The following is a 115,343-nucleotide window of genomic DNA, read 5'->3' as shown; positions in this document are numbered from 1 at the left end:
TTGATCTTTCTTATGGTACTGATCGTTTTCTTATTGGAATTGATAGAAAATACTGGGGAACTCAAGATCCATCTACACCTGTGCGGTATGACTATACGGGTCGCAAGGGTTATGATTACTACACTACGCGCAACAAGGGTAATTCCTTAGGCGTGTTCATGAGTGGTAAGCTTTCAGATAAGATAACCTTAAATTATAATCGCGCTGAAAGCCGTTCCTCCTTTGGTCTGATTAGTACAGAAACAAATCCTATGAGACAGGCTCATCATTCTACGACATATCATTACAAGGATGACCGCAACAATGCATCTTTGACTTATAAGGATGACAATACGACGGGAACATTGTTTTATAATGACCGTACTATGCGTGGTGAAAGCCGTGTTCATAGTGCTAAACAGTTCAAGCCGACCGAAACCAGTTATGTAGCTCGTCAATATGGTATAGATGTACAACATGAATGGGACTTTAGAGGCGGTAAGGACTACCTGATTGCCGGGGTTACAGGTAAGCAAGAAACCTATCGTGCCACACAGGCCCCTGTGTACACACGGCCTCATCGTAATACCTATGCGGTGTACAGTAGCTATTCTCGTGAAATCAATCCAAAATGGACTGCCATTTTGGGCTTGCGCTATACAGCTATTAGTGATCCTATTAAGGACCAACATGTGTTAACGCCTCAGTTCCAATTGTTGCATACCATCAATAAAGATTCCTCCATGTACTTAAATATAGGGAAAGCGTATACGATGCCTAGCTTGAGTGATACATTCCGCAGTGTAAACCGCCAATACACAGCAGTAAGTGGTAAAAATCTTAAGCCTGAAGAGGGTTGGAACTATGAATTAGGTTATAAACGCCTTAATAAGAAGGATAGCTGGAAGGTGGACGTGTTCTATATGGACTTCAAGAACTTCTTCCAATGGCAACCTGATGTAAATGGTCGCCCAACCGTTCGCGTAAACGGTGGTAAATTCCACAATGTTGGGATTGAAGCTGAGTATAGTAGACATTTGTCAGATCGACTCAAAATGAGTGTAAGTGGTTCTTATTCTAATCCAAAACAAAAGGAAATGAATGAAACCTATTGGAAACAAGCGGCTCCTAAGTTACAGTTTACAACCGGTGTTCATTATAAAAGCTCTACGTGGGATGCAGGCACATCTTTGAACTTTGTAACCAAACGTTTGCGCAATCGCGATGGTGGCTTGAACCCTAACATTGCTCTTTGGAATGCTTACGTTGGGTATCACTTTAATAAAGATGCTACATTACGCCTCGATGCACGCAATCTTTTGAATCGTCATAATGTGGTATCCAATGGAGATTATGAATATTGGGATGCACCATTCAATTATGAATTAAGTTATACACAAAAATTTTAATATGTATTAACGATACAATCCCCCGAGAATGCAGTAGTGGTAGGGGTATGGGTTTTGTGCGGTCCAAATAAATGTGTAATAATACAAATATGTAGTTTATATAATTGTGTGAATATATATATGTGTTAAGTGAGGCATTTGGTATGAGACAACAAATTAAGCATCGTATATCTATACTTGTAGGTTTAGCATTGATAGGATTGTCTGTGAATGGATATGCAGCAGAGGTAAGTGCTGATAAGACTCCCACTATAGCTGCATCGAGTGAAACTAATGGAGTATCTGAAATCCATACTATTAATGTAACAGCAAATCGCATGGCTCTTTTAGATTTAGATACGCCGGCTGCGATGGATGTTATTACTCAAAAGGACTTAGCTAATAGCGGTGCTAAAAATGCATTTGATGCAGTTAATATGGTACCAGGCATTACGTCTTTTTCCTATGGTGCATCCGGTCTTGAATATGGGGCTATGGATAGCCGTGTGAATATCCGTGGCCTTGAACGGGGATCCTTGATTCTCATGAATGGGGTACCGATGAACCTCAATGGCAAGGGCGGCCTTAGTTCTATTCCGACTAGCTCTATTGAACGCATTGAAGTATTAAAAGGTGCAGCCTCTGCTTTATATGGCGCTGATGCTATGAGTGGTGTTATCAATGTAATTACTAAGACTCCAAGTAAAGAAGGGGGCTCTGCTACGGTAGGTTTTGGTAATATGGGTCGCCAAACTTATAAAATTAACTATGGGACGCCTCGCTTCTTAATTGGTGTGGAACGTAACTTCTTTGGTGCTCAAGATCCAGAAACCCCTATCCGCTCCGATATCGGTGCTTATGCTAGAGGCTATGAATATTATACAGCTCGTAACAAAGGGAATTCCTTAGGTGTATTTATGAGCGGTAAATTAAATGATAAGTTGACTTTGAACTTTAGCCGTTTTGAAGGTAATTCTTCCTTTGGACAGTTGAGTACGGAAACGAATCCTATTAAGCAAAAGCTTCACTCTACAACATATGCTTATAAAGATACTAAAAATAATGCGTCTTTAGTTTATAAAGATGGCAATACTACAGGTACAATCTTCTACAATGATAGAGATTTGTATGGTAAAAGTCGCATACATAGTAAAAAGACATATACGTTGAGTGATAACAACTATATTGCTCGACAATATGGTTTCGATGTGCAACATGAATGGGACTTCCGCGGTGGTAAGGATTATTTAATTGCGGGTGTACTTGGTAAACGAGAAACATATCGCACTAAATCTGGTCCATACTATGGAAATCCACATCGCAATAGTTATGCCATTTATGGTACATACTCCTATCAAATCAATCCTAAATGGACTAGTATTTTAGGCTTGCGTTATTCGGATATTAAAGATCCTGTAAAAAATCAGCGCGTATTAATTCCACAGTTCCAATTACAACATCGTATCAACAAGGAATCATCCATGTACATAAATGTTGGTAAAGCCTTTAGAATGCCGAACTTAAGCGATACTTTCAAGAAAATTAATAAAGGCTATGCCTCTGTTAGTGGACGTAATTTGAAACCTGAAGAAGGTTGGAATTACGAATTAGGCTATAAACACATTACTAACAAAGATAGCTGGAAAGTAGCGCTCTTCTATATGGACTTTAAAAACTTCTTCTCTTGGAAACCGGATAGCAATGGTAAAAACACGATTCGCGTAAATGGTGGTCGCTATAGAAATGTCGGTATCGAAGCCCAATATGGTCGTAAATTAACAGATCACTTAAAAATGACTGTGGGTGCATCGTATTCTAATCCAAAACAACGAGAAATCGATAAGACCTATTGGAAACAAGCTAACCCTAAATTGCAATTTACAGGGGGTATCCATTACAATAGCTCAACCTGGACTGCAGGTACTAGCATCAACTTTGTCACAAAACGGATGAAGAACCGCGATGGCGGTACAAACCCAAATCTTATAGCTTGGAATGCATACGTAGGCTATCAGTTCAATGAAAACTCATCCTTGCGGCTAGATGCACGTAACTTGTTAAACCGTCATAATGTTATTTCCAACGGCGACTGGGAATACTGGGATGAACCATTTAATTACCAACTCAGCTATACTCAAAAATTCTAGTCTTTATGTAATCACTAATTAGAACTATACAAGGAGTATCATCATGAACAAGAAAATTGGATTTTTCATATGTTTGATGATACTCCTTTGTGTATGTATAGCGGGTTGTGGACCTCAATCGGAGGCAAATGTAACGCCATATACTCGTTATGTTGACAGTCATGATGGCGTTCAAGTTGCTGTTCCAGAGCATCCAAAACGGATTTTATCACTGTCTTCTGCGGTCGACACAATTTTATTAGGACTTATAGAACCAGAACGTTTAGCAGGCATTAATAAATTGTCTACCTATGAGGAATATTCGCTAGAGGCAAAGCGCGCAAAGCTGGTAAAACCAGTGTTGAGTTCGTATCCTTTGGAGAAAATCATAGCCTTGAAACCGGATCTCGTTATAGCGCCAGATTATATATCGGCTGATGTTATCTATGGCTTACGGCACATGGGTATAGCCACTGTTGTGGTACCTACCCCTTCTACGGTGGACGGAGTGATTCAGAATGTGATGGATATTGCTCATATTATCGGCGAAGATGAAAAGGGTAGCTTTTACATTCGGAAGATTCATCGTGAAATAGATGAAATAAAGCACCTAGCAGAATCTATTCCAATTGAGCAGCGCAAGACGGTTCTCTTTGTATCATCTATGGACGGATATACGGGAACAGGAAGCCTTTTTGATGATATGTGTACATACATGAACGTCTATAATGCACCGAATCGGATTGGCTTACCGCCGCACATACCCTTTGGGGAGGAGCGGGTATTAGCCATGAATCCAGACTACATTTTTATTCCATCCTATAAGGGAATGGACAAGAATTTGGCGGATCGATATTTAAAAAATCCGGCCTTTCAAAATCTGCCGGCTATCAAGGAAAATCGTGTTAAGCCTTTACCGGCAGCGTACTTATATACTATGAATCAGCATATTGGGGAAGCGATGCTAGCCATTATGTATACTGTGTATCCTCAATTAGAAAGGAATTCTCATGACTAAACAGACACAACGCATCATGGCGATAACTTTGATTGGGGTATTGCTATGTATCGTGAGCTTATTGGCGCTCCATGTAGGGACCATTATGATTCCTATTGGAGGAGGTGTGCAAAGTATTTTAAATGGCATGGGCATACCTGTGAGTTTTACGGAGCCTATTACGGCTGAACAAGAGGCGGTACTGTGGTTTATCCGCATGCCGCGCCTCATCATTGGACTACTCGTAGGCGGTGCCTTGGCAATCGCTGGCGCCGTTATGCAAGGCGTTTTCTCAAACCCTTTGGCGGATCCAGGTATTATGGGCGTATCCGCAGGGGCGTCTCTCGGCGCCGTTATTGCCATTGCTCTTGGCGTGACATCTCTCGGTATGTTTTACATGCCTGCTTTTGCCTTTGTCGGAGCCTTTGTATCCGTAGGGATTACGATTCTCTTAACATGGCGCAATAACAAGCTCGATACGACCACATTATTGCTAGCAGGGGTTGCTGTTAGTATGCTGCTCGGTGCTTTTACATCGGGTATCTTGACGATGATTAATGAATACCGTTTGCGTGAATTCCTATTCTGGATGGTAGGTGGCCTCGATTATCGTCGATGGGACCATGTTCTGCTTGCTGTAGGACCTATCATGACTGGCAGCGTTATATTAATGATGCTCGGTCGTCACCTGAATGTACTCGTTCTCGGCGATACAGAGGCGCGTGCCTTGGGTTTGCCTGTTATGGTGTATCGCATGCTATTCCTGTTTTTGGCATCTGTCGTTACTGCTACTGCGGTGTGCGTCAGTGGTTCCATTGGCTTTGTAGGTCTTGTGGTACCACATATTGTGCGTATCTTAGTAGGGCCAGATCATCGAATACTATTGCCTATGGCGGCCGTTGGAGGCGCATTATTCCTCGTATTCTGTGATACATTAGGTCGCGTTATTGCTCAGCCAGTTGAGATTCGCGTAGGTATCATGACGGCTCTATTAGGGGCACCATATTTTCTATATTTACTTCATCGCTTGCGTCGTAAAGGAGGGGCCTAATGAAACTAGATGTTCAATCTCTATCTGTCACATTAGGAGACACAACCATTGTAAAAGAGGCATCCTTTGCTATTGACCGGGGCGAGTTCGTAGGCATTATCGGCCCTAATGGCTCTGGTAAAACAACGTTGTTAAAAACCTTGCGTGGCCTTTATCCTACATCTGGTGGAGATATTTTCTGGGATGGTAAAAGCATCGCTTCTTTGAGCGACAAGGAAATCGCTCATCATGTGGCGTATATGCAGCAGTCCGTTAATGTTTCCTTCGATTATGAAGCCATCGATATCGTGATGACGGCTCGTTATCCTTATTTGAAATGGTGGGAACAAGAAGGCCCTGAAGATAAGGTTATCGTTGAACAGGCTATGAAAGAGGTAGGTGTTTATCATCTGCGGAATCGTTCTGTACAATCTTTGAGTGGTGGTGAACGACAACGGGTATTCTTAGCAAAGGCTTTGGCACAACAAACAGAGGTCCTATTGCTCGATGAGCCGACGGCTGCTCTCGATCTAGTATATGCTGACGATATTTTCCATGAAGGTCGCAGATTATGTGACGAAGGTAAAACGATTTTAATCGTCGTTCATGACTTAGAATTAGCCGCCAAATATTGCACCAAGCTCGTCTTGATAAGTGATGGTCGCATCGTTGATGTAGGAACGCCGCGAGAGGTGCTCACTGCAGATAATTTAAAAGCTGCCTTCCACTTGTCTGCAGCAGTTTACGACGATCCATATTTCAAACAACAACGTATCTTTGTGTTCCCAAAAGGAACTACGGATATTGAGGATTATAAACAAACAGAGACTAGTGGAGAGATGTCAATTGACCCTCAACTGAAATAGACATATAAGTGCCTATGTATAGGTCAGTAAATTTCCTGTTTATCTTGATATATTTGTATTGCTATTCCTAGCGAGGTTAGGCTTATGTTATATCCATTTACTGCTATTGTTGGTCAAGATGAAATGAAATTGGCCCTTTTGCTGAATGCTATCAATCCGTCCATCGGTGGTGTGTTAATTGAGGGCGAAAAGGGCACTGCAAAGTCTACGGCTGTACGTGCATTACCGAGCCTGCTACCTTCCATGGAAACAGGGGCATCCGCGATGTCCGTTGTTGAGCTACCTATCAATGCTACGGCAGACCGCGTTGTAGGATCTATTAATTTAGAAAAGGCCTTGCAAGAGGGGGTAAAAGCCTTTGAACCAGGGATTTTACACGCAGCACATCAAAATATTCTCTATGTAGATGAGGTGAATCTATTAGATGACCATATTGTAGATATTTTGCTAGACGTGTCCGCTATGGGGGTAAATACGGTAGAGCGTGAAGGGGTAAGCCATTCTCATCCATCTCGCTTCATCCTCGTCGGAACTATGAACCCTGAAGAGGGGGACCTAAGACCTCAGCTATTAGATCGCTTTGGGTTGTCCGTCATGGTCTATGGTGAACAGGATCCAGCACAGCGGATGGAGGTGATTAAGCGACGTCTTGCATTTGGCGATGCTCCAGAAGCGTTTATAGCGTCTTATGAGGAATCGGAGCAAGCATTACATGAGCGCTTGCTACAAGCTCGCAAATTATTACCAACCATTATTCCCTCCGATGATAGTTTGCTTAAGATAGCGAGCATCAGTATCGGCATTGGCGTTGATGGACATCGCCCAGACATTACGATGATGCACACCGCTCGCGCTCATGCAGCCTTTCACGGTCGCTCACAAATCATAGATGACGACATTAAGGTGGCCGCAAGATTGACGTTAAAACATCGCATGCGGAGATTGCCTTTTGAAGAACAAGGTCACGACGAAGACCGCATCGATACAGCAGTATCTGCGGTAATCGAGGGCTAGCTATGGAAACATCTGTACAAGAGGCTCTCAAAATAGGCCTTGTAAACGACCAGATACATAGCATTGTCATTTCTGGGGGAACTGGTGTCGGTAAAAGTTTTATGGTTCGTCAGTGCCTCAATACATGGCATATTCCCTATCGTGTTATACCGGTTTATATAGATAGCTCACAACTTCAAGAAAGCATCGATTTTGAAGCCTCTCTCGAGCAAGGCAAGATGGTTATGTCCTCTAGTCTATTAGATGACGATAATACGCGATGCTGGCTCATCGATGATGGTCATGTGGTATCCCCAGAAGTGCGTCATGCCTTATTAACAGAGGCAAAACGCCGCCAAATCTTGTTGATTATGACCATAAACCATGAGGATAGAGCCTTAACTGATGCGGAATGGGAACTCGTAGACGTACACGTATCTATGGAACTAGCTTCATTGGAATCTAGGGTAGCGGTATTACAACAAACTCGAGATGGAATTTCTTGTGCAGATACTGTGTTACCTTCAACAGAAGAGCACTCATCTAAGGATGTAGTCAGTTTAATCGATCATAAGCGGATTTCATCTATTGCCGTTCCTGATGCAATGATTTCATTAGCCATTTCCTATGCACTCCAAGCTCGTACTGTAGGTTACGGTGCAGAGTTTATATTGCTTCAAGTTATGAAATCACTAGCTCTTCTTGAGGGGGGGTCTTACTGTAAGCCCATTCATGCAGAGCGGGCCGCTCTTTATGTACTGCCTCATCGGATGAAGCGTGATGACACAACCACATCACAGCCTTCACAAGGGGAGAATGGAAATAGTAAAACGGATAGAAATCAACTAGAAAATAGGGCCGAACATGCATCGGATCAAACTGATGAAGATGCACAATATGAAGCGGACCAAAATGATTCTATGGGGAATGAAGCAAGTCCTAACGATTTAAATGCTAATGATGGGGATAGTCATTCTGCTATGAATAGTGCAGAAGATGCATCTTCTCAGCAAGACGATTCAAGTGAAGCTGATGGTTCTAATCAATCTAACGACTTAGATGCTACACAGAAGGAATCCAGTGATTCCGAGGCTATGAACGTAGGTGGAGACGACTCACAACGCTTATCCTCTTTATGTTTGCCCGATACGGTTGCCCGTATAGCTAACCAATTATTCCAATGGAAACTAGAATCCTCTAAAACAGTGGACCGTCAGTATCGCAAGGGCTCAGGTCGTCGCCTCATGACCAAAACAAAGGACACTAGAGGGCGTATGATTCGAGCTTACCAAGATGAACATGCGCTAGAGGACTTAGCGCTGGTCGATACATTGCGTGCAGCAGCACCCTACCAACGATTGCGGGCTGCTACTAAAACGGAACAAGAAAAACTATCTACTCAGTCCCAGCAATTAAAGCATCAAGGCGGCAAGGGATTATCTTTAGTGATAAAACCTCAGGATTACCGCCGAAAAGCCCGTGAAAAGCGCATTGGTGCATATCAGCTTTTCGTAGTAGATGCCAGTGGGTCTATGGCGGCGCGTCATCGTATGGAGGCCACTAAAGCGGCTATTCTCAGTCTCTTGCGAGATTCTTATATCCACCGTGATTCGGTAGGGCTCATTGCGTTCCGCAAGGAGTCGGCAGAGGTGTTATTGCCTTTCACGCGCAGCGTAGAGCGAGCAGAGCGATTGTTAGCCTCTATGCCTACAGGCGGTAAAACGCCGTTAGCTCACGGTTTACGGATGGCCTATACCCTGTGCGATAGATTGTTACGTGCCCATCGGGCGGAACGAATTCAGATTATATGTATCACCGATGGTCGAGCTACGTCGGGTGATTCTGAAGACCCTGTAGCGGAGTCCAAGCAATGGGCTCGTATCCTTGGTACTTTGCCTGTAGATTGTATTGTTATCGATACGGAAACGGGCTTTATCAAACTTGGATTGGCTAAGGAATTATGTAAATTGATGAATGGCAGTTATTATGCCATGGATACTATTACGGCAGATCGTATTTTGCGAGTGTCTCGGAGGTAGATCATGAGTCGACTCATGTATATTTCTAACTTAGGAAAACAAATCCAATATATAGAAAAGGCCGTTGCTACCTACTCTGAATTGATACAAGGCAAGGTGGATATTTGCAATATGAAAAAGCCTCCTCTCTGGGACGGTGATTTTGAAAGTCGCCTTCGTGCTGCCGATGTAGTACTCGTAACAAACATGGGGGTTGGCTTAGACTCGCCATTCTTAGAACGCCTTGAACGATGGCTATATGCGCATCATCCAAAATACTGGATCGATGTGGTAGAGCCTAAGAAAACGGATATTCTGTATCGTAATATAGATGAGGATAAACGGATTCGTCTTGAAAGTTATCGTCGTACTAGTGGCATCATGAACTATGTGCGGCTCATTAACGGTGCTTTCAGTACAAAACCAATTTCTGAATGGGAAGAACCTGACCGAATTCCGTGGCAAGCCATTATGGGGCGAGCAGGCAATATCTACGAGACCTACGATGAGTTTATGGATGCCGAAGGAAACCCAGATTGGCCGTCCATCGCGGTGTACTTTTACCGTGACGAGTGGATTATGGGGGATATTTATTATCAACAGGCCTTATTTGAAGAAATTTATAAACATCAGTACAATCCGATTATCTTTTATGGGCAATACGGTTCGAATCCTCGCGTAGGCATTCCGAATATGAAATTGTCCATGAACCATCTTTTTGGGAAGGATGTATTCCCCTTTGATGTGCTTATCAATACTTGTAAATTCTCCTTCCAGTCCTTAGGGGCTCAAACCTTGGAGGAGCTAAAATTACAGGACGTACCTATCATTCAAGGGTATACCATATACATGGATGAGAAGTCCTGGGTTGAGAATCCTCAAGGAGTTACGCCGTTAGATGTGAATTTATCCATATCACAGCCTGAGTTAGACGGTGTTATTCAAGGCGGTGTAGTGGCCTGTCAGACCTTTGATGAGTGTGGTCACTATGTGTATTTACCCGTGAAAGAGCGCATTGCGGCCGTCGTTCAGCGAGCTATTAAATGGTCTAAGCTGCGCCATATTCCTGTATCTGAGCGAAAGATAGCCATTGTTTTACATAACTATCCGCCTAAGAATTCTAATATTGGTTCTGCAGCAGGCCTTGATACACCTGAGTCGGTGCTACGATTATTAGAACAGATGAAAGAGGAAGGTTATACGATAGATTCTATGCCTGATACGAGTGCAGATTTAATGGACAGTGTTACATCCCACATGACAAACGACCGCTCCATGCTTACCGATGAGTTGCTAGCCTCGGCTAAAGGTCGCTTGAGCAGTAAGGATTACAAAGCATACTTTGAAACACTGCCAGCAGATACGCAACAAGTCATGGTTACATCTTGGGGGGAAGCCCCAGGAGATGTATTTGTCTACGATGATGAAGTCATCATACCAGGTTTTTCAAATGGCAATCTGTGGATTACGGTGCAACCACCGCGCGGGTTCGGGGAGAATGTATCCGCCATTTATCACGATCCTTGCTTACCTCCACCACATCAATATTTGGCCTTTTATCACTGGGTGCGGAACGTCTTTCAAGCTGATGCGGTCATTCATGTAGGCACACATGGCTCCTTAGAATGGTTGCCTGGTAAGGGGGCTGGTCTCAGTGCTAGCTGTTATCCTGAAATCGGCATCTCTAGTTTGCCAAATATTTACCCGTACTGGACAACCATCATTGGAGAAGGCATACAGGCTAAGCGGCGTAGTTCAGCCTGTTTAGTGGGCCACTTGTCGCCACCGATGACGACGGCGGGACTCTACGATGAATTTGAAGAACTAGAAGCTTTACTAGATGAGCATAGTCATTTTGAACAGGAGCATCCTGAGAGTGTAGCTGACATAGGCGAAGTGATTCGCGAAAAGGCCCTGGCCTGTCATCTTATCGATGAAGAAAAGGGGCCTACTATGGTGGTGGACGATATTATTACAGAAGTTCACGAAAAGCTAAGCGATTTAAAGCATATGCAAATGCGCAATGGTTTACATATCTTGGGTCAAGGCCCTGAGGGGACAGATTTAGAAGAATTTATTACCGCTATCATACAGACCCCTCAAGGAGATATTGCATCAGGTCTTGAAACGCTAGCCGCTGAGTTAGGGCATAATTGGTCGTATCTAGAGGAACATGCTGGCGAAATCAATGATGACGGAATTCGTAATAGTGTGATTATCGATCGAATTTGGCAGGAATTACGAGCGTTTGTGTCTAATATTATACATAAACCAGATTATAAGGCGCCTCAAAGTTTAGAGCCTTTGGTAGACGCCATAGTTCGTGAGTATATACCTAAATTAGGTCAAACCCAAAATGAGCTCAGCTCTATCTCTAAAGCGTTACAAGGAACCTATGTTGAACCTGGCCCCGGTGGAGCCCCATCGAGTGGTCAAGTCGATGTATTACCTACGGGTCGTAACTTTTATGGTTTAGATGAAAGAGCCTTGCCTACAAAGATAGCCTACCAATTAGGTATAGAGCTTGCAGATCAAGTTATGGCTGATTATATTTTAAATGAACAGCGCTATCCCGAGACGATAGGGATTATCTTATGGGCTAGTAGCAACTCTAGAAGTCATGGTCAGTGTTTAGGTGAATTCCTCTACTTGTTGGGGGTTCGTCCTAAATGGCAATCTAACGGTCGTATTTCAGGTCTCGAGGTTATTCCGCTAGATGAATTACAACGCCCTCGTATCGACGTGATGGGCCGCATCAGTGGTCTTATTCGAGATATGATGCCTACTGCCATTAGTTGGCTCGACAAGGCAGTTGAAATGGTAGCAGAATTAGATGAGTCCTTGGAAGACAACTACGTGAAAAAGCATATTCATGATGATGTGGATTGGCTTGTTGAACAAGGTGAAGATCCTATGCTAGCCACTAAAAAGGCGCGCCTTCGTATCTTTGGCGACCCACCACAAGCCTATGGCACGGGTGTGGGTGCCCTGATTGAAGGGAAAAATTGGGAGTCCTTAAGCGACATTGCACAAGTTTACAGCAAGTGGAGTAGCTTTCACCTGCATGAGGACATTCCTCAGGATATGAGGCTATTCCAACGGCGATTAACTACGATGGATGTAACCATTAAGAACGAAGATAATCGGGAAACGCACATTTTGAGTGCTGATGATTATTACAGCTATCATGGTGGTCTCATTGCGGCGGTGCGAAATGCAAAAGGTAGTGCCCCTCGTGCCTATGTGGGGGATAGTACAGATCGCAGCCGCGTCGTGATGCGGTCCTTATCGGATGAGTTTCGCCGCGTTGTACAAGGGGAAACGCAGAATCCGAAATTCATTCAGGCCATGATGAACCATGGCTACAAAGGGGCATCGGATATGTCTAATGTGGTTTCTCATAGTTTTGGCTGGGATGTTACCAGTGATGTGGTGCCTGACTGGGTTTATGAGGGGTATGCTAACAAATATGCCTTAGACAAAGTGGTGCAAGACTGGATGCGCAATGTAAACCCTTGGGCCTTACAGCGCATTGCAGAAATTTTGTTAGAAGCTGCTCAACGTGGCTATTGGGATGCAGCTCCAGATATGCTGGAGGAATTGCAGTCCCTATATATTTCCATGGAAGGTGTTATAGAAGGTCGTTAGTATGAAGCACAGAATATCTATTATATGTACCATAGTAATGATGGTACTTCTAGTGGTCGGTTGTGGTCCTACGCAGACGGGGACTACGGGCACGACACATCAGGTTACGGATGGCACTGGTGTAACTGTTACGGTGCCTAGTGAGCCGAAGCGAATCGTCCCTATTGCTGCGAGTACAGAGGATATAGTGTTATCCTTGGTTGATCCGAGCCGAGTGGCAGCCGTTGGCACCGTGCCTAATAATGTACCTGATGAGTCTGCCAAGGTGGGGACGCATGTGAAAGCAACTGCTGAATCCATGCTTTCTGTACAACCTGATTTAGTATTAGTTCCAAACTGGATATCTCCAGATGCAATTGGGGAAATGCGGAATATGCAGATTCCCGTTTACGTCTATAAGACGCCTACTACGGTAGAAGAAGCAAAGGCTGTTATTCATGAAATTGCAGGTCTTTTACACGCATCGGATGAAAAGATGATTGCTAGTATGGATGCAGATTTGAAAACTGTCGAAGAATTAGCCAATAAACATGCCGGTGAACGTCCTGTAGTAGCATTTTATACGCAATTTGGTTTAACCGGTGGCAAGGGGTCAACCTTTGATGATATGACTAAATATCTGAAGGTTACCAATGCGGCCGCCCAATTAGGCTTGGGGCCTTTTGATAATGGGACGCGAGAGGATTTAATTAAAGCGAATCCAGACATTATCATCATCCCATCGGTAGCTTATACCTCGGATGGCACTACGCCAGCAACGGCAGAACAGCTCTATTCTGACCCTGCTTTGCAAGGGGTTAAGGCCATCGCCAATCGTCGTGTGTTCCTTGTAGATTCCTCGCAGGTCATGAGTTATTCTCAATTTATGACTCGTGCAATGGTTTCTATGGCACAAAATATATATAACAAATGATTTAGTGTGTGTGGAGGTTTTTATGAAAGTATCAAGAATGCAACGATTATCCATGTATGTAGGGTTAGCTCTCGTATTTGGTAGCACATTGAGTGCACCTAGTGTGTTAGCTGTTGACGCTGGTGATGCGAAAGAAGCGCATACCATTGTTGTTACGGCGACTCGTAGTGAACAACAGCTTTCAGAAGTGCCAGCTAGTGTAGGCGTAGTAACAGGCGACGATATTCGTGAGCGCCATGCTACGAATATGAACGAAGCCTTGAACATCGTACCGGGCGTAGATATTAATACGTATGGTGGTGGCGTAGGTTACACGAACTCCAATGCATTCCGCATCAATGGTTCCGACCAAGTATTGTATTTGGTAGACGGCATCAATATGGGGGCGGCTGGTGTGAATCCGCCGATGACTATTTTGAAAGATATGTCTAGTATTGATCGCATTGAAGTTCAACGTGGTGCAGGCTCTACATTGTATGGTTCCGGTGCCATTGGTGGTGTAGTAAATGTAATCACTGCAAAACCTGAGCAAGGTGTACAAACTAAGCTTCGCGTGATGGGTGGCAGCAATGATTTAGAGCAATACGCAATTACCAACGAAGGTAGCCAAAATGATTGGTATTGGCGTGTAGGCGTACAAAAAGATATTATTGGTTCCTATAAAGATGGTCATGGTGTGCGCATTCCTCAACATGGCAACAGCCACACTGCATCTTTCATGGTGGGCAATACAATCAATGATAAGAACGATGTAAAAATAGCTTACGACACATATCGTGGTGATGTAATGTACTCCGACCATTTGGGTGCCCTTAATCACATTCGTTATGGTAATGAAGCAAATGACTCCTTACGCGCGATTTGGAACAATAAAATCAGCAATCGTTGGAGCCATCAATTATACTTGATGAACAATCATTATAAAACAACATATGATGGGTACTTAACGGATGTGAAGACTCGTGGTATTGGTGATCAAGTTACGTATAAAGCAAAAGACCATACTGTAGTAGTCGGCTTTGACTGGCGTCAAGATAAAGTGGTTAACATGGGCGGCGTGAAGCTTACGAACGCATCTTACTTTATTCAAGATGAATGGAAATTTGCTCCTAAGTGGACTGTAACGCCTGGTATCCGCGTTGACCACCATTCTTCTTTCGGTACTCATACATCTCCATCCATCAGCCTCGGCTATGATGTAAATGAGAAGACAAATGTGTATGCTGCGTATAAAGAGTACTTCTTGGCACCTACACCATACCAATTGTTCGATGGCTATAACGGTAACCGCAACTTGAAACCTGAAACAGGTCATGAATTTGATTTAGGTGTACACCATAAATTCGGTAAAACTTGGAATGGTAATCTCAGCTTCTTTAGCCGTAGTACAAAGGATAAGATCGGTTGGGTTATGACGGATCCTGCAACATTCACAGGTCAATATCGCAATTTTGATACAGAAAAAGCCCGTGGCGTGAATGCAGAAGTGCGCAAACAAATCAACAATCATTTGTCTGCACGACTTGGCTATACATATACTCATATCGATGCAACACCTACACGCAAAGCTAATCGTGATGGTTATGTGCCTAAACATGCTGTTAATGCAGGTCTCGATTACAACAATGCGAAATGGGATGCCCATTTAGATATTCGTGGTGTCATCGACCGTCCAGGCCCTGCTGATAATATTTTCCCTCGCACAACGTATTGGCTTGCTGATATTAGTGCGAACTATCGCGTACGTGAAAATGTTACTGTATTTGGTCGTGTTAATAATATCTTTGATACATACTATGCGGAACAATCTAACGTTCGTTGGGGCAACCCTGGTGACTGGTGGCCAGGTCAAGGTCGCAACTTCCGTCTAGGTGTAGAAGTGACTATCTAATAGATATAACTACTGCAATGGTTCGATTATAAAGTTATACTAATAATTGACAATTACGTCGTAGTTATTTGTATAGCTTCAAAAAGTAATCTATATCATGGTGAAAGAGCCTCTCGTGGGGCTCTTTCATTTTTATTATAGTTTTTGATGGTATATTGAGACCGCACTAAGTACCATGAGAGTTATTTTCAATAACCAATAAATTAAGCATAGGTAAATAAGTATATATTATAAAACTATAGATTTTCTATAGTAAAAGCTCTATAATATTATGTATCTATCTATAGGTATTCATAGTTTATGTTTTGTGATGTACTTGTATATTTGCTTGTATAGTAAGTGTTTTGTTACTTTCACAGTTATCAAAACCTTCCAATGGAGAAGGTTGATTTTTAGAGGAGTTGGATCGAAATGAAACAACCAGAATTATCGCCGTATATGATGGCTCGGAAGCCGTCTGGCATTCGCCTAGGACAAATTAAATTCTTGGAACGTAAGAACCCGCCTATCTTGGTGAATGGTTCTATTGGCAATGTAATGCGTCCTATGCATCCCGCCATGCAGCGTAGGTTGTTTGATTTGGGCGGTGTCAATAGCCCGTTCCATAATGGGATTGTGCCATATGTACCAACTACGGGCACTGATGAGTGTCGAGAAGCGTTTCTCCACATTTTGCGCAGCCAAGGCTTTGATACAACAGGGCTTGATGTACTTGTAACAGACGGTGCATCCATGGCGATGGAAATCATCATGCTCGGCGTATGTGGTGGTGCTGGCGAAGAAGAACGTCCTCTTTTGATGTTCAATCCTTCTTATACAAACTATGATGCAGTAGGTCTTCGCATTGGTCGTAAAACGGTTACTGTAGAACGGGAGCTCAATGAAAATGGTGAGTTCGAATTGCCCTCTGTAGAGACTGTCGAACAACGTATTATCGAGACAAAACCTGGGGCGTTGCTTATCATTCCTTATGATAATCCTACAGGTCAATTATTTAGCAAAGAAACGCTTATTGAATATACTAAATTGTGCGTTAAACATAATTTATGGATCATCTCTGACGAAGCGTACCGTGAATTAGCTTATGAAAAAGGGAAAGAAACATCTAGCATTTGGGCCTTAACCGATAAAGATGTGCCTGGCATTGAAGGCCGTCGTATCAGTCTTGAAACGGCAAGTAAGGTTTGGAATGCTTGTGGACTTCGCATTGGAGCTATCATTACGGATAATAAATTATGTTATGAAAAATCTGTTGCGGAATATACGGCAAACCTCAGCGCTAATACATTGGGCCAATATATTTTTGGTGCTTTGAAACATGAGTCCTATGCGCAATTGCACAACTGGTATGAGCAACAACGCGACTACTATCGTCAAATGATCTTTGAACTCCACAAAGGTTTTAAAGAGGCAGAACCGGACTTTATCGTGTCTCGCCCTGAAGCGTCTATTTACTTTGTAATCGACGTGAGAAAGGTTGCAAAACCTGGCTTTGATGGTGTAGAATTTGCTTCTTGGTGTGCCGAACACGGTGCAGTAAGCCTTGATGACGGCAAGGAATATACACTTCTCATGGCACCGCTCAATGGTTTCTATAGCGGTAAAAATGGCGATAACAACCCTGGTAAAACACAATTGCGTGTGTCTTTCTGTGAAAACCCAGATTTATTGCGTTTGGCTCCTGAATTATTATCTAAACTATTCAGAGCTTACGAAGCACAACGAAATGTATAAAAGTAAAGAGTGCCCTCCCAAATGGGAAGGCACTCTTTTTACGTTATGAGTTGTATATATACTATAAGTGGTATAGTATCACATAAAAAAGAGCTATAATTTTGAATATTATAGCTCTTTTCGTTTTTCCCTAGATATGGTAAGTAGGGAAGGGCTTTTATTTACTTTCTTCATCATGATGCGGTCCCTTAGTACGTATTTCGACTGTCAGTTGCTTACTAGGTATGGAGCTTTCCTCAGTTGCTGGATATGAAGTGTCTTCTAAGATAACCGTTTCTAATAATTTGTCAATTTCGTCATTCTGTATGGATACTTCTTTGTTGTACCATTCGCCAAATTCGCGAATTACCTCTTCGTTGCGACGGAAATAGGTATATTGGTCGATTTTACGCGATTCTACAAGTTCAGCATTCTCTAAGATGCTCATAAATGTAGAAATAGAAGATTGCGATACACCGCAGCGCTTTTGGATACTCTTAACGCTCACACTATGAGGGAAATCGATAAGAGTGTTAGAGTGTACTTGTACACCGAATTCTTTCTCTGGGCGTTTTAGCCACAATATAATATCTAACCGATGCGGATTGGATAATGCTTTCAAGATTTTTAACGGGTCCATAGGGCCTCCTCTTAATTAAAAAATAACGAGTTCCCAACCTTGACCGTGGACTTGCATTATGCGGTCGTATTATACGCGTCTTGCTCCGTATAGGGTTTTTGCTACTTTTATCATACGCTACTTTCACCGTGAAAGCTAGACTTACTTATAAATTTCACGAATTGATGAATTTTATTGCACTTATTTAGAACGGAAAGTATACATTAGTATTAATATATAATGAGTATATATACAACCTGTAGAGACTTTTATAATATATTTCTGAAAAATATAGAATATATTCATCTTTCTGTGATAATTTTTAAAGGTATTTTGGTTCTAAATAGAGAAATATATATACTATATGAACTTATGTAAGTCTAAGCTTTCATTTAAAGGAGCTGAGTATATGGCAATTGATCGCAATGAAACATTTGATGTTATCGTTGTTGGCGCAGGGCCAGCGGGTTCTGCGGCAGCATTACGCCTTGCGGAGCAGAGGGTAAAAGTTTTACTTATCGAACGTGGAACCGCACCAGGTGCTAAAAATATGATGGGTGGACGCATCTATACACATTCTTTGGAGCGTCTTGTACCGGACTTTAGAGACCGTGCGCCGTTGGAACGAAAGGTGACAAAAGAGCGCATTTCTATTGGTACAGGTAATGAAATGACCACCATCGAGTATAGTTACGAAGATGGTGAACCTAATGAAGAATCCTACGTAGTATTGCGTGCTAAATTTGATAAATGGCTAGCAGAAGAGGCAGAGAAAAAAGGAGCTCTCCTCGTATCTAATGTACAGGTAACAGAGCTTATTACCGAAGGCGAAGGAAAACATCGTCGCGTGATAGGGGTTCGTTGTCACGATGACGAAGTATATGCAAAATTAGTTGTCATCGCAGAAGGTTCTAATACATTGTTATTGGAACAGGCTGGTCTTACAGGTCCTACGGATCCAAGAACAATGGCTGTAGGGGTAAAAGAGGTATATAAACTCAAAAAAGAGGATCTTGAAAATCGCCTTATGCTATCTGGCGATGAGGGGATGGCGTGGCTTACATTGGGCGATATGACCGATGGACTATTAGGTGGTGGCTTTATTTATACGAATAAAGACAGCCTTTCCGTAGGTATGGTTGTAGGCCTTGAAGATATCGGCAAAGCTACTAAATCGGTAGATGATATGCTGTTAGCTTTCACAAACCATCCAAGAATCGCACCATTATTAAAAAATGGCCAATTGAAGGAGCATAGTGCGCATCTCGTGCCAGAAGGCGGGTTCAAAGCGCTACCTAAGCTGGGCGGTAATGGGTATGTCATCGTCGGTGATGCGGCGCGTATGTGTATGAACTTGGGGTATACCATTCGTGGGATGGACCTTGCCATCGAATCTGGCATGTGTGCAGCGGATGCGGTTAACGTAGCCTTGCGCGATGAAAATATGGAGCGCGTTGCTAAATTGTATGAACGTCAAATCAAGAATTCTTGGTTGTATAAGGACATGAAGCTTTATAAAAATATGCCTACCTTCCTCGCATCCAACCCTCGTATATTTAAAGAGTATCCAGCTCTTGTGAATAATGTGATGCGCGATGTATTCACTGTAAACGGTGATGGGGCAGTACCAATGATGAAAAAATTGATGAGTAGTGTAAGTGATGTAGGTTTAGTTACCTTGATTCGTGATGCTTGGAAAGGGGTGCGTTCCCTATGAAATTAGAAGAGCGCTTGGGCGCCAATAAATACTATGTAGATGAAACGTCTCCTCATATCATTGTGGATGGCGCTGGCTTTAGCTTGGAAGAGAAAATGAAACTCGTAAACGGCTGTCCTGCCGGTCTATATACATTACAAGAAAATGGCGATTTAGCCTTTGATTTCGCTGGTTGCCTTGAATGCGGTACCTGCCGTGTTCTCTGTGGCGAAACCATCGTAAAAACTTGGAAATATCCGCGTAACGCTAAGGGCGTAGAATTTAGACAGGGGTGAGTGTATGGAGTTATTAGTATGTATCAAACAGGTTCCAGATACATCTGAGATTAAGCTGGATCCAGAAACGAATAATCTCATCCGCACAGGTCTGCCTAGTATTGTAAACCCTTATGATATGCATGCGTTAGAGGCAGCTCTTTCGGTAAAAGATCAATATGAAGATAGCCGTGTAACCGTTGTCACTATGGGGCCTCCACAAGCAGAGGCGGCACTGCGCGAGTGTTTATCCCTCGGTGCAGATGATGCGGTGCTCATTACAGACCGTGCGTTTGGCGGTGCTGATACATTGGCGACAAGCTATACAATTGCCTCTGCCATTCGTCATATTCAACGTACTATGAATCGTGAGTTCCAAATCATTTTCTGCGGCAAGCAGGCTATCGATGGTGATACGGCTCAAGTAGGTCCTCAAATTGCGGAGGAACTAGGCATGGCGCAAGCTACCTATGCTTGTGAATTATCCGTAGATCAAGCAGCCCAAAAAGCGATTGTGAAACGAGAACATGAAAATGGCTATGAAATTGTGGAAGTTCCATTACCTTTATTGGTAACGGCTACGGCTGAACTCAATGAGCCGCGCCAACCAGGTCTTTGGAGCTCGATTTACGCTAAACGGTATACGATTACACATATTACATTGCGAGATATGCCGCATATTGATGAAAGCCGTATTGGTCTCAATGGCTCTCCTACACGTGTGCGCAAGGTATACCAACCACCGCTTCGAGGCAAGGTAGAAATGCTTTCATCCGTAGACGAAGGCGCTAAGAAAATTCTTGAATTAGCTTATAATATCAAGCCAGAAAAGTTTTCTCATCTATTAGTGCCCAGCGAAGATCTGGTTGAAGAGCCTCTAGATACCAACGATGAGGGCGTAGATGTAAAAGATCCTGTGCAGCGGGCTGCCTCTGTTGAAAGTGTATCCTCCAGTGAGTTTAAGGTTTTAGCAGCTGTTAAAGGTGAAGAAGGTTCCAAAGGAGGTGATCGATAATGGGAGTGACAAATTTTGATGAATATAGAGACGTCTTTGTCGTAGCGGATACCATCGATGACGTAGTACATCCGGTTACGTACGAACTTATCGGTCAAGCTCGCCGTATTGCTAAGGAATTGGGTCAACTCGTTCAAGTTATGCTGCTTGGCGAGAATGTTCAATCCGAGGCGGAGGAACTTGTGGCACATGGTGCGGATATTGTTCACGTTTTTGAAAGCCCTCTTTTGAAATACTATACAACAGACGGCTATACAAAGGTTTTGACGGACTTCTTTGAAGACCATAAGCCTAATATTCTTTTGATTGGCGCTACGAATAATGGTCGCGACCTAGCACCTCGTATGTCTGGTCGCATGAAAAACGGCGTCGTAGCTGACTGTACTATTTTGACAGTAGATACTGAAGAAGGCCTTGTAGAATGGACACGCCCTGCCTTGGGGGGGAATATTTTAGCTGAAATTATTTCCCCAAATCATCGCCCACAAATGGGTTCTGTCCGTCCTAATGTATTTAAAAAGCCTGAACGTATTGCAGATAGTTGGGGTCGCATTCAAATTGAACCATTCGACCTTAAACCTGAAGACATCCGTATGAAGCGTCTTGACTTCATTCCGTTCAGCAAAGCTGGGTACAACATTCAAGAAGCGGATATCATCGTAGCAGGTGGCCGTGGCATGGGGTCCAAAGAAAACTTTGATAAGCTTTACGAACTTGCCGATGCTATCGGCGGCGTTGTAGGTGCTACACGTCCTCTCGTTGAAAAAGGTTGGATTGAATTGCCATATCAAGTAGGCCAAACAGGTAAAACTGTAAGCCCTAAACTATACTTGGCATTCGGTATTTCCGGTGCTATTCAACACGTGAGCGGTATCTCTGGGGCTGACACAATCGTGGCTATCAACAACGATCCAAATGCAGAAATCTTCCAACACGCTAACTATGGGATAGTGGGGGATTGCATGGAAGTGTTAAATGATATGTTGGCGCATTTGAAATAAAAGATGTAGTATTTGAGCTCTACTTATCAGACTAAATAAGACATAGGGATACCTATCCTCAGCCTTCATGGGTACGCATAGCGCCCAAGGCGGCTTCGAATAGGTATCCCTATTTGGCTTACTGCTGCTGTAGAGCTCAAATATTAGCGTATTATAAACAAATGCTCCGACATATTATTTATACAAAGGGAAAGTCGCTTCCAGAACGGTAATCCTTTTTCATTTCTATGCGTTTTACCTTAAAATGCGTCAATATGTCATTTTGGGGAGTAGGTAAGCGTGGTACGCGTAGTGGCCTAGAGTCCATTACATATTAAAGTGGTATAATTAGGGTATAGATTTAGTTCGGATTGATAAGGAGGTTTTTATGGCTCGTAATGTTTTTGTTACTGGTGCAACGTCTGGTATTGGCCTTTGTATTGCTGAGGCGTATGCAAAGTATGGTGATAATGTTTTGATTTCTGGACGTCGCGCTGAGGTGTTGGCTGAGGTACAGGGGCGTTTGTCTAAGGAGTATGGCGTGCGCGTTGAGACTTTGGTTCTTGATGTGCGTAGTCGTGAGGATGTTGAAAGCAAGGTCCCAGCAGCAATTGAGGCTTTTGGTGGCGTTGATGTCCTCGTAAATAACGCAGGTCTTGCACAAGGCTTAGATCCTTTCCAAGATAGCACTGTCGATGATGCGGTGACTATGATCGATACGAATGTGAAAGGTCTTTTATATGTAACAAAAGCCGTACTACCTTATATGATTGATAAAAATGCAGGCCATATTGTGAATATGGGCTCTACTGCTGGTATTTATGCATATCCAGGTGGCGCGGTTTACTGTGCTACAAAGGCGGCTGTTAAGATGTTGAGCGACGGTATTCGGATGGATACGATTGCAACGGATATTAAGGTCACAACCATTCAACCGGGCATCGTAGAGACTCCGTTTAGTGAAGTTCGCTTTCACGGTGATGCGGAAAGAGCTAAAGCTGTCTATGCCGGCATCGATGCGATCCAACCTGAGGATGTGGCGGATGTTGTACTATACGTAACAAACCAACCTAAACGCTTACAAATCTCTGATGTCACAATCATGGCTAACCAACAAGCAGCTGGGTTTATGGTGCATAAGAAATAGTTATTTGAAATTTTATTTCATTTAGTATATAATCGATAGGAAAGTTTTGATAAATATAATTTTACGAAACTTATTTTCGGAGATTGTTGTTATGACAACAAAGATAAAGATATTACTAGTAGCTTCTTTAGTATGTGCATCTATTGGTTTATATAACATTGTTAGTGCCGAAGCGCCGGCTAATAAAGGTGAGTCTATGCCTGTGATTGGTGGCATATCAGTTGAAGCGGCAGAACCAAATGTTATTATGCCGAGTCCGGTACATGTGTTCACCACAGTTCAACAAGCAGCGGAGTATATGAATATAACACCACAGATGCCAAAGTTGTTACCTGTAGGCTTTAATATTCAATCTGTCATAACCTTAGAAAAAGATATATTACAAGTTGTTTATGTCTATGGACCTGGTGCGGAGCCATATTACAACAAAGCTAGCGGTGCACTTATTATATATCGAACATCTAAGTTAACTGGTGATATTAGCGGTGACCACAAGATTCATAAGGTTATAGAAACTGAAAGTGTAGATGGTACAAAGGTTACTTTCAAAGGTGATAAAAACAAGGTCTATCTTGTATCGTGGATGAAAGATGGGCAGAATCACTCTTTAGAGTTTCAGCATCCCATTATGCGAGATATGGCGAAGGCTATAATTCGTAATATTGTTGAGGAAAAATCACATACAAAATAAATGTGTTTTTAATAATTTTCGTGTTGAGCGAAGGGAGATTATACCCATGGTTAAAAAATTGGTCTTGATGGCAGTTGCTTGTGTATGTGTAGCTTCTTATACTGTTGCTGGTGCTCAAGGTACTCTTGATGTAAAGCCAGATCAACCTAAATCTGTGGTAGCTCAACAAGAAGCGCCAATGGTTGGTATGCCAAGCCCGTTTCATGAGTTTGCTACTGTAGATGAAGCGGCTAAATATATGAACATTACACCTCAAATGCCTAAGGTATTACCTGTAGGTTACAACATTGAGTCTGTAAGTACTATCGAAAAAGATATATTGCAAGTAGTTTATGTTTACCAAGCTGGTGAAGACGCTACTCGTAATCAAGCTGCAGGCAAACGCATCGTCCATCGCATAGCCAATGAAATAAAAGAAGATATCAGCGGCGATTATAACGATTTTCGTGTAACAGCTAATGAAAAAGTAAACGGCACAAAGGTTGTTTTCAAAGGCGGTAATAAAATGGTATATCTCATAGGTTGGACAAAAGACGGACAAACTCATGGGATGTACTTCGAACGCCCTGTAACTCGTGACATGGCTAAAGCAATCGTTGCTAATACGGTAGCCCCAAAACAACATACAAAATAATATAAAAGTCAAGGCCTAATGGGATAGGCATGCGAGCTGTAGTGAAGCACTCGCATGGACACTGTAAGGGTTTTATATAGAACGGCTCCTCGTATGAGGGGCCGTTTTAGTATATATGCTAAAATTTCATAATGAGAATCATTCTAATATACATATAGGGGCATATCTAAAAATTTGAATAACTGTTAAAATAAAATATAACTGTTTTGTGATAAAGAAGGCAGGTGATGTATTGTATCGATTAATACTACAGCGTTTGGCAAGTATTGTAGGTATTTTATTGGTTGTTACCATCGGTACATTTGTATTGATAAAATTATCTCCTATTGATCCCGTGTCGATGAAGTTTAATCTTCTAGGAGCTACACCAGATCCAGTTGTAGTTGCACAGACACGAGAGCAGTTGGGGCTCAATGACCCTTGGTGGCAGCAATACCTACGTTGGTTAGGTCAAATTATACAAGGGGACTTTGGTGAGTCCATTCTGTACGCTTTACCAGTGGCGACCATTCTTGGCGGTGCCTTGCCAAATACCTTGGGGCTAGTATCCTTAGCTCTTGTTATGGGGATAGTGGCGACCATACCGCTCGGTATGTTATCTGCAAAGTATCAAGACTTATGGATTGATCATGGGGTTCGTCTCGTTACATTCCTAGCATTAGCAATCCCTGGGTTCTGGGTCGGTTTATTATTACTGTACTTATTCGGTGTTAAATTACAGCTAGTGTCGGTAACGAATACCAATGGCTTTTCTGCCTATGTTCTGCCCGCAGTAACCCTTGCTTTATGGATATGTGGTCTCTACATTCGTCGATTGCGCAATGCTATTTTAGAAGTGTCGCGACAGCCCTTTGTACAGGGGGCGCGAGCATTGGGCTTGCCAGAATGGATGGTCTACACCCGTTATATATTCCCTCATGTGGGTCTTATATTGCTGCCTATGATGGGAGTAACTATGGGCGCTATGCTAGGTGGCTCTGCCGTTATTGAAACGGTATTCTCCATAAAAGGTATTGGTTATATGATGGTGCAGGGCATTATGGCTCGCGATTATGTATTGATGCAAGGTTATATCATCTGGATTACCTTGGTGTTCATCGTGATTAATATCATCATTGATATATTGAGTGTTTGGCTGAATCCGAAGCGAAGAGCCGCCATAAAAGGAGGCTCCTATGAATAGACAAAAGCCCTATACCTTATACGCTATGTTGGTATTAGCAGCTCTGTGGATCGTATTTTTCTTATGCGCTCCCTATATAGCACCCTTTGATCCTGAAACAACGAGTATCGCGGACCGCTTACAAGACATTAGTAGTACCCATCTATTAGGTACTGACCAACTCGGTCGTGATGTGTGGTCTCGTATTCTGTACGGTGGTAAAGCCTCTTTAGGGATTGCTTTCACCATCATTGGTATTAGTGGGGCCATTGGCATCGCTATTGGTGGATTAGCAGGGTTCTCTACACCTCGCGTTGACCGTTGGTTATCTCGTTTAATCGATTTAGTACTTGGCTTCCCGAATATGGTTATAGCTATTGCTTTCATCGGTATCATGGGTCCTAGCATAACGAATGTAATCATTTCCTTATGTATTACGAAATGGGCGGAATATGCCCGTATCACGAGGGGCCTCGTACAGATTGAACGCCACGCGGAGTACATTACCTTTGCTCGCATGTCGGGCGCTTCAAATCTACGAATTTTGTGGCGCTATATTCTGCCGAATGTATTGCCACCGTTGGTGATTGTTATTATTCAACATCTAGGGGACGCCATTATTTTGGTAGCCAGTTTTTCGCTCATCGGCATCGGTGTACAACCGCCGGATCCGGAGTGGGGCGCTATCTTGTTGAGCTCCCGAGATTTTCTACAAACGGCGCCGTGGCTGCTAATTTACCCGGGGCTCGCTATTTTTATTACTGTTGTTTTATTTAACTATATTGGCGATGCGTTGCGCGATGCCCTCGATGTATCTCGTTAACCGTGCTGTGTTTAGATTTTTTATGGTGAAAGCCTCAACGAGGCGATATATTTTAAAGGAGATATTATGAAACGTTGGTTGTTAGCATGTTTGTCCATGCTATGCATGGTAGCTCTCTTGGTCGGCTGTGGTAATGATACTGCTAAAGACAGCAAACAAGGGAAGCATATGAATGTTGGTTTGTATTGGTTTGGTGAAACATTAGATCCAACTCACGAATGGGATGCGTGGACATTGACTCGTATCGGTGCAGGTGAAAACTTAGCCGTTGTAACACCGGATATGAAATTTGCCCCACAATTGGCAGATTCTTGGGAAAATGTGGACCCTACAACATGGAAATTCCACATCCGTGAAAATGTAAAATTCCATAATGGTACGCCTATGACGCCTCAAAAGGTTAAAGAGTCTATCGAGTACACGATGAAACAAAGTGCTCGTTCCGCGAAAGCTGTTAAAATCGAGTCCATCACAGTAGATGGTCAAAACTTGATCATTAAAACTACAGAGCCTAATGGTTCCTTGTTATCTAGCTTGACTGAACCTGCTTTCGTTATCATGGATACTGCAGATCTTAAAGACGTAGCATCTAAACCAGTTCTTACAGGCCCTTATAAAATCACTGCTTTCAAAAAAGGTGAAACAATTGAACTTGCAGCCTTCGCAGATTACTGGGGCGGCAAACCAGGTCTTGATTCTGTAACTGTAAAAGATATCGAAGACAACAATAAACGCGCTATGGCGTTGCAATCTAAAGACGTAGACGTAATTCAAAAAGTGGACTCTGCTAACCGCAGCTTGTTCAAAGACGGTTTCAATATTCAAGATGTTGCTGGCGTTCGTGTGTTTATGTTGAAAGCAAATCACACAGAAGTATCTCCATTGCATGATAAAGCTGTACGTTCCGCTATTGCTCATATCATTAACTATGATTCCATGGCTAAAATCATCGGCAATGGCTCTACACCAGGGGCGGCACCATTCCCTCCATCTGCCAATTTAGGTTATGATGCGATTGCTAATAAACCGATGACAGATGTGGCGAAAGCTGAGCAAATCTTGACTCAAGCTGGTTACGCTAAGAATGCAAACGGCATGTATGCAAAAGATGGCAAAGAATTAGCGATTACTATTGCTATTTGGGGTAAAGACACAAGCTTATACGAAGAAATTCAACAAGAATTGAAAAAAGCAGGTATTGCTGTAACTCTTAAGAAATTACAAAGCCCTGATGAAGTAGATACACTTGGTACAGATGGTTTCGATTTAGTAGAACGCAATGTAGTGACTATGCCTACAAACGATCCTTACTGGTTCCTCAGCTTATTCTACAAAACTGGTGCGAAAGCAAACGTTGGTGGCTACTCTAACCCTCAAGTAGATGCGTTAATCGACCAATTGTCAGTAACATTTGATCAAAATGAACGCTCTAATATTGCAAAACAAGCGCAACAAATCTTAGTTGATGACGTAGCAGATATCTATTTGTTGTATCCAAGTGCAACAGTTGTATCCACTACAAAAGTTAAAAATGTACCGGTACATCCAATCGATTACTACTTATTAACAAAGGATTCTACTATTGAATAAATCTGATTGTATCGTATTTGATAAGGTTACAATTTCATATGGTACGGAGCAAGCGGTACGCGATGTATCCTTCTCCGTGCCCAATGGTGAGGTCTTTGCTATCGTTGGTGAAAGCGGCTCTGGTAAATCTACGTTAGTTCGTGCCGCCTTTGGTATGTTGAAACAAGCTAGCATTAGTGGTCAAATTTTGCTAAACGGCACCGATATTTCTACATTAAGTGATAGCGATTGGCGACAATTGCGGGGCACAAAGATTTCCATGATCTTTCAAAATCCCAGCGCCTATCTAAACCCAAATCGAACCGTAGAAAATCACTTTAAAGATTTATTCCGTGCCCATGGTGAAAGCTATGATGTAAGCCGCGTTATAGATATGCTTAATCTTGTTCACTTAACTGACGGAGAGCGTATCTTGCAGTCCTATCCGTTTCAATTGAGCGGTGGCATGCAACAACGGTTAGCAATAGCCTTGAGTCTCATCTTGAAGCCTGGTATCGTATTTGCTGACGAACCGACTAGTGCCCTAGATATGCTCGTGCAAGCCTCTGTATTGGACCTTATGAAAGAGGTAACGCAGGCTCTTGGAGCAACGGTGATTATTGTAACCCATAATATCAAGGCGGCTGCTCGCATTGCCAATAGCATTGGGGTTATGAATAAGGGGCAACTCGTTGAAGTGGGATCCGCCACAGAGGTTATGGCCCATCCAAAGGATGAGTATACTCGTATTTTGTTAGATTCCGTAATGAAAGTGGTGTAGTATGATTCAAGTTGAGCATTTATGTAAACAATATACAAACCACCATCATACGGTTCGTGCCGTTGATAACGTATCCTTTTCCGTGACTCCCAATGAACGCGTAGGTATTGCTGGTGGTAGTGGTTCCGGTAAAAGTACTCTGCTTAGACTGATTGCTTTATTGGAAAAGCCTACCTCTGGCACCTTACGACTCTTTGGTGAGGAAATACATTCTATTCAAAATTATAGAGACATATATCGTTCTATGCAGATGATGTTCCAAAATCCCTTGGCGGTGATTCCACCGAGGATGAACTTGGAAGCATTTCTCTTAGAGCCGTATATCAACTATGGTCTCATGGATATAGCGGCAGCAAAGGACGATATCCGTAAGTGGATTCAACATGTAGACCTACCTGAAACGATCGTTAACAAATACCCGCATGAGGTCAGCGGCGGTCAATTGCAACGCGTTGTATTAGCACGAATAATGTTGATGAATCCAAAACTAGTACTCTTTGACGAACCTACATCAGCCCTTGATGCGGTGAATCAAAAGCTGGTGCTAGACCTATTACAAAAACTCCATACGGAACAACCCTTCGGCTACATATTCGTCAGCCATGATATCGGACTATTACAAGCTGTAACAGACCGAATCATCGTCATGAAAGACGGACAAATCGTAGAAACCATCGAATCAAAACGACTTAAAGAAGCGGTACATCCATATACACAAGCACTTGTGAAAGCGAGTGTGTAAAAAGAAAGCCCCTCTATAATGGATTGAGATAAAAGTTATTTTAACTTTAAATCAAAATACATTTTGAGGGGTTGTTTTATATTATAGAGGTCTTTGTTGATGGTTATTATAAATAAATAAATATATTAATTTTGATATAATAATATTGTCTATGTAATTATTTAATATATTAATATGATTAACTAATACTATTATTGGGTGGTGGTTATATGTTATATGATGAAAAAGACTTACGTGTATTTGATAATTCAGACTCTCGAAACTATTTTAAAGAAATATTGCAATCGTATTATAGTCAGAATTATCGAGCGACGATAGTTTTATTATATTCATTTGTGATTTATGATTTATTTATTAAGTTACAAACTATGGCGGATGAAGGTGATAGTAAAGCAAGGCAACAATTAGAAAAAGTTAATGGTATGATAAGTTCAGATGAAAAATATTCAAAAGTAGAGCGTGAAATTATTGATTTTTTTAAAGATAATTGTTCTTTGTATTTTGAAAGGTTCATAGAGGATATTGAATATCTTAGAAATTGCCGGAATAAATGTGCTCATTTGAAAGTGAATGATAATTCTCTATATGTTCCTAATGATTATCATGCTAAAATGATGATTTGCTCTATGTATGATCATGTTCTTTCTGTGAAAGCTCCATTTATTATGGATTTATTTGAGATTGCAAAACATGATGTTGAAAAGTTTACTGAGCAGATAATATTTGATCCAGATGGATTGGATGAATCAATAAGAAAAAAAATTACAGATAAATATTTAAAGAGAATGACTAATATTTCATTAAAAAAATCATATAAAACATTTCTTAAATTTCTATATAATACAGACGATGAGGAGTGTATTAGAAATATACTTGGAGTATATGCCTTCTTATTTTCTATGACCTCTTATTTGATAGAAGAAGGTCGAATAGATCTACTCCGAGAGCAGGCAATATTGGATGAATTCTCTAAAATCAGTGTTGATGAATTAAAAAACAATTCTGTTCGTGCTGAAATTTTAGTTTCTATGGTATTAAAATATTCTATTATAATGGAAATTATTAGAGAAAATGAGGAAGTATTCGAATATTTAAAAGCACGTATATTAATCCCAACAGGCTTAGTAGCATATCGTGCTTTTTATCCTCATGACCCAAGGTCTGAGTACGGATTTTTCAAAGATACTTCATCTCTTCATAAAAATAAATATATTAAGGAAATTTTTGAATCAGTTAAACTTTGTGAAGATTTTAATTTGGTAGAATTTGCTAAGATTATGGTTAACGCTGTTCCAACATATTTGGGATATGATGACGCGGATTGTTATATGTCTTTTTTAAAAATTCATGTAGCGGAATTTAATGCTTTAGATCTTCAAGAAATTATGGATATATATTATAAAAATGACCAATGTTATAATCGTGGTAGACATACGGCTGATATGGAAATAATTGAACCTTATCTTGCTGAAGATAAAATACCATTCTAACTATCTAAATAATATGTAAATGTCAATATAAGAATGTACAATTTTGACGATGTACAATGTACAGTTATTCCTTCTGCTGCATATGGTTTCGTAACCGGTATGAATCTCCAGTTATGCTAATCACATGTGCATGGTGAAGTAATCGATCAACAATAGCATTAGCTACTCGCTCATCATGTAATATGGTAGCCCACTCATCAAAATTAATGTTAGAGGTTACGATGGTACTTTTCTGTTCATACCGTCTATCAATAATTTGAAATAGCAAATTAGCATCTCCTGGCTGCAATGGCAAATAACCAATTTCATCAATAATGAGTAATTGGTAGCGTGTGTAATGCTTGAGCCGAGTTTCTAATTTTCCTTCATCCTTTGCTCTTTTAAGATTTTGGATTAAATCATGGCATTTAATAAAATAAGTACTTCGTCTGTTACGAGAGCTTTCAATCCCTAGTGAGGTAGCTAAATGTGTTTTCCCAACACCACTAGATCCAAGAAATACAATGTTTTCAGCTCGTTCCATAAAACCCAATGACGCTAAATTCTTAATTTGCACTTCGTTAATTTGTGGTTGAAATGAAAATTCAAAATCAGCTAGTGTTTTCAAATGAGGAAAATTACTAATTTTTACCATATGGTTAATGACGTTTTGTCGTTTAATATCGACCTCGTAATCACTAAGCTTCAGTAACCACTCAATATGAGATAAGTTCTGTTTATTAGCTAATTCAATTGTTTCATCGAGGTGTAGTATACATTGTTTTAGTTTTAGATACGCTAAATTGTCTTGTAATCGTTGGTAATTAGTCTGTAGTGTCATAGATAGCTCCTATCTTTTCCAAATTAGATTTTGCTTTAGCTTTTACATCTTCAGAATTTAGATAAGGAATTGTTTTCTGCAATTGTGCCTCGTAATGAGACGGCAAATAGTTAACCTTCTTACCACTTAATAGGTGCTGTGCAATCAATTCTGTGCTATCATATATGTATAGCATCTTATCTATGGTCTTTAAGGTCATAGATTTGGCCACATATCCTGGTGGTACAGAATAGTGGCTACCACGAAAGCTAATGAGGTTACTCGTTGAAACCTTAGCTTTTGGGTGTTCTATGCGATAGGAATCTCTTATCACTTTTGTTGGAAGTGGGGTAAGAGATTCCTTTTCTTTTGCAAGCAGTACAGACGGTATTTGTCTTGTGGCTTGAGAAATTGCTAGATTGCTACGTAAAATAATTTTTTGAATCTGTTCTTCCACTTCCTGTATTGTCAATTTCCCTTGGTAAGCATGAATTTCATCTAGAATTTTCATTTGGCTTTCTACTTTACCTTTCGTTTGTGGACGGCGCGCAATACAAGGTTTAAATGTAAAGCTAAAGTCACTTGAAAATTGTTCTGCTTTGGTATGAAGCTGTCCTTTAACTCCAGCTAGCCTCGGTTGTGCCATCACAGTCTTCATATTATCTGTTACTAGTACATGAGGAACACCTTGTAATTGCTCAAAGAATTCTACCAATGTATCTTGTAGTGTTTCAGTAGTTCTATCGAACGTGACCTTTGCTAATTTGTATCGAGAATAGCCTAATGTCATCAGCAATATATTAAAAGTTATGTATGTTCCATCAGGCAATAGGAATTTAATATTCTCTTTCCAATCCACTTGAGCCTGTTCAGCTGGTGCGGTTTCAAAGCGAATCGTATGTTGCGTACTAGGCGATGTTTGTTTTCTATCAAAATAGGATTGAAATACTGGTACCTTTGAAATATAACCACGAAATGTAGAGTAAGTAGCTGTGAGTCCATGGTTGTCTACCAAATATTGCCATAGAACACGCTTGTAATATTAGGTTTCAAATTGCAAGCATCCAGAGTGTCTCTTAATATTGGTAAGTCTAATAATGATGTTATAGTAAATGAACTGTTAATACCGTATACGTATTGCATGTTGTTATCACCTCAACTATAGTATCGGTGATACAATCAAAATTGTACATTCTTATATCATCATTTTTGTACATTCTTAGAGTATCATTTACAAGCAAAGAATCTTTCGACTATTTACTCCTTTTATTTGGATATATTAATAAGTGTGTTTTGGAAAAAGTTTAGTGTTGTATAGGATTTAATTTCTTTTAGTATAGATACTTTCATAATTGCTATGAATATCAACTTATTCTAAGTTTTATGATGAAAAAAGTGAACAATTTTCAATATTAATAACTGCTTCTTATATAATCCTTATTATTAGTGGCTCTATAATAAATATCTATGCATGAACTGTAAAAACGGAATTTTTTATTCTGTTTTTACAGTTCTTCTTTTTTGTTTGTCAAGTTTGTGATACACTATTGACAAGAAAAGGAGAATCAACTATGAATACGCCTATTGTTCGTTTAGAAGAGATTACAATTAAAAATCTAAAGAATGTTGAATATGGTCATATTAAATTGAACGTAGATAAGAAATGTTCTTCATCAAACTTATTAGGTTTATACGGGCAAAATGGCTCAGGAAAAACGGTTTTAATTAATGCGATTGATATATTAAAACAGTTATTGATGGGGCAGAGACTACCAGATCATTTAGTTGATTATATTAATATCAATAGTGATTTGGCAGAACTCTCTTTTGAATTTTCTTTACAAATTGATGATGATAATATACATGTATATTACGATGTAGAATTAGCTAGAAATAAGGTTACTAGTGATAGTAATACAGACAATATAGATTCTATAAAAACTATACCTATTGTAAAAAAAGAAGTATTACAGTATAGAATGGAAAACCGTACTACATCGATTAGGAAGAATATAATTGCTAATACAGATACTACAGAAGTGTTTGTACCTAAAAGCAAATTTGAAATTTTATTTGGTAAACACTATGATGATATGACTGATTTTCTTGTAGATAAACGTCTTTGCCAAGCTACATCCAGATCTTTTTTATTTTCTTCACTATTTTTGAAACGTCTTAATTCTAGACAAGAATTTATTGAAAATACTAGTGAGTATAATTATATTTTTATGATTATACATATGTTAGTAAAATATGGTAATCATGATTTATTTGTCGTATTAACCTCTCATAGTGGTTTACACAGTCTTAATGTATTACCGTTAGAAATAAATGTACAACAAGATGATATGGGACGAATCGGTACAATTACATTACCTTTAGATAAACCAGTTACTTTACCTATACCTATTGTTGATGAAATTCATAATATTATCAGCATGATGAATTTAGTTTTATCTGAAATTATTCCAGGCTTACGGATTTCAGCATCTGATTTAGGCGTTGAATTATTAGAAAATGGTGAAAACGGTAAACGTTTAATGCTGGTTTCTAATAAAAATGATAAAAGTATACCTTTAAAATATGAGTCAGAAGGTATACGCAAAATTATATCTATTTTGAGTTTATTAATTGCTGTATATAATCGTCCATCTGTTACTATTGCAGTTGATGAATTGGATGCTGGTATTTTTGAGTATTTACTAGGGGAGTTACTTCGAATTATAGCTGAAAAAGGTAAAGGTCAATTGATTTTTACTTCACATAATTTGCGTCCTTTAGAGACATTGGATAAAGGATGCATAGCTTTTACCACAACAAATCCTAATAATCGTTATATTCGTCCTAAAAATGTGAAGTCATCTAATAATTTAAGAGATTTTTATTATCGGGATATTACATTAGGTGAGCAAGCAGAAGAAGTCTATAAACCAACACAAAATGCTGAAATTTCATATGCTTTCAAGAAAGCTGGTGTATATAAGTGGCACGAAAAAAAATAGTGCTAGTAATCGTGGAAGGTCCATCAGACGCTTCTGCATTAGAACGGTATTTTGTTAAATATTTTGATAGTGATCGTATTGTAACAAAGATAATACATGGTGATATTACTACTGATAAAAATATTGATCAATCAAAAATAAAAGCACATTTGGGAAACAAGGTTAAATCATGGATTACAAAAGATAAATTTAAGAAGTCAGACATAGATAGGATTGTTCATATTGTTGATATGGATGGTGCTTATATAGATGATAAACTCATCCGATTTGATGAATCATGTAAAGATCCATTTTATTCACCTATATCTATAAAAACCTCAAATGTAGAGAATATTCGTCTTAGAAATGTCCAAAAGAGAGAAAATGTAGATACATTGAGTACTAATACAAGTGGTATTTACAATGGTATTCCTTATAAGGTATATTATATGTCTTGTAATTTAGATCATGTATTATATAATCTTCAAAATGCTAGTGATAAAGAAAAGGAAGATTATGCATTAGAGTTTTCAGAGAAATATATAGATAATATTGATGATTTTATATCATTTCTTTGTAATTCTGATTTTTCTTGTTGTGACTCTTATGAAGATTCTTGGAAATTCATTAAGGGTGGTAAGCACTCATTAGAACGTTATAGTAATTTAGGACTTTGTTTTTTACCCTCTAATTAGTGGTGCTTTGGTATAAATACAAATAATAGTCTATATGCGGATATCAGCACGGGTCTATCTGGCACATACAAGCAAAGCTGGGCGATTAATGCAGGGTATACGCATTGATTCTAAGCCATTAGATGAGCAAAATTGATACATGTTTTCATTGAAAAATCTAATAAAGTTTATATTCAGTTTATTGCTCCTCAATATATCGATTTTGTATAATGAATATATAAATGAAATTATCGTGAAAACAAGTTAGAGAGATTTCATATTATGAGATAGGTATGTTCTTTACAACTAGGTGAGTCTGAGGCTGCTATTGGTGCAGATTCTATGACGCCACAAGGGATTTTCTTTACCATTGTTAATTTCCTTGGCGAACTTATTCATAAGGCAAAATCCTTTGGTCGTGCATTGGCTATGAAATTAGATGATACAGCATCTCGTATATACGTAAAAGACTTGCTACAAACATGCGATACATACCGTATATTTGCTGGTTAATTAGTGTACTAATGTATTGCAACATAAACATAATATTGATAGACCCCCAAAAGAATGAGGCATCGACTATAATCGGTGTCTCATTTTTATCGTCTAGTTGCCAACCCATTTTCAGATGAGATATTAATAGGTCGAGGTATTACCTCTAGAATTAATATATTCCCTCGTGCTATATTACATATGAGTAGTATTTTTACGTTCATATGTATAAGGAGATACTCTATGTTTAACTTTTATAGTGAGTTATTATTACGTTTACAGAAACAATTTGTATCCGAACATGAATCTGATTTCAAATCTATTGAGGATTTGTTAGAAGCATTTATGACTCAATATAATCGTGGTGATTTTAATAATACGATAGAAATGAAATTACGTGATTTATATGAGGCTGCAGAAGAGGCTGATACGAATGAGAAATCAAGGAAGTTATACAATGAAATCCTTGCATTATGTCCTGATGAAGTAGATGCTAAACGAGAACTCATAGCCCTTGAGTTACATCCAAGCTTTCAAATTTATCAGTTGAAACAGCTAGTAGAATCGTTGAAAAAACCAAAGAAAATAGATTGGAATATAATAGAGACGCGTCCTTATATGCGTTGCCTCATCGACATGGGGATGATATATTTAGAATATAATATGTATAATGATGCGATTGCCTGCTTTACGCCAGTTTTTCACGGAGACAAGCAAGATCATTCGGGATTTCTTGTGTATATGATGGTTGCTTGTTGTGGCGCTGCCAACTGGGATCGCGGCCGCAAGGTATATCAGCGATATCTTGCATGTTGCGATGATATACAAAATGCATTTAATCAGGCTCCGGATATCATGTTGCCTATGCATATGCTGTATATTCTATTGGCTTTGCAGTGTGGTGAAAGCAAGATAGCCCATGATGTATTAGCAGATCTTGTTGATGAATATGAAGATATTGATTGGTTATTACAAGATGCAACGCGCTGGAACGATTTTGTAGAAGATCATTTAGAGGCTATTATGTATATGGTAGACCAAGTGAGCAACATAGATTCTGACCCACGAGAATTAATAAGCTTATATACTGCTATCTCATTTTTACCAACTCAATTAGTGGATTTTGAAAGTCCATTATGGCAGACTCTATATGATGCGTATGAACGTGTTACCGATCGAACTGTTATAAATCGGTACTCTAATGATAGTTATATGGGAAAACGCGAGTCCGCTCATATGAGCCCCGTAGAGGTTGCTAAAGGTGGGGCTTTGCGTGGAAATCCGGTATATGACAATATACGGTTCGGTGCACAAATTACACTTTCACAAGCCGGCCTATACACAGTAGATGATTTTAAAACAATTACTAAACAAGAAGTATTGATGCTACCGGGCATTGGTAAAAAAACAGTGGAACAACTAGAGCATAATGGTGTTATATTTAAAGCCTAAGATGTGACTTGAATTTAATAGCAATCCTAGGATAACGAAGGGCTATTTGTCTTTTTCATAATTAATATAATCCCTTTGATGAGTATCTTGGTACTGATCAAGGGGATTTTAAATTACTACAGGGTTGTACTAATTTTTGTCCTATAACCCCATTATTACGCTAATGTTAGAGCGTTGGGCTAGTTGCTAAATAAAAGGGCTAGAAAAGCGTCTAACCACTTGCAAATGTAGTAGGCGAATACATTTACCATGACGGCTAGCCAAAACAAATAAAATAGCTGCCACAAATACGAAATAGACATCGTAATTTATGACAGCTATTTTGGCAGTACATGGTCGATCTTATAGTGTAATTATTTAGTTATATTCTATTTTTTAAAAGCCTCACCGATGGAATAAATTCCGTCAAATAAGAAACCGAAGGCGATGAAATAGATAAATGCTTGTCCAGAAACGATCGGCTCGAATATAAGTAATAGGCCTAATAGTAAAAGAATTAGTGCAAGCCATTTTGCATTACGTCCCATGAGTGATACCATGCTGTCGGACTTTCTTGATTTAATGAAAATAAAGATGGCTTCAATTACCATCCAGACGCCGATTGTAATTGGGAGTACTAATGGTAGGAATGCAAATCCGCCGAATATTAAATAGATACCGAATAGAGCGTTGATAATACCGCCAATGAGATGCCAGCCGCTTCTCATTGCAGAAGGCAACCTAAAATAATTTATAATGCCACTGATTGCATTGGCAAAGAAGATGATAGACATAACCCAAGTGAATGCAAAGAGGTTAATAAGCGGATTTAATAGTAAGAATATCCCTAGGATAATACTTACAATACCCGACAAAATATAAAAGAATTTGTTTGAACCACTCATAATTATTCCTCCAATCTTTGGTACTGCTTATTTTCAGTATGCGTGAAATCATGGGGAATGTCAAATTGTAACGATAAAACTGTGCTTTCACAAAACTCACATGTCCATCCTGTTGACACAGTTCTATAGAATACCGTATAATACTTTTATATCTTAAATCAAGCGATGAACGGGTATAAAGGTTTACAAATCCTGCTTTCAGAGAGTTGCCGGCCGGTGTGAGGCAATAGAGGTTGTACGCTGACACTCTCCCGCGAGCTTCGGTGGCGAATACAGCAGTAGTCATCGACGGTGGTTCCGTTATACCCGAAACGAGTCCCAATTAGGGTGGTACCGTGTTATGAATATAACGCCCCTTTGAGCAACGACAGTTGTTCTGAGGGGCTTTTTTATTGTAAAAGTCTAGTAAAATTACTGATTTAATTGTATCTACTTAGGATTAGCCGAAATAGCGTTGAAATCGGCGGTTTTACTAGACTTTCACAATGAATAGATGTAATAAGGGAATATGTTTTATAGGATAAAAGGTGAAGATTATGGAACAGAATCGCGTATATTTCTTTGATACAACCCTTCGTGATGGGGAACAAACACCAGGTGTATCTTTACAAACTCCTGAAAAAATTGAAATTGCGAAAGGCCTAGTACGTCTCGGCATTGACGTTATTGAGGCCGGTTTCCCGGCTGCATCCCCTGGAGATTTTGAAGCGGTACAAACGATTGCTCGCGAAGTCAAAGGTGCAACAATTTGTGCGTTGGCTCGTGCTAATGAAAAGGACGTACAAAAAGCGATTGATGCGTTGAAAGATGCGGAACGTAGCCGTTTACATGTATTCATTGCTATTTCCGAACTTCATATGGAATATAAATTAAAAATGACTCGCCAAGAGGTATTGGATAAGGTTAAATCCGTATTGGCATATGCAAAAGGTAAGGTTGATGAAATCGAGTTCTCCGGCGAAGACGCGGCACGCTCTGATTTAGATTTCGCATGTCAAGTATTTGGTGTTGCAATTGCTGGTGGCGCTACAATTATTAACGTACCAGATACAGTAGGTTATATGAACCCTAATGAGTTCGGTGATAAAATCCGCTACATCAAAGAACATACATCAGGCATTGAAAATGCAATTATCTCTGTTCACTGCCATGATGACTTAGGTCTTGCCAATGCGAATACGTTAGCTGCTATTAAAGCAGGTGCACGCCAAGTAGAAGGCACAATTAATGGTCTGGGCGAACGGGCTGGTAACGTAGCGATTGAAGAAGTGGTAATGGCTCTTAAAACACGCCATGATTATTTCGATGACCTTCAAGTGAACATCGATACAAAACAATTTACGAAAGTATCTAAACTTGTAAGCCGTTTAACAGGTGTTGTAGTTCCTCCGAATAAAGCAATCGTTGGTTCTAATGCCTTTGCTCATGAGTCTGGTATTCACCAACATGGTATGATGAGTAATCCTGAAACGTATGAAATCATGACTCCTGAGTCCGTAGGGGCTGAAAAAACAGACCTCGTATTGGGTAAACACTCTGGCCGTCATGCCTTCGCTGATCACTTGGCAAAACTTGGTTTCCAATCTTTCACAGAAGAGAAAATCAACGACCTCTTCGCTAAATTCAAAGAATTGGCTGACCGCAAAAAACAAGTATACGATGATGATATCGTAGCCCTTGTTGTAGATAATCTTCACCACAAAAAAGCATTCGAGCTCGTGGCTCAATATTACAAATTGGGCGAGAAAGGCTATGCCTATGCTGACGTTCGTCTCATGACACCAGATGGTGAAAGAGCGGATGCTGCCGTAGGTGACGGTCCAGTAGATGCGTCCCTTAAAGCGGTTGAACGTGTGGTTGGCTTGCCAATCAGCTTAAAAGACTACCAAATCCGTGCTATCACAGCCGGTAAAGATGCACTTGGGGAAGCAACCCTTAAGGTAGAATACAACGGTCGCTTGTACCATGGTCGTGGTATCAGCACCGATATCGTTAAATCAAGTGTAAATGCATATATCAATGCGGTGAATTCCGTATTCCTAGCTATGGAGCTAGAACAACAGGAGGAAGAATAATATGGGTATGACCATTACCGAAAAGAATATGGCTCGCCATGCGGGTCTTGATGTTGTAAAACCAGGCCAAATCATTGAATGTCATTTGGACGCTGTGTTGATGAACGACATCACATTCCCACCGGCTCGTAAAGAGTTTTTGAAGATTGGCAAACCTGTATTTGATCGCCATAAAATCTACTTGGTGCCTGACCATTTCACACCAAATAAAGATATTCAATCTGCTACTCAAGCTAAGGTAATGCGCGACTTCGTACGCGAACATGGCATTACGAACTACTTTGAAGTCGGTAGAATGGGTATTGAGCACGTTATTTTGCCAGAAAAAGGCCTTATCGGTCCCGGGGAAATGATGATTGGTGCTGACTCCCACACTTGTACATATGGTGCGGTAAATGCATTCTCCACAGGCGTAGGCTCCACTGATGCGGGCGTTGCTATGGCAGAAGGTAAAACTTGGTTCAAAGTACCTGAAACAATTAAGGTTGAGCTTATCGGCAAACCTAACAAATGGGTAACTGGTAAGGACGTAATCCTTGATTTAATCGGTCAAATCGGTGTAGACGGCGCTCGTTACATGGCTCTTGAATTCGCTGGCGAAGGTGTACAACACATGACTATGGCTGATCGTCTTACCATTTGTAACATGGCTATCGAAGCGGGCGGTAAATGTGGCGTATTCCCTTACGATGCAATTACTGAAGAATATATCAAAGGCCGTGTTAATCGTCCTGTTGAGCCAATCGCTCCAGATGCTGATGCGGTATATGCTCAAACGATTACCATCGACTTGTCCAAATTGCAACCAGTTGTAGCATTCCCTCATTTGCCATCCAACACACATTACATCAACGAAATCGACAAAGATATTAAAATCGACCAAGTTATCATCGGTTCCTGTACAAATGGCCGTTACGAAGACTTGGTGGCAGCTGCAGAAATCTTCAAAGGTCGCAAAGTGGCTCCATTCGTTCGTTGCATCGTAATTCCTGGTTCCCAAGATGTATACGATCAAGCTATGAAAGATGGTTTATTGGACATCTTCATTCAAGCTGACTGCGCTGTATCCACTCCAACATGTGGTCCTTGCCTAGGCGGTTACATGGGCATCATGGCCGAAGGGGAACGCACTGTTTCCACTACAAACCGTAACTTCCGTGGTCGTATGGGTCACGTTGATTCTGAGGTATACTTGGCAAGCCCATACGTGGCGGCAGCAAGTGCTGTATTAGGCCGCATTGCAGGCCCTGAGGAGGTTTAATATGGATTTTGAAAGCAAGAAAATTTGGCGCTACGGCGACGATGTAGATACAGACGTAATCATTCCAGCTCGTTACTTGGCGATTGCTGATTGGAACGAATTGGCCGAACATGCGATGGAAGATATTGATACGACGTTCGCTCCTAATGTGAAAGCTGGCGAAATCATGGTAGCTGGTAAAAACTTTGGTTGTGGTTCTTCTCGTGAACATGCACCAGGCGTTATTAAAGCTAAAGGCGTGCCTGTTATCATTGCACACTCCTTTGCACGCATCTTCTTCCGTAATGCTATCAATATCGGTTTACCAGTTGTGGAAATCGGTGAACAAGTAGATCGCATTGACGCTGGTGATGCGATTGGAGTAGACTTGTCTAAAGGTATCGTGTACAACTTGACTAAAAACGAACAATACCAAGGGACTGAGTTGCCACAATTCATTCAAGATATTGCGGCAGCTGGCGGTCTTGTAAGTTTTGCTAAAAACCGTAAATAGGGGCGAGCCGAACACTCGTCTCAAGCCTCCACTGGCCAGGTCTGACTTCGGCCTGCGGCCTCCGCAGGGCCAAAGTCGTTTTCGACGAGCATTCGGCTCTTGGGAGTGTGAAGGCTCGACACTGACTATATAGATTTCTAACAGTGGAATAAAGAAAGATGAGTTTGTGGTTCATCTATGAGCATTTACTATATGGAGAGGTAATATGAGCGAAAAGAGTATCGTATTGATTCCTGGTGATGGTATCGGTACTGAGATTATTGCGGCAGCGAAGGCTGTGTGTGGTGTGGCTTTTGAGAAAGCCGGTGTAAAGGTTAATTGGATTGATAAGAAAGCGGGCGGTGCGTCTATCGATGCGTATGGTGTGCCTTTGACTGAGGATACGATTGAGGCTTGTAAAGCGGCTGATGCTGTATTGCTCGGTGCTGTAGGCGGTCCTAAATGGGATAATGTCGATCCTTCTATCCGTCCTGAGAAAGCAATTCTAGGTCTTCGTAAGGAGCTTGGTTTGTTCTGTAATTTGCGTCCTGTAAAAATCTATCCATCCTTGCAAGAGTATTCTCCACTTAAAAAGGAACTCGTGCAAGATGTAGATTTCGTTATCGTTCGTGAGTTAACTGGCGGTATTTACTTCGGTGAACGGGAAGAGGCACAAGGTGAAGGTGCTAACGAGTTCTCTTGGGATAAAGAAACGTACAGCCGTTATGAAGTAGAGCGCATCATGGACATCGCTATGGAAACAGCTCGTAAACGTAACAAAAAGGTTGTATCCGTAGATAAAGCAAATGTATTGGCTTCTTCTCGTTTATGGCGTAAAATCGCTCAAGAGAAAGCCGCTGCTAATCCGGATATCGCAACAGATTACCTTTATGTAGATAATACAGCAATGCAACTCGTTGTAAATCCTGCACAGTTTGACGTTATCGTTACAACGAACTTATTTGGCGATATCTTGTCCGACGAAGGTGCTGTTATCTCTGGTTCCATCGGGCTTTTACCATCTGCATCTATGGGTACAGGTACTGCATTGTACGAGCCAATCCACGGATCCGCACCGGACATCATGGGCAAAAACTTGGCGAATCCGTTGGGTACAATCTTGTCCGCTGCGATGATGTGCCGTCATTCCCTTGATTTACCTCAAGTGGCTGACGCTATTGAAAGTGCTGTAGAACAAGTGCTCGTTGATGGTTACCGTACTGGCGATATCTACCGTGAAGGTTTGAAACGGGTAGGTACAACAGAAATGGCGCAAGCCGTAATTGAACGTTTATAAAAGTAATGAATTAAGATTTCTGAAAGTTATTAACGTGAGTTACGTCATTTTTAAAATCGTATTATAAGCGTTAAGATATAGGTATTATAATATATTTGTCCAATTAAATAAGAGGGGGTTGTAAGGCCCTCTCTTTTTTGTAGGACACTAGCGGTATACGTAGTTGTTCTTCATATATTAGAGTGCTATATTGGTAGATGAATGGCAAAATATTCTTTAAGGAGGCCTTTATGAATTCTTCAATGTATCGAAATTTAACCATTACTGCTTTATTGATGGCATTAGCCATCATGATTCCTATCGTGATGCCTTTGAAAGTTGTGATCCCACCGGCATCGTATACATTGGCGAGTCATGTTCCTATATTCTTAGCTATGTTCTTATCTAGAAAGATGGCAGCTTGTGTCGTGATAGGTTCTACGCTCGGCTTCTTTGTAGCAGGGTTCCCACTTGTTATCGTTATGCGCGCTGCATCTCATATCATCTTTGCCTTGATGGGGGCTTACTATATTAAACATCATCCAGGCGTATTAACAGGGGCTCTATCCTTTGTTGCGTTTAACCTTGCTTGTGCTATCGTTCACGCTATTGGTGAGGTACTAGCATGCCTATTGTTCTATACTACCACTACGATGCCAAACATTGATCTCATCTACGTTGTATTTGTTCTTGTAGGTGGCGGTACCATCGTTCATAGCTTGGTTGATGGATATATTGCATTATATATCTATAAAGCTATCCCTGGACTATCTAAATCGGGTAATAAATAATCATATAATTACATATACTCGTAACCACTCATGGGAAATCGATGTGTACTAATGTACGGCATGTGATTACCTATGAGTGGTTTTTATAATAATTCTCAAAACTGTACCTACAGGTACAGACTTAATTGTGTGATATCGATATAATAAAACTATAGTTAATGACCGATTTATGTTGTATCCATTGATATAACATTTGGCCATATATTTGGTATTATCGGTGAAAGTTGCTTCTATCATTCGTGTTTCTATATAGGTTCATTAAAAAATCTGAGTTAAGCACATCAACTTTCACAGAACATGGAGGTTATTATGAGAAAGCACATTAAAAACAATGTTTCTTGGGTTGGCAAAATCGACTGGGAATTGCAAGAATTCCACGGTTCTGACTACAGCATTAATAATGGTTCTAGCCAAAATGCGTACTTGATTGAAGAGGAGAAGACTGTCCTTATCGATACTGTGTGGAAACCTCATTCCTCCGAGTTCATTGATAATTTGGAATCTGAAATCGATTTGAATAAGATTGATTTCATCGTATGTAATCACGGCGAAGTAGATCATAGTGGTTCTTTGCCTGCGTTGATGGAAAAAATACCTAATACGCCAATTTATTGTACCGAAAATGCAGTTAAGTCCTTGGTTGGTCAATATCATCATCCAGAATGGAATTTCAAAACTGTTAAAACTGGTGACTCCGTAGATATCGGGAACGGTAAATCCTTGGTATTCGTAGAAATGCGCATGCTTCACTGGCCTGATTCCATGGCGACTTATATGACAGGGGATAATATCTTGTTCTCCAACGATGCATTTGGTCAGCATTTTGCCGTAGAAGAACTATGGGCGGATAAGGCCGATCAATGCCGTCTATGGGAAGAGGCGATGAAATATTACGCTAATATCTTGAATCCATTCTCTCCATTGGTAAAAGCTAAAGTTGAAGAAATTCAAAAGCTTAACTTGCCAATCGATATCATCGCTACTAGTCATGGCGCCATTTGGCGGAAAAATCCAATGCAAATCGTAGAAAAATATTACGAATGGTCTCAAGCGTATCAAGAAGATCAAGTCACAGTTGTATATGATACTATGTGGGATGGCACCAAGAAATTGGCCCATAAGATTGCTGAAGAAATTGCTAAGCAATCCCCTGATACACGTGTTAAGATTTTTAACATTAGCAAAACCAATAAAAATGATATTATGACGGAAGTCTTTAAGTCTAAAGCAATTGCTGTAGGGTCTCCAACAGTAGGTAATAGCGTATTATCTTCCGTAGCTGGTTGGCTCGATTTCTTGCGTGAGTTGAAATTTAAAAATAAAAAAGCCGCTGTATTCGGTACCTATGGTTGGTCTGGTGAATCTACAAAGGTACTCCGTGAAGAGTTGACTAAATATGGATTCTCTGTAGTAGAACCTGAAATCAAATGCAACTGGAACCCAGAAGAATCCGATTTTAATAAAGCAGAAGCACTTGTAAGCGCCTTATTAGCATAATTACATATAATAAAGAAAGATTCTTGTTATAAAACCCCTATTTTTGATATGTACCCCCTTTACTGGATAATCAGTAAAAGGGGTATTTTCATGAAGAATAGGGGCCTTCTTTTTTTAAACATATACATAAAATATTAGTCAATATAAATTGTATTTGTCATGTTTATTCTCATAACATTCTCGTTAGCGTTTTTTGGGGCACCGATTTGCATTGATAGATACTGACGCTATAGAAATATAAAATTATAATAAAATGTTAAGTTGTTGATTAAATATACAAAACAGTTTAATTCACATATAATTCATGAATTAAGTGTGAATGTGAATTAATGAGGATATAAGGTATATTTTGCGTACTTATAAGGTGGTTATTTATTTATAAGTTATACAGTTTGTTATATGAGAAAAGTTTACAAAGTTGCGAAAAATTTAACTCATAAGGGGAAATAATGAGTAAAATTTATTTCCCTGTAAAGCTAGGAATAAAGCGGATTTTGATAGGTATAAAGACTTGGTAATTTGGTTTGTGTTAGAAAAAAGGGTTGTGTATATCGTAAAACTTTGATATTCTATGCGAGTAATCGACAATATAAATTTTTCTTAAACTGATATAGGGGTATTTCTTTATGCTAATTTAGAATATCACCTGTTCAGACCGAGGTGAGAGACGGAACATAGAGAGAATGAAAAATTGTATTGTAATTTGGATGATTTTTTAATTTAGTGAGGGTGTAAGATGAGAGAAATGAAACATTCCAAAAAATTAGCGTTTGCTGTATTAGCTGCTGTCACTGCTGTTGGTGCGAATGTTAATCCGGTAGACGCTGCTTCTGTTGTAATGGACAACACTAATGTTGTTACAGGTACTAATAATGCAGTTGCGTATGGTAGCGGTAATACTGTAAAAGAATCTGCTGCAAACTTCCGTGATCGTGATTATGAAAATGAGCCAGATGATGCTACAAAGAAAACTGGTGACTGGAAAAGTAATTCTGTTGCTATTGGTGTTAACAATACTGCTGCAGGTACCTCTGCATTAGCAATGGGTAATTCTTCCAAAGCGTTGATGAATGAATCTATTGCTATTGGTCATTCTGCTGAAGCACAACGTACATGGTCTACTGCTATTGGTACACGTGCAAAGGCTTCCGAAGTTCGCTCACAAGCTATTGGCTATGAAGCGTTAGCATCTGGCTATAAATCTAATGCGATTGGTTCTAGCGCACAAGCAACCAATAATCATTCTGTTGCTATGGGTTCCTCTGCTCTTGCATCTGGTGATCATGCTCAAGCATTTGGCGCTGGTGCACAGGCAACTAACGTGCGTTCTAATGCGTTTGGTTCTGATGCAAGTGCTACAGCTGACTATGCTATGGCGATTGGTGATCATGCAAATGCAACACATTTAAACTCTATCGCTTTAGGTACAGGTTCCACTACAAGTGAAGCTACAGCTCAAAGTAGTGCAACCATCGCTGGTCATACCTTTGGTGGCTTTGCTGGCGTAGGTTCTGCAGCTAATGGTTCCGTGTCTGTAGGTAAAGCTGGTGCTGAACGTCAAATTAAAAATGTTGCGGCTGGAGAAATCTCCGCTACTTCTACAGATGCTGTAAACGGTAGCCAATTATATTCCGTAGCTAATGATTTACAAACACAAATCAACAATTCCACACCTGGCCAAATTAATAACAATATTAAGAACTTGACTAATCGTGTTGGTACTGTTGAAAGACGTGTTAACAAAGTAGGCGCAGGTTCCGCTGCATTGGCTGCATTGCATCCATTGGACTTCAACCCTGATGACAAATGGACAATTGCTGCTGGTTATGGTCACTACCATAATGCTAACTCCGCTGCGTTGGGTGCGTTCTACCGTCCTAACGAAGATACAATGTTCTCCGTTGGTGGCACTGTAGGTACTGGCGAAACTCAATTGAACGCAGGTGTATCTATTCGCCTTGGTAAACGTTCCCCTGAATCCCGTTCTCGCGTAGCTATGGGTCGTGAAATTGCTGAATTGAATGCACGTCTTCAAGATATGGAAAACAAATATAACAACTTGTTACAAATCTTGACTCCACATGCAATTGATCCTAGCAAAACTGCTGAATTCCCAGACGTTCCACGCAACCATTGGGCTTACCAATATATTAGCCAATTGGCTGGTAATGGTATCCTTGTTGGTTACCCTGATGGCACATTCAAAGGCGATGTTAAGATGACTCGTTACGAATTCGCTACTATGTTGTACCGTGCACTTCAAAATGGTGCTCCTATTGACGAAAATATGAAACGTGCATTGAATGAATTCGGTCCTGAATTACAAAATATTCGTCTTAACCACTTCCGTGTTGATCGTATTTCTGGTGATGATAACGATCGTCATAAAACTGAACGTGTTCGCGTTAACAATGAACCTAAAAACGAACGTGACGTATACGGTTCCCGTATATACAATAATCAATAGGATTAACTTTTCTAGAGTTTGTAAAAGCTCAAAACAGGATGTATCTTTGATACATCCTGTTTTTTTTGTCTAAATTTTTTTGTGGTATTGTGCTTATTTTATAGGAATTCGTCAATTATGGTTAGACGGAATGAAATCATTGCCTGAAATTTAAATTGTATTCTGCTTATTTTTATACAAACACTCTTTCGGTTGAGAATTTGGACCTTTTATTTATTTGATACTTAGTATGGTTGAGGGTTGGTCTATATATTACATTATTGCATATAAGATTTTCTTTATAGATATTATAATTTCATATAATATTTATGTAAGTATATTGCAAATAAATACATATAGGTGTATAATTACTTTCACAAAGTGAATTAATATACATAGTTTGTGAATAAAGATATAGATATGAGGGAAAGACCATGAAAGAATTTAGACAATTAACAGTAGCAGACACAGCAGAATATCATAAGGTATTAATCGACGGTTATGCAGCTATAAAAGACTATCCTATTAGCTTCGACGCTATTGATTTTACGGAAGAGGAATCTAAGGAGTGGATTGAAAATTATCCTGTATACGGCTTGTATATTGATGGGCAATTAGTTAGTTCTATTACGTTTTGTATGCCTTGGGTGAAATACTCAACACCGGATAAATATCCGCATATTGCTCATTTTGTAACAGCACCAGCTTTCAAAGGCAAAGGGTATGCACGGGAAGTCTTGGGCTATGCAGAGGAGCTTTTAAAAGAACAGTTTAAAACACATATTGTTACATTAGGAACGGCTAAGGAGCATCCGTGGTTGCCTAAAATGTATGAATCCTTTGGGTTTACGGCGTATGATAAGGTTCATTTTAGAGGAAAACAGCATACAACTATATTATTTAAGAAAGAATTAAATTAATTAAGAAAGCGTTATATTAATTACGTAAATTACCTTGTACTCTATTTGAGTGTTTTATGCTCTGATTGCAGATCAGGGACATTCACTAAATTTAGATACAAGGTATTTTTTGTGTAAGATTATGACTATTCAGTATATAATATATACATATAACGTATCTTTATGGTTATATGTGTTATGGATGATTTGTAGAAAGGATGTGTCCATATGTTGATTTTGTCAGGTATTTTAGTGATGGTCATCGGTCTAATGCTACGCTTTAATGCCTTGTTAGTTGTCGTAGCCGCAGGTTTTGTAACGGGCCTTGCAGGTGGTCTCAGTATCAACGATATCGTTGGTGCCATTGGGGAGGCTTTCGTTAAAAATCGTTATATGTCATTATTTATTTTGATATTACCTGTTATTGGTCTTATGGAACGTCACGGCTTGCGTGAACGGGCAGAAATTTTGATCAGTAAGATCAACGCTGCTACTGCAGGGCGTATCTTTATGATTTATTTATTTGTGCGCCAAGTAACAGTAGCTTTTGGTATTAACATGTCTGGTATGGTTGCCATGGTTCGTCCATTAATCGCTCCCATGAGTGAAGCTGCGGTAGCTCAAGGTCGTCCAGTATCTCAACGTACACTTGATAAGGTGCGTGGTGTAGCTGCTTCTGCAGATAATATAGGTAACTTCTTTGGTCAAAACCTATTCCTTGCTGCTGGTGGGTTATTACTCATCAAAGGCGTTATGGAACAATTAGGTTATTCTGTAGAGTTAACAGATATGGTATTATACGGATTGCCAACTGCTGTTTGTGCATATATTGTTAACTTCATTCGTTTTATTATCTTTGATAAAACAATTCAAGCCTCTGTCGCTCGTGACGAAGCGGATATAAAAGCTGGTAAATTAGTACCTAATGAGTTAAATATTCTTGTTACACCAGAAGAATTGAAGAAGGAGGCTGAATAATATGTTAGAAATACTCTATAAAATGCAGCCCTTAGATTATGTATATCTTCTCGTAGGGATTATTCTATTTATCTTTGCTATTCAATCATTTTTAGATAAAGAACATAAATATCGCATTGGTACAGGCTTATTTTGGCTCTTATATAGCATATCCTTTATCTTTGGTTCTTATCTCTCCAAGGAAATTAATGGCTGGCTTGTAATTGCTATGGCAGCTATCGTATTAGTAAAACAACTCGGCAAAGGCCATTACTTTGAATCTCCTATCGAATTCAAAAAAGGCGAAGCTGTTCGTATTGGTAATGTTATCTTCGTACCAGCGTTACTTGTTGGTATTATTACATTCTTCATTGGTTTCTTTACTAAGTTAGGCGCTCTTGTTGGTCTAGGTATTGCCGCAATCATCGCTATGTGTGCTGCTCTTTATATTACAAAGGGCGAACTTAACCAAGGTTTCCATGAAGGCCGTCGACTTATCGATGCTATCAGTTGGACTGCTATTTTGTCCCAGTTATTAGCGGCTCTTGGGTATCTATTTAATTTGGCTGGCGTTGGTAAACTTATCTCCAGTGCAGTCGCAAGTGTAGTACCAGCAGATAATGTATTTCTCGTTGTTGTGGCTTACTGCATCGGTATGGTTATCTTTACAATGATTATGGGTAATGCCTTTGCCGCATTTGCGATGATTACAAGTGCCATCGGTATCCCAATGCTCGTTGTAGCTCATGGTGCTAACCCAGCTGCTGTCGGTGCTATTGCAATGCTTGCAGGCTATTGCGGTACTTTGATGACACCTATGGCTGCCAACTTTAACATCGTACCGGTAGCGCTCCTTGAAATGCGCGACCAATACGGCGTTATTAAAGCACAACTTCCAATTGCATTGATTATGCTCGTATTGAATATTCTATTAATGTATTACTTTATTTAACCCTTTTGTGAAAGTACGATATGCTTATGAAACTATATGATATATCCTTCTAAGATTATGTATCATGTTTGATTATTCTAATGAACCATAAGATATCGTTATGAGGTAGTGTGATGAAAACAATTTTAATTACCGGCTTTGATCCATTTGGCGGTGAACCTATTAATCCGGCTTGGGAAGCGGTCAAAACAATGGATGGTTATACCGATGGTGATTACAAGGTAGTGACACAAATGGTTCCTACCATTCGTTATAAATCTGTTGATACTGTAAAAGCAGCAGCTGAACAGTGCCAACCAGATTTTATCCTATGTGTAGGTCAAGCAGGTGGTCGTCCTGATATTACAGTGGAACGCGTTGCTATTAACTGCGACGATTTTCGCATCCCAGATAATGGGGGCAACCAACCGGAAGATGAGCCTGTTGTAGCCGATGGCCCTAGTGCCTATTTTGCGACATTGCCCATAAAAAATATCGTCAATGCGTTACATCAAAACGGTATTCCTGCTAAGGTCTCCAATACAGCGGGAACCTTCGTATGCAACCACTTGATGTATGGTGTATGTCACTATGCCGCGCAAAAGGGCAATATTAAGGCGGGCTTTATGCACATCCCATACTTGCCATCCCAAGTGGTGGATAAACCAAATCAACCAAGCATGGCTGTTGAAACTGTACGTGCCACATTGGAAACCATCGTTCATGTATTAGCTCATGGTGAAAGTTACAAGGCACAAGATATTAACTATACAACACCTCACGAATAAAAATATTACCAATACTAGTGTTTATTCAATACACATAATGTTTACTTAACATATAATATTTACATTTACATAACGCATAATTAAAAAGCTCGAGTTATATCTTAGAAATGATATAGCTTGAGCTTTTTTATTTTTAATAATCATTATAAAAATATAAATACCCACTATTGACATAGGTTTTTAAATAATATAATATAGGCTTATATTCATATTAAGTTAGTAGGAATAATTGAGGAATATCACAGAAGCTTTCACCATGAAAAGTGGAATAAAGCTAATGGGGATGACCTTTATAAGGAGTATAGAATGAGTGAACACGTAGATGTAAGTAAAATCAAGGATCCTACCATTGCGGCGGCTCGTAAAGAAGTTGAGTTCCAACGTGCTATGAATCCTTGTCCTATCGATTTTTCTGAGTTTCAATCTAGTAACCCTCGTTCTCAAGGGGAGCAGAAGGAGTATGAAGGTAAAGATGCATCGAATTTTAACCGTCGTCAAAAATATTCTGATAGTGAAGAGCCTCAATTCACAACACCTTTTGGCAGTGAACCAGGGTTTCTACCTGTAGAAAAGGACCGTTACCGCCTTGTATGGTCTAAGCATTGCCCTTGGGCCCATCGCATTGCTATCGCCATCGATTTGCTTGGTCTAGATAAGGTGATCTCTAAAGGCACGGTTGATCCATTGCGTCCAGCAGGCGTTATTGCAGACTGGTTCTTTACTCTTGATAAAGACGAAAAGGATCCAGTGTTGGGGATTCACTCTTTAGGTGAAGTGTATCGCAAAGGTGACCCTAACTACGACGCACGCTCCACAGTACCAGCTATCGTAGATGTTACGACTGGTGCGGTAGTCAACAACGACTACCATGCATTGACTACGGAATTGGCATTGGGCTTCAAAGATTTTATCTCCCCTGATGCACCAGATATTTATCCAGAAGAATTGCGTGCTGATATCGATGCGTTGAACGTAATCATCTACGCTGACTTCAACTTGGCTGTAAATCTAGCAGCCCTCGTAACAAATCAAAAAGACTACGAGTACTACTACGACCGTATCTTTGCTTGCTTGGACTGGCTCGAAGAACGCCTTAGCAAGCAACGTTACTTGATGGGGGATACCATTACAGACTCAGATATTCGTATCTTCCCTACATTGGCTCGTTTTGACCTTGTATTCTACCAAAAATACTTGGTGAATAAGAAACGCCTCGTAGACTATCCCAATCTTTGGAACTATGCGAAGGACTTGTACTCCAATCCAGCCTTCGGTGGCACAACGGACTTCGACTCCATGCGCAAACGCTTCTACTATGTAGATCATACGCCATTTGAGGATCTACCACGCCTCGTTCCAAAAGGACCAGACGATTCCATTTGGTTAGAACCAAATGACCGGGCTGAAAAATTTGGTAAATAAAATAGACGGTAAATTCATATGTTGGATGAGCCGTATTTAGTACATCTTTTACTATGAAATCTGATACATTACTGACGAATCGATCAATATATTTAATTATAGATAACTGAAAGGAAGGCTCCATGGATTCCGTAACACAGACGATTGTGAACTACATAGAACAAACGGATGTGACGAACCGTGAGGACCTCCTGTCAGTGGCTCGCATTGCTTTTCTAGATTATTTGGCATCTCTAGCGCCGGCTGAGACGGAACAGGCCGTTCAAGATTTGGCTCGGTTCATCGGGACTAATGGAGAAAACGTATCTAAAGCCGATAAAGCTTTGTATTATGGCTTTGCCTCCCATTATTTAGATTTTGATGATGCCCAGGCAAATTTGGCAGGTCATTTCAGTACTGTTTTATATTCTGCTTTGTTGGCAGTGCTCGAGCCGCATGATACATGGCATGATTTCCTTCGGGCCTATATCATCGGTGCCGAGCTTGAGGGGGTTATTGGTTCCCTCATCAATCCTGCCCATCGAACCCAAGGATGGCATTCTACGGGGACCGTTGGTGTTATTGGGGCGGCGGCCGCTATAGGCGCTTTGCGAGGCCTTCATGGTGAAAGCTTGGCTCAGCTCCTGTCTTTGGCTGCTACTCAATCGGCGGGCATGTTCTTTCAAAGTGGCACAGATGGTAAGCCGCTCCATGCGGGACTGGCGGCACGCAATGGCGTATGGGCTTACGAACTGTTACAACATACATCACTGCGAACAAGTACAAAACCATTTGACCCTGAACGGGGTTGGTTTAAAACTATCGGTAATATTACCGTTACATCAAATGACATTGCTAGCCGTTGGCTAGCACCAGGACAACTCATTGATCCTGGTTTGTGGATGAAAGTTCACCCGTATTGCTCGGCAGCCATTTGTGGCGCTGAAGCGGCAGAAATCGTGGCACATAGACTATATACATCTTCTTCGTATGTGTCTAAACACAACTACCTTTCACCAGATACAGAGGAACAAGATCAATGTAGATTATGTACCACCCCCGATTTCTCCCTTTGGGATGAGATAGATCGAGTGACTGTTCACTTCCCGCCTGGTGCTGATGCGGCATTGCGTTATACATCGCCAACAACAGGTCGAGAAGGGCAGTTTTCCATAGAGTACATCGTGTACCAAGTCCTCGCGTATGGGGCGGTACAGGATGAATTATTCAAGATAGATATCATAGACTCATCAATACGAGACTATATGTCACGAATTGAGCGTGTTTATGATTTACCGAAGGTATCCCAAACAGAGCGGATTACGAAAGTAACCGTTATATTGAAAAATGGAGATACTTTCACAGAAACGGTGAACAATCCGAAAGGATCACCGAATAATCCTCTCACTATGGAGGATATACGCATAAAATTAGGCCTTACCTTGAAGGCTGATCAAATAGATAGAATCATTGAAGCTTTTACCCATACAGATGAGGTTGAGCCATTCCTGCAAACATTGCGAAAAGAAGGAGTTTTACATGTTTAATACAAAGAAATTGACGAAATTATTCGCCATCGGCGCATTGGCACTAGGCGTGCTCGTTGTAGCTGGTTGCGGCGATGATACATCCAAGGAAGCAAAAGTAAATCCAGATGCTAAAGTGATTAACGTAGCTACACGTGGTACAGTTCGCCCCTATTCCTACACAGATGATAACGGCAACCTTACAGGTTTTGACGTAGAATTGTTGAAAGAAATTGAACGTCGTAATCCAGACCTTCATTTCAACTTCAAGCCAATGGCCGTTGATGCTGCCTTCGTAGCAATGGATGCAGGCCAAGTGGATATGATCGCGAACCAAATGCGCCGTAACCCAACTCGTGAAGCAAAATACTACTACACAAATGAGGTTAACAACTACTCTACACGTAAATTAGTAGTTAAAAATGACCGCAACGATATCTCTAAACTAGATGATTTGAAAGGCAAGAAAATCGCCGTTACTACATCCTCTGAGTTCAACGAGTTAGTAAAACAATTCAACGAAACAGCAAATCCTCAAATCGAAGTTATCTATACAGATAAAGCAGGTGCAGAAACATTAAACCTCGTTGCTACAGGCCGTGCTGATGCAGCAGGTGAGTACGAATACGTAATTAACTCTGCTATTAAAGACCGTGGCTTGCCACTCAAAGCCGTAGGCGATGTATTGGCAGTAGTACCAACTTATTTCTTGTCTAAACGTACAGATGACATGAAACAAGTAAACGAAAAAATTGATAAAACTATGAAAGAAATGCGTGCTGATGGTACGTTGAAAAAACTTTCTGAACAATATCTTGGTGGGGATTACACATTCGATCCAACACAAAAATAACGGATAGGCCGCCTTGGCGGCCTTATTCTATTATGTCTAGAAGCGAGGTGTTACTGTGGGCAAGTATTTTGATGTGTCCTACATGATTCAAGCGTTTCCACAGCTCTTGAATTATGTGCACGTAACGGTGCTTATCACCGTTATTTCTGCCATCTTAGGTGTTATTTTAGGCTCTATTATAGCCATCATTCGCCTCAAGAAGGTACCAGTATTAAACCAATTATTTATTGTATTTATCTCCTTTATGCGCGGTACGCCGTTCTTGGTACAGCTTTTCCTCATTTACTTTGGGGTACCAGAAATCATGTCCCACATGGGGCTTAACATGAAAAATGTGCCAGGCCTCGTATTTGTGTATGCCGTGTTTACCTTACATATTGCAGCTTACAGCGCTGAAATCATGCGCTCCAGTATCGATGCGGTCTCTCCTGGTGAGAAAGAAGCCGCTAAAAGTCTTGGTATGACTGAGTTCCAAAGTTATGTGCGCATCATCTTGCCGCAGGCTTTCACCATGAGTATTCCATCGTTGACGAACCTCGTTATCGGCATGTTGAAAGGAACGGCGCTTATCTTTAACGTCGGTGTTGTGGATATGATGCGTAAAGCGGATCTCATGGGCGGCAATAGCCAGCGTTATCTTGAGCTATTCGTCGATGCGGCCATCATTTATGGTATTCTAATTATCATCGTGTCACTCTTGGGCCGATTGCTTGAAAAACGTTTTACCGTTGCGGGCAAGGAAACGCAACGCATTTTGATCAGTGAGGAGTAGGGGCGTATGGGACATATAATCGATTCAACCTATATTTATGGCACCTTCTTTGCTGTCATTCCCTATGTGAAAGTTACCCTCATGATTACCTTCCTCAGCGTTGGTTTGGGTACAATCCTAGGATTATTAAGTTGCGTGCTACAACAAAACAAAGTACCTGTGCTCAGTCAGCTCAGTTACTTGTACGTATTATTGTGCCGTAGTATTCCGAACATGGTTCTCTTATACCTCGTGTACTATGGTTTACCAATTCTCTTCCTCGCATTAGAGGATCAAACAGGGGTGCATGTGCCCTTTGAAAAGGTGCCAGCTACCTTCGTAGCCGTTGTAGGCTTAACCTTGCACACAGGGGCCTATTTGAGTGAAATCTTTCGGGCTGCCTTACAATCGGTACCTAAAGGGCAAATGGAAGCGGCTCAGGCCATCGGTATGACTTGGTTCCAAGCGTTCCGCCGCATCGTGTTGCCACAAGCGACAGTCTTTGCGTTGCCACTATTTACGAATCAGTTTCTTAACACCATGAAGAGTACCAGCATTGTATTCGTTATCACCGTTATTGAATTGTTCGGCGCTGCAAAGTTATATACAGAGGAAAATTCACAGTATTTTGAGGCCTACATCGTGGTGGCCGGTCTATTCTGGGTGATGGGGATTGTCTTTGAATTTATCTTCCATCGTTTAGAAATCTATGCAAGCAAGTATAAACGAGGTAATGCATTATGATAGATATTAAACAAGTTCACAAATCTTTCGGGAACCGTGAAATTTTAAAGGGCATCGACTTACATGTGCCAACGGGATCTGTAACGGTTATCCTTGGACCATCTGGCAGCGGTAAGACGACATTCCTTAGAACGCTTAACTTCCTTGAAAAGGCCGATGCAGGGACAATGCAATTAAATGATATTTCTGTAGACTTACATAAAGCGTCTAACAAGGAAATCCTAAACGTACGCCGTAACACATCCATGGTCTTCCAGTCTTATAATTTGTTCTCTAATAAGACAGTAATTGAAAACATTATGGAAGGTCTTGTAACAGTTAAAAAGATGAAAAAATCTCAAGCCCGTGAAATCGCGCAACGCTTCCTCAAGGAAGTAGGTATGGAAGGCTATGATGATTACTATCCTGTACAATTATCTGGGGGCCAACAACAACGTATCGGTATCGCTCGCGCCCTTGCGATGGACCCAGAGGTTATCCTCTTTGACGAACCTACATCTGCCCTCGATCCTGAACTCGTAGGGGAAGTATTGGCTGTTATTCGCAAGATTGCTAAAGAACTCAAGGTTACGATGATTATCGTAACTCACGAAATTGGCTTTGCCAAAGAAGTAGCAGACCAAGTGGTATTCATGGAAGGCGGCGTCATCGTAGAACAAGGGGACCCTAAGGTTGTTCTTGAACATCCAAAAGAAGAACGAACACGCAAATTCTTGAGCCGTTACCTTACACTTGATAGTGAATTGCCTCTTGATAGCGCAGCGTTATAAGGCTCTACTAGTTCTGTTTTTAAAATACTAGTATTATATTAAAAATGTGATACTGTATTGATATAGCTAATTCTAATGTGCAATCTAATGACGCAGTTAGTTTATGATTAGAGCATTTTGAACGAGGTAAATAGATGAAAGAATTTAGACAATTAACCGTAGATGATGCGGCTGAATATCACGAGGTGTTAATTGCAGGATATGCGGAGAATAAGAACTATCCTATATCCTTTGATGCTATCAACTTTAGCCCAGAAGAGTCTCGTGCATGGATTTTAAAATATCCTGTATATGGTCTCTACGTAGATGGCTCCTTAGTATGCTCTATTTCATTCCGCATGCCTTGGATTCCAAAGGCTACACCAGACATATATCCGCATATAGCTCACTTTGTGACGGCCCCTGAACATAAGGGGAAAGGCTATGCTCGTGAAGTCCTCGCCGAAGCAGAAGACCTATTGCGCAACGTATATAAAACACCGGCCGTAACACTGGGCACTGCCGCAGAACACCCATGGCTTGCTAAAATGTACGAAGGCTTTGGCTTTAAAGAATATAAACGAACACAACTACCTGGGAAGGTACATACGACGATATTCTTTAAGAAAACATTGTAAAGATAAGAAAATTAGTATTAATTTAATATTCTAACTAAAAGAGTCGCATCTAATTGGTGCGGCTCTTTGTTATTCTATAAGATGTTACTACTACAGTATTAATTTCAAGAGTACTTTGGACTTTTTCATATATGGTTATCATGTTCTCTAATTTTGATATAGGTTAATATCTATAAGTCAGACTGCCTAGTGGATAGATACTAAAAAAATGAATATTTATTTGCTATAATAATGCTATATTAATGGATAAAAAGGAGATACATATATATGGGTTTCCCTAAAGAAATAAAAAGAATCAGACAACGTTCATTTTTAACACAGCAGGAATTTGCCAATGTAATAGGTGTGGCTTTTTCTACTGTAAATCGTTGGGAATCTGGACGTGCAAAGCCAAATCTAAAAGCAATGAAAAGTATTAATATATTTTGCTTAGATAATAACATCCCATATGACGTACTAGAAGAGTCTTGGCTCGACTATCAAATAGAAAAATAAAGGAGCACTATTGTTATGACAGATAAAGAATTAAAACAGTTAAAAGATACGCTATGGCACTCTGCTGATGTGCTTCGAGCTAGTGCTCATTTAGCTGCGAATAAATATGGTCAGCCTATTCTTGGGCTTATCTTCCTTAGATATGCAGATATTTTATATAAACAACATAAGGATGAAATTGAAGCTGAATATAATCGACTTAAAGGTAGTCGTATGGAAAAATCCATGAAGGAAATTTCTTTAGAAAAGTGCGGTTTCTATCTTCCAGAATGTGCTTATTACGACTTTATCAATGATGCACCGGATGATGCAAACAAAGCTATCATCGTAAAGGAAGCTATGGAAGCTATTGAAGATGAAAACCCTAGAATGGAAGGAGTTCTTCCTAAAGAAGTATATGCTCAGCTGGTTCCGGAAGAGGAACCAGAGCTTCTTTCTAACATTGTACGTATTTTCAAGGATATTCCTGAAAACAGCACTGTTGACATCTTTGGTGAAATTTATGAATATTTCTTAGGGAACTTTGCACTTGCAGAAGGTAAGGATGGAGGAACATTCTACACACCTGCAACTGTTGTAAGATATATGGTTGAAGTATTAAATCCTCAGCCAGGTGAAAAGAAGTTCTTGGATCCAGCATGTGGTTCTGGCGGCATGTTCGTTCAGGCCGCCAGATACATGCATAATCACAATGCCAGCGAGAGTGAACAAATGAAATTTCGTTGCTATGGTGTTGAAAAGGAACCTGATACAGTAAAACTGGCAAAGATGAATCTTCTTCTTAATAATATTCGTGGTGACATTACACAAGCTAACTCATTCTATTCAGATCCGTATAATGCATTTGGGCAGTTTGACTATGTAATGGCAAATCCTCCCTTTAATGTTGATGAAGTTGTGTTTGAAAAGGTTTCTGATGATGCCCGATTCAATACATATGGTGTACCAAGAAATAAGACCAAATCAACAAAGAAAAAATCTGATAAGAAAGAAACTGTGCCTAACGCAAACTATTTGTGGATTGGCTACTTTGCTACTGCCTTAAATGAGAATGGTAAGGCAGCACTTGTGATGGCTAATTCTGCATCTGATGCATCTGGTTCAGAATATGAAATCAGAAAGAAAATGATTGAAGAAGGTATCATCTCACAGATGGTGACACTTCCTTCTAAAATGTTCTCATCAGTTACCCTTCCTGCGACTCTTTGGTTTTTTGATAAGCAGAAGCCAAATAGTGATAAGAAAAATGAAATCTTATTTATTGATGCAAGAAATGTTTTCACACAGGTAGACAAAGCACACAGAAAGTTCTCTGATGAGCAGATTAAGAACCTTGGAGTTATCACAAAACTATATCACGGCGATACACAGGCTCTTGTTGAATTGCTTGATGAATACAAAATAGAACTTGCTAATGCTCCGGAAACATCTGATGACAAGGAAGTTCTTACAAAAGCATATTGGCAGTCACAGATTGACTGGTTAACTGAAAGATTCCCTGACGGTGTATATGCTGATGTTATCGGTCTTTGTAAGGCAGCACCTATGGATGGTGAAGATGGAATCATTGATCAGGATTACTCACTTAATGTAGGCCGCTATGTTGGGGTGGTAATTGAAGATGATGGGTTAACACAGGAAGAATTTAAGAGAGAAATATATTCACTTAATTCTGAGTTTACATCTCTAAGTGCCGAGGCAAGAGAACTTGAAAAACTCATTGCAAATAATCTGAAAGAATTGTTGGGTGAGTGATATGGGGAAGATAAAAGATTATTTTGAATTAAACCCACCTAAAAATACAAATAATTATACTGATTATATTAATTATATTGATACATCATCAGTAACTAAAGGTATTTTGTACGATATTACGTATCTGGATGGTAACTTTCCTTCAAGAGCGAATCGTTGTGTAAAGTATGATGACATACTATATTCCTCCGTAAGACCAAATTTAAGACATTATTATCATTACAAATCAAACTATGAAAATGTAGTTGCGTCTACAGGATATGTTTTATTAAGAAATAAAAATAAAGAATTATATTCAAGTGAATTTTTATACTATTTCCTGGGAACTGATTCTGTTGTCAAGTATTTAAGTAATATTGCCGAATTATCCCAATCAACGTTTCCTTCGTTTTCAGCAAAAGACTTAGGAAAAATTGAGTTACCAGCATTTGACTTTATAGATCAAGAGAAAATAGCTGATATTTTAACAACTTACGATAACCTTATTGAAAACAATAACAAGCGTATTAAGTTATTGGAGCAGATGGTAGAGAATCTATATAAAGAATGGTTTGTTAGATTTCGCTTTCCTGGATATAAAAATGTAGAGTTTGAGGAGAAGAAGCCTAGAGGTTGGCAAGTTGGCACAGATGATAAAAAGCACTTTGCTCCTACTATCTTCAAATATGATGAGTTAAGAAATATAGGAAGCTTTACAAGAGGAAAAAATATTACTACAGCAAAGATGATTGAAGGTGATATTCCTGTGATTTCAGCAGGATTACAGCCTTCCGGATACCATAATGAAGCTAATGTATATGGTGCAAGCCTTACAATCAGTGCTTCAGGTGCTAATGCAGGATATCTTCAATATCATATGAAGGATATTTGGGCTGCAGATTGTTCCTACTATCAGGATGATGCAACAATTTGGTTTGTATATAATACGCTTAAATATTTACAACCAGTTATTAGTAATTTGCAATGTGGAGCTGCACAACCCCATGTATATCCTAAAAACATCAATAGGCTCTGTATTTTAATTCCACCAGAAGAATTGATTCATAAATATAATGATTATGTTAAGCCATATTATGATGAAATCAAAATGCTTAATCAGCAAAATCAATTACTTACAAAACAAAGAGATATGCTATTACCTCGACTAATGAGTGGGAAACTTGAAGTGTAATAAGGAGGAACTCATATGCGAAATTTTATATCCGAAGATGATATAGAACAGGCTATACTTTCAAAATTAAAAGCAGAACCGTTTAAATATGATATCCTCATTTGTGATGCTGATCCGAGTAAGCGAGACGATTTGAATGATGGCACGGGAAGAGCTTCTAAGAAAGAATGTGTTCTTCCCAATGTTATGCTGTCTTCTCTTAAGCGTATTAATCCAACTATCGCAGAAGATAAAATTAATGAGACAGTCAAGACATTAAGGCAAGATTATTCAGGAACGGATATTGTAGATACGAACTACAAATTATATAGACAAATCCGTAATAATATAAAAATCACAGTTCGCAAAAATGGCAAAGAAGACTTTGATTTTGTAAAGCTAATCGATTTTGAGCATCCAGAGAATAATACTTTTACAGCGGTGTCTCAGATGTGGATACAAGGTAAGGTCTACTACAGGAGACCGGACATTCTTATCTTTGTCAATGGAATGCCAATAGTGTTCATTGAACTGAAGAACAGCATTGTTAAGATTGAAGAAGCATATAATAAGAATTTACAGGATTATTTACGAGATATTCCTAATCTATTTGCATTCAATCAGATTTGTGTTCTTTCAAATGGTTTAGTGACAAAGTTGGGCGCCTTTAAAGCAACCTATGACTATTTTTTTGAATGGCTTAAGGTTGATAGCGAAAAGGAAAAACTGGATCGAGCAGCAATTCTTGCTGCGGATAATGTTAAGGATAGCTCTGTCAGATATTTTGTTGATGGTCTTCTTAACAAAGATAGATTCATTGATTATATAGAAAACTTTATTCTCTTTGAAAATCAGAGAATAAAGATTATCGCTAAGAACCACCAGTACTTAGGTGTAAATAATCTAATGGAATCAGTGGAGAATAGAAAAGAGCTTAACGGTAAGCTTGGTGTCTTCTGGCATACACAGGGTTCAGGAAAATCCTACTCTATGGTTATATTTGCCCGTAAAGTGAAGCGTAAGATTCAAGGCAATTTCTCGTTCCTCATTATCACAGACCGCGAAGATTTGGATACACAGATTCATAAGAACTTTGTGCGTACAGAGGTTATTGGTTCTAAAGAAGAATGCCAGCCAAAGGACAGCAAGCAGTTAAGAGATTTCTTGACTACCAATAAGGCTTTTATCTTTACACTGATTCATAAGTTCAGATACGATAAGACAAAGAAATATCCAGTGCTTTCTACTCGTGACGATATTATTGTTCTTGTTGATGAAGCACATAGAACGCAATATAAGGATTTAGCAGAGAACATGAGAACTGCACTTCCGAATGCTAACTTTGTGGCATTTACTGGAACACCTCTTCTTGGCTCTAAACGTCTTACAAATCAGTGGTTTGGTGAGTATGTATCAGAGTATAACTTTGCCCAGTCTGTTGAAGACGGTTCTACAGTGCCTTTATTCTATTCTAGACGAGTTCCGGAAGTTGGGCTTGAGAATGACTTCCTTGACGATGACGTTGTAGATATTATCGAAGAAGAAAATCTTAATGAAGATGAAACTCGTCTCTTAGAGAATGCATCATCACGTATCCTTGAAGTTATTAAGAGAGATGATCGCTTAGATAAAGTGGCACAGGATATTGCCTACCACTTCCCAAGACGTGGATTTCTTGGAAAAGGTATGGTTGTATCTGTCGATAAGTATACTGCTGTCAAAATGTATGACAAGGTTCAACATTATTGGGCTATAGAAAAGCAGAACATCATGAAGGAGCGAAATACAGCTGACACTAAGGCAAAACGTGATCAGCTCACTCGCATTCTTACTTATATGAATAAGGTTGAAATGGCTGTTATCATTTCAGAGGAAAATGATGAAGAAACGAAGTTTGCTAAGCAAGGATTAAAGATATCTGAGCATCGTGCAAAGATGAAAGAAATCACACCGGATGGAAGAGATATTGAGGATAGATTTAAAGATCCTGAGGACTCACTGCAACTTGTGTTCGTTTGTGCCATGTGGCTAACAGGATTTGATGTAAAAAATTTATCTACACTTTATCTTGATAAGCCAATGAAAGGCCACACGCTGATGCAAGCCATAGCTCGTGCCAATAGAGTGTATCCCGAAAAACCTGTCGGAATCATTGTAGATTATGTCAACGTGTTTAAATACATGAAGAAGGCATTAACCGAATATGCCACTGGTGATGACGGAACAGAATTCCCTGCAAAAGATATTGACCAATTAATCAGCTATATTGACGGTACAATTGATGAAGCAGATTCTTTCTTGATATCTCTTGATATTGATTTAGAAAAGATAATTGCTGATTCTAATACACTGGATAAATTAGATGCATTAAGAAGTGCTTATGACACTATCGTGGCAAAAGATGATGATAAAGAAAAATTTAAGGTTATCCTTAATTCTTTGACAAATCTATACGAAGCATCAAAGCCAGAAATCTTTGAGAAGCATTGGAACAACGATAAGTTTGCCCCGCTTGTGTATTTGCATGGTCTCTTATATAACACTGTTAATGATGAAAAGGTGGCTCGTGCTAGACAGAAAATGAATCAGATTCTGGATGGCAGTGTTACAGCAAGTCAAGAGTTCGTTAATTATGTACGGGAAAAACCTGCACAGTACATGATAAAAGGCACAAAGGCTATTGATCTTTCTAAGGTTGATGTTGAGCAATTGAGAAAAGAAATCAAGGTAGCTAAGTATAAGGCTATTGAGATTAACGACTTGAAGGAATACATTGAGCAAGCACTCGAACAGATGCTTAATAGAAATTGCACAAGAACCAAATTCTCCGAACGTTTCAAACGAATTATTGACTCCTATAATGCAGGTGGTACTGAAAATGAAGATTACTATGAGCAACTTGTAAAACTTCTTGAAGAACTTCGGCAGGAAGATAATCGTGCAAATACAGAAGGCCTTACAGAAGAAGAACTGGAAATCTTTGATTTGCTTATTGCTGGGAAAAAGGTGACAAAGGATGAAGAGCAAAAAGTAAAACTCTCTGCCAAGAATCTTTATAAGAAGCTAGTCGATAATCGTAATAATCTTCTTGTAGTAGATTGGTATAAGGATGAACAGCCAATTGCTAAGCTAAAATATGAGGTGGAACTATCCTTAAATGATGATTTGCCTGAAAGTTATGATAAAGAATCTTTTGATTCTAAGGTGTCCTTACTTATGAATCATTTTATGGATATGGCAGTACAAGGATATGGTTGGATTGGGTCTGTCTAATTTCCGGAATAAGTATAGATTGAGTTTTTATTTTCAATAAGTATTGATAATAATAAAAATGACCACACTAGAGTAAATACATACCCTAGTGTGGTCATTTTCATTACCTTTCATTAGTAAGATTAATTATTTGTTACTATTTTAATAGGGAAATAGACTTAAGAAGGCTTTCGGAAAAACTTATAACTTCTATTATATTCACAAATACAGTGCTATAATAAATCAAAATGTTGTTTGTGGAGTGTGACGTACTATGTATGAAATCGTAAATGAACCTAATTTAATAATTGCTTTTGATATGGATACAGAATTATCTCAATTTGGTGTGTTTGGCGTATATATTAAACAGGGCTACAATATTTGTGCTGGGTACATTGACCCTAGTGACTGGTCTGGTATTCATACCGGATACAAAGAATTAGTTGCGCTATATGCGAATTGCAAGGGGACAGCCACCTTTACTTATGTATTAACTGAAGAAGGGGATACGCTTACATTCTCGTTAGATCAAAAGGGTGCTCTAACGATGGAGATTAACATCTGTACCATTTATAATTATAAATGTCATATGATTATTGAAAGTTTAGATCAAACGTATTTGCCAAAGTTTATTGAGTTCTTTAAAGTGTTTTTAGAGAAAGAGCCGAAATAAAAAGAGTCGCATCAAAGGATGCGACTCTTTTGTGTACCCAGTTTCTATTTACAATTATTTTGTAACAACTTTAAGATCTACAGGGATTTTAGCTTCTACAGCTTCGCCTTTGATAATTTTTTGAGCTGTATCGATAGCGATTTTACCCATTTGGTCTGGTTGTTGAGCAATTGTTGCAGCCAATGTGCCGTCTTTAACAGCTTTGTCTGCATCAGCAGTACCGTCAAAGCCTACGATGAAGATTGTTTTGCCTGCGGATTTAGCTGCTTGGATAGCGCCCAATGCCATTTCGTCGTTATGAGCGAAGATAGCTTGTACATCAGGGTTAGCTTGCAAAATGTTTGTTGCTACGTTCAAACCTTTTGTACGGTCGAAGTCAGCACTTTGTTTTGCTACTACTGTTAAGTCTTTGTCAGCTACGTTGTGGAAACCTTGGCCGCGTTCACGTGTGGCGGAAGCACCAGGGATACCTTCGATTTCAGCTACTTTTGCAGCTTTGCCTACTTTATCAGCGATAAGTTGAGCCGCCATTTCGCCGCCTTTAACGTTATCGGAAGCGATATGAGCTACTACTTTGCCTTTGTCAGCAGAGCGGTCAACAGTGATTACAGGAATGTTTTTAGCATTTGCTGCTTCTACGGAAGTAGAGATAGCTGCAGAGTCTACAGGGTTGATGATCAATACAGAAACGCCGCTTTCAAGTAAGTCGGAAATATCGTTTGCTTGTTTTGCAGGGTCATTTTGAGCATCAACGATTTTAACTTTAAGACCAAGCGCTTTAGCTTGAGCCTCAACGCCTTCCTTCATAGTTACGAAGAATGGGTTGTTCAATGTGGAAACAGAGAAGCCGATTGTGCCGGATTTTTTGTCGCCGCCGTTATCAGCGCTTTTACCACAGCCTGCTACAAGACCGATAACCATGATAGCCATCGCCAACAGTAACAATAGTTTTTTCATAGGAACCTCCTAGGCTTTCTTGCGGTCTGCAAGAACCGCCAATAAAATGACAATACCTTTTACAACTTGTTGATAGAAACTGGAAACGTCGAGAATATTTAACCCGTTATTGAGGGTACCGATAATTAGGGCACCAATTAATGTGCCAACGATATGACCACGACCGCCAGCAAGGCTTGTACCGCCAAGAACTACGGCCGCGATAGCGTCAAGTTCATAGCCTGTACCTGCTGTCGGTTGTGCAGAGTTAAGACGAGAGGTGATGATTGCACCGGCGATACCACAGAGCATACCTGTTAAGGCATACACGAAGATTTTAACGCGGTCAATCTTGATACCAGCAATGTAACTTACCTTTTCACTACCACCTACGGCGTATGTTTTACGGCCTAAGGATGTGCGGCTCAATACGAACCAAAGGGCGATGAAAGCTAGGAACATTGTGATCGCTGGAACTGGAAGGCCTGCAATATCCCCTTGGCCAAAGCCGTGGAATAGAGGATCTTGAGTAAGACCGGAGATTGGGTTACCGTCTGTGAATACTAGCGTCGCACCACGGTAGATTGTCATGGTCGCCAAGGTAGCGATAAATGGAGCTACGCGGCCATAGGTAATAACGAGACCGTTAATACCGCCCAATACGAGGCCCGCACCTGCGGCTAATACGATAGCCAATACAGGGTCAGTACCAGTTACGATGAGGTTTGCCATCACTGCACTAGAGAGGGCAAGGATGGAACCAACGGATAAGTCGATACCGCCCGTTAAGATGACAAAGGTCATACCGAAGGCGATGATCGCATTGATGGATACTTGGCGCAACAAGTTACGCAAGTTAGAGAATTCAAGGAAACTGTCGTTCATGACAGAGATGATTACAAATAATAGGATGAGGCCGATGAGGGGGCCTAATTTTTTTACATATTGTAGAGCTTTGCTGTCCATTATTGTCCTCCTGTGGCTAATGTCATAATCGATTCTGGTGTTGCATCGCTGCGGTCTAAGATACCTGCTACACGGCCTTCATGAATGACCATAACGCGGTCACTCATGCCCAGCACTTCCGGCAACTCAGAGGACACCATGATAATGGACACACCGTCATTCGTTAATTCGTTCATTAAATCATAAATATCACGTTTTGCGCCGATATCGATACCGCGCGTAGGTTCGTCCATGATGATAATGGATGGTTTTTTGCCAACCCATTTTGCGATAACCACCTTTTGTTGGTTACCACCAGATAGGGAGGATGCGGGCTCGTGAATGGATTGAGTTTTAACGCCCAGTTTTTTAGACAATTCGTCAGCAAAAGACGTAAGTTTGCCCTTATCTAGTACATGAGAGGGGCAAATTTCGCCAAGGTTCGGCAATGTAATGTTAGAACCGATGGAGAAATCGAGGATCAAGCCTTCGCTCTTTCTATTTTCTGTGATGAAAGCAATCCCAGCCTTGATGGCATCTTCTGGTTTTTTACAGTTTAGGACGGAGCCGTTTACTGTTACGGTGCCGCCTTTGTGTTTATCTACACCGAAAATGGCGCGCATAATTTCTGTACGGCCAGCGCCCATGAGACCTGCTACGCCGAGAATTTCCCCTTTACGCAAGGAGAAGGAAATATCGTTGTCGAAACCTTCTGGTTTGAGGTTATCCACGCTCATAACCACATCGCCCGGTGTTGTAGTACGAGCAGGGTAGAACTCGTCGATGGAACGGCCTACCATGTGACGTACCACTTCGTCTACGGAAATATCAGATGTTGGTTTAGTGATAATTGTGTGACCATCACGCATAACCGTAATTGTGTCACATTCGCTAAATACCTCTTCCATGCGGTGAGAAATATATACGATAGCAACGCCGCGTGCTTTCATTTTGCGCATCATGTTGAACAATGTCGCCGTTTCACGCTCTGTGAGGGCTGCTGTCGGTTCGTCCATGATGACAACCTTTGCATCTAACATCAAGATACGAAGGATTTCCGTCATCTGTTGGTGACCAACGGAGCAAAGGCCTGCTTCTGTTGTGAGCGGCAATTCGATGCCTAGTTCGCGACATGTGTTTTCAGCCTCAGTGAGCATCGCCTTTTTATCGAGCATACCAAATTTGTTGTGCTTTGGTCTCATTAAATATAGATTTTCTAACAATGTTAAATTTGGCCAAATGTTGAGCTCTTGGTGGATGAAGGCTACACCGTTCAGCTCGGCCTCTCTTGGGTTCGGGAAGGTGCGCTTTACGCCGTCGATGGTGATGGTACCAGCGTCTGCCTTGTGAATACCAGTGAGGATATTCATGAGGGTAGACTTGCCGGCCCCGTTTTCGCCCATCAAGGCGTGAACCTCGCCCTCCTTGAGGGTAATACTTACATCGCGCAACACTTGGTTTGTACCAAATGCCTTCGCAATGCCTGACATAACAATTTCCATAACTACTCCTATATGACTGGTGAAAGTATCTCTAATCTATTGCTCTACGGACGATCGCTGAAAATACAATCGGCGCGCAAGATAATGTTTGCATACGGAGATGCTTCACCAGTTCTAATAATGCATTTGCATTGTTTCGTGGCTTCTTTGAAAGCATCGTGGCTCGTTTCAATCCATTCGTATTGATCAGATGGGAAGGTAGACTCTAAGAAGGCGTAAGCCTTAGGATTATTTTCTTTAATTTCTGTTGCCACATGAATCGCTTCGGATTTCATATGTTTAGCGATGATGGATACTACTTGCTCAAAGCTAGGTACACCAAAATCCAAGGCTAAGTCGATTTTTTGAACCCCTTCAGGTACCGGTAAGCCACAATCAGAGATACAAATTGTATCTGTGTGACCAAGATCTGCCAAAACCTTAGCAATATGGCTATTTAAAATACCGTGTCGTTGCATAAATAACTCCTTATCTATTCCGATGACTAAGGCTTTAATGCCTTAGTCATTAACTCCCTTTGTTATATAGAGGACAGTTGCATTCATTGCTTGAAGAACGTATAGTTTGGATTGAATAGGCCTTTCAAAGCGACTTTGGCCCTGCGAAGGCAGACCCGGTCAGTGGAGCTTTGAAAGACCGGTTCAATCTATACGTGTTCTGCTAAGAATGCAGCGACCTCGTCTTTTGTTGGCATGCCACCTTGAGCCCCCAAGCGTTGGATGGAGAGGGCCGCTGCTGCATTGCCGTAGTGTAGAGCGTCGGCTAAGCTTTTACCATTAACGATAGCCGTTGCAAAGGCACCGTTAAATGTATCGCCAGCACCTGTTGTATCTACGGGCTCAACCTTGAAGCCAGGTACAATGTGAATTTCACCGTTATCGGCATATCCTACACCCTTGCTACCAAGGGTAACGATGATTTTATTTTCGTTCGCCAGCAAGGTTTCCTCTGTAGATTGGTTAGGGTAGAGGGCAGATAACTCATGTTCGTTTGGTGTAATATAGGTTGCTAATTCTAACCATTCAGGGTTGAGGTCAGCCGCTGGAGCCGGATTTAAGAGGACTTTCACATTAGCCTCGTGACAACGACGAACGATGTATTCAATAGTTGGAATAGGAATCTCGTTTTGCACCATTACGAGATCGGCTTGCTCAATAGCAGACCAAGCGTTATCTACTACGGACTGGTCTACCTTAGCATTAGCACCTGCAATCACGATGATGCTATTATCGCCTTCAGCTAATGTAATGTGTGCTGTACCGGTTGTAGTGTTCGGTACCGTAACGATGTAATCTGTATTGATGAAATTTTCTTTTAAATTATCTAAAATCATTTGGCCGTATGCATCTTCACCGATACAGCCGACCATCGTGACCTCTGCACCTAGACGAGCCGCAGCCACCGCTTGGTTTGCGCCCTTGCCACCGTGAGCGATGTGCAATTCGTTGCCCATAATTGTTTCGCCTGCAGTAGGGCGTTTATCCGCGAGGACTACAATATCCATGTTGCAACTGCCAATAACAACAATACGATTCATAATAACTCCTTAATAAGCCTCTGCCCTAACTGGGACTAAAAATGACTATCATTTATTTTTATACATAGAATCTTGCATATTTTATACAACGAACTGTATATATAAATATAATTGATAATCTAAGAGACATTTGCTTTCACATACCTATAAGTGTATATTAATCATTTATTAGTATAGCGTAAATACGTGAGTTTATCTATATAAATATCTATAAAATGTAGGAATAAAAAAGGTATATCCAAAATCTATGTTACATGAGTAAAAATGTACCGATTAGATTTAGGATATACCACTTTGAAGGGTATTTAATTTTTAAAGAAGCACTGGTTTAGTTCAAATGTTATAATCCGTTTAGTATATTTACATAATCCTGTCGTTGATCAAGTATAGAGATTAAATAAATAGTTCTAGTTTCCTCTACAACTGTGTAGAAAATAATAAGCTTTTCTAAAATCAACATTCGAAAGTCACTGTCATTAAGTGCTCTAATTTTAGGTGTAGTCCCCATATATGGATGGTTCATAAGATTTGAAATTGAATTTTGAATATTTTCTTTTACTTGTATAGCTGTTTCTTTTGAAAACTGCATAGCTATATAAAGTATTTGTTGATGTAGCTCTTTATTGAACTTTTCAGTAGGAATGATTGTGTAGGGTTGGGATTTCATAGAGTTACCCCATTTGATCTAGCATTTTATCGATACTGTTGAAAGCTTCATCAAGTGTAGTGGTGCGACCTTGAATGATATCGTTTTGTCCTTCTACAAGAGAGGATAATAATTCTATTTTTGACTTTAACATATTATATGTATTATAGCCGAGACTTACGGTATCTCCACGACCATTTACAGTAATAATGGCAGCCTCATCTTTAAGTTGTAAGGTTTTAGAAATTTCAGGATACTTATTTCGTAAATCAGAGGATGGACGAATTGTTTCGCGTAATATTCCCATAGTTATCTCCTTATAGTTTTAAAAGTATTTGTTCATCATTCTTATACTGTAATTATATCATTTAAACGATATAATTGCAGTATACAAATATATATATGAGATATTTAATTCAAATGAGGTTAACTAGATACTTTAATCATAAAATGATATATAAAAAGACTATCTTCAAGCGTATTGAAGATAGTCTTGTATTGGTATATAGTAATTTCTCTTTTTTACAAAATATTTATTTATATATTAGTGAAAGCTTGGTTTGTCATAGTGTGTACCTGGTTCACCTACACCGATGCTTGTGCGGTGGAAAGGCGTTTCATCCGCAGCGTGTAAGATATCAAAGATGGCTTTTACCACTGCTTCGCGTGAAACTTGGGCATCGTTGAATTGAGCCCCTTCAGGGATGAGTTCGTAATCAGTTTTCTCTGGATCATTGTAAAGCCATGTGAGGCGCAAGATGGTGTAATTTAAGTTGGATTCGCGTAATACATTGCGTGCTTGGCGCTCACCTTGAACATAGCTAATCGGCAAGTTGTCGAAGGTCCATTTTTCAAGTGCTACAGGGAATTCACCAGAAAGTCCAGCCATGGACACACCGATAACACGGCGTATATTTTTGCGGCTCAATGCTTTCACGATGGAAGCCATATCACTGCCAGACTCCATAGCACCTACAAATACAACCTCCGCATTTGTTACAGCTTGTTCTAATTTACCAGGATTTTGGAACGAACCTTCAATCACTGTAACACGTTCATGGTCGATAATCTCTGGAGGTATACGTGTTTTCAACTGACGACCGTATAATGTAATGTGCATATCTGTATATGTTAATAGTGTAGCAGTCAACTTTTGAGCTATTTGGCCCGCAGCTCCTAAAATCGTAATATACTTATACATAAAAAAGACCTCCTATGTTCGGGCATAAATATTTAATAAAATTTTAACATACATATATGACAAATACGTGAGAAAAAATTATAAAAATCTTTGTATTATTTTCGTAATTTAATTGATGCTTAACATTTCATTTGTTGTTTTTAGCTGTGCAAATCGATTCCGCCAAATCTTTTCTTTGTAAAAGGATAAGATTGTACCGGCTGGTAGATACTCATTGTCAAAGGTTGAGATAGCATCTTCGACGATGGTGATATTATAACCATACTCAAAGCCTACTTTCACAGATGTATCAATGCAAAATTCCACCTGCATTCCTACGAATGTTAAATCGGTAATATTTTTTCGGTTTAAATATTCCTTTAATTCAGTGTCCTTGAAGATACTATTGTAATATTTATTGAAAATCTTTTCGTTTTCTTGCGGTTTTAATTCGTGATAGACTTGCCAATTATCGCTACGTGTTGCTAATAAGCCTTCATCTTCAGAATGTCTGATAAAAATGACTTCTATATTTTGATCTCTAAAATGTTGAATGATTGCTTTTGTATTTGAGATAAAGTTTTTGGCATTGTAAGGGTTTTCCTTAACTAAGCCTTCTTGTATATCGATTACGATTAATGCTTGTGCCATGATATTTCCTTTTTTATTCATAAATAAGTATCTATGCGCATTATATCATAAGTATATAACAAGAAAAGGAAGATATAAGTATCATAGATGTTGATAGTAATTTTAAAGGGTGCTGTAAAATTTAATGTTGAATTTACGCGATAATTTAACTACAATAGTGATAAGATATTAGAAAAATGAGTAGTATATCACTAAAGTATTCTGGAGGTGATAGTATGCCGAATATAAAACCTATTTCAGATTTACGAAACTATTCTGAAGTTTTACGTGATGTTACTATAGATAGTCCCGTATTCTTAACTAAAAATGGTAGAGGCCGATATGCAATTATGGATATTCAAGATTATGAACGTCTAATGGCTACGATAAAACTTATGGGCGCTTTAGAGACAGGTCGTAAATCTGGTGAAGAACAAGGCTGGATTTCATCAGAGCAACTAAAGACTGAATTGGGGATTTAATTATGAATAATCAAATTAGCTATGCACCAAAAGCACGAGAAGATTTGCTAGAAATAAAATCTTTTATAGAAGAAGAAACCGGTGATATTGAGTTAGCTAAGAAAACCGTTTTGGATATAGTAACTGCGAATGATTCGTTGAGTATATTTCCAGAAATGGGGCAGCGATTATTGATTAATCTAGGAAGTAAAATTGAATACAGATATTTACTTTGTCATAATTATTTAAGTTTTTACCGTTATTTAGATCGGACTATCTATATTGATAGAATATTAAACAGTAGACGTAATTATCTTAGAATATTATTAGATGAAGTACATTAGTTCTTAAAAGCACTATCATTAATAGATGGTGCTTTTTTTATGGGCTTTACTTGAAGTCCCTTGATAGCCTCTAGGCTTTCACAAATTCTCGAAGAATGATAAAATAAATCCATATATATTTTTATAGAAATGAGGCTATTATGGAACGGATTCAGGATCTTGTGTACACACATGTGCAGGGTGGCCAGTTTAGATGGGTCACTGTCAGCACATTGATGCTCGCATTGGGCACGATTTTGCATTTGGTGAGCCCTAGTGTGGCTGGGGTAACGCCGAACTGGACGATTGCTACGTACTGCGTAGCTATTTTATTGACTCGTCCTAGTTTGAGTCAAACCTTGGGGATTGGCCTCGTGGCGGCCCTCATCAATGTATTGACGTCTAAGTCAGCGTTCCCTTATGGCAACTTGTTGTCTGAGCCAGGCGGTGCTTTGACGGCGGCTCTCGTAACGCGCGCTATGTTGTCCATGAAGTTCCGTAAAATTGGTGGTTTTGATTTAACCCCTGTCGTGTCTGGCTTTTTAGCAACTGTTGTATCTGGTGGTATCTTTGTTACCATTTTGTGGCAAGTGCTTGGGTTGCCAAATAATGTGTACATGTACGGCATGTGGCCATTGGTACTCATTGTAGGGGCCTTGAATGGTGCCATTACACCAATCTTGTATATTCCGGCACAACGTTTATTCTCTAAACGTGGCATGTTGCCAAATGCAGATCAATTGACATCTGATCATAGTCGCTTGACTATTTTGCCTGAGCGCCAAGCTAAAATATCCATTGAGCACGTAAATTACTATCATCCAAAGGCGACTACACCATCCCTTGAAAATATCAATCTCGATGTAAATGAAGGTGATTTCCTCGTTGTTACAGGCCCTGCAGGTTGTGGTAAAAGCACCCTTTGTATGGCGATGGTAGGGGCGGTGCCTAAATTCTATGGTGGACGGCTAGAAGGCATGGTCTTCGTAGATGGTCATGCGACTACGCAAATGGAAATCCCAGAACTAGCGAACCATATCGGTGTAGTTCTAGCCGACTACGATACACAGCTCGTAACGATGACTGTTCGTGAAGAAGTGGCCTTTGCTATGGAAAACCGCGGTTATGACCGTGAAACTATTAAAGCTCGTTCTGAAGAGGTGTTTAAGCAAGTTGGCCTCGTAGGCTTAGAAGATCGCAAGATTACAAGTTTATCTGGTGGTCAACGCCAACGTTTGGCTATCGCTTCTGTATTGGCTACGAATCCAACCGTACTTGTTCTTGATGAACCGACAAGCTCCCTCGATCCAGATGGGACCGCAGAATTATATCGCCTCGTAGGCGATTTGAACCAAAAACACGGTATCACCGTTGTCGTTATCGACCATGATTTGCATGCCGTATTGCCGTACGCTAACCGCATGGCTCTCATGGTAGATGGCTCTATCGCCTGTGATGACGATGTACCGACTACGCTTCGTTACATGTACGAGCACAACATTCACGTCGATGCATTGCCATCCGTGTTTACTACGTATATGGAATTGGAACAAGCCGGCTTCCACAGTGATGAACCTTGGCTTAGCATCGAGTCTGCTATCAAGGGCTTGCACCAAATTGAAATGGCTCATGCTATTCAAACCGAGGTGCATGGTAAAAGCAACTCTCCAGCTAATCAAAGAAATACAGTAGATAATCTTGCTGATCAATCTAATATAGTAGAAAATAGACAACCAGTTCAACGTGTTGATGATGTACCAGGAAAGGACGGTGGCGCTCATGCTTAAGGTTGAAAACATCCGCTTTGGCTATGTGCCATCCGTAGATATTTTCCAAAACGTGACTTTCACCATCGAAGGGGGCGAATATATCGCTATCGGTGGTCGTAATGGTTGCGGCAAAACTACTATGACGCGATTGCTTGTCGGCCTCGAAAAGGCTAGGGAAGGCCACATGTATTATAACGGTAGGGACATTACGTCCATGCCGCCGTCTAAACGGGGACAATTTATCGGCTACGTATTTCAACAGCCAGATCGCCAAATGTTCAGACCTACCGTAGCCACAGAGGTTGCCTTCGGACCTGAGTCCTTGGGGCGCAGTAAAGCCGAAGTGAAGCGTATCGTTGATGAAGTATTGGCGCGCACAGGCATCGGTCATTTGCGTGAAGCCTATCCTCCAACATTGCGCCGCGGTGAAAAGCAACGCGTTGCCATTGCTTCTGCGTTGGCTATGCAATCTAAAATCCTCATCCTTGATGAACCAACCAGTGGTCAAGATGGTAAGGAAACTAAAGAGCTATTAGCATTATTGCGTCAGCTTAATTCAGAAGGTATAACAATCCTTCTTATTACCCATGATATGGAAATCATGGCTAGCGAATGTAGCCGTGCTATCATCATGGGCAACCAAACCGTTGCCTTTGACGGCAGTCCAGAAGAATTATTCAAAAAATCTACGGATGAATTGCAAGACCTAGGTCTTACGAAACCGCCAAGTGTGGAGCTTTCACTAGCGGTACCATCCTTAGGCTATTGCAAATCTATGGATGAATTGAAATCTAAGTTAGTGGCTCAGTTGAGCGGAAAATAGGAGGGACATATGGAACGTTTAGTACCGTTAACAAAAATCTTGATGACCCTCGCTGTATCCGTGTGGGCCATCCTGTTGCGTGACTGGGCATCGCTATTGGCATTAGTCGTAGTAGAACTCGGTGTATTGTTTTTGGCAGGTTTGTTATTCAAACAACGCAAAGCCGTGTTGGCATTAACTAGCTTCGCTGTATTCCTTGGCCTCATCCAATTCCTTGGCAGCGGCGATGTAACCTCTGCCATTGTATCCGGCTTACGAATGTTGGCTATGACACTTGTCTTTATAGGCTTGTTGGCAACTACAAAATTACAAGACCTTACGGCCGCGCTCGTAACACAATGCAAAATTCCTTATGAATATGCATTTATGTTCACTGCTGCGCTCCGCTTCGTGCCTGACTTTATTGCTGAAAGCCATGCTGTACAAGAGGCGCAAGCGTGCCGTGGCTTATCTCTCAAAGGCAACTTCATTAAGCGTATCAAATCTTATGCATCTGTTATTCAACCATTGCTGTTGAAATCCTTGGGACGCTCCGAGACAATGGCATTATCCTTAGAATTACGTGGATTCGGTGGCCCCACACACAGCTTTGCTGCATCCGTAGGATTGAAAAGAATCGATTATACTGTGATTAGTGCTTTAATTGCTATTACAGTACTTTTATTTGTTATTGTGTAATTTTCTTATAAATCAAGTAAGAGTATGTTTTTGCTCCTATAGAAATGTATTAGCTCTAATAGTCATAATAAAAAATATGATGAGAGTATATAAGTAAAATAAGAGCTTTTTACTTATATATGCTTCAAAACGTATATGCTGAGTGGTAAAATTTACCACTCAGTTTTGTTGTATTGGGCATATAGATGTAAAATATGTAATTCTTACCTCAAAAGATGGATAAAAGTGAAATGGTATGTCATACGAATAGTTCGTCCTTTTTCTTGCGTATGTGGGCTATTTTTATATATTATGTTAAATAGAAATAATATTTTTTAGGATACCTACAGTTTTGAGGAATACTTATGAGTGAATTAGTAATACGACCAATTACAAGGAATGATATAGCCCCTTGTTTAGATATTTATAATTACGAGGTTGTAAACGGCGTAGCCACGCTTGATCTTGAACCTCGCACGTTGTCAGAGTGGCAGGAGTGGTATGAGTCTCATAGCGATGAGCACCATCCTATTGTGGTAGGTACCATTGATGGGATTGTAGCCGGCTATGCATCGCTTTCACCATATCGACCTAAAGAGGCCTATAAAAGTACCGTCGAATTATCTATCTATATCCATCAAGATTATCGCGTTAGGGGTATCGCTACACAACTGATGGCTCATATTTTAGAAATAGCAAAAAATGATCCGTTATTGCACAATGTGGTATCCGTTATTACGGCTGGCAATGAAGGCAGTACCAAGTTACACGCGCGATTTGGCTTTATCTATTGTGGTCTAACGCCTCAAGTTGGATTCAAACATGGTACATATCAGGATACCGAAACATACGCATTATTGGTATAATAATTAGTATAGTAAAATATATAAATTAATACGTTATACTAATAATGTATAGATTATAGATAAGGATTCGCCAGGGGTTAGGGCGAATAGGGGTGATTGAATGAACATGAAAGATGAACGGCAGTTCGTTGGATATAGTAAGTATCGTAGCCGTCTTGTAGACGGTCATGTGCATACGGAATTGTGTCCACATGGTAGTGGGGACCGAACTGCGATGATGATAGAAAAGGCCATAGAGTTGCGTATCGAAAAGGTATGCCTTACAGAACATGCACCATTGCCAACAGCTTTTGCTGCAGAATACGGTGGCGATAAAAAGGCCTATGACACAGCGTCTTTGAAATTAAATGAAGTTGATACTTACTTAGAGTTGGGTCGTCAATTACAACGTGCCTATGGCACACATATCGATATTTCTCTCGGTTTTGAAGTCGATTATATTCCAGGCTTTGAATCAGACATTCAAGAGTTCTTGGATCGCTATGGTCCGTTGACGGATGATAATATTTTATCCGTTCACTTTATGGAAGGCGTTAATAATGCCTTTTACTGCTTAGACTACAGTCCTGAAGAATTTGAGAAAGGCTTCGGACCGTGGATCGAAAAACAATATGAGTTATATTACAAATATTACTCCACCGTGCGCCAAGCCGTACGTGCTGACCTCGGTGAATATACACCTAAACGCATTGGGCACTTTGATTTAATCAAGAAATACCAACATCACTTTGGCTTTGAACGTCATTTAGATCGTCGCAATGCGCAGGTGGTGAGCGATATTTTGCATATCATGCGCGTCCAAGGTCGCGAGCTAGATTACAACATGAGCGGCTTCTTCAAACCAGATTGTCGTGAAATGTACCCAAGTCGCTTCATTCAAGGCATGGCGGCTATCATCGGTGTGCCATTTGTATTGGGATCTGATGCACATAGCGTGGCAGATATAGAAAACGTTTGGGGATAGCATAAAATCATTATTATAGTAAATACATGAAATATTAACGGTTCTATTGACAATTCTATAGAACCGTTATATTATGATTTCATACTTTAATAAAGTAAAGCGATAAAATAGAAAAGTATCGATATAGGTAAATTTTTTCTCATAGTGTATTGAATAGCCACATAACTCGAATGATAGTACAGAAATATGGCTTGCACAGGTGTGAGAGATGATATGAATCAATTGATAGAAAGGATGTTTACGATGGTACAGCAGCAATTACCTACTGGTTTCCGCGATGATATAGGAATCGTAGCAGAGCGTAAGGATGATGTGAGTCAATATGTACTCGGTCTTTGTCGAAATCGTCAATACACAAAGATCTCTACGCCTCTCGTAGAGTACAAAGATGTATTCAATGGCTATGCAATGGGGCGCGGTCAACATATGTACGAATTCATGGATAGTTCTGAAGTGTCCGTCGTAATTCGTCCTGATTTGACCATGCCTATCGGTCGTTTCTTAGCGACTACAAATATTGAATTGCCTCGCACGTTCTACTACTTGGGCGATGTATTTATGAAAAATAAAAAGCATCGTGGCGATGTTAACCAAGTGACGCAAGGTGGCATTGAAATGGTGGGCTATAAAGGGCTTGAGGCTGAGCAAGAGTGCTTCAAGATTATTAAAGAGGTGAATGAAGCTCAATTGGGCAATAGTTTATTGCTCGAAATTGGGGATGCTCGTTTTTCTCGTGCTATTACCGATGCTCTTGGACTCAGTGATGATGAAAAAGCAGAGCTCTTAGAGGCTTTATTTACTAAATATTTGCCACGATATAACGAGTTGATTTCTGACTTTAAAAATAGTGCGCTATATCCTTTCTTAACTGTATGGCCTCGCTTGTTTGGTACGGTTCAAGATATAAAGGATGAGCTTAATCAAATTATCTTGCCAGCAGCGGCACAGCGCATTTTAGATAATCTTGTAGATATGGCAAATCAAGTGGAAGCAACGGGTCAACAGGTTCGCATCGATGTATCTACGGAACCACTTCAATCCTATTACACAGGCCTTACTTTTAGAGGCTATGTGGACGGCGTGTCTCAATACATCGTCAGCGGCGGTCGCTATGATGGCTTGCTATCTAGCTTTGATGGTACGCCGATGCCGGCAGTAGGGATGGCTTTTAATATCGACGTCTTGACTGATATTACCTTGCAGGGTGAAAGCAAAGCTCAAGATAACGATACATTACGCATTGCTCTTACGAAGGGGCGCGTAGAAAAGGATTTTATTCCACTCCTAGAAGCATGTGGCATTGATTGCGAGCCATTACATAATAAGGCTCGAAAGCTCATTATCTCTTTGGGCGATTCTATGGAGGTCATCCTTGCAAAGGGGCCAGATGTAACGACGTACTTGAAAAATGGTGTTGTTGACCTTGGTATCGTGGGTAGCGATGTCTTAGATGAACAAGATGACACGAGCTATGAAATGCTAGATTTACAAACGGGTAAATGCCAATTTATCTTGGCGTCCTTAGCGGGCTATGATCCTAAAGAAGGTCGCCGTCAACGAATTGGTACGAAATATCCAATTGTTACAAAACAGTACTTTGGAGCTCAAGACGTGGAAATCATCAAGATTGAAGGATCTGTTGAGCTGGCCCCACTTGTAGGACTAGCAGATGCTATCGTAGATATTACGGAAACGGGCACCACTTTACGTGAAAACAATCTAGAAATCTTTGATTGGTTACAGCCCATATCTACACGCTTAGTAGCAAATCCATTAGCATTAAAACAAAAGCGAAACACCATTTTTAAGTTCATAGATCAGCTTTCAGAAGCAATTAATAAAAATTAATAAATAAGATGTAGAGTGAATCATATATTTAACTAGCAATACGGATAGCTCAAATAGGAAGAAGGATGACAGATGAAAATATATAAGGAATCATTAGAGACGATGCTTGCCATTGTACGGAATTACACACAGCAAACCACAGATATGGAGATTGAACGTCGCGTGTACGATATCATTGCTGATGTCCGCACTAACGGTGATGCGGCGCTCAAAGCGTATTCTGAAAAATTTGACGGTGTTTCCATTGAAGATTTCAAGGTGCCTCAAGAGGAAATCGACGTAGCCTATGAGTCTTTATCTGATGAGTTGAAAGCCGCATTATTAAAGGCAAAGGCAAACATTACAGAATTCCACAGCCGTGAAATCGAGCAAGGTTTTGTAGATATGGATACACCGGGCATCATCCGCGGTCAAAAGGTCATTCCCTTGGCTCGCGTTGGTCTCTACGTTCCTGGAGGTACAGCCGCGTACCCTTCGACCATTATCATGACTGCTTTGCCTGCAAAGATCGCAGGCGTAAAAGAAATCGTCATGGTTACGCCTCCTCAAAAGGATGGTATTAATCCTGCCGTATTAGGTGCTGCAAAGCTTGCCGGCGTTGATGCGGTATATCAAGTGGGCGGTGCCCAAGGTGTGGCGGCCCTTGCTTATGGTACGGAAACGATTCCAAAGGTAGATAAAATCGTAGGTCCTGGCAATATTTACGTGGCAACGGCAAAACGCCAGGTGTTTGGCCAAGTCGATATCGACATGATTGCGGGACCAAGTGAAATTGGCGTTATTGCCGATGACAGCGCAAATCCAGTGCATCTCGCAGCAGATCTCTTATCCCAAGCGGAACATGATCCTCGTGCGCGCGCCATTATGGTGACTACCAGTGAAAGCTTAGCAAATGCCGTATCTGATGAGGTGGAACGTCAACTTAAACTGTTACCTCGTGAAAGTATCGCTCGTCCAGCTATTGAAAACAACAGTTATATTGCAATTATGAACAGCATTGAAGACATGTTCACGGTAATGAACGAAGTGGCGCCAGAGCATTTGGAAATCCAATTGCCAGATCCAATGAATTATATGAGCCTCGTGCAAAATGCAGGCTCCGTATTCCTCGGTGCCTATGCATCAGAGCCGTTGGGCGATTATTTAGGTGGTACAAACCACGTATTGCCTACTAGTGGCACAGCTAGATTCTCATCTCCACTTGGCGTATATGATTTCGTGAAACGCACGTCTTTCACACAATTTACGAAAGAACGTTTAGAAGAAGTGGCAAAACACATTACTACATTGGCTCGTACGGAAGGCCTCGAAGCACATGCTCGTGCCATCGTAGTACGATTTGAAAAATAGCTTATAAAACATATTAGAAAATAGATTTGGCATCTATATTTATATACATATTTAAAATATACAGTGAAAATATAGATTAGAAATATAGATTATAAAAATAGATTTGAAGTATAGAGGTCGCTATGATACGCACAGGTACGGTGCAACGCACCACTCAAGAAACAGATATTACAGTAGAAATTACCCTTGATGGGGCACAAACGAGCTCCATATCCACAGGAATAGGCTTTTTTGACCATATGTTGTCGCTATTGGCGAAGCACGGCCGTTTTGGCCTTGTGGTAGAGGCAAAGGGCGATACATATGTGGATGCTCATCATACGGTTGAGGACGTTGGACTTGCCTTAGGGCAGGCTTTGGTGAAAGCTCTTGGCGACAAGGCCGGAATTGAGCGTTACGGCGATGCGTGGGTTCCTATGGATGAAGCATTGACGCAAGTTGTCATCGATTTGAGCGGTCGTCCGTATCTCGTTTTCCAAGGGGAATGGAGTACGCCGGTTTTAGGTGGCAACTTTGAAACAGAGTTGGTGGAGGATTTCTTCCAAGCTCTTGCTATGAGCGCCGCTATGAACTTACATGTGCGCAATTTATATGGTCGCAATACACATCACATTATTGAAAGCATGTTTAAGGCTACGGGCCGTGCGTTGCGCAAAGCAGTTACTATCAATCTGGATATCCAAGGGGTTAACTCTACAAAGGGCGTTATTTAATAAAGGAGAATGTATGATTTTTCCAGCTATAGATTTACAAGATGGGCGCAGTGTTCGCCTGTATAAAGGCGATTTCGCGCAGGAAACGGTCATCAATCCAGATCCAGTGGCCCAAGCAAAACAATATGAAGCGGCTAAAGTGGGAGCCTTGCACCTCGTCGATTTAGATGGTGCCAAGGCGGGCAAGCCTGTAAATGTAGACATTGTAAAAGCAGTGCGTGCAGCTTTCACAGGTATCCTTGAAATCGGAGGCGGCATCCGAGATAAAGAGGCTGTTGACCTCTATTTGAGTTTGGGCGTAGATCGGGTTATCTTAGGATCTGTAGCGCTTAAAAATCCGGAACTTACGAAGCAGGTTATCGCTGAATACGGTGCGGAGCGCATCGTTATCGGTGTAGATGGAAAAAATGGCAAGGTCGCCGCTGAAGGTTGGCTCGACCAATCGGACGTGCCGATGCCTGATTTAATTGGTGCCATGGTTGAAGGTGGGGCAAAGTATTTCATCGTTACCGATGTAGACCGAGACGGTACAATGCAGGGCGCCAATGAAGAGTTACTTGGAAATTTGCAAAACGAATTTCCTACAGCTCGCATCGTTGCTTCTGGGGGTGTTCGTAATTTAGCAGATATTAAATCCCTAGAACAAAAAGGTGTTATGGATAGTATCGTTGGTAAGGCCTTGTACGAGGGCACTATTACGTTAGAGGAAATCGCCGAGTACAATCAGCAGAAATAATAGAAATGATTGTGATGCTCTCAAATTAATTATTGACCGCAACCAATGGAATATATTGAGTGACACTCGATGGAAAGGAGCTTTATGTTAGCGAAACGGATTATTCCTTGCCTAGATGTAGATGATGGGTGCGTAAAAAAAGGGGTTAACTTTGTTAATCTCGTAGACGTAGGCAGTCCCGTAGACATTGCGACCTCCTATGAGCAGCAACAAGCTGATGAGCTCGTATTTTTAGACATTACGGCCACCGTTGATGCGCGGACTACTATGCGCGATGTGGTACAAGAAATCTCCACACAAGTATTTATGCCACTCACCGTGGGTGGTGGTATCAAGAGCGTTGATGATATGACGGCTTTGTTGAAAGCTGGTGCGGACAAGATATCTTTGAACTCTGCGGCTCTCGCTAATCCTGAGCTCATCACAGAAGGGGCTCAAAAGTTTGGCAATCAATGCATGGTGGTAGCCATCGACGTGAAAACCGATGAAGAAACTGGTGAATGGTATGCTTACACTCATGGTGGTCGCAAGCGTACAGAGTGGAAAGCTCTCGACTGGGCTAAAGAGGCCGTAGATCGTGGAGCAGGAGAGTTGTTAGTGACAAGCATGGGTAAAGATGGTACAAAATCCGGCTTTGATATTGAATTATATAAGGCTCTAGAATCAGTCGTAAATGTACCTATCATTGCATCTGGAGGGGCAGGTAAGGTTGAGGATTTTGTAGATCTCTTTAAGCAAACTAGCGTTACCGGTGCACTGGCGGCATCTATATTCCACTTCGGAGAAGTTAAAATTCCTGAACTCAAACAAGAACTACGAGCTCACGGAATTACGGTACGCTAAAACAGATTAAAAAAAATTATTATCTCTCGCAAGTTCTTTACTAGTCTATATGTTCAGAGTTAGTTAAATAGCTTGTTTATAGATAAACAGAATAGAAATAGCAATAGATAGATAAACAGAAAATAGCAATAGCAATAGCAATAGAAAGAGATACAAGCTAATATAGGATAACAGATTGGTGATTACTTTTAATAAAGGATAGAATATGAAACCGGATTTTGAAAAAGGAAATGGCTTGTTGCCGACGGTTGTGCAGGATGCGGAGACTAAGGACGTCCTCATGGTGGCTTGGATGAACGAAGAAAGCTTTCACAAAACACTAGAAACAAGGGAAACGTGGTTTTGGTCTCGGTCTCGTGAAGAGTTATGGCATAAGGGTGGCACTAGCGGTAATGTGCAGCACGTGGTGAGCATGGCCCTAGATTGTGATGGCGATACTTTGCTCATTCAAGTTAAGCCTGAAGGTCCTGCCTGTCACACAGGGCGCACAAGCTGTTTCTTTAATGAAGTAGAACGGAGTTAAACATGGCACAGCAAACACTGAACGAATTATACGAAATTATTAAAAATCGCAAGGTACAGCCAAAGGAAGGTTCTTATACGAATTATTTATTCGACAAAGGGCTCGATAAAATCTTGAAAAAAGTTGGTGAAGAGGCTACAGAGGTAGTAATCGCCGCAAAAAATGAAGATCCACAGGAGCTGATTTACGAAACAGCAGACGTGTTATATCACTTGCTCGTGTTATTAGTAGAGAAAAATATCCCATACGAAGCCATTGAAGCTGAGCTAGCGAGCCGCGAAGGGGTTGTTAGCAAGACTACGGATCGCCCAGAAATTACAAACTTATAATGTATATCCTGTTATGAGCTCGGACATATGAGCTCTGGTGGAGTTCATATGTGTTATATGAGTTAAGGAATAGATAGAAAGGATAGCCTATGAAAGAGATAATTCGCACATTGAAACCTTATATACCTGAGGAGTCGGCTGAAGCGGTGAAAGAGCGCCTTGGTGTAGAGCGATTGGTGCGCTTGTCGGCGAATGAAAATCCATACGGCACATCGCCATTGGTACGGGAGGCTATCCTTAGCTATGTAACCCATAATGATGCCAACTACTATCCGGATGGCAACGCCACCGATTTGCGCATGAAATTAGCGAATTACTGGCAGGTACAACCTGAGCAACTGGTCATCGGCGTGGGTCTAGATGAGGTCATCGCCATGGTCAATAAAACATTGATTACCGCTGGTGACTCCATCGTAGTAAGCGTGCCAGCCTTCTCGGAATATGCCTTGAATGGCCTCGTGGAAGGTGCTGAGATCCGTGAGGTGCCAGCTGATTTTGAAACGGGACAGTATGATTTTTCTGCTCTTGTGAAAGCTGTAGGTGAAACGACACGGGTCGTGTGGATTTGTAATCCTAATAATCCAACGGGTACCTATGAGTCTGTTGAAAATATCCGCAAATTTGTAGCAGCTATACCAAAGGAAACCTTGGTCATCATAGACGAGGCGTATATCGATTTTGTCACTTCCGTAGCAGTTCCTACGGCACGTGCGCTCTTGGATGAATTCCCTAATGTGGCTATCATGCGTACCTTCTCGAAAGCCTATGGCCTTGCCAATTACCGTGTAGGTTACATGATGACACCTATAGAGTTGGCAAATTATATGCAAACCATTCGCTTGCCGTACAATTTGAATACCTTATCTCAAGTGGCTGCAGAAGCCGCTTTCGGTGATCAAGAATTCGTGGCGAGAACGGTCTCTCAAAATGCAGAGGAACGGTCAAAATGGGAAATCCTTTTTGACGAGTTAGGTATTCACTACTATAAGAGTGAGGCTAATTTTATTTTCTTTGCAGCGCCTGATGCGGAGGGTCTTGCAGATGCTTGGCTTAAATCAGGTTACCAAGTGCGCCGAGGTCAACGAGAAGGATGGTTACGTCTTACGATTCCCATGCCTCAAGATGGGGATGTTATGCGTAAGATATTAAGAGACTTCATGAATTGATTTGTATAGAATAACATACAATTCGTAATACGTTTTGTTTAATCTTATCGTGTTTTACCCTATAGAATGGAGTTTATTATGATTGCCATTATAGATTATGATGCAGGGAATACCTTCAATGTCCAGAAAGCCTTAGCTTACATTGGCATTGATGCAGTGCTAACGGCAGATTCGGCGACTATATTAAATGCTGATAGTGTTCTCTTGCCAGGTGTAGGCGCATATGCACCGGCGATGGCAGTTCTAAAAGAACGTGGTTTAGTCGATGTCATCTATGAAGTAGTAAAACGTGAAATACCTTTATTAGGTATTTGTTTAGGGATGCAACTTTTATTTGAAGAATCTGAAGAATACGGCCCAACGCCCGGTTTAGGCCTTATTCCCGGTAAGGTAAAAGAAATTCCTCGCAACCTTGGCCTTAGCGTGCCTCATATGGGTTGGAATAAAAATGTAGTACACCAGCCTCATAGTGCTTTTAGCAATGTAGATGATCAATATACATATTTCGTTCATTCCTATTATGTGGATACAGATCCTGAATATATCATATCTACTGCAAATTATGGTATCGATGTACCTGGCATTGTAGAACGAGGTAGAGTATATGGAATGCAATTCCACCCTGAAAAAAGCGGTGTCGTAGGTCTAAATTTGTTGCGTACATTTGGGACTATTACAAAAACTTATAGGAAAGCAGGAGAATAGGGATATAGCTATCTTTCATTACAGATAGGAATAAGTCATTCAGTAACCAATATATCTAGGATAATAACGGCATCTCATAGGTAGAGAATGCCGTTATTATGCTTTATAGTTATACTTAACTTTCAAAATGAGAAATTAATAATTGACACCTTGTTGATTAGTTATACAATAATGTTGTAAGTACTAACATTTTAGGAAGCCATTGTGGCATGGATACGATACATAAGTTTTATCAGTAATATTCATATACTCCATGTCACGTGATTATTGGAGGTGTTTATATGGTTATGAATGGTATTTACTTAGTTATTGCCTCCGCGTGTATTCTAATTTTAGCGTACCGCTTTTATGGGGCTTTTATAGCGGCTAAGGTACTGACATTGGATCAATATCGTCCAACGCCAGCTATGGTTCACAATGATGGTCACGATTACGTGCCAACCAACAAATGGGTAACCTTTGGTCATCACTTTGCAGCAATTGCTGGTGCAGGGCCACTTGTAGGTCCTGTTATCGCAGCACAGTTTGGATATTTGCCTGGGGCATTATGGATCCTAATTGGTTCCGTATTAGCCGGTGCTGTACATGATATGGTTATCTTGTTTGCTTCCGTTCGTTACGATGGTAAATCGATTGCGGATATTGCTCGCGAAGAAATCAGTAAACTTGCTGGTTTTGGTGCTATGCTCGCTACCTTATTCCTATTGATCATTACCCTTGCTGGTATGGCCGTAGTAGTAGCTAACGCATTGCATAACTCTCCTTGGGGATTCTTCTCCGTATTTGCTACCATTCCAATCGCTATTTTTATTGGTATTTATTTGAAATGGTTGCGTCCTGGTAAAATCCAAGAGGCGACTATTATTGGGGTAGCCTTAATCTTCGCAGCCATCATCTACGGTCCAAATGTAGCGGCTAGCGAATATGCATCTTGGTTCACATACGACTTGCAAACCATTGAAATTATGCTTGCTGTGTATGGTTTCTTTGCGGCTGCATTGCCAGTATGGTTGTTACTTGCTCCTCGTGACTATTTGTCCACATACCTTAAAATCGGTACAATCGGTGCATTGGCTCTTGGTATTATCATTGTAATGCCTGAAATTCAAATGCCAGCTGTAACTCCTTACATCTGGGGCGGCGGTCCTGTATTGAAAGGTTCCGTATTCCCTTACATCTTCATTACTATCGCATGTGGTGCGTTATCTGGCTTCCATACTGTTATTGCTACAGGTACAACACCTAAAATGCTTACTAATGAAAAAGAAATTTTACCTATCGGTTATGGTGCGATGTTAACAGAAGGCTTCATCGCTATGATGGCCTTGATTGCTGCCACTGCATTGCATCCAGATGATTACTTTGCGATTAACTCCACAGTTGAGTCTTTCAAAGCTTTAGGCCTTCAAGTCCATGAATTGCCAGCATTGTCTGCAATGGTTGGTGAAGACTTGATGCACCGTCCTGGTGGCGCCGTATCCCTTGCAGTAGGTATGGCTCATATCTTCTCCAGATTGCCTAACATGGCTCACTTGATGGGTTACTGGTATCACTTCTGTATCATGTTTGAAGCATTGTTCATCATGACATTAATCGATGCTGGTACTCGTGTAGGTCGTTACTTACTTCAAGAATTATTAGGTCATTTCCATCCTAAATTCAACGACCAACACTGGGCTCCTGGTGTGTATGGTTGTGCCGCTTTAATTTGTATCTTGTGGGGCTACCTAGTTCTACAAGGTAATATCGGTATTATCTGGCCTCTATTCGGCGTATCTAACCAATTATTAGGTACCATGACATTGGCCGTAGGTACTACAGTTATTATGAGACTTGGCCGCAAACGCTATGCTTGGGTAACAGGTATTCCTTGTATCTTAATGGCTATCGTGGCTATCGCTGCAGACTATGAAAATGTATTCTACAGCTATATTCCTGCTGGTAAATGGATTTTAGTAGCATTTAGTGCTGCTATGTTCTTCATGATCCTTATCGTATTGGTAGAAGCCGTACGTAGTTGGATTCGCTTGTCTAGCATTCCTCAAGACTATCGGACTCAAGCTGAAATCGAAGCTGAAAGCCTTGTAAAATACGGTAAAGAAGTAAAAGCATAAGATTGATTATTGCAATATATAAAGTGCACTCACATTTGTGGGTGCACTTTTAATCTATAAATTTGCTGTCTTTTTTATAAAATAGTTAGGTAATGGCGCCTTGCATGCAGAGTTTTCTGTGAGCAAGGCGCTTTTTGTATGGAAAAGAGTTTCTTATGGTCAATATGATTGATACAGGCAACACCACATGGATATTGTGATTTGAACATGTTATAATAGGGCTATGAAACATTATATACGTTCTTATTGGACAAAATATAAACAATTGTATAAGAAAGGCCTAAAAGGCATTGCTGCCTTTCTTGCCATTGGAGCGATTATAGTCTTTGTACTAGCAACCATTGCTAGTCGTGGAATGGGCGTTATTTTTAATGAGGTTATGGCTCGACAAACTATGATGCGCGGTACGGTTACTGTTGAAAGTTTATCTGCTACACCGTGGGGAACTTTGACTTTTACAGGCCTTGTTTGGAAGGACCCAGAAGGGCATGAGTTGCTCAATGCACCAAGTGGGAAAGTCCGCGTCAATATGTGGGATGTGGTGACACGTAATTTTAAGTCCTCCGCTATCAAGGGCATTGAATTAGATGATGCGGTTATAGTTATTGATTTAGACGATAATAATCGGTTGGATTTCGCGCCCATATCTCCAGATGTAAATAAACCAATTAATGAGGTAGAGCCTCGTCCGAAAGCACCTAAAAAGACCACACAAGAACGGCAAGAGGAACTAGGTAAGAAAGTACGTAACTTTAATTGGCAAGGTCAACATTTAGATCTTAAGATTACACTTAGAAATAGTCAGTTAGAGGTCTTTAATAGAAATCGCCATTATGTGATAAAGAATGTAAACTCAAAAATTGATCTTGATAGTAAGAGGGCCATTCGTATCGATATGGAGACGGGCAAATTTGGTGGTACCGCCATAGGGGATGGTCTTGTATTAAAAGGTCGTGTAGATTTAAAGGATGTTTTAAAGCATCGCATGCCTCAACTGGATCTACAATTTGATGTGAAAGGGGTGGATCCATCATCACTAGGCTTTGGTGAGAATATTCATGATGCCATGACCTTGCTTACAAAGGTAACAGGTGATTTTAACCGTCCTTTTGCTAAAGGTCGTGTGACGATGCCTATTTTACGCATCCCCGCACTTACCTTTGAGAATGTAGTAGGAGATGTGACGTACCAAGATGGTATTTTGAATTTTGAAAACGTTAGTGCCAATGTATACAGCGGTAAATTGGAGGCTAAGGGTGTATATAATTTGGACACTCGAGCCTATACGATTACAGGCGTAGCAAAGGATTTAGACAGTAGTGTAGCCCTCAAGGCTCCTGAGTTCCTCGTGCCTGTATCGGCAAATTTGAACTTTAAAAGTGAAGGCCAACCTCGAGACATGGAGGTATGGGGGAACTTCTGGTCTGGTGAAGGGCACTATATGCTGATTCCAATTCAAAGTATTACGGGAAACTTTCACAATAAAGGGCGACATTTATCCTTTAGCGATGTGAAAGTAAATACGAAAATCACCACTATCACTACGGATGCTCTGCGTATCGATGATGGACAGCTCACGATGGGGCCGCTTAATATTACTTCTCACGGAGGCAGTAATTTCATTCTGTATGATGAGTCATTTGATGAAATTGATGAAAATATGACTCGCATTAAAGATGATATGAAACAAGCTAAGGAAAATAGTAGGCGTGCTTCTGACTCTGCAAAAGGCATCGACAAATCTGGCCTTACAGCGCCGGACATAAAAGAATCCATGAAGGATCTGAAGCGGAGTATGGATACGGCAAAAGATAGTTTAGATAATCTGTCAAAAAACAGTAAGCAATAAACTGTATTGAGCCGTAAAGGGTAAGAAGAAACAATAAAGTAATAATATAAAGTAACAAAAAATATAAACTAGCAAATATTATAAAAAGAAGGCAATTCATCATGGTGATGAGTTGCCTTCTTTAAGTTATAAGGTGCTAAATTATATGTAGCTATATGAAAGATTTATTATCTGTTTAATCCGTTAGGGCGTACATGCTCGGTATTTTCTGTGTCTTTGGTATCTGTTTTGCTATTAGTTCGTTTTACCGTAATAAGAGGTTTCTTTTCTTTTGTTTCCTCTTCTTCGTATGGAATTACTTTATCTCCTTGATCCGGTAAAAATGTTTCGATACCGTTTCGTTTGTCTTTTTGCGTGTTAGAATCAGTGGCCAATTGACTTTGTTGTGGAACGATATAGATTTCGTCTTTATTGATGGTTACATCATTTAACAAGAGTTTGAATGCGTTCGGACTTACATACAGAATTCCGTCTACCATACGTGCTGCAGGAAGTAAAGATTCGGATGTATCAAGGTTGATGATTTGCAGTTTACCCTTGCGCACGACTTGTTTAGAGTCTGGTTGTACTGCTAAGGTAGCAATGTTCATATCGATTAATGCCGTTTTTGTAGGGGCATCCCAAGACACTTTATAACCTAATGCTTCTGATACTTGACGTAACGCTACGAGTGGTTGACCGTCAACATAGATAACATTTGGTTTATTATCTATGGGCTCTAATAATATGCCATCTACATTGATATAATGCTGTGTCGTTACTGATGCAGGCCTTTTTAAACTCTGTGTCGTTGTAGCTGTCTCCGTTCCGACTGCTGCCTGTGCAGGCTGTACCACTCCGCTTGTGAAAGCTAGCGCCCCAACGGCTATACCAGACAAAATCAGTTGTTTTAATTTCATGGTAACCTCCATTGTGTATAAAACGTAACGATAAATCATAATGGGTACTATAACATGGATATATGAATATTATATTATGAATTTTAATTTTATAAAACTAAAAAGAAGAAATATATTTATACTTTACAACAAAACTTTAATTATGCTATTCTGATGATACGTATTTCATGAACTTATCATGATTGGTGTTATTTGAGTATGTTTATAGGAGAGTTTCGTGAATAAAAAACACTTAGTTCTTCTGAGTTTAGGTATATATAGTCTATCTATGCCTTTAATGGTTCAGGCTACTGATCCAATTATACCTATAGCTCAACAAGAGCAATTACAACAAGACCGGGATACTCAACGAGAACGTAGCTTACGCTTAGATGAAGAGCGTGTAGAGACTGTTGTTAGTGAGCCGGCACTTATAGACGTACCTTCTGATCAGAATGGTGCGTCTTTTTATATCAAACAAATACAGTTAGATGGTATGCCTAAAGAATTATCTTTTCTAAATAAGCTTACCCACAAGTATGAGCAAAAAAATGTAACTGTATCAGATATTACTAATATTCGTAATGCCTTCCAACGTAAATTATTGGATAAGGGGTTTGTAACATCTCAAGTCTATATTCCAGAACAAAATTTAAATGATGGAATATTACAATTAATGGTTATACCTGGTCGTGTGGAAGATATCCGTTATAGTGAGTCTTCGGCTCATGGACCTTGGCGAACTGCCTTAGTTGTACGACCTGGAGATATACTTAATATCCGTGATATTGAACAAGGTCTTGAGCAGATGAAACGTGTATCATCTCAATCCGTGACAATGAAGTTACTCCCAGGTAAAGCTATAGGTACATCTGCTATTGAGTTATCAATCAAACAAGAAAAGCCAGTACATGGATCGATTAGTATTGATAATAGTGGTCTGGAATCAACCGGCATATATCAAGGTAGCTTTACTACCTCTTTTGATCAAGTTTTTAGAGCTAATGATACATTTACTATGTCATTATCAGGTGATCTTAGTGGATCAGGTAGTATAAAAGGAACTCGTGCAACCAATCTTGATTATATTATACCTCATGGAAAGGATACCTTTAGTTTTAGTTTTTCTAAATCACGATATCATCAAATGATACAGTCCAATCCATATGACTTCACATATAGTGGTAAGTCAACTACTATAAAGGCAAAATGGAATCATGTTTGGTCTCGTACACAGCGTGAGAAACGTGCATTTGATATTTCTATCAGTACACGTCATAATCATCGCTTTGTTAATGATATGGAAATTCCGGTGCAAGCATTACGTACTACCTCAATGGAGTTTGGTGTTTCTAATCGTAAATATATTGGTAATGCTACCTTGTATTCTCGTTTAGGATTTCAATGGGGCATTGGTGCATTTGGTGCACAGCCCGAACATACAGCATCTGTTGCAATGGGTGGGCCTACATCTAGATATCATATGTGGCTTGCTGATGTCGATTATCGTAAGCCATTTATTATGGGCCATCGTCCTGCATCCTTTACATCTTCATTCCATGGACAATGGGTACAAGGCGGTAAAAGGGTATATAGTGTAGACACGATAAATATTGGTAATCGGTATAGTATTTATGGTTTTGATGGTGAATATATACTTATGGGTGATAGTGGGTGGTATTTACGTAATGAGGTAGCCTCTGTTATTCCTCATCTTAATACAGAAGTATATCTTGGTTTAGATGTAGGCGCGGTATATGGTAAAAATGCAGAAACATTGGTAGGTAAAGCCATTGCAGGTACTGCAATCGGTATAAGAGGTAATTATGCATCAGGTTTATTATTTGATGTATTTATCAGCACACCTTTATATAAGCCGCAAGGATATCATACGAAGAAGTTTTATAGCGGTTTTACCGTAGGATATAGATTCTAATCTAAATATAATTAAGACTTAATAAGTGTTGAACTATTATTTATATAATTGGAGAGTTATATGTGTAAAACGAATCAAGAACGACGTACACTAGGGCGTAAGATTGTATCCTGGCTAAGTTTTGGAGTGTTTGTAGCATCTCAATCGATGGTACTGGCTTCGCCAATTATGCCAGATAATAATGCAGTTATTACTGAACGACCATTAGTTCAGGAAACTGCTAATCAGATACCTTTAGTTAATATTACGGCACCCACTAATAAGGGCGTATCTATGAATAAATATGAGCAATTTAATGTAGAGAAACAAGGGGCTATTTTAAATAACTCATATGTAACGAGTAAAACAGAACTTGCTGGTTATGTACAAGGTAATAGTAACATAGTGAACGGTACTGCAAAGGTTATCGTAAACCAAGTTACATCAGGTACACCGACATCTATAAATGGTTATTTAGAAGTGGCGGGGCAAAGAGCTTCAGTTGTGGTCGCAAATCCTAATGGTATTACAGTTAATGGTGGTGGGTTTCTTAATACGGATCATGCTGTGTTAACTACAGGTAGAGCAGAATTAAATGGTGCTGGAAATTTACAAAATTACCGCGTAGAACAAGGGAAAGTTGCTGTTGAAGGCAAAGGTCTTGATGGAAAAGGTGCAGATTCTGTATCTATCTTGGCAAGAACTATTGATGTAAATGCAGGGGTTTGGGCAAACAAACTTAATACTCGTACCGGACAAAATCACATTGATGCTAACAACTTAAAGGCTACAGCTTTAGAGTCTTCAACTGTTGAAACAAAACCAATGATTGGATTAGATGTGGCTGCAGTAGGTGGGATGTATGCTAATCATATTACTATGGTTGGCACTGAAGCTGGTGTAGGTGTTAATCTTAATGGTGTAGTTGCAGGGACTCAGTCTGTTTCAGTAGATGCTAATGGTCATCTATCTGTTAATGGTATGCTTCAATCCGATACAAGTCTCGTGGCTAAAGCAAACTCTATACAGAATATAAAGACAATTGCTTCTGGTGGAAACTTGGATTTAGAAACAAAAGAGTTAACTAATACAGGGAATATTACATCCGTTAAAAATGGACATATTAAGGTAGAAGAAACCTTAACTAACAAAAATACAATGGCAGCTGGTGCTAATACTCAAGGCGCTGTGACAGGTAATGGCTCCTTGTCTGTTGAGGCAGGTAATATTCGTAATACTGACGCAGTGATTGTATCTGGTGGTACTACTAGAATTAATAGTAAAGAAGTACATAATATAGAGAATGGGCGCATTTATGGTGGAAAAGTAGCGATACAAACTGAAGTACTGGAAAATCGTAAGAATGTGGCGTTAGAATCTAAATTAGATGTTGCTATGGCAGATATGAAAGCAGCAGAGGATAAGCTTGAAGCAGCCTATGCTATAGATACTACAGCTTTTACATCAAAAACTGAACAAGATGAATATTTGAACCGAATAAAAGAACTATCCCAAATATATGATGAAAAGCTTAAGATTGTTAAGTTAGTACAAGAGGAATTATCTGCTCATAAAGGGAGTACTATTGCAGGTCGAGATGATGTAACTATTGAGGCGGATTCTATCTTGAATAGAGAGAAGTCTCTTGTGTATAGTGGTGGCACTATGACATTGGATGGTCGAGACACTTTGCACAATATCGGTGGTACTATTGAGGGAATTGGAAAAGGTGTCATCCGAAGTAAAGACTATCAAAATAAGAACTCTTCCTTTACAGCAAAACGTGTTAGCCCTGAAATTGAAAAAGGTCTTTCTGGTGCAAGTAATGACGCTATGCTGACAGAGCAAGAAGATCAAATCCTGATTACAGATAAAAATCATAGTGAGCATGGTCAAGTTTTTAAAAAGTCTGAATTTACTTCTTTAAATAGTGGCTATGGCGCACTCCATAGTTACGGAAAATCCCCAATGCCAATATATGAGGCTGCAGAATATGTTACGGTAGAACAAATTACGCCAGAAGAGCAAGCGGCAGGTGAAGAGTTAATTCCAGCAGAATATATTGGTACACAAGTACCTTCATACGCTTATGATGATCCTATTTTTAAAGAGTTTGGCATTACATCTATGACAACAGAGCGCCCACTAACGGCAGGTCCTGAACAAGAAGCGTGGGATGCACAATTTAAGCCAATTTTAGCTTTATTAAATGAAAAAATTAAAGCTCATAATAAAAAGGCCGAAGTATATAATCAACAAGTCTCTAGTGTAGCTAAAGAACCAATAGATACTTATGCTATTATTCGAAGTAAAAAAATGTCATCCCATGAAGAGGTTAAAAACAGTACACCAGGTGTTGTGCGCTTTGGTGGAGATGTGTCGTTCATAGGCAGTGGCACTAATGAAAATAGTCAATTGGTTGTGGGTGGCACATTAACTACTACGGGTGCTATTAATCAAGTTACAAAAGAAAATCAAGAGGTTACCAATACATTTGGTACTACACAAGAAGCGTATACTTATAGGAGAAAAAAACCACATAAATCTAGACGAAGAGGTTATAAGGGGCAAGTATTCATGACGCCACAAGTGGATAAAGAAAATCCTACATCTCTCGGGGTGGCTAAGAAAGAAGACAAAAATGGTAAGGCAAAAGGTGAAGTAGGTGCTAATCACCGTAAAGAGGTACAAGACTTCTTAAATCCATTTGCACAAGATAGTAGTAATGATACATCTAAACCTACTGCGGGAACTAACATTTTGGCATTGCCTACAGAATCTTTATATACAATACATCCTGAAAGTACTGCTAACTATGTGGTTGAAACAGACCCACAATTTACGAATAAAAAAGCCTTCTTATCATCCGATTATATGTATCGAGAGATGAAAATAAGTCCTGAAAATATTGAAAAAAGATTAGGTGACGGTTTTTACGAGCAAACTTTGATTAGAAATCAGATTGTATCTGGAACAGGTTATAGATTCCTTGATGGATATACAGATGATGAAAGTCAATTTAAAGCTCTTATGGATGCGGGTGTTGCGTATGCCAAGCAGTATGGCATTACTCCAGGCGTAGCATTGACAGCAGAGCAAGTCGCTAGTCTGACCAGTGATATGGTTTGGCTTGTAAAAGATGTTGTTATGGTAGATGGTAAACCTGTTGAGGTAATTTATCCTAAGGTATATCTCAAACAAAGTAATGGATTACAACTACATAATGAGGGAACATTAATTAGCGCGAATACACTTGTTATGAATACGAAGGAAAGTATTCGTAATGAAGGGGTTATTCAAGGTAAAATAGTGATTCTTGCATCTGATCAAGATATTATTAATAGCGGGCATATTAATGCAGACAAAGTTGGTTTGCAATCGGATACAACTATTTACCAACAAGGTCAAATTGTTGGTCGTGATGCTGTAGAATTACAAGCAAAAGAGAATATTACTTTTAACAATTCTATTGAGCATTTAAAAAATCAAGATGTTTTACATAAAACAGCAGGTATTGCTGTAACCGGTAATAGCGGCGTTATGATTGTATCTGCTGGCAATGACGTAAACCTTGGTGGTGCAACTATTGAAGCATTAGGTAAAAAAGGTGCTATCACTATTACTGCCGGACATGATATTAATAGCACCACAGATACTCTTACTGCAAAAAAAGATATGACTCAAGATGGCGATAATTATTTACGAACTTATCGTCAAACTGAGCTAGGAACGACAATAGAGGCTAGCGGAAATATATCTATTGGTGCCCAAAATGATATTAAGGCTCGTAATTTGACCGTTAGTAGTGACTCTGGGGCGGTAAAAGTAATTGGTGAACATGATGTATCCATTGAAAATGGATACAGTGAATCTAAGGATGCATTTGCGTTAAAATATAAAGAAAAAGGTCTTCTTAATAAAAAAGAAACTAAAATCAAAACGAATGATGAATCTAAAAATGCATTAATGAGTACAGTTAGTGGACATACTGTAATTGTTGGTGCTAATAACGATGTGACTCTTACATCCTCTAATGTGGTGAGTACTGCCGGAACATCCGTATTAGCAGGTCATAATGTAGTAACTGATGCCGCATCAGAGCATACACTAAGTACCGCCTCTAAAGATGTAAAAAAATCTGGTATTATGGGTGCCGGCATAGGTATCATGATTGGTAAAAAACAATCTAAAGATAATTACTATATTGATGAAACTACTCATAAAGCCACAACCTTAGGAGCGACAAATGGAGACGTTACTGTACAAGCGGGTGACACAGTTCATTTGACTACGACGAATGCAGTAGGGAAAGATGGCGTTGTCATTTTAGGGCAAGATATTATATTAGATGGTAAAGATGACTTGTATAAACAAGAGGAGCGTCATGAGCGTAAGTCTTCAGGGTTAACTGTAAGTTTAGGTGGCAGTGTTGTTGAAAAAATAGATAGTGCTGTAAAAAAACAACACAGTGCATCTGATAGAAGAAATAGTCACTTTAAATCATTAGAAGGTAAACAGTCTATAGATCGATTACTCTCTGCTGTTGGCGAAGCAAAGCAAATTGTTGATAGAAGTTATAATGGCCAAATGAGAGCTATTAATTCACAATTGGAACGTGTCAATGCTGATATAGTCAATACACCAGAAACTGACTCAACTAAGTTAGCAGAGCTTAAGGCTAAACAAGAGCTTTTATTGAAAAAACGAACTACTTTAGAAGAGAATAAAGGAATTGTTGATAAAGCCACTGATAGAGCAGTAGATAGAGCTGTTAATATACAAGTTGGCATTGGCTCAAGTAAAAGTGTAGCTGAATCGAAATTAGAACGCTATACATATTCTAGTGGTGCTATTGATTCTGATGGAACTATTTTACTTCATGCTAATAGTGCAGATTCAATTAAAGGTAATATTACAGCAATTGGTGAACAAATTAAAGGTAAGAACGTACAACTAACTGCTTCAAATAATATTAATTTGGAGGCCGGTTCAAATACGCAACGTGTTGAAACAAATAGTAAGTCTAGTGGCTGGAATGTTTCTGCTAATATTGGTATGAGAACTGGTGGACTTGTAGGTTGGTCAGCTTCTGCTTATAAAGGGACAGAGAATGGGGTAGAAGATACTACTACTCATACTGGTACACATGTTGTAGGTTCAAACAACGTATTTATTACAAGTGGAAATGATACGAACCTTATCGGTTCTACTATTTCTGGGAAAGGTGTAGCGGCGAATGTAGGTAATAATCTAAGTGTAAAAAGCTTGCAAGACAGTCAGATCTATCATGAAACATCCAAGAACAAGGGGATATCTATATCTGGTGCAAACTTTATATCTCAACCTATGATTAATGGTGCTAATGTAAAAGGCAATATTGATAGTACTTATAAGAGTGTTACAGAACAATCTGGTATTCATGCTGGTAGTGATGGCGTAAATATTGTTGTTGGCGATACGACAACATTAAAAGGAGCCACTATAACTAGTAAGGCTACACCTGAAAAAAATAAGATTTCTACAAAATCTCTAGTTATGGAAGACATTCATAATGAAGCTTCTTACAAGGCTAAAAAATCTGGTATAGCCATGAATACATCTGGATTGACAGCAAAAGGTATTCTCGGTAAAATCAACCCATTAGGGCTATCTCCGGTAGTTTCTATTCCAGTATCAGATGAGACCAAATCAACTACTAAATCTGCTATTAGTGATGCTATATTAGTAGAAGTAGAGCGTAACCCTCTTACTGTTATTAACAGAGATACTGAACATGCACTCAATAGTATTAAACCCATATTTGATAAGGCTGATGTAAAAGAACGTATGGAATACGTCAATGCTGTATCTGATGAAGGCTTTAAATTAATTGGAGATATTGCAATGAAGCAAGCTCAGAAGTATGAGGAAAAAGCAGCTAACACTTCTGATGAAGCTCTAAAAAAACGATACCAAAAAGAATCTGATAAATGGAAAGATGGCGGTATTTATAAAGTTGCCTTACATGGTGGCTTTGGTGCAGTAGTCTCTAATATGGCTGGTGGTTCTAGTTTAGAAGGTTTTGCAACTGCTAGTGCTAATGAGGTGATGGTAGGCGCTATTTCTAAAGAATTAGCTAAACACGCTAATACTACAATAGACGCTAATGGTGAGTATGTTGATAATTCTGATGTATATAAAATTGCTAGTTTGGTTTTGGAAAAATCCTTTGTAGGAAGTAATGCTGGTAGTGGAATTGCAAGTAGTGCCACAGAGAATAATTATTTAACACATATACAGATTAAACAGTATTTAAAAGAGTATAATGAGGCTTTAGATGATGAAGAGAAAGCCTTAGTAGATAAGAAGTGGCAGAATATAAGCTTGGCACAAAAAGCGCAGATGATTAAAAAGCTAAAGGCCTTAAGTGAATCTATTTTTAAAAATCAGATTGATTTTCATAATCCATTGAAACAATTAGCCTATCAGAAGGCTTATAAGAAGTTATTGAATGATTTAGGTTATTATAATAAAGAGTTTTTTGGTAATAATGATATTATGGGGAAAGGTAAATTAATGATTTCTATTGCTCCATACTATCCTATTATTGAACGAAAAAAGCTTAGTGAATCTGAAAAGATTATATATAAAAAAACATTAGCACTTGAAAAAGCTGCTAAAGAAGAATTACGTAAGAAGGGGCTGAATCCTGATGCTGTATCTAGTATACCTGAGCTAGCGAAGGTATATGATAGACTTAGATTGAAATCAATTAATGAATATAAGCTCAAAAGAATTAATGATGGAGCAATAATGCCTTCTCAAAAAAACGCCTATGCAGTGGATAAGATTTATGGTACAGAGACATATCTTGTTAGGCGTGCGAATGCATGGGAAAGAAGTGGCCCTGATGTCGGTGGACCTTCTGGAGTTGCTACATGGGGACTGGGGACAGCTACACTGGGGAAGATACAGGGTAATGCAGTTGATATAGGCTTACGTTTTGAAAATGAAAATCGTTTATTGGAATTTGTAGATGGACATTTGGTAGGGGTTCAAGCTAAAGCCGAGGCTAGTATTACAAGTGATAAGGTGGGCGTAGAAGTTGGAGGAATGATTTATGCTAGTGCTGTTGAAGCTAAGAGTATTCCATTAAAATTGGGACCGATACAAGTATCTCTTGAGGCAGAAGGTTACGCAGGGGCTTTGGGCGGTCATTTAGAAGCTTACGGAGATAGAAAAAAACGTAAACTAAAATTCAAAGTTGGTCTAGCAAAGGTTGTAGGTGGTTCTATAGGAATAAATGTTGAAGAAAATGAAGATAGAAAAAAAGAACGAGAAGCGCTTGATAAGCGTTAGCATATTGTTGAGGTGAAAATGTTTTTAAAAATATTTAATTTAATCTTTTGGGTTGGAATGATTTTTTTTCTAGGAGGCATTACATTTATGTTTGTTATGGATCCTGAGGTTACTAGTGACGAGTTTTGGATATACTTTTATGGTAGTGCTTATATTATTAGTGGAGTATTTATGTTGGGATGGTATTTTATATATAAACTTTTAAAAAAATGATTATATTTGAATTAATTTTAAGGTTATGATTGTTTAAATCTGATAGGACGTTATAGTCTAATATTCAGTAGCTTTAATTACTGAATGATTTAAGACTATAGCGTCCTTTTTTTATTTAGTCATTTGCAGTATAAACGAATGTTGTAGTTATGTTAGTTGCAACTTTCTATTTAATCCTATTTTACATCAAGACTTTTTTAGCACTACGTATGATATAATTTATTTATATTGAATGATTTCGCAGAATTTATATTTTATAGAAAGAGGTTCCTTATGGCATCCGGCAGATCTGAAAAAGAGTTACAAGGGGTAACGATGTTAGGTCACAAGACCGATTATCCTACTGATTATGCGCCACAGGTGTTAGAGGCGTTTGATAATAAACACCCTGATAATGACTATTTCGTTAAGTTTAATTGTCCTGAGTTTACAAGTTTGTGTCCTATGACAGGTCAACCAGACTTTGCCACAATCTATATTTCTTATGTGCCAGATAAGAAAATGGTTGAGTCCAAGTCTTTGAAGTTGTATCTGTTTAGTTTCCGCAATCATGGGGACTTTCACGAGGACTGCATCAACATTATCATGAAAGATCTTGTGAAGTTGATGAATCCTAAATATATCGAGGTGTGGGGTAAGTTTACGCCGCGCGGTGGCTTGTCCATCGATCCATACGCAAATTACGGCAAGCCTGGTACAGAGTGGGAAAAGACGGCAAAAGAGCGCCTTCATTTCCACGACATGCAGCCTGAGCGCGTAGCATACCGTTAATATGGCATACGAATATTTAACAATGGTCGCATCCTTTATTATTTGTTTTATGATGGGTGTGACCTTGTCTTTACAACCTGCATCAATAATCGTAGGGACTCACACTCATTTAAGAGAACAAAGTAAATGGACTCGCTGGAACGGATATATCATCTTTGTGTTACTCCTATTTGTGTTAGATATGCTCGTAACGAATGGTATATATATTGCGTTTCACGATGTATATGGTAATCTTTTGAACATTGGTTATCTTGATTTTGATCTGATGGATATGTTCTTTAGTGAAAGCTTTCAAATAGGCGTTATTCTAGTCTTTTCGCTTGTGTTGTTTCAAGTATTAGGGCTCGTTGATTTAGCTCATGGAGAACGGGATTTATCCTTTTATTATGACCAAGTAGATGCAGGTAAACATAAGCCTTCTTGGATGGAGCGGTACATGGGGAGTCAAAGAGGCTTTCTTGGAGCAAGCTTGGTGGGCTTGCTCTATATGCTGAGAATGACGATAAAAACAATGTGGTCTTATATCGTGTGCCTAGTGTGGTTTAAAATCCTAGCTATACTTGTAAATGTATTAGTGTCTCCGAGTATTAACCGAATTATGCATGTTGATAATGAATTGACGACCCTAATCATTTTCGACCCATACATTATCACCTATGCAGTTGCTGGTTTCTTATGGGGCCATGTAGCGTTACATCATGATGTAACTAAAGTATCGCGCTTAGCTAGTAGCATGGCTATATCTCTTATCCCTCGTCTTACAGTCTTGGTAGGAGCAATTTTCTTTATTGGATTGGCCCTCATCATTATAATGGTACCCATCACATGGGATGGGGTACTTAATGCACTTACAACAAAATAGATAAAGCTAGTTATTTCCTGTATTTTTAGGGTTTTAAAAGTCGTTCTCATTCTCTTGACAATGAAATGATTCAAATGTTAGAGTATGGTTGTATTAATTGGAATACATAAACGGTTATACCCCGTGTATGGTGAATAACAAGGTGCAATATAATATCGTCCTTGGGATGCTCCTAAGGACGATTTTTATCATCTATCGCTAGAGGGAGAATTAGATGAGTATAGTAACAAACCAAACAACTGAACTTATCGGTAAAACACCGGTATATCAATTACAAAATACTAATATCTATGTAAAGCTTGAGAAATATAATGTAGGTGGATCTGTAAAAGACCGTGCCGTACTCGGTATGTTGCAGGCTGCAAAAGAGCAGGGTCGCATCCATGAGGATAGCATCATTGTAGAAGCCACAAGTGGTAATACGGGAATCGCTCTTGCTATGGTAGGCGCTATTTTACATATTAAAACAGTAATTATCATGCCTGAAAGTATGAGTAAAGAACGCCGTGAGCTTATTAAGGCGTATGGGGCGCAGCTCATCTTAACACCAAAAGAAACAGGTATGAAGGGGGCTCTTGAGCGGGCAAATGAAATTTTAGCAAAGTATCCAAATGCTTTCACCTTGGGCCAATTCGTAAATCCTGCAAATCCAGATATGCATTACCGCACGACGGGTAATGAAATTGTAGAACAAGTGCCAAATGTCGATGTATTTATAGCGGGTATCGGTACAGGTGGTACTTTCACAGGCGTTACAAGACGATTGAAAGAACATAATCCTAATCTAAAAGCCATTGCTGTAGAGCCAGCGGGATCTCCTGCTATTACCGAAGGTAAGGGCGGCCCTCACAAAATACAAGGTATTGGGGCTGGTTTCATTCCTGAAAACTTTGACCAAAGCTTGATGGACGGCGTGCAAACTGTAAGTGATGAAGAAGCTTTTAGCGAGGTGCAAACCTTTATGCGTGAAAGTGGTATCTCTATTGGTCTTTCCGCGGGGGCGGCCATTGTAGCGGCAAAACGCATGGCTCGTGAATTACCTAAGGCGAACATCGTTGTTATTGCACCTGATGGAGTAGAGAAATATTTATCCCTTTTGGACTTCGGCAATAATGAATACGTTAAATAATAGATTTTAGATAGATAAAATACGAGATTTTGAATGATAAAAGAATAGGTTCTATATAGATATAGCCTTATATATAGGAATATAGACCAAATATGTTGTATACTAGATATATCTATATTTCTGTAGAATGTAAGTAGAGTTATTTGAGATGGAGTCACTATGATGCAAGGTTTGCGCGATTTATGGGGCAAAATTCAATATAATATTAAGCGCGTAATGGATTCTGACCCAGCTGCCACAAGTGTATGGATGGTTATATGGACATATCCACATATTACGGCTTTGTTCTGGCATTTCTTTGCCCACCGTTTATATAAGGCGGGGTGGCCAATCTTGGCTCGTCGTGTGGCTCTCCATTCTCGTCATGTAACGGGCATTGAAATCCATCCAGGTGCGACGATTGGTCGCGGCCTCTTTATTGATCACGGTATGGGGGTTGTTATTGGTGAAACGGCTATTGTAGGCGATAATGTAACCTTGTTCCATCAAGTAACACTAGGTGGGATGTCTTCTAAAAAGGTAAAGCGCCATCCGACCATTGAAGATGATGTACTCATCGGTACGGGTACAAAAATCTTAGGGGATATTACGATTGGGGCGCGCACGAAGATTGGCTGTAATCTCGTTATCAAACATGATATTCCTAAAGATATGGTAATTTTTGAAACAGACCCAGAAAATATGTATGTTCGTAAACTTAGTCGCAATGCAACCGCTGCACAAGCAGAGGAGAAAAAAATCCCTGATAATTACATAGAATACTATATTTAATATAGAAACGTATTTAATATATAATCATATTTAATATAGAATCATACAAAGAATCATACAAACCTCTAACTATTGGATTAACTAGTAGTTAGGGGTTTTTTATGATTCGAAGAAACATGTTTCTTCGAATTATTGGATTTAGATTTGGTATGTATTGTATTGGGGATAAGTTTGATTTAGTATGGTTATAATATTTTCATTAAACTTTTATACAAAAATATCTGCTCATGTATTGACATGGAAAATCATTATTGGTAGAATATAAACATAATCAATATTGATTATAAATTAAATAAACGAATTGATGGCGTAGAAACCAACTGTGTTTGTTCTGCTTTTAGAATAAACTATAATTGAGAATTAAGTGAAAAAAGGAGTTTTATTATGAAAAACGTACAACAAGTAAATCAATATTTAGCAGATCTTTCCGTATGGAATGTAAAATTACATAATTTACACTTCAATGTAACTGGTCCGCAATTCAAATCCATCCATGAATACTTGGAATCCATCTATGATGAAGCATTTGAATACTTTGATGCCGTAGCAGAACATGTGAAAATGCAAGGTCAATTTCCATTGGTAAATTCTGCAGAATACACAAAATTGACTAAAATCGAAGAACTTGGTCAAGAAGACATCCCTCAAGCAAAGGTAATTGATATCCTTCTTAAAGATTTTAAATACATGAATGATCAAGCTGTAGCAATTCGTGCAGCCGCTGATGAAGAAGGTGATTTCTTGCTCGTAAGCATGATGGAAGATCACGTTGCATACTATGTAAAACAGATCTGGTTCATCGAATCTATGCTGAAATAAGACGATTGACAATGCCTTATTGGGTATGATATGATTACCCAGTAAAGCATGGAGGATTACTCAAGAGGCTGAAGAGGACGGTTTGCTAAATCGTTAGGGCGGGTTACCGTCGCTAGGGTTCGAATCCCTAATCCTCCGCCATGTAAAGACCCCACATCACTCGATGTGGGGTCTTTTTGTATAATATATTAATTTATTATATTATTTATATAGGCCTAATTTGTGAGGATTCGAGTGAGTCCAAGGCCTTATTAGTATTGAATGACACAGGTGTGTAAGGGTATAGAGTTGACGTATGTCTAGGGGTTTCATATAATAGATTGTATAAAATGTAATTTTAAGGAGACTCTTATGAATACAAAACATACACGTCAAATGAATCGTATCCGTCGAGCGTTAGGCATTGGCACATTATGCCTCGTTGCGTCTGTTGGCTTTAGTCATGCTGAAAGTATTGCCATTCCAAGTGCACGTCCTATGGTGGATGGCGTAAGTGCTGATGTAGAGACTGTTAGTAGTTCTAGTAAAGGGCAACAGCATGTAAACTCAGATGTTATTACGCCTAATGATTGGACGTATACAGCGTTACAAAGACTCATTAAACATGGTGCTATTACAGATACCCACGGATTTACTTTTGATGGTGCTAGCTACACAAAGGATGAGCTTATGCCACTTATCGATGAGGTAGTCACAAAACGTGAGCAAATGAACGACAATGATCGGGAATATGCATTGCGTATCTACCAAGAAAATATGCGTGATGTAATGGATTACCGTATTGCTCGCGATAAAAAAGTTACTGACGAGCGCCGTCAAAAACTAGATGAAAAGCGTGCTGAAAAGGCTAAAAAATCTGGTAAGATGTATCAAGTATCCAAGGATCAACAAGAGGCTCTTGATAAGGCTGGTGATGAAGTAGCAAAACCGGAAGAACGCGCTTTAACAGATGAACAAATCAAAGAAAAAATGAAGAAATTCAAAATTGATGATTCTCGCGTTAAGGTAAATAATGAAGTGCGTATTCGTTACGCTGATTCCAAGGATAAAAAGTCCAAAACAGATGCTCGTATGCAGACGGAGATGACCTTCACTCTATAACTCTTAGTAAGGGGTTATAATGATTGATTTTTTAAAGAAACAGTTGTTTACTGTCCATCAAAATGGTAAGCAGCAGGTAAGTGAGGTCTTTAAATATATAGGACCTGGTATAATCGTAACCGTTGGATTTATCGATCCGGGCAACTGGGCTGCTAACTTGGCAGCTGGTGCCAGTTATGGTTACGAATTATTGTGGGTAGTCACACTATCTACGATTATGCTCATTTTATTACAGCATAATGTGGCACATTTAGGCATTGTACGCGGTCAATGCTTGTCGGAATGTGCCTATGAATTCTTACCGCGTTATGCATCTCGCTTTGTGCTTAGCACGGCAGGAATTGCGGCGGCAGCGACGGCCTTGGCTGAGTTTATTGGCGCCGCTATCGCCTTGAAGATGCTCTTTGGTATTCCTATCTTGATAGGCAGCATTTTGACGGCTCTTATCTGTACGGTCATGCTCATTACGAACTCCTATCGTAAATTAGAGCGAATCATTGCTGGCTTTGTATCCCTCATCGCATTGGCGTACCTCGTTGAGGTAAATATGGTCAACGTGGATTGGGCAACGGCTGGTATCGGTTGGGTGGATCCTAATATACCTAATGAATCGATGCTCGTTATTTTGAGTATATTAGGGGCTGTAATTATGCCTCATAACTTGTTTTTACACTCTGAAATCATCCAAAGTCGCCAGTTTAATACACAAGACCCAGCGATTATGAAACGGCAGTTGCGCTATGAATTCCTCGATACTTTGTTATCTATGGGGATTGGGTGGATGATTAACTCTGCCATGATTATATTGGCGGCGGCTGTCTTCTTTGCTCATGGTATTGAAGTAACAGAGCTTGAACAGGCTGAAGAGTTGTTGCGACCACTCATTGGACCCGCAGCGGGTATTATTTTTGCAATAGCATTGTTATTTGCAGGTTTTGCCTCATCCGCTACAGCAGGTATGGCGGGGGCAAGTATCTTTGCAGGAATGTTTGGCGAGTCTTACGATATGAAAGACTTCCATACGCGATTAGGCTTGGCACTAACATATGTTCCAGCATTATTGTTGATCGTGTTTATTACAGATTCCTTCCAAGCATTATTGTTCTCTCAAATGTTCTTGAGCTTGCAATTACCAATCACCATCTTCTTGCAACTTTACATGACAAGTAGCCGCAAGGTCATGGGAGAATACGCGAACCGTAAATTTACAAATATTCTCTTATGGAGCATAGGTATCATCGTTACGATCATGAATATCTACTTATTGATTGTAGGCTAATAGAACATTCTTTGTTAGTTACCAAAAGGTTTATTATAAAATCATAATTAGAATACAGCATTAGAGTACAATATTAGAGTATAATATTAGAGTACAACATTAGAATACAAAATTAAAATGCAAAGGACCGCTATGGCGGTCCTTTTGTCATGTTGCTAACGTATCTATTATGTGAAAAGCGTATCTTTGAATACCCAAGAGGGGTATAAAATATGGTACAATTAAAAATAGTATAATTAAGATTAATATAATATCTGTTGGGGATATTCCTTAGCAGTGTGATATATGGAAAACTAGGAGGCCCTAATGGCAAAGGAAATCAAAGTGCAAGAGACAATACAATCTGATTTTAGTGTTGTGGTTAACGACATTGCTGAAGAGTTATTGACGCGCCTCAATATGGATGAGGATGGTTCTGTTATCGATATGTTCCAAACAGGCTCTTTTGATCCTTGGCAGTTATTCGTATTTTTTGGCGCTTTAGAAAAAGCTCTTATTGAGTTCAGAACGGATAAACGCAAGAAAACGGTTATCGTTCATGCACAACCTGAGGCTCTTATTGGCATAGGCCGCGTAGTGACACCTGTATCTACTATGCTTGAGCATGTATTGATGTCTCGTTTGAACGACATGAGCGAAGGCCGCTTGGAAACAGGCATGCTTACAGTATCTGCTGAAAGTATCGATTATGAAGGTGTAAACCTTAAAGGGCGTCACGTGGTTATCGTATGCGACCTTGTAGATGAAGATTCTAATTATCTCAAAGAATGCATTAAATTATGTAAAGAATTGAAAGCAAGCCACGTAGTGGCGGTGCCTCTCATGTTGTGGAACCCAGAATTGATCGATAATTTGACAGAGGAATCTATTAAGGCGGAATTATCTCATGAAAATCGTCCTCTCTCCTAGTAAGACAAAAACGATTACCGATGTTGCTAGAAATGATGAGGCAGTACATCATGCAGTCCGAGACAGCCAATTTCAGCCGAACATCACGAAAAAGATTATAAATCATGTACAATCTCTTGATGTAGCAGCTCTTGGAAAGGCGCTAAAGCTAAAGGCTGATAAGGCACAGGCTGTCTTTGATTTTTACCAGGACTTTGAGTCCCATCCAGTAGGTATCGCTTGTGAAAGCTACGATGGTATTGCTTTCAAATATTTAGACTGGTTGAACTTATCTGATGAAGCCAAGACCTTTGGTGAAAGCCACCTCGTTGTGATGTCCGCGTTGTATGGTGTCGTTGAACCTAATATGGGGGTGCGCAACTATCGACTCGATATGGTTGATAAGGTAGGCGTTAATTTATACGATACATGGCGTGAAGCAGTGGATGCATACTTTCACAAGGAAGATTGGATCCTAAACCTAGCATCTAAAGAATATGCAAAAATGGTGAACCATCCAAAGGTGGTAACCATTGAATTTTGGGAATTACGGGGCAACACGTTTAAGCAGATGAGTACGTCCTCCAAAATGAGTCGAGGTGTGATGGCTCACGAATGTTTAACACGACAAGTGAAACATGTGCGGGACTTGCCGCGCGAAATTAATGGATTTACCTGTGTCTCTGACATTGAATCCATTACCATACCAAGCGAATCGATGACGATTCGTTACGAAAGGAAGTGATTGTTTGCAAGTGCAAGACATTCTTGCAAAAGACCTTGTCGGTGATGAATGGCTGACCGAGGAGGAACTAAGATTTCTCATGTCTGTAACTGATGAAGAGCAGTTGCAGTTGATATATAAAAAGGCCTACGAAGTGAAGGCAAAATACGTAAAGCCTGTAGCGTATTATCGTGGCCTCATCGAGTTCTCGAACCGATGCATTAAGAATTGTAATTACTGCGGTATCCGCCGAGAAAACGATAAGGCGGAACGCTTTGATATGAATCGCGAAGATATCATCAAGATGGCACAGTGGGCGTACGATCATGAATATGGTTCCATTACACTCCAATCTGGTGAACGCTGTGATGATGCCTTTGTGGACTATGTTGTGGATTTAATTCGCGATATTAAAGCCATTGGTGATGGTTCTCTTGGCATAACGATGTGTGTAGGGGAACAAAGCGAAGAGGCGTACCGTCGCATGCGTGAAGCTGGTGCGAGTCGTTATTTATTACGCATTGAAACAACCAATACAGATTTATACCATAAGATTCATCCTCGTGATGAATTACATTCCTTTGAGACGCGCGTAGAATGCTTACGTCGTTTGCGCCGCGTAGGCTTCCAAGTTGGCACAGGTGTTATGATTGGTCTACCTGGGCAAACAGAAGATGATCTCGTAAATGATATCTTGTTCTATCGCGATATGGATATCGACATGATCGGTATGGGCCCTTATGTGGTGCATCATGATACGCCTCTGGGCCAAGAAGCATTGGCAATGGGCATTGATGATGAAGAGGGTAAGTTGCGACGAGTTCAACTGGGCCTCAAGATGATTGCCCTAACTCGTTTATTCTTGAAAGACGTAAACATTGCGGCAACTACTGCCTTACAAGCACTAGATAAACTAGGCCGTGAAAAAGGTTTAGCGGCTGGGGCGAATATCCTAATGCCTATCATCACCATTCCTGAACACCGTGCAAAATATTTGCTATATGATAATAAACCTTGCGTGGACGACAATGCAGAACAATGTAAAGACTGCCTGACGCGCCGCGTAATGTCCATCGGTGATACAGTAGGTTGGAAACAAAATGGGGACTCCAAACACTACGGTAAACGGACGGGAGAATTTTAGTATTCTATGATTTACCTATATCTTTTAGTGAATTATATATTTACCACTAGTATTGCCTATATATAGATGGGACCCCGTTACATAATGACAACTTAATTAAAAAAGACGGTCTATACTTGCTTGCTCCTCGTTCCTGATGTCGCTGCACAAGTACAGACCGTCTTTTTTATAACTTTGTGAGGGCACTAGTCCCATCTATATAGGTTTACGAATAAAGCTTTATTAATAGATCTTTAACTTCATTATAAACATAGAAATACTAAAATTCTTTAGGAATAGAAGGAAAGTCGTCGAAACTATAGATGACTAGTATTGCAATATTAGTTATACTCTGTACGGGTACGGAACTCTTCTAAGTCCTTATTGGTAAATTTGAGTCTTTATTCGTCAAATATAGATTGAAGAATTATATTAATCCTCTTTTTGGAGAAATTTTTCTCAGAAAAAGAGGATTTTTCTATTGTAGTGTCGAAATGTATTAGCAAAGCCGTAATTTGCCAGTAAGGAGGCGATTCCAATGAAAGAGTACAGTAGTGATAAAATTAGAAACGTTGCTGTTGTTTCCCACGATGGTGCGGGCAAAACAGCTCTTGTTGAATCCTTGTTGTTAACTTCTGGTGCGGTTGATTTCGTAGGTAAAGGTCAAGATAATAAACATATTATGGACTTTGAACCGGAAGAAATTAAACGTAATGTAACTATTCAATTGGGCATGGCGCCATGTGAGTGGCATGACCATAAGGTTAACTTCATAGACACTCCAGGCTATAACGAATTCCATGGCGAAGTTCGTGCCGCTTTGCGTGCTTGTGATGGTATGTTGATGGTGCTATCCTCCACATCTGGTGTAGAAACTGACACAGTTCGCGCATGGGATTATGCAGTTGAATTACAAATGCCTCGCATGGCATTTATCAATAAAATGGATGTTGATGGTGCTGACTTCTTTGGCACTATTGAAAGAATGCGGGAATTATTTGGCAAAGGCATTATGCCATTGCAGATTCCTATCGGTGAAGGTGCCGATTTTGAAGGCGTTGTAGACGTAGCGAAAATGACTGCGTTTACTTATAAGGACGGCCAACCAACAGAGGTCGCTGTACCAGCTCACCTTATCGAAAAGGCTCAAGAAATTCGGGAAATGACCGTAGAAGCCGCGGCTGAAGGTAGCGATGAGTTGTTGGAAAAATATTTAGAAGGCGAAGAATTATCCTTAGAGGAAATCCGCCAAGGCTTGCGTGAAGGGATGATTAGTGGCCGTGTGTGCCCAATCATGTGTGGCAGTGCCACATCTCGTATTGGCTTAGATCAAGTATTGGATCGTATGATCCGTTACATGCCGGATGCAACTAAAAAAGTGATGACCGCAACTGATGCGGAAACCGGCGAACAATGTGTTGTACATGTAGATAAACCATTAACTGCATTCGTATTTAAAACATTGTTAGACCCATTCGCAGGCAAACAAAGCTTTGTACGTATCTTCTCTGGTGAACTGAAAGAAGGCGATCGCCTTTATGATGTAAACCAAGGTGTAGAAGAAAAATGGGGCAAGATGGTTACCCTTATCGGGAAGCAACAAATCCCTGTATCTGCTGCTAAAGCTGGCGATATCGTAGTGATACCGAAATTGGCCAATGCTAAGACCGGCGATACATTAACGGCTCCTGACTTTAAAGTAACATACGATGCTATTCGTTTCCCTCAACCTCTATATACAGTGGCTATGGAGCCAGTGAAAAAAGGTGAGGAGGAAAAATTAGCTAGTGCTGTTCTTAAAGTGGCAGAAGAAGATCCTACTTGCGTAGTAGTGAAAAATGCTGAAGCTCGCCAATTACAAATCGATTGTATGGGCGAAGTACATCTTGAGCATATCCTCAACAAAATGGACCGTAAATACGGCGTACAAGCTAAACTTGTGGCTCCATATATTCCATACCGCGAAACCATTAAAGGCTCTGCTGAAACCGAGTCTAAGTATAAGAAACAAAGTGGCGGTCATGGTCAATATGGTCACGTTAAGATTCAAGTGGATCCATTATATGATGGTAGCGAATTTGCATTCGTAGACAAAATTTTTGGTGGTGCTGTACCTAAGCAATACATACCAGCAGTGGAAAAGGGTGCCAAAGAAACCCTAGATAAAGGCCTAATTGCAGGATATCCTATGATTGGCGTGCAAGTGACACTCTTGGATGGATCTTACCACAGCGTAGACTCCTCAGAGTTAGCATTTAAAGTAGCTACGTCACAGGCTATCAAGGATGTGATTCCTAAGGCGAAACCAGTACTATTAGAACCAATCTATGAAGTCAACGTGTTTGCACCAGATGCTTTCATGGGCGACATTATGGGTGATTTGAATAGCCGTCGAGGTCGTGTATTAGGCATGGAACAAAGTGAAAGAACCGGTATTTCCGTTGTTAAAGCACAAGTACCATTGGCTGAAATGTCCGATTATGTGACTGCATTGCGCTCCATTACACAAGGACAAGGCGTATTTAACCGTCAGTTCTATACCTATGAAGAGGTTCCACATAAGCAAGCGGAAGAAATTATCGCTGCTCATAAAACCCAAGAATAAGGTAATGGCCACATGCTGTATTTAATACAGTTTGAATCACTACAACTGAATAGACAATTGCATAATGTAACAATTTAATACTGTAACAATTTCATAGTGTAATGATTGACGTAAGTCATAAATTTGAATAGTATTTTACTGAGGCCCTCCATATATGTAGCGTATGGAGGGCTTTTACATAAGAGAATAGCTAGTTCTTTATGTATATATGTGCTAACATAAAAGGTAATATAATTGGTTTATTGTGGTGCCATATCCATAGATATTGTGAAAGGATTGTGTATGTTTTTCTCTAATATTACCGCAGATTATACAAAAATGGGCTATCCTAAAGCCATCGTGCGCGCTTTGGATTTCTTGAAAAACACAGATTTGAAAGCGTTGCCTGGAGGGCGTCATGCCATCGAGGGTGACATGATGTATGCTAACGTAGATGATGTAGAAACAAAACTATTTGAAGCTACAAAACCAGAATCGCATCGTAATTATGTAGATATCCAATTTATGGTGAGCGGCGAGGAAAACATGGGCTTTTTCGTAGATAAAGGTCTCGTTAAACCTGTGGAGTCCTATCCAGATCGAGATTGCTATTTCTATCCTAATGAAGCGGTTGATGAAGGGCAAATCCATTGCCCAGAAGGGTACTACACCGTATTCTTCCCCTCTGATGTTCATCGGCCCTTGCTTGCTGTAAACGATAAACCCATCAAAATCCGTAAGGTGGTTGTGAAAGTTCACGTATCTTTGCTCGGTGACTAGCATGAAACAATATGAAGTTATTGGTGTTATTATAACTTTATTAGGCGCTGTTTTATGGGGTGTATCAGGTGCATCCGTACAGTTCTTAAGCAATTTTAGAGATATGAATTTGGAATGGCTAGTAACTATGCGATTGATTACAGCAGGTTTACTAACTGTTATTTATGCATGGTTTAGATTTGGAAATTCTATCTTTAATGTATTTCATAGTGTAAAGGATACGCTAGGACTCATTATTTTTGGCGTATTTGGAATGGCATTATGCCAATATACATACTTTAGATCCATTGCTTTAGCTGGAGCTGGCATTGCAACGGTTTTACAATATCTGGCGCCGTCTATGATTATTATTTACCTGCTGGTTCGCTATGGTAAACGACCATCCAAGGGGGAGACGGTTTCTGTTATACTTGCCTTAGTGGGGACCATTTGTTTGATGGGGAATGGTGATGGTCTTTCTATTAAAAGCTTCCCGATGGCGGTTCTCGTATGGGGGCTTTTATCTGCTGTCGGTGTAGCCGTATATAGTATTTCTCCTGTTGATTTACTCTACAAATATGGCACGTTGCCTATTGTGGGATTCGGGATGTTCATTAGTGGTATTGTAGCCGCTATATTATTCCATCAACCGAATTCATATGCAGTGTGGGACGCATGGACTATTATTGGTTGTTTCAATGTCATATTCCTCGGGACGATAGTATCTTTCAATGCCTATTTAGAAGGGGTTAAACGAATTGGGGCCGTACCAGGATCTATTTTGTCATCTATTGAACCTATTTCGGCGGCTTTCTTTGGGTGGGCTTTTTTAGGAAATGAATTTAGTCTATTAGGGCTAATTGGTATGGCTATGATTATTGCTACCGTTGTTATCATTGCTTGGGATAGACAACGAACTATTAAAC

The 115,343-nt window shown here is 39.9% G+C and carries 98 protein-coding genes, 1 tRNA gene and 1 other annotated feature (2 of these 100 cut by a window edge); of the genes, 85 read left to right on the top strand and 14 right to left on the bottom strand.

The window, feature by feature from the left end:
• The 11 genes from E7K77_RS05990 to E7K77_RS05940 form a co-directional block, all read left to right on the top strand.
• On the top strand, positions 1-1,388 hold the 3' portion of the coding sequence (locus tag E7K77_RS05990) for a TonB-dependent receptor (protein ID WP_325306439.1). 556 nt of this gene lie to the left of the window's left edge; the window shows 1,388 of its 1,944 coding nt (coding positions 557-1,944); its start codon lies off the left edge, out of view; its stop codon occupies positions 1,386-1,388.
• 143 nt (positions 1,389-1,531) lie between these two features.
• Positions 1,532-3,514 carry a TonB-dependent receptor plug domain-containing protein gene (locus tag E7K77_RS05985; RefSeq protein WP_302682713.1) on the top strand — a complete coding sequence of 661 codons (1,983 nt, stop codon included), beginning with the start codon at positions 1,532-1,534 and terminating at the stop codon, positions 3,512-3,514.
• 43 nt (positions 3,515-3,557) lie between these two features.
• Complete coding sequence (locus tag E7K77_RS05980) at positions 3,558-4,511, top strand: ABC transporter substrate-binding protein (protein ID WP_215676141.1); 954 nt, start codon at positions 3,558-3,560, stop codon at positions 4,509-4,511.
• A complete protein-coding gene (locus tag E7K77_RS05975; RefSeq protein ID WP_012863676.1) occupies positions 4,504-5,541 on the top strand; it encodes a FecCD family ABC transporter permease in 1,038 nt (345 codons plus the stop codon). The genes E7K77_RS05980 and E7K77_RS05975 overlap by 8 nt, the downstream gene beginning before the upstream one ends.
• Positions 5,541-6,386 carry an ABC transporter ATP-binding protein gene (locus E7K77_RS05970; RefSeq protein ID WP_325306436.1) on the top strand — a complete coding sequence of 282 codons (846 nt, stop codon included), beginning with the start codon at positions 5,541-5,543 and terminating at the stop codon, positions 6,384-6,386. The genes E7K77_RS05975 and E7K77_RS05970 overlap by 1 nt, the downstream gene beginning before the upstream one ends.
• A gap of 84 nt (positions 6,387-6,470) precedes the next feature.
• A complete protein-coding gene (locus tag E7K77_RS05965) occupies positions 6,471-7,400 on the top strand; it encodes an ATP-binding protein (RefSeq protein ID WP_325306435.1) in 930 nt (309 codons plus the stop codon).
• A 2-nt stretch (positions 7,401-7,402) separates the two neighbouring features.
• On the top strand, positions 7,403-9,418 hold the full coding sequence (locus tag E7K77_RS05960; RefSeq protein WP_325306434.1) for a VWA domain-containing protein: 2,016 nt from the start codon (positions 7,403-7,405) through the stop codon (positions 9,416-9,418).
• 3 nt (positions 9,419-9,421) lie between these two features.
• A complete protein-coding gene (gene cobN / locus E7K77_RS05955) occupies positions 9,422-13,045 on the top strand; it encodes a cobaltochelatase subunit CobN (protein WP_325306432.1) in 3,624 nt (1,207 codons plus the stop codon).
• Position 13,046: 1 nt separating this feature from the next.
• Positions 13,047-13,958 (top strand): ABC transporter substrate-binding protein, encoded by a 912-nt coding sequence (locus tag E7K77_RS05950; RefSeq protein WP_325306430.1) that lies wholly within the window; start codon positions 13,047-13,049, stop codon positions 13,956-13,958.
• Positions 13,959-13,980: 22 nt separating this feature from the next.
• Positions 13,981-15,849: a TonB-dependent receptor plug domain-containing protein gene (locus E7K77_RS05945; RefSeq protein ID WP_316597956.1), complete on the top strand. Its 1,869-nt coding sequence runs from the start codon at positions 13,981-13,983 to the stop codon at positions 15,847-15,849.
• Positions 15,850-16,260: 411 nt separating this feature from the next.
• Positions 16,261-17,583, top strand: coding sequence for a pyridoxal phosphate-dependent aminotransferase (locus E7K77_RS05940; protein WP_119562512.1), 1,323 nt, complete (start codon positions 16,261-16,263; stop codon positions 17,581-17,583).
• A 157-nt stretch (positions 17,584-17,740) separates the two neighbouring features.
• On the opposite strand, the gene E7K77_RS05935 is transcribed toward E7K77_RS05940, so the two are convergent.
• A complete protein-coding gene (locus tag E7K77_RS05935; RefSeq protein WP_325306429.1) occupies positions 17,741-18,202 on the bottom strand; it encodes an ArsR/SmtB family transcription factor in 462 nt (153 codons plus the stop codon).
• Positions 18,203-18,590: 388 nt separating this feature from the next.
• Here E7K77_RS05935 and E7K77_RS05930 point away from each other — a divergent pair, with 388 nt between their 5' ends.
• The 13 genes from E7K77_RS05930 to E7K77_RS05870 all read left to right on the top strand — a co-directional run bounded on the left by E7K77_RS05930 (position 18,591) and on the right by E7K77_RS05870 (position 31,186).
• Entirely contained in the window at positions 18,591-19,898 is a 1,308-nt protein-coding gene (locus tag E7K77_RS05930) for an FAD-dependent oxidoreductase (protein WP_215676154.1), read from the top strand.
• Positions 19,895-20,173, top strand: coding sequence for a ferredoxin family protein (locus E7K77_RS05925; protein ID WP_004694335.1), 279 nt, complete (start codon positions 19,895-19,897; stop codon positions 20,171-20,173). The genes E7K77_RS05930 and E7K77_RS05925 overlap by 4 nt, the downstream gene beginning before the upstream one ends.
• Before the next feature lie 4 nt (positions 20,174-20,177).
• Complete coding sequence (locus tag E7K77_RS05920) at positions 20,178-21,167, top strand: electron transfer flavoprotein subunit beta/FixA family protein (protein ID WP_287526802.1); 990 nt, start codon at positions 20,178-20,180, stop codon at positions 21,165-21,167.
• Positions 21,167-22,168, top strand: coding sequence for an electron transfer flavoprotein subunit alpha/FixB family protein (locus E7K77_RS05915; RefSeq protein ID WP_024061032.1), 1,002 nt, complete (start codon positions 21,167-21,169; stop codon positions 22,166-22,168). The genes E7K77_RS05920 and E7K77_RS05915 overlap by 1 nt, the downstream gene beginning before the upstream one ends.
• A gap of 367 nt (positions 22,169-22,535) precedes the next feature.
• Entirely contained in the window at positions 22,536-23,294 is a 759-nt protein-coding gene (locus tag E7K77_RS05910) for an SDR family NAD(P)-dependent oxidoreductase (protein ID WP_123138306.1), read from the top strand.
• Positions 23,295-23,385: 91 nt separating this feature from the next.
• Positions 23,386-23,985, top strand: coding sequence for a hypothetical protein (locus E7K77_RS05905; protein ID WP_278604366.1), 600 nt, complete (start codon positions 23,386-23,388; stop codon positions 23,983-23,985).
• Positions 23,986-24,031: 46 nt separating this feature from the next.
• On the top strand, positions 24,032-24,619 hold the full coding sequence (locus E7K77_RS05900) for a hypothetical protein (protein ID WP_316597954.1): 588 nt from the start codon (positions 24,032-24,034) through the stop codon (positions 24,617-24,619).
• 232 nt (positions 24,620-24,851) lie between these two features.
• On the top strand, positions 24,852-25,802 hold the full coding sequence (locus E7K77_RS05895; RefSeq protein ID WP_325306428.1) for an ABC transporter permease: 951 nt from the start codon (positions 24,852-24,854) through the stop codon (positions 25,800-25,802).
• Entirely contained in the window at positions 25,795-26,604 is an 810-nt protein-coding gene (locus E7K77_RS05890) for an ABC transporter permease (protein ID WP_008603309.1), read from the top strand. Before E7K77_RS05895 ends, E7K77_RS05890 begins: the two co-directional genes overlap by 8 nt.
• A 66-nt stretch (positions 26,605-26,670) precedes the next feature.
• Positions 26,671-28,194, top strand: coding sequence for an ABC transporter substrate-binding protein (locus tag E7K77_RS05885; protein WP_325306427.1), 1,524 nt, complete (start codon positions 26,671-26,673; stop codon positions 28,192-28,194).
• A complete protein-coding gene (locus E7K77_RS05880) occupies positions 28,187-28,954 on the top strand; it encodes an ABC transporter ATP-binding protein (RefSeq protein WP_316597950.1) in 768 nt (255 codons plus the stop codon). The genes E7K77_RS05885 and E7K77_RS05880 overlap by 8 nt, the downstream gene beginning before the upstream one ends.
• A gap of 1 nt (position 28,955) precedes the next feature.
• A complete protein-coding gene (locus E7K77_RS05875; protein ID WP_316597949.1) occupies positions 28,956-29,696 on the top strand; it encodes an ABC transporter ATP-binding protein in 741 nt (246 codons plus the stop codon).
• A 209-nt stretch (positions 29,697-29,905) separates the two neighbouring features.
• Entirely contained in the window at positions 29,906-31,186 is a 1,281-nt protein-coding gene (locus E7K77_RS05870; RefSeq protein WP_278618649.1) for a hypothetical protein, read from the top strand.
• 64 nt (positions 31,187-31,250) lie between these two features.
• Here the strand turns inward: E7K77_RS05870 and istB are convergent, their stop codons facing one another.
• Both istB and istA read right to left on the bottom strand, forming a co-directional pair.
• A complete protein-coding gene (gene istB / locus E7K77_RS05865) occupies positions 31,251-32,006 on the bottom strand; it encodes an IS21-like element helper ATPase IstB (protein WP_278618648.1) in 756 nt (251 codons plus the stop codon).
• The gene (gene istA / locus E7K77_RS05860) at positions 31,990-33,000 is read right to left on the bottom strand and encodes an IS21 family transposase (protein ID WP_278604362.1); all 1,011 of its coding nucleotides are present in this window, start codon (positions 32,998-33,000) and stop codon (positions 31,990-31,992) included. The genes istB and istA overlap by 17 nt, the downstream gene beginning before the upstream one ends.
• 556 nt (positions 33,001-33,556) lie before the next feature.
• On the opposite strand from istA, the gene E7K77_RS05855 reads away from it, so the two are divergent.
• The 4 genes from E7K77_RS05855 to E7K77_RS05840 all read left to right on the top strand — a co-directional run bounded on the left by E7K77_RS05855 (position 33,557) and on the right by E7K77_RS05840 (position 37,584).
• Positions 33,557-34,987 (top strand): AAA family ATPase, encoded by a 1,431-nt coding sequence (locus E7K77_RS05855; protein WP_278604361.1) that lies wholly within the window; start codon positions 33,557-33,559, stop codon positions 34,985-34,987.
• Positions 34,969-35,661 carry a hypothetical protein gene (locus tag E7K77_RS05850; RefSeq protein WP_278604360.1) on the top strand — a complete coding sequence of 231 codons (693 nt, stop codon included), beginning with the start codon at positions 34,969-34,971 and terminating at the stop codon, positions 35,659-35,661. Before E7K77_RS05855 ends, E7K77_RS05850 begins: the two co-directional genes overlap by 19 nt.
• Positions 35,662-35,982: 321 nt before the next feature.
• Positions 35,983-36,153: a hypothetical protein gene (locus E7K77_RS05845; RefSeq protein ID WP_325306426.1), complete on the top strand. Its 171-nt coding sequence runs from the start codon at positions 35,983-35,985 to the stop codon at positions 36,151-36,153.
• Between the two features lie 222 nt (positions 36,154-36,375).
• Entirely contained in the window at positions 36,376-37,584 is a 1,209-nt protein-coding gene (locus tag E7K77_RS05840) for a hypothetical protein (protein ID WP_278452009.1), read from the top strand.
• A 368-nt stretch (positions 37,585-37,952) separates the two neighbouring features.
• Here the strand turns inward: E7K77_RS05840 and E7K77_RS05835 are convergent, their stop codons facing one another.
• Complete coding sequence (locus tag E7K77_RS05835; protein ID WP_278452008.1) at positions 37,953-38,468, bottom strand: DUF308 domain-containing protein; 516 nt, start codon at positions 38,466-38,468, stop codon at positions 37,953-37,955.
• A gap of 156 nt (positions 38,469-38,624) precedes the next feature.
• Positions 38,625-38,828 (top strand) — a binding site (T-box leader).
• A gap of 176 nt (positions 38,829-39,004) precedes the next feature.
• Between E7K77_RS05835 and E7K77_RS05830 the strand changes: the two genes are divergently transcribed.
• From E7K77_RS05830 to E7K77_RS05720, 23 genes are all read left to right on the top strand, one after another.
• The gene (locus E7K77_RS05830) at positions 39,005-40,543 is read left to right on the top strand and encodes a 2-isopropylmalate synthase (RefSeq protein WP_195394560.1); all 1,539 of its coding nucleotides are present in this window, start codon (positions 39,005-39,007) and stop codon (positions 40,541-40,543) included.
• Between the two features lies 1 nt (position 40,544).
• A complete protein-coding gene (gene leuC, locus E7K77_RS05825) occupies positions 40,545-41,804 on the top strand; it encodes a 3-isopropylmalate dehydratase large subunit (protein ID WP_278604357.1) in 1,260 nt (419 codons plus the stop codon).
• Between the two features lies 1 nt (position 41,805).
• Positions 41,806-42,297: a 3-isopropylmalate dehydratase small subunit gene (locus tag E7K77_RS05820; protein WP_008603290.1), complete on the top strand. Its 492-nt coding sequence runs from the start codon at positions 41,806-41,808 to the stop codon at positions 42,295-42,297.
• A 205-nt stretch (positions 42,298-42,502) separates the two neighbouring features.
• On the top strand, positions 42,503-43,573 hold the full coding sequence (gene leuB, locus E7K77_RS05815) for a 3-isopropylmalate dehydrogenase (RefSeq protein WP_325306425.1): 1,071 nt from the start codon (positions 42,503-42,505) through the stop codon (positions 43,571-43,573).
• Between the two features lie 230 nt (positions 43,574-43,803).
• Positions 43,804-44,343, top strand: a complete 540-nt coding sequence (locus tag E7K77_RS05810; RefSeq protein WP_012863703.1) for a hypothetical protein — start codon at positions 43,804-43,806, stop codon at positions 44,341-44,343.
• 309 nt (positions 44,344-44,652) lie between these two features.
• Positions 44,653-45,840 carry a flavodoxin domain-containing protein gene (locus E7K77_RS05805; RefSeq protein WP_316689571.1) on the top strand — a complete coding sequence of 396 codons (1,188 nt, stop codon included), beginning with the start codon at positions 44,653-44,655 and terminating at the stop codon, positions 45,838-45,840.
• A 736-nt stretch (positions 45,841-46,576) separates the two neighbouring features.
• Entirely contained in the window at positions 46,577-48,307 is a 1,731-nt protein-coding gene (locus tag E7K77_RS05800) for an S-layer homology domain-containing protein (protein WP_205112763.1), read from the top strand.
• Between the two features lie 413 nt (positions 48,308-48,720).
• Entirely contained in the window at positions 48,721-49,206 is a 486-nt protein-coding gene (locus E7K77_RS05795) for a GNAT family N-acetyltransferase (protein WP_004694271.1), read from the top strand.
• A 207-nt stretch (positions 49,207-49,413) separates the two neighbouring features.
• Positions 49,414-50,163 carry a DUF969 domain-containing protein gene (locus E7K77_RS05790; protein WP_215676177.1) on the top strand — a complete coding sequence of 250 codons (750 nt, stop codon included), beginning with the start codon at positions 49,414-49,416 and terminating at the stop codon, positions 50,161-50,163.
• Position 50,164: 1 nt separating this feature from the next.
• Entirely contained in the window at positions 50,165-51,094 is a 930-nt protein-coding gene (locus E7K77_RS05785; RefSeq protein ID WP_215676179.1) for a DUF979 domain-containing protein, read from the top strand.
• 113 nt (positions 51,095-51,207) lie between these two features.
• A complete protein-coding gene (gene pcp, locus E7K77_RS05780) occupies positions 51,208-51,861 on the top strand; it encodes a pyroglutamyl-peptidase I (protein ID WP_004694263.1) in 654 nt (217 codons plus the stop codon).
• 306 nt (positions 51,862-52,167) lie between these two features.
• Positions 52,168-53,283: a glutathione S-transferase C-terminal domain-containing protein gene (locus E7K77_RS05775; RefSeq protein WP_325306423.1), complete on the top strand. Its 1,116-nt coding sequence runs from the start codon at positions 52,168-52,170 to the stop codon at positions 53,281-53,283.
• A 122-nt stretch (positions 53,284-53,405) separates the two neighbouring features.
• Positions 53,406-54,809: an MmgE/PrpD family protein gene (locus E7K77_RS05770; RefSeq protein WP_325306422.1), complete on the top strand. Its 1,404-nt coding sequence runs from the start codon at positions 53,406-53,408 to the stop codon at positions 54,807-54,809.
• Positions 54,802-55,641: a transporter substrate-binding domain-containing protein gene (locus E7K77_RS05765; protein WP_004694256.1), complete on the top strand. Its 840-nt coding sequence runs from the start codon at positions 54,802-54,804 to the stop codon at positions 55,639-55,641. The genes E7K77_RS05770 and E7K77_RS05765 overlap by 8 nt, the downstream gene beginning before the upstream one ends.
• Positions 55,642-55,696: 55 nt before the next feature.
• A complete protein-coding gene (locus E7K77_RS05760) occupies positions 55,697-56,413 on the top strand; it encodes an amino acid ABC transporter permease (RefSeq protein WP_316708683.1) in 717 nt (238 codons plus the stop codon).
• Positions 56,414-56,419: 6 nt separating this feature from the next.
• On the top strand, positions 56,420-57,136 hold the full coding sequence (locus tag E7K77_RS05755) for an amino acid ABC transporter permease (protein ID WP_004694252.1): 717 nt from the start codon (positions 56,420-56,422) through the stop codon (positions 57,134-57,136).
• Entirely contained in the window at positions 57,133-57,906 is a 774-nt protein-coding gene (locus E7K77_RS05750) for an amino acid ABC transporter ATP-binding protein (RefSeq protein ID WP_060919253.1), read from the top strand. Before E7K77_RS05755 ends, E7K77_RS05750 begins: the two co-directional genes overlap by 4 nt.
• A gap of 134 nt (positions 57,907-58,040) precedes the next feature.
• Entirely contained in the window at positions 58,041-58,523 is a 483-nt protein-coding gene (locus E7K77_RS05745; RefSeq protein ID WP_215676185.1) for a GNAT family N-acetyltransferase, read from the top strand.
• Between the two features lie 267 nt (positions 58,524-58,790).
• On the top strand, positions 58,791-59,018 hold the full coding sequence (locus tag E7K77_RS05740) for a helix-turn-helix domain-containing protein (RefSeq protein ID WP_123138316.1): 228 nt from the start codon (positions 58,791-58,793) through the stop codon (positions 59,016-59,018).
• A gap of 15 nt (positions 59,019-59,033) precedes the next feature.
• Positions 59,034-60,773 carry a type I restriction-modification system subunit M gene (locus tag E7K77_RS05735; protein WP_325306419.1) on the top strand — a complete coding sequence of 580 codons (1,740 nt, stop codon included), beginning with the start codon at positions 59,034-59,036 and terminating at the stop codon, positions 60,771-60,773.
• 1 nt (position 60,774) lies between these two features.
• On the top strand, positions 60,775-61,944 hold the full coding sequence (locus E7K77_RS05730; protein ID WP_123138318.1) for a restriction endonuclease subunit S: 1,170 nt from the start codon (positions 60,775-60,777) through the stop codon (positions 61,942-61,944).
• A gap of 15 nt (positions 61,945-61,959) precedes the next feature.
• Positions 61,960-65,196, top strand: a complete 3,237-nt coding sequence (locus E7K77_RS05725; protein ID WP_123138319.1) for a type I restriction endonuclease subunit R — start codon at positions 61,960-61,962, stop codon at positions 65,194-65,196.
• A 253-nt stretch (positions 65,197-65,449) separates the two neighbouring features.
• Positions 65,450-65,848 carry a hypothetical protein gene (locus tag E7K77_RS05720; RefSeq protein WP_205112767.1) on the top strand — a complete coding sequence of 133 codons (399 nt, stop codon included), beginning with the start codon at positions 65,450-65,452 and terminating at the stop codon, positions 65,846-65,848.
• A gap of 54 nt (positions 65,849-65,902) precedes the next feature.
• On the opposite strand, the gene rbsB is transcribed toward E7K77_RS05720, so the two are convergent.
• From rbsB to E7K77_RS05675, 9 genes are all read right to left on the bottom strand, one after another.
• Positions 65,903-66,805 (bottom strand): ribose ABC transporter substrate-binding protein RbsB, encoded by a 903-nt coding sequence (gene rbsB, locus E7K77_RS05715; protein ID WP_278452004.1) that lies wholly within the window; start codon positions 66,803-66,805, stop codon positions 65,903-65,905.
• 9 nt (positions 66,806-66,814) lie between these two features.
• Positions 66,815-67,750, bottom strand: a complete 936-nt coding sequence (locus tag E7K77_RS05710) for an ABC transporter permease (RefSeq protein ID WP_205112769.1) — start codon at positions 67,748-67,750, stop codon at positions 66,815-66,817.
• A complete protein-coding gene (locus E7K77_RS05705; RefSeq protein ID WP_325306417.1) occupies positions 67,750-69,231 on the bottom strand; it encodes a sugar ABC transporter ATP-binding protein in 1,482 nt (493 codons plus the stop codon). Before E7K77_RS05705 ends, E7K77_RS05710 begins: the two co-directional genes overlap by 1 nt.
• Before the next feature lie 44 nt (positions 69,232-69,275).
• Entirely contained in the window at positions 69,276-69,689 is a 414-nt protein-coding gene (gene rbsD / locus E7K77_RS05700) for a D-ribose pyranase (protein WP_215676193.1), read from the bottom strand.
• 188 nt (positions 69,690-69,877) lie between these two features.
• Entirely contained in the window at positions 69,878-70,768 is an 891-nt protein-coding gene (gene rbsK / locus E7K77_RS05695) for a ribokinase (RefSeq protein ID WP_325306415.1), read from the bottom strand.
• 340 nt (positions 70,769-71,108) lie between these two features.
• Positions 71,109-71,435 carry a type II toxin-antitoxin system RelE/ParE family toxin gene (locus tag E7K77_RS05690; RefSeq protein WP_004697718.1) on the bottom strand — a complete coding sequence of 109 codons (327 nt, stop codon included), beginning with the start codon at positions 71,433-71,435 and terminating at the stop codon, positions 71,109-71,111.
• A 4-nt stretch (positions 71,436-71,439) separates the two neighbouring features.
• A complete protein-coding gene (locus E7K77_RS05685; protein WP_004694230.1) occupies positions 71,440-71,721 on the bottom strand; it encodes a type II toxin-antitoxin system Phd/YefM family antitoxin in 282 nt (93 codons plus the stop codon).
• A gap of 237 nt (positions 71,722-71,958) precedes the next feature.
• Positions 71,959-72,615 (bottom strand): NAD(P)H-binding protein, encoded by a 657-nt coding sequence (locus E7K77_RS05680; protein WP_004694229.1) that lies wholly within the window; start codon positions 72,613-72,615, stop codon positions 71,959-71,961.
• A gap of 108 nt (positions 72,616-72,723) precedes the next feature.
• The gene (locus E7K77_RS05675; protein WP_215676197.1) at positions 72,724-73,245 is read right to left on the bottom strand and encodes a cysteine hydrolase family protein; all 522 of its coding nucleotides are present in this window, start codon (positions 73,243-73,245) and stop codon (positions 72,724-72,726) included.
• A 215-nt stretch (positions 73,246-73,460) separates the two neighbouring features.
• On the opposite strand from E7K77_RS05675, the gene E7K77_RS05670 reads away from it, so the two are divergent.
• The 18 genes from E7K77_RS05670 (at position 73,461) to E7K77_RS05585 (ending at position 91,263) form a co-directional block, all read left to right on the top strand.
• On the top strand, positions 73,461-73,706 hold the full coding sequence (locus E7K77_RS05670) for a type II toxin-antitoxin system prevent-host-death family antitoxin (RefSeq protein WP_004694224.1): 246 nt from the start codon (positions 73,461-73,463) through the stop codon (positions 73,704-73,706).
• A 2-nt stretch (positions 73,707-73,708) separates the two neighbouring features.
• Positions 73,709-74,029, top strand: a complete 321-nt coding sequence (locus E7K77_RS05665) for a type II toxin-antitoxin system RelE/ParE family toxin (RefSeq protein ID WP_008715166.1) — start codon at positions 73,709-73,711, stop codon at positions 74,027-74,029.
• Positions 74,030-74,169: 140 nt separating this feature from the next.
• Positions 74,170-75,795: a tryptophan transporter gene (locus tag E7K77_RS05660; RefSeq protein WP_120055892.1), complete on the top strand. Its 1,626-nt coding sequence runs from the start codon at positions 74,170-74,172 to the stop codon at positions 75,793-75,795.
• On the top strand, positions 75,788-76,600 hold the full coding sequence (locus tag E7K77_RS05655; protein WP_287517761.1) for an energy-coupling factor ABC transporter ATP-binding protein: 813 nt from the start codon (positions 75,788-75,790) through the stop codon (positions 76,598-76,600). The genes E7K77_RS05660 and E7K77_RS05655 overlap by 8 nt, the downstream gene beginning before the upstream one ends.
• 9 nt (positions 76,601-76,609) lie before the next feature.
• On the top strand, positions 76,610-77,278 hold the full coding sequence (locus E7K77_RS05650) for an energy-coupling factor transporter transmembrane component T family protein (RefSeq protein ID WP_287517763.1): 669 nt from the start codon (positions 76,610-76,612) through the stop codon (positions 77,276-77,278).
• Positions 77,279-77,622: 344 nt separating this feature from the next.
• Complete coding sequence (locus E7K77_RS05645; protein WP_287517765.1) at positions 77,623-78,123, top strand: GNAT family N-acetyltransferase; 501 nt, start codon at positions 77,623-77,625, stop codon at positions 78,121-78,123.
• Between the two features lie 100 nt (positions 78,124-78,223).
• On the top strand, positions 78,224-79,087 hold the full coding sequence (gene hisJ / locus E7K77_RS05640) for a histidinol-phosphatase HisJ (RefSeq protein WP_012863724.1): 864 nt from the start codon (positions 78,224-78,226) through the stop codon (positions 79,085-79,087).
• Between the two features lie 243 nt (positions 79,088-79,330).
• Positions 79,331-80,935 (top strand): ATP phosphoribosyltransferase, encoded by a 1,605-nt coding sequence (gene hisG / locus E7K77_RS05635; protein WP_323727137.1) that lies wholly within the window; start codon positions 79,331-79,333, stop codon positions 80,933-80,935.
• Between the two features lie 72 nt (positions 80,936-81,007).
• A complete protein-coding gene (gene hisD, locus E7K77_RS05630; protein WP_316058163.1) occupies positions 81,008-82,285 on the top strand; it encodes a histidinol dehydrogenase in 1,278 nt (425 codons plus the stop codon).
• 122 nt (positions 82,286-82,407) lie between these two features.
• Positions 82,408-82,998, top strand: a complete 591-nt coding sequence (hisB, locus tag E7K77_RS05625; protein WP_195394540.1) for an imidazoleglycerol-phosphate dehydratase HisB — start codon at positions 82,408-82,410, stop codon at positions 82,996-82,998.
• A gap of 13 nt (positions 82,999-83,011) precedes the next feature.
• Positions 83,012-83,734 (top strand): 1-(5-phosphoribosyl)-5-[(5-phosphoribosylamino)methylideneamino]imidazole-4-carboxamide isomerase, encoded by a 723-nt coding sequence (gene hisA, locus E7K77_RS05620; protein ID WP_325306413.1) that lies wholly within the window; start codon positions 83,012-83,014, stop codon positions 83,732-83,734.
• Between the two features lie 84 nt (positions 83,735-83,818).
• Positions 83,819-84,577: an imidazole glycerol phosphate synthase subunit HisF gene (gene hisF, locus E7K77_RS05615; protein ID WP_024062875.1), complete on the top strand. Its 759-nt coding sequence runs from the start codon at positions 83,819-83,821 to the stop codon at positions 84,575-84,577.
• A gap of 205 nt (positions 84,578-84,782) precedes the next feature.
• Positions 84,783-85,100: a phosphoribosyl-AMP cyclohydrolase gene (hisI, locus tag E7K77_RS05610; protein ID WP_004694201.1), complete on the top strand. Its 318-nt coding sequence runs from the start codon at positions 84,783-84,785 to the stop codon at positions 85,098-85,100.
• 2 nt (positions 85,101-85,102) lie between these two features.
• Positions 85,103-85,429, top strand: coding sequence for a phosphoribosyl-ATP diphosphatase (gene hisE / locus E7K77_RS05605; RefSeq protein WP_008603221.1), 327 nt, complete (start codon positions 85,103-85,105; stop codon positions 85,427-85,429).
• An 89-nt stretch (positions 85,430-85,518) separates the two neighbouring features.
• Positions 85,519-86,595, top strand: coding sequence for a histidinol-phosphate transaminase (gene hisC, locus E7K77_RS05600; RefSeq protein WP_325306411.1), 1,077 nt, complete (start codon positions 85,519-85,521; stop codon positions 86,593-86,595).
• Positions 86,596-86,673: 78 nt separating this feature from the next.
• Positions 86,674-87,300 carry an imidazole glycerol phosphate synthase subunit HisH gene (gene hisH, locus E7K77_RS05595; RefSeq protein WP_008603219.1) on the top strand — a complete coding sequence of 209 codons (627 nt, stop codon included), beginning with the start codon at positions 86,674-86,676 and terminating at the stop codon, positions 87,298-87,300.
• 281 nt (positions 87,301-87,581) lie between these two features.
• Positions 87,582-89,414: a carbon starvation CstA family protein gene (locus E7K77_RS05590; RefSeq protein WP_004694192.1), complete on the top strand. Its 1,833-nt coding sequence runs from the start codon at positions 87,582-87,584 to the stop codon at positions 89,412-89,414.
• A gap of 223 nt (positions 89,415-89,637) precedes the next feature.
• Positions 89,638-91,263: a membrane biogenesis protein AsmA gene (locus tag E7K77_RS05585; protein ID WP_287551326.1), complete on the top strand. Its 1,626-nt coding sequence runs from the start codon at positions 89,638-89,640 to the stop codon at positions 91,261-91,263.
• 167 nt (positions 91,264-91,430) lie between these two features.
• On the opposite strand, the gene E7K77_RS05580 is transcribed toward E7K77_RS05585, so the two are convergent.
• Positions 91,431-92,162, bottom strand: coding sequence for a copper amine oxidase N-terminal domain-containing protein (locus E7K77_RS05580; protein ID WP_316584306.1), 732 nt, complete (start codon positions 92,160-92,162; stop codon positions 91,431-91,433).
• Positions 92,163-92,379: 217 nt separating this feature from the next.
• Between E7K77_RS05580 and E7K77_RS05575 the strand changes: the two genes are divergently transcribed.
• From E7K77_RS05575 to E7K77_RS05500, 16 genes are all read left to right on the top strand, one after another.
• On the top strand, positions 92,380-94,077 hold the full coding sequence (locus E7K77_RS05575; RefSeq protein ID WP_024062078.1) for a ShlB/FhaC/HecB family hemolysin secretion/activation protein: 1,698 nt from the start codon (positions 92,380-92,382) through the stop codon (positions 94,075-94,077).
• 60 nt (positions 94,078-94,137) lie between these two features.
• The gene (locus E7K77_RS05570) at positions 94,138-101,394 is read left to right on the top strand and encodes a two-partner secretion domain-containing protein (protein WP_316594315.1); all 7,257 of its coding nucleotides are present in this window, start codon (positions 94,138-94,140) and stop codon (positions 101,392-101,394) included.
• Between the two features lie 486 nt (positions 101,395-101,880).
• On the top strand, positions 101,881-102,378 hold the full coding sequence (queF, locus tag E7K77_RS05565) for a preQ(1) synthase (RefSeq protein WP_004694169.1): 498 nt from the start codon (positions 101,881-101,883) through the stop codon (positions 102,376-102,378).
• A gap of 1 nt (position 102,379) precedes the next feature.
• Positions 102,380-103,240, top strand: a complete 861-nt coding sequence (locus E7K77_RS05560) for a hypothetical protein (protein WP_316584303.1) — start codon at positions 102,380-102,382, stop codon at positions 103,238-103,240.
• A gap of 214 nt (positions 103,241-103,454) precedes the next feature.
• Positions 103,455-104,369, top strand: coding sequence for a cysteine synthase A (gene cysK, locus E7K77_RS05555; protein ID WP_008603208.1), 915 nt, complete (start codon positions 103,455-103,457; stop codon positions 104,367-104,369).
• Positions 104,370-104,528: 159 nt separating this feature from the next.
• Entirely contained in the window at positions 104,529-105,140 is a 612-nt protein-coding gene (gene epsC / locus E7K77_RS05550) for a serine O-acetyltransferase EpsC (protein ID WP_038125748.1), read from the top strand.
• Positions 105,141-105,524: 384 nt separating this feature from the next.
• A complete protein-coding gene (locus E7K77_RS05545; protein ID WP_008603204.1) occupies positions 105,525-105,959 on the top strand; it encodes a Dps family protein in 435 nt (144 codons plus the stop codon).
• A 50-nt stretch (positions 105,960-106,009) separates the two neighbouring features.
• A tRNA-Ser gene (locus tag E7K77_RS05540) sits at positions 106,010-106,100 on the top strand.
• Between the two features lie 210 nt (positions 106,101-106,310).
• Positions 106,311-107,060 carry a hypothetical protein gene (locus tag E7K77_RS05535; protein ID WP_008603203.1) on the top strand — a complete coding sequence of 250 codons (750 nt, stop codon included), beginning with the start codon at positions 106,311-106,313 and terminating at the stop codon, positions 107,058-107,060.
• 19 nt (positions 107,061-107,079) lie between these two features.
• On the top strand, positions 107,080-108,339 hold the full coding sequence (locus E7K77_RS05530) for an Nramp family divalent metal transporter (protein WP_008603201.1): 1,260 nt from the start codon (positions 107,080-107,082) through the stop codon (positions 108,337-108,339).
• A 306-nt stretch (positions 108,340-108,645) separates the two neighbouring features.
• The gene (locus tag E7K77_RS05525; protein ID WP_008603200.1) at positions 108,646-109,248 is read left to right on the top strand and encodes a hypothetical protein; all 603 of its coding nucleotides are present in this window, start codon (positions 108,646-108,648) and stop codon (positions 109,246-109,248) included.
• Positions 109,226-109,972, top strand: coding sequence for a YaaA family protein (locus E7K77_RS05520; protein ID WP_008603198.1), 747 nt, complete (start codon positions 109,226-109,228; stop codon positions 109,970-109,972). Before E7K77_RS05525 ends, E7K77_RS05520 begins: the two co-directional genes overlap by 23 nt.
• A gap of 4 nt (positions 109,973-109,976) precedes the next feature.
• Complete coding sequence (gene hydE / locus E7K77_RS05515) at positions 109,977-111,095, top strand: [FeFe] hydrogenase H-cluster radical SAM maturase HydE (RefSeq protein ID WP_008603196.1); 1,119 nt, start codon at positions 109,977-109,979, stop codon at positions 111,093-111,095.
• Between the two features lie 517 nt (positions 111,096-111,612).
• Complete coding sequence (fusA, locus tag E7K77_RS05510) at positions 111,613-113,679, top strand: elongation factor G (protein WP_008603194.1); 2,067 nt, start codon at positions 111,613-111,615, stop codon at positions 113,677-113,679.
• 282 nt (positions 113,680-113,961) lie between these two features.
• Positions 113,962-114,438 carry a YhcH/YjgK/YiaL family protein gene (locus E7K77_RS05505; RefSeq protein ID WP_008603192.1) on the top strand — a complete coding sequence of 159 codons (477 nt, stop codon included), beginning with the start codon at positions 113,962-113,964 and terminating at the stop codon, positions 114,436-114,438.
• 1 nt (position 114,439) lies between these two features.
• A protein-coding gene (locus E7K77_RS05500) for a DMT family transporter (RefSeq protein WP_287510535.1) crosses the window boundary here: on the top strand, positions 114,440-115,343 show its 5' portion. It continues 41 nt past the right edge of the window; only the first 904 of its 945 coding nucleotides appear in the window; its start codon is at positions 114,440-114,442; its stop codon lies beyond the right edge, outside the window.

The sequence above is a fragment of the Veillonella parvula genome (assembly GCF_032577575.1).
GTDB lineage: Bacteria > Bacillota > Negativicutes > Veillonellales > Veillonellaceae > Veillonella.
Note: the sequence above shows the minus strand (reverse complement) of the source record. Positions and strands in the feature narration are given on the sequence as shown.

Excerpts from the sequence above, each read along its gene's own strand:
- E7K77_RS05985 (WP_302682713.1), top strand. The coding sequence starts at position 1,532 with ATGAGACAACAAATTAAGCATCGTATATCTATACTTGTAGGTTTAGCA.
- E7K77_RS05980 (WP_215676141.1), top strand. The coding sequence starts at position 3,558 with ATGAACAAGAAAATTGGATTTTTCATATGTTTGATGATACTCCTTTGT.
- E7K77_RS05975 (WP_012863676.1), top strand. The coding sequence starts at position 4,504 with ATGACTAAACAGACACAACGCATCATGGCGATAACTTTGATTGGGGTA.
- E7K77_RS05970 (WP_325306436.1), top strand. The coding sequence starts at position 5,541 with ATGAAACTAGATGTTCAATCTCTATCTGTCACATTAGGAGACACAACC.
- E7K77_RS05965 (WP_325306435.1), top strand. The coding sequence starts at position 6,471 with ATGTTATATCCATTTACTGCTATTGTTGGTCAAGATGAAATGAAATTG.
- E7K77_RS05960 (WP_325306434.1), top strand. The coding sequence starts at position 7,403 with ATGGAAACATCTGTACAAGAGGCTCTCAAAATAGGCCTTGTAAACGAC.
- cobN (WP_325306432.1), top strand. The coding sequence starts at position 9,422 with ATGAGTCGACTCATGTATATTTCTAACTTAGGAAAACAAATCCAATAT.
- E7K77_RS05950 (WP_325306430.1), top strand. The coding sequence starts at position 13,047 with ATGAAGCACAGAATATCTATTATATGTACCATAGTAATGATGGTACTT.
- E7K77_RS05945 (WP_316597956.1), top strand. The coding sequence starts at position 13,981 with ATGAAAGTATCAAGAATGCAACGATTATCCATGTATGTAGGGTTAGCT.
- E7K77_RS05940 (WP_119562512.1), top strand. The coding sequence starts at position 16,261 with ATGAAACAACCAGAATTATCGCCGTATATGATGGCTCGGAAGCCGTCT.
- E7K77_RS05935 (WP_325306429.1), bottom strand. The coding sequence starts at position 18,202 with ATGGACCCGTTAAAAATCTTGAAAGCATTATCCAATCCGCATCGGTTA.
- E7K77_RS05930 (WP_215676154.1), top strand. The coding sequence starts at position 18,591 with ATGGCAATTGATCGCAATGAAACATTTGATGTTATCGTTGTTGGCGCA.
- E7K77_RS05925 (WP_004694335.1), top strand. The coding sequence starts at position 19,895 with ATGAAATTAGAAGAGCGCTTGGGCGCCAATAAATACTATGTAGATGAA.
- E7K77_RS05920 (WP_287526802.1), top strand. The coding sequence starts at position 20,178 with ATGGAGTTATTAGTATGTATCAAACAGGTTCCAGATACATCTGAGATT.
- E7K77_RS05915 (WP_024061032.1), top strand. The coding sequence starts at position 21,167 with ATGGGAGTGACAAATTTTGATGAATATAGAGACGTCTTTGTCGTAGCG.
- E7K77_RS05910 (WP_123138306.1), top strand. The coding sequence starts at position 22,536 with ATGGCTCGTAATGTTTTTGTTACTGGTGCAACGTCTGGTATTGGCCTT.
- E7K77_RS05905 (WP_278604366.1), top strand. The coding sequence starts at position 23,386 with ATGACAACAAAGATAAAGATATTACTAGTAGCTTCTTTAGTATGTGCA.
- E7K77_RS05900 (WP_316597954.1), top strand. The coding sequence starts at position 24,032 with ATGGTTAAAAAATTGGTCTTGATGGCAGTTGCTTGTGTATGTGTAGCT.
- E7K77_RS05890 (WP_008603309.1), top strand. The coding sequence starts at position 25,795 with ATGAATAGACAAAAGCCCTATACCTTATACGCTATGTTGGTATTAGCA.
- E7K77_RS05885 (WP_325306427.1), top strand. The coding sequence starts at position 26,671 with ATGAAACGTTGGTTGTTAGCATGTTTGTCCATGCTATGCATGGTAGCT.
- E7K77_RS05875 (WP_316597949.1), top strand. The coding sequence starts at position 28,956 with ATGATTCAAGTTGAGCATTTATGTAAACAATATACAAACCACCATCAT.
- E7K77_RS05870 (WP_278618649.1), top strand. The coding sequence starts at position 29,906 with ATGTTATATGATGAAAAAGACTTACGTGTATTTGATAATTCAGACTCT.
- istB (WP_278618648.1), bottom strand. The coding sequence starts at position 32,006 with ATGACACTACAGACTAATTACCAACGATTACAAGACAATTTAGCGTAT.
- E7K77_RS05855 (WP_278604361.1), top strand. The coding sequence starts at position 33,557 with ATGAATACGCCTATTGTTCGTTTAGAAGAGATTACAATTAAAAATCTA.
- E7K77_RS05845 (WP_325306426.1), top strand. The coding sequence starts at position 35,983 with ATGACGCCACAAGGGATTTTCTTTACCATTGTTAATTTCCTTGGCGAA.
- E7K77_RS05840 (WP_278452009.1), top strand. The coding sequence starts at position 36,376 with ATGTTTAACTTTTATAGTGAGTTATTATTACGTTTACAGAAACAATTT.
- E7K77_RS05835 (WP_278452008.1), bottom strand. The coding sequence starts at position 38,468 with ATGAGTGGTTCAAACAAATTCTTTTATATTTTGTCGGGTATTGTAAGT.
- E7K77_RS05830 (WP_195394560.1), top strand. The coding sequence starts at position 39,005 with ATGGAACAGAATCGCGTATATTTCTTTGATACAACCCTTCGTGATGGG.
- leuC (WP_278604357.1), top strand. The coding sequence starts at position 40,545 with ATGGGTATGACCATTACCGAAAAGAATATGGCTCGCCATGCGGGTCTT.
- E7K77_RS05820 (WP_008603290.1), top strand. The coding sequence starts at position 41,806 with ATGGATTTTGAAAGCAAGAAAATTTGGCGCTACGGCGACGATGTAGAT.
- leuB (WP_325306425.1), top strand. The coding sequence starts at position 42,503 with ATGAGCGAAAAGAGTATCGTATTGATTCCTGGTGATGGTATCGGTACT.
- E7K77_RS05810 (WP_012863703.1), top strand. The coding sequence starts at position 43,804 with ATGAATTCTTCAATGTATCGAAATTTAACCATTACTGCTTTATTGATG.
- E7K77_RS05805 (WP_316689571.1), top strand. The coding sequence starts at position 44,653 with ATGAGAAAGCACATTAAAAACAATGTTTCTTGGGTTGGCAAAATCGAC.
- E7K77_RS05800 (WP_205112763.1), top strand. The coding sequence starts at position 46,577 with ATGAGAGAAATGAAACATTCCAAAAAATTAGCGTTTGCTGTATTAGCT.
- E7K77_RS05795 (WP_004694271.1), top strand. The coding sequence starts at position 48,721 with ATGAAAGAATTTAGACAATTAACAGTAGCAGACACAGCAGAATATCAT.
- E7K77_RS05790 (WP_215676177.1), top strand. The coding sequence starts at position 49,414 with ATGTTGATTTTGTCAGGTATTTTAGTGATGGTCATCGGTCTAATGCTA.
- E7K77_RS05785 (WP_215676179.1), top strand. The coding sequence starts at position 50,165 with ATGTTAGAAATACTCTATAAAATGCAGCCCTTAGATTATGTATATCTT.
- pcp (WP_004694263.1), top strand. The coding sequence starts at position 51,208 with ATGAAAACAATTTTAATTACCGGCTTTGATCCATTTGGCGGTGAACCT.
- E7K77_RS05775 (WP_325306423.1), top strand. The coding sequence starts at position 52,168 with ATGAGTGAACACGTAGATGTAAGTAAAATCAAGGATCCTACCATTGCG.
- E7K77_RS05770 (WP_325306422.1), top strand. The coding sequence starts at position 53,406 with ATGGATTCCGTAACACAGACGATTGTGAACTACATAGAACAAACGGAT.
- E7K77_RS05765 (WP_004694256.1), top strand. The coding sequence starts at position 54,802 with ATGTTTAATACAAAGAAATTGACGAAATTATTCGCCATCGGCGCATTG.
- E7K77_RS05755 (WP_004694252.1), top strand. The coding sequence starts at position 56,420 with ATGGGACATATAATCGATTCAACCTATATTTATGGCACCTTCTTTGCT.
- E7K77_RS05750 (WP_060919253.1), top strand. The coding sequence starts at position 57,133 with ATGATAGATATTAAACAAGTTCACAAATCTTTCGGGAACCGTGAAATT.
- E7K77_RS05745 (WP_215676185.1), top strand. The coding sequence starts at position 58,041 with ATGAAAGAATTTAGACAATTAACCGTAGATGATGCGGCTGAATATCAC.
- E7K77_RS05740 (WP_123138316.1), top strand. The coding sequence starts at position 58,791 with ATGGGTTTCCCTAAAGAAATAAAAAGAATCAGACAACGTTCATTTTTA.
- E7K77_RS05735 (WP_325306419.1), top strand. The coding sequence starts at position 59,034 with ATGACAGATAAAGAATTAAAACAGTTAAAAGATACGCTATGGCACTCT.
- E7K77_RS05730 (WP_123138318.1), top strand. The coding sequence starts at position 60,775 with ATGGGGAAGATAAAAGATTATTTTGAATTAAACCCACCTAAAAATACA.
- E7K77_RS05725 (WP_123138319.1), top strand. The coding sequence starts at position 61,960 with ATGCGAAATTTTATATCCGAAGATGATATAGAACAGGCTATACTTTCA.
- E7K77_RS05720 (WP_205112767.1), top strand. The coding sequence starts at position 65,450 with ATGTATGAAATCGTAAATGAACCTAATTTAATAATTGCTTTTGATATG.
- rbsB (WP_278452004.1), bottom strand. The coding sequence starts at position 66,805 with ATGAAAAAACTATTGTTACTGTTGGCGATGGCTATCATGGTTATCGGT.
- E7K77_RS05710 (WP_205112769.1), bottom strand. The coding sequence starts at position 67,750 with ATGGACAGCAAAGCTCTACAATATGTAAAAAAATTAGGCCCCCTCATC.
- E7K77_RS05705 (WP_325306417.1), bottom strand. The coding sequence starts at position 69,231 with ATGGAAATTGTTATGTCAGGCATTGCGAAGGCATTTGGTACAAACCAA.
- rbsD (WP_215676193.1), bottom strand. The coding sequence starts at position 69,689 with ATGCAACGACACGGTATTTTAAATAGCCATATTGCTAAGGTTTTGGCA.
- rbsK (WP_325306415.1), bottom strand. The coding sequence starts at position 70,768 with ATGAATCGTATTGTTGTTATTGGCAGTTGCAACATGGATATTGTAGTC.
- E7K77_RS05690 (WP_004697718.1), bottom strand. The coding sequence starts at position 71,435 with ATGAAATCCCAACCCTACACAATCATTCCTACTGAAAAGTTCAATAAA.
- E7K77_RS05685 (WP_004694230.1), bottom strand. The coding sequence starts at position 71,721 with ATGGGAATATTACGCGAAACAATTCGTCCATCCTCTGATTTACGAAAT.
- E7K77_RS05680 (WP_004694229.1), bottom strand. The coding sequence starts at position 72,615 with ATGTATAAGTATATTACGATTTTAGGAGCTGCGGGCCAAATAGCTCAA.
- E7K77_RS05675 (WP_215676197.1), bottom strand. The coding sequence starts at position 73,245 with ATGGCACAAGCATTAATCGTAATCGATATACAAGAAGGCTTAGTTAAG.
- E7K77_RS05670 (WP_004694224.1), top strand. The coding sequence starts at position 73,461 with ATGCCGAATATAAAACCTATTTCAGATTTACGAAACTATTCTGAAGTT.
- E7K77_RS05665 (WP_008715166.1), top strand. The coding sequence starts at position 73,709 with ATGAATAATCAAATTAGCTATGCACCAAAAGCACGAGAAGATTTGCTA.
- E7K77_RS05660 (WP_120055892.1), top strand. The coding sequence starts at position 74,170 with ATGGAACGGATTCAGGATCTTGTGTACACACATGTGCAGGGTGGCCAG.
- E7K77_RS05655 (WP_287517761.1), top strand. The coding sequence starts at position 75,788 with ATGCTTAAGGTTGAAAACATCCGCTTTGGCTATGTGCCATCCGTAGAT.
- E7K77_RS05650 (WP_287517763.1), top strand. The coding sequence starts at position 76,610 with ATGGAACGTTTAGTACCGTTAACAAAAATCTTGATGACCCTCGCTGTA.
- E7K77_RS05645 (WP_287517765.1), top strand. The coding sequence starts at position 77,623 with ATGAGTGAATTAGTAATACGACCAATTACAAGGAATGATATAGCCCCT.
- hisJ (WP_012863724.1), top strand. The coding sequence starts at position 78,224 with ATGAACATGAAAGATGAACGGCAGTTCGTTGGATATAGTAAGTATCGT.
- hisG (WP_323727137.1), top strand. The coding sequence starts at position 79,331 with ATGGTACAGCAGCAATTACCTACTGGTTTCCGCGATGATATAGGAATC.
- hisD (WP_316058163.1), top strand. The coding sequence starts at position 81,008 with ATGAAAATATATAAGGAATCATTAGAGACGATGCTTGCCATTGTACGG.
- hisB (WP_195394540.1), top strand. The coding sequence starts at position 82,408 with ATGATACGCACAGGTACGGTGCAACGCACCACTCAAGAAACAGATATT.
- hisA (WP_325306413.1), top strand. The coding sequence starts at position 83,012 with ATGATTTTTCCAGCTATAGATTTACAAGATGGGCGCAGTGTTCGCCTG.
- hisF (WP_024062875.1), top strand. The coding sequence starts at position 83,819 with ATGTTAGCGAAACGGATTATTCCTTGCCTAGATGTAGATGATGGGTGC.
- hisI (WP_004694201.1), top strand. The coding sequence starts at position 84,783 with ATGAAACCGGATTTTGAAAAAGGAAATGGCTTGTTGCCGACGGTTGTG.
- hisE (WP_008603221.1), top strand. The coding sequence starts at position 85,103 with ATGGCACAGCAAACACTGAACGAATTATACGAAATTATTAAAAATCGC.
- hisC (WP_325306411.1), top strand. The coding sequence starts at position 85,519 with ATGAAAGAGATAATTCGCACATTGAAACCTTATATACCTGAGGAGTCG.
- hisH (WP_008603219.1), top strand. The coding sequence starts at position 86,674 with ATGATTGCCATTATAGATTATGATGCAGGGAATACCTTCAATGTCCAG.
- E7K77_RS05590 (WP_004694192.1), top strand. The coding sequence starts at position 87,582 with ATGGTTATGAATGGTATTTACTTAGTTATTGCCTCCGCGTGTATTCTA.
- E7K77_RS05585 (WP_287551326.1), top strand. The coding sequence starts at position 89,638 with ATGAAACATTATATACGTTCTTATTGGACAAAATATAAACAATTGTAT.
- E7K77_RS05580 (WP_316584306.1), bottom strand. The coding sequence starts at position 92,162 with ATGAAATTAAAACAACTGATTTTGTCTGGTATAGCCGTTGGGGCGCTA.
- E7K77_RS05570 (WP_316594315.1), top strand. The coding sequence starts at position 94,138 with ATGTGTAAAACGAATCAAGAACGACGTACACTAGGGCGTAAGATTGTA.
- queF (WP_004694169.1), top strand. The coding sequence starts at position 101,881 with ATGGCATCCGGCAGATCTGAAAAAGAGTTACAAGGGGTAACGATGTTA.
- E7K77_RS05560 (WP_316584303.1), top strand. The coding sequence starts at position 102,380 with ATGGCATACGAATATTTAACAATGGTCGCATCCTTTATTATTTGTTTT.
- cysK (WP_008603208.1), top strand. The coding sequence starts at position 103,455 with ATGAGTATAGTAACAAACCAAACAACTGAACTTATCGGTAAAACACCG.
- epsC (WP_038125748.1), top strand. The coding sequence starts at position 104,529 with ATGATGCAAGGTTTGCGCGATTTATGGGGCAAAATTCAATATAATATT.
- E7K77_RS05545 (WP_008603204.1), top strand. The coding sequence starts at position 105,525 with ATGAAAAACGTACAACAAGTAAATCAATATTTAGCAGATCTTTCCGTA.
- E7K77_RS05535 (WP_008603203.1), top strand. The coding sequence starts at position 106,311 with ATGAATACAAAACATACACGTCAAATGAATCGTATCCGTCGAGCGTTA.
- E7K77_RS05530 (WP_008603201.1), top strand. The coding sequence starts at position 107,080 with ATGATTGATTTTTTAAAGAAACAGTTGTTTACTGTCCATCAAAATGGT.
- E7K77_RS05525 (WP_008603200.1), top strand. The coding sequence starts at position 108,646 with ATGGCAAAGGAAATCAAAGTGCAAGAGACAATACAATCTGATTTTAGT.
- E7K77_RS05520 (WP_008603198.1), top strand. The coding sequence starts at position 109,226 with ATGAAAATCGTCCTCTCTCCTAGTAAGACAAAAACGATTACCGATGTT.
- fusA (WP_008603194.1), top strand. The coding sequence starts at position 111,613 with ATGAAAGAGTACAGTAGTGATAAAATTAGAAACGTTGCTGTTGTTTCC.
- E7K77_RS05505 (WP_008603192.1), top strand. The coding sequence starts at position 113,962 with ATGTTTTTCTCTAATATTACCGCAGATTATACAAAAATGGGCTATCCT.